We start from the raw sequence: 115,343 nt of genomic DNA, 5'->3' as shown, positions 1-115,343 counted from the left end.
GCCCGCCACCCGCCAGCAACATAGGTTTGCACGGTTGAAACTGGTGGCACAGGCAAGATGCCCGTGCCACCAGAGGGGGAAATTGTGGATGCTTCCGGCACATCCATTCTTTCTACAACTTCCACCGAAACCGCTTCCACAATCAGCGGTTTTTCTGGCATAATAAAACTGTAACGCTGTCGGTGGGCTGCTTCAAATTCAGCCTGCATCACCTCAATATTCTCAGCAAAATTGACAGCCAAAACCGAGTCACTTCCCTGATATTTTAAGCGCAACTTGCTAACAACTAAAACCTCTGACTCATTCTCTGTGTTCTCTGCGCCTCGGCGGTTCAATTCCCTCTTTCCCTCAGCCTCCAATTCGGCTAAAATATCATGCAAATCAGGTAATAATTCTGCATTTAATTGTTGCTCGATCGCCCTTTCGCGAATAGCCCGCACATCAGCCAAACCCATACCGTAAGCGGACAACACACCCGCATAAGGGTGAATAAATACCCGTTTCATCCCCAAAGCATCCGCGATCGCACAAGCGTGTTGGCCGCCCGCACCGCCGAAACAGCACAATGTATACTCCGAAACATCGTAACCGCGCTGAAGCGAGATTTTTTTGACAGCATTCGCCATCTTTTCCACAGCGATCGCCAAAAAACCCTCCGCCACCTCTTGGGCCGTCCTCTCGCCCCCAATTTCTCCCGCTAATTGCCCAAATTTTTGCTTTACTACGTCAGGGGCGATCGGCAAATCTCCATTCAATCCAAATACTTTCGGGAAAAAATCCGGTTGAATTTTCCCCAACATCACATTGCAATCAGTCACCGTCAAGGGGCCGCCTTTGCGATAGCAAGCAGGCCCAGGATTGGCCCCAGCAGACTCCGGCCCGACGCGGTAGCGAGCTCCGTCAAAAAAGACAATTGAACCGCCGCCGGCTGCTACAGTGTGAATTGCCATCACGGGCGATCGCAATCTCACCCCAGCAATTTCCGTCTCAAATTCGCGTTCGTATTCGCCGTTAAAATGGGCAACATCTGTGGAAGTTCCGCCCATATCAAAGGTAATAATTTTATCAAAACCTGCCTTTTTGCTCGTTTGAACTGCACCGACAATTCCCCCAGCAGGCCCGGATAAAATACTGTTTTTTCCCTGAAATTGTGCGGCGTCCACTAAGCCGCCATTCGATTGCATGAACATTAATTTGGGGAATTGGGAATTGGGAATTGGGCCTTGGGCCTTGGGCATTAATAATCCCTCGTTCCCGGAATCTGCCTCTATTAACTGACTGGTTACTTGTTCGACGTATCGACGTAAAATCGGAGATAAATAAGCATCGACAACCGCAGTATCTCCCCGCGAAACCAGTTTCATCAGCGGGCTAACTTCGTGAGATACTGAAATTTGAGTAAAGCCAATTTCTTTCGCTATTTTAGCCACTTGTTTTTCGTGTTCCGAGTAGCGGTAGCCGTGCATGAATACGATCGCACAACTGCGAATTCCCTCATCGTATGCTTGCTGCAAAGACGGGATAAATTCGGGATTGACAGCAGTTAACTCCTCACCTTGAGCGCTGTAGCGTTCTGCAACTTCAATAACTCGATCGTACAGCATCTCCGGCAAAACAATGTGGCGGGCGAAAATATTCGGGCGGTTTTGATAGCCAATTCTCAGCGCATCGCCGAAACCTTTAGTAATTAACAGAATAGTGCGATCGCCCTTTCGTTCCAGCAAAGCATTTGTCGCCACCGTCGTCCCCATTTTTATCGCTTCAATTTCGGCGGCGGGTATAGCTGCGTCGGCGGGAATTCCCAAAATATCGCGAATTCCTTGCACTGCTGCGTCTGTGTAGCGTTCCGGGTTTTCCGATAGCAGCTTGTGAATGACTAATTTACCGTCGGGGCTGTTGGCGACAATATCGGTAAAAGTGCCACCGCGATCTATCCAAAATTGCCAGCGAGTGCGATCGGGAAAAGTTGGATTCATATCTCTTTTTTTTGAAATTTTTGCTTGATTAATTTACAAGTATTCAACAAACTTCTGTTCGAGTCAATTCATAAAATTCATAACTTCGGGTCATAAAAGTCATAATTTCTGGCGGCTCAAACTAGCAGGCGCTCGAGCGTGTTAATTATAGATGTCGAATGCCCTTGACTAACCCCTGACAAACACCAGCCAGAAAATCCAAATCCAAAGTCTCAATCCTATCGCTTTCTCGATGATAATGCGGATTTCGCATATTAGCAGTATCAGTCACCATGATAGCCGGATAACCATTATCCCAAAAAGGAACATGATCGCTGCGACGAGTATCGGGGACAATTAAACCTCGATTCGGCACCGGCAGCCACTCGCAGGGCTGACCAGATTTGCGAATTTTGCCACTCAAATTAATCAAATCGGGAACCGTCCGCAAAGTGCCAATTAAAGCAATAAAATTGCCACTATTTGGATAAAAATATTTCAAGCCAGCGGGATAGCTTTGAGAATTAGGATTATGGTTGCAATAACCCAACATTTCCAAAGAAATCATTAACCGGATTGACTCTTGCTGTTGCTTGTATGTAGCTGCATGATGACTGCTTCCCAAATAACCGTATTCTTCCATATCGAAGGCGACTAACTGCACTGGATATTTGAGCGGCCCAGATGCGATATCCCTTGCGAGTTCCAGCAAAACAGCAACACCAGTAGCATTATCATCGGCCCCAGGCGATCCGGGTACTGTATCGTAATGAGCACCAATTACGATCGGCGGCAACCACTTCTTACTCGCCCGATCTAAGGGGGGTAAATCCAAGATAAAATTGTGATGAATTCGGCCGCGCACCGCAAAATCGTCAATTTCTACAGTTCCCCACTGTGCCAACTGTTCGCGGATGTATTGCTGAGCATAAAAATGCCCTTGGGATGCGAGGTATGGATTGCGATCGCGTACAATTTGAATCAGATGGCTGTGCAAGCGTTCTTTGAGATTCATGCGATCGGAGATACAATGAGTACAGTAAGATTATATGGGATTGAATTATGATTGGAGAAGTCAGAATCGAAAATTATAAGTCCATTCAAAAGCTGAAGCTAGAATTAGGACGAGTAACTGTATTGATCGGTGAAAATGGCTGTGGCAAGAGTAATATCCTAGAGGCGATCGCCCTTGCTTCTGCGGCGGCAGATGATAAGCTGGATAACGAGTTCTTAGCTTCTCGGGGCATCAGAGTTACAGAACCTCAATTGATGCGATCGGCTTTTGAAAAGGAAAATTTAGATAAAGATATCAGCATTGAAATTAGAGGAAATAATGACACAATAAAAATAAGTTTTATTTTAAATAACGATAATACACCCTATGCTCGATGGATAAATCATTTTTACTATGGAATTTCAGAAAACGAACGGAATTTAGAAATAGCATATAGGCAGCTTCCTTCTTGGGAATATAATAGCTTTTTAAACAGCCGAAATGAACAATATCAATCTATCCGCAAAACAAATATCAAAACACTTAAACTACAGGAATTTCTCATTTACTCTCCTGAAAATCTCGCCTTACGTACTTTTGAAAAAGAAGGGCAAATTCAACCGTTAGGTATTAATGGCGAAGGTTTGTTTAAACTTATAAACTTTTTAAATTTAGATTCCAATCAAGATAGACTTAATGAAATCAAAGAAAAGCTCGGATTGATAGACTGGTTTAAAAATTTTGAAGTGCCTAAAAATTTAGCAGCCCTCCAAAATTCTCTCCAAATCGCAGATAGGTACTTAGATAATGATTTAACTTATTTCGACCAAAGAAGCTCGAATGAAGGCTTTTTATTGTTACTGTTTTACTTTACCTTGTTCATCAGCGATCTTACACCTCAATTTTTCGCAATAGATAACATTGATGCTTCTCTCAACCCCAGATTGTGCCGCCGATTAATGCAAGAATTAGTCGAATTAGCAACAAAACATGACAAACAAGTCATTTTTACAACTCACAACCCGGCAATTTTGGACGGCTTGGATTTAGATGATGACGAACAGCGACTGTTTGTGATTTCCCGCAATCAATTAGGTTACACTAAAGCTAGACGCATTCTCAAACCTAAACCTTTGGAGGGACAAGAACCTGTGAAATTATCAGAGGCGTTTTTGAGGGGCTATATCGGCGGACTTCCTAAAAACTTTTAATATGATTAGTTTTGGATTGATTACAGAGGGACTTACTGACCAGATTGTTATTGAGAATATTTTAGCTGGATATTTCAATAGTCCAGATTTAGATATCAGACAACTTCAACCAGAAAGAGATAAAGACAATGAGAATAAATCCACATACGGCGGCTGGACTCTAGTTTTTGATTATTGTAAGTCAAGAGATTTTCAAGAAGCATTGCAATTTATTGACTATATCATTATTCAAATAGATACGGATGTTTCAGAAGATTATAATATCCCCAAGCAAGATGAAAACGGTGAATTTACTCCTCAGCAGTTAATTGAAAAAGTTATTGAAAAGTTTAGAGATGCGATCGGCGAGGATTTTTACAGCAAATATCAACAAAAAATTATATTTGCAATCTCCGTACATTCTATTGAGTGTTGGTTGCTTCCACTGTATTATACCGACCCAAAGAAAAAATCTAAATTTAAGAACTGTCTCGATACTTTAAATCCGGAAGTTCAGAAAAAACATAAGTTTACGATCGACGCTAATGCTAAAAATCCTGAATATTATCGAATAATTTCAAAACCATATCGCAAGCATAAAGTTTTGATGAAGCATTACGCAGAAAATCCCAGTTTAAAAAATTTTATAGAAGAGATTCAAAGCAGAGACATTAAGATTGGTGATGAAGAGGATGGGTAATGAAGCAAGTTATTATGTCATATAATAGAAACATAGTTATCGGAGATTACCATGCAAGCATACAAACTTAGAGGTAAAATCGATGCAACTGGCAACTTGGTAGTTGTGGAACCCGTGAATATGCCGCCGGGAGATGTAGAAATCATCGTCTTGCAGCTACCTGATACGGTTAAACAAGCCAGCGCGTCAGAAAGTGCGATCGCACCTGAAGCACCTCAAAAAAAGTTTAAAACTAACGTGAAGGCATTTCAAGTTTTATTCGATCGAGATGCTTTACCGGAACCGCTGGATTTTGACGATCCAGACAAACAAGCAAAATGGGAATATTTAAAGGAAAAACATAACTTGTGAAAATCCTGATAGACACCAATATAATAGTAGATGTTGCGCTCGAACGAGAACCTTTCTTTGCTGAGAGCGATCGCATTTTAACTTTTGTTGAAGAAGCACAAATTCAAGGCTATATTTCAGCCTCCAATTTTAGCGACCTTTACTATATTATCCGCAGAGACAGAGGCCGCGATTGGACGCTGGATTTTTTGCGGCAGCTAGCCACATTTTGTCAAGTCGCAACAGTAGATAACTCTGTTATTTCAATGGCCTTAACTTGCAACTTCAAGGATTTTGAAGATGCGATTCAGTACAGCACTGCTGTAATCAATCGAATTGATGCCATTGTCACCCGCAACCCGCGAGATTTTCCGGTTACTACTCCTAGGATTGTAACTCCAAATCAGTTAATTCAAGAATTAACCAATTCTCCCTAAATTTCTCAAAACGCTAAACTTCTGATTCCAATTCGCTAACCCGCAACTGCACGGGTAATTCTACAGAAGTCAACTCAGACGACTCTAACAATCCTGTTGCTTCAACTTCGGCACTCGCTTCACCGTGCCGCATTTTTCGCAACTTTTCACCCAAAGTATCCCGCTGATTAATCAAATAAATACTCACCAAAGTCAGCCCAACTCCCATTGATTGCAGCGGATTGAGCACTTCGCCCAAGAACAAATTGCCGAATAGCAAAGCAAAAACAGGCGTAAGAAAGGTAAGAGAACTTAAACTTGTTAGACTGCCACTCGAAGCAAAATAAAAGAATAAACCGTAGGCGATCGCACTTCCGAACACAGTAGAATAACCTAACGCCATCCATCCCGAAAAATCGATATTCACAAACTGCTCAGACTCAGTTGCAGCCGAAATTGCCAACAGCGGCAAACCGCCCAAAATCATGTGCCAACCAGTCGCCACCACCGGGTCAACATAACGGCAAACCCAGCGCACCAAAACCGTACCCACAGCCATCGACAAAGCCGCCAACAGCATCAACCATTCTCCACCCTGAAACAACTGTTCGATACCCCCAGAAACCTCCCTGTTTTCAGGATGAAAAAGCCCCAAAATCCAGCCATCCGGCAACCCGATCAAACTGATGCCCGCAACGCCAATAACTAATCCCAACCAGCCCCAAAAACCAATTTTTTCTTGAAACAGCCACAAACACAAAATCGCCACAGCTAGCGGTTGAGAATCAATCATCACCGAACCCAAGCCGGCACCGGTTCTCGCCAAACCTTCGGCTAAAAAGCCTTGAAACAAAGTAGCGTCAACCAAAGCAAACAGGGAAATCCACAGCCAAGCTTTCCAACCCTGCGGCTGCGGTTTTCCCATGAATGCCGCCGCCAGCAGCACCAACACGCCCGCAGGTATCAAACGCACGACAGCCACAAACAGCGGCGTTGTGTGCGGCATCACTCCCTTCATCGCTACCATCGCGGTTCCCCACAGGAAAAACGGCGCAATGAGCAACAGCGGGGCAAAAGGCAGTTTTGAATCGGTAAGTTTTAGCTGCATGGCGGAGACTCCAAATAATTGATGAGATTGATTCTCGTGGGGATGATGTAGTTTTGTTAAGCAATTTTTACAATTATATAGTGGTGTTGGGTGAAGTGCGATCGCACAAACCTTGATCGGCCATTAGGAACAGGCAAGATGCCTGTTCCACAAAATCAAGGTGGAACAGGCATCTTGCCTGTTGCCAACAATCTGGAACAGGCAAGATGCCTGTTCCACAATCAAGCAATTTCTTGTGCAACAGGCATCTTGCCTGTTGCTAAATGGCACAGCATCTACCCCGATGAATAAGGCACACTATAAGAAGTTAGCTACAAAAATCCGTAACATTGCCCGAAAACTGCCCATGATTTGGCCATTCAAGCCCCGCTACCGCAAACAAATAGCCCGTATCGAAATCACCGGCGCCATTGCCGGAGAAACCCGCAAACGAGTCCTAGAAGCTCTCAAAACCGTTGAAGAACGCAAATTTCCCGCCTTGCTGCTGCGGATAGACAGCCCCGGCGGCACTGTGGGCGATTCCCAGGAAATTTACAGCGCGCTCAAGCGTTTGCGCGAAAAAGTCAAAATTGTTGCCAGTTTCGGCAATATTTCAGCTTCTGGCGGAGTTTACATCGGCATGGGAGCCGAGCATATCGTTGCCAATCCGGGTACAATTACTGGCAGCATTGGCGTGATTATCCGGGGCAACAATCTAGAACGGCTGTTAGAAAAAGTAGGCGTTTCTTTTCAGGTGATTAAATCGGGGCCGTATAAAGATATCTTGGCATTCGATCGAGAATTGACCGATCCGGAACAGCAAATTCTGCAAGACTTGATCGACACCAGCTACCAGCAATTCGTGGAAACCGTTGCGGAAGCCCGGAAATTGGCTGTTGAGAAAGTCAAAAGTTTTGCCGACGGTCGGGTTTTTACCGGTCAGCAAGCCTTAGAATTGGGTTTGGTCGATCGACTGGGAACAGAAGAGGACGCTCGCCGCCTTGCCGCCGAACTCGCAGGCCTCGACCCGGAAAAAACAGAGTCTTGCACGCTAGAAAAACAAAAACCTTTCCTAAATCGCATCTTGGGGAGTAGTCTGGATATATCCGGGCTTTCAGCTTACAATAATGTGCTGGAATTCGAGCTTTCTACTAGCGGTTTGCCGCTGTGGATGTATCGCCCGTGATTAAATAAATTAGTCATTGGTTAGGAGTCAGTAGTCATTAGTTACTCCCTGGATGATTGGGCGATTGAAATCAGTTGACCTCAAACTCAAATGTGGCGCTTCGCCCGTCCTAAGCGCTTCGCGCTGGCTTCGCCTACGAGTTTGAGGTCAAACTAGACAAACGAAGTCCACTCAAGCGGGGACTAAGAAATAAAGTGGGTATTTAAGCCTAATTTAGTATGACTAATAACTAATGACTAATGACTAATGACTAATGACTAATAACAAAAATATGGAGGAAATTTGCGTGGAGTGGCAAGTGCGGGGGATTCGTGGGGCAACTACTGCTAGCGAGAATTCGGTGGCAGCAATTCGAGAAGCGGTGAAAGAATTATTAGATGAATTAGAAGCAAAAAATGATATAAATCCAGAATTAATTATTAGTGCTACGTTTTCTGCTACTCGTGATTTAGATGCTGTGTTTCCGGCTGCGATCGCCCGCGAACGTCCCCACTGGTGTAATGTTCCTTTGTTGGACGTACAGCAAATGCACGTTGAGGGTGCTTTGGAACGCTGCATCCGCTTTTTAATTCACGTTAACTGGCCGGCACATACTGAAATTTATCATCCTTATTTGCGGGGAGCTCAAAATTTGCGCCCCGATAGGAATTTAGCGGTGGCGGTGGCTGGGGAAAATTAGACTTGGCGATTGTAAAAGTCGATCGCCCCGACAACTCAAAAGGTCAAACACTCCTAGACTCACGGGCCCCCAGAAACCGGGTTTTTTCCTCAGAAGACGCCTTACAGCCGACGAAAACCGCAAAAACCCGGTTTCTGGGTTTTTGTCGATCGCCCCGACAACTCAAAAAAGGCTCTCGTCGGATTTGACTCTCATTCTTGTTGACAAGTTGCAGGTTAAGGTGTATGGTAAGTTTGCGAGTTGCAAAGCTCGATCGCTCCAGAACGTTGAAAATTGCATAGTTTTTTTTTGGATCTGCGGCTAGTTTCAGTGTCGCAGATGGGCAATCGACGCACCTCGGGCGATCGGCAAAACCCTGATTTTTTCGTTGGGGTGCGTCGATTACTCTGATACCAAGGGTTACGGCTTGCAAGCAACTGAGCTTATTGCAGGTTTTAGGGTCTTATTGACAGGTAAAAAATGGTGCGTCGATTTGAGGCTTGAAACCCTTTCTGGGTAAGGCTCCCTGGCCGAACAGTCTCCTTTACCACTTCCCCGCGAGGGGATTGAAACTAACAGGGGAAGCAAGACCAAACATGGTTAAGCTAGAGTCTCCTTTACCACTTCCCCGCGAGGGGATTGAAACGGTATCGTTACCTTTCCCAGAGCGCATGTAATCATCGTCTCCTTTACCACTTCCCCGCGAGGGGATTGAAACTTTCACTACATCATAGCCTCTAATTTTTCAAAAAGCGTCTCCTTTACCACTTCCCCGCGAGGGGATTGAAACGTTAGGTTTGAGTTGCACAGATGAGCTGTTTTTCTGTCTCCTTTACCACTTCCCCGCGAGGGGATTGAAACTTGTGGGTGCTGGCGTAGGAGCCATTGTTCCAGTCTCCTTTACCACTTCCCCGCGAGGGGATTGAAACCTTTTAACACTGAACTGGAGGACAGTGAAGCAATTGTCTCCTTTACCACTTCCCCGCGAGGGGATTGAAACCCTAAATGATCCAATTGAAGCTAATTCAAGTACTGTGTGTCTCCTTTACCACTTCCCCGCGAGGGGATTGAAACGGTCTTGGTTTGACTTGTCCGGGTCTTTCCGGATACCGTCTCCTTTACCACTTCCCCGCGAGGGGATTGAAACCTCTTTCGTTACTTTGAGCTGCTAAACTACTTGGAAAAATAAGTCTCCTTTACCACTTCCCCGCGAGGGGATTGAAACGTTCAGATCCAGTGAGAATGAACTCACGGACAGTCTCCTTTACCACTTCCCCGCGAGGGGATTGAAACTTCTACATCGCCACTTCCGGTCACAATATATGACTTACGTCTCCTTTACCACTTCCCCGCGAGGGGATTGAAACTTTAGAATGTCGTTCCCTTGGTCTCCACTGACGTTGTCGTGTCTCCTTTACCACTTCCCCGCGAGGGGATTGAAACGTTCCAGTCGTAGGAGCTGGAGTAGTTGCACCACCGCGAGTCTCCTTTACCACTTCCCCGCGAGGGGATTGAAACGTGATGACTGGTGCAGACACAGGATCGGCCCAAAAGTCTCCTTTACCACTTCCCCGCGAGGGGATTGAAACGACAGTTACAGCTGGTTGTCCAAATAGCCTGCCAAGTCTCCTTTACCACTTCCCCGCGAGGGGATTGAAACTTGAATGGATTGGACAGCGTTGGGTCCGCTAATGTTCATGTCTCCTTTACCACTTCCCCGCGAGGGGATTGAAACTTTAACCTTTCCGCCATCACTTGTGCGGGAGTCCACTTGTGTCTCCTTTACCACTTCCCCGCGAGGGGATTGAAACGTTTTGCGACTAGTCGAAGGGAAGCTTTGCCGGAGTATCTCGTCTCCTTTACCACTTCCCCGCGAGGGGATTGAAACAATTCGGCTCCTCGTACAGTGGCTACAACTGCATCTTCGTCTCCTTTACCACTTCCCCGCGAGGGGATTGAAACTTCTTTGTACGTCCCTTTAAAATCCCCCTCTTTAACAGGTCTCCTTTACCACTTCCCCGCGAGGGGATTGAAACGAAAATGTTACCATCATGAATCTCAATGTCAAAAATTCGTCTCCTTTACCACTTCCCCGCGAGGGGATTGAAACTTTTTTAAGCAAGTTTCTTCATCTGAGGATATGGTCTCAAGTCTCCTTTACCACTTCCCCGCGAGGGGATTGAAACGATTATTGGGAGTATCCCCACTTGCCAAAGCAAGTTCGTCTCCTTTACCACTTCCCCGCGAGGGGATTGAAACACTTCCATCGGAGCCATCTGAGCTTTAGCACCAGGAACGTCTCCTTTACCACTTCCCCGCGAGGGGATTGAAACTTTTGGTGTGGTTAGATTTAACTTCTTTGTGGAAACCATTGTCTCCTTTACCACTTCCCCGCGAGGGGATTGAAACTTTAGTAAGTGAAACCCATACACCCCAATACTGTAGAAGTGTCTCCTTTACCACTTCCCCGCGAGGGGATTGAAACAAAAGAGACAATGCTTGAGCTTTTAGCTCTACAGTCTCCTTTACCACTTCCCCGCGAGGGGATTGAAACTCGAAGCTGGAGGAGTTGCCATTGAACCATTTGGGTCGTCTCCTTTACCACTTCCCCGCGAGGGGATTGAAACATTACAGTCATGTTCGGAGCCATTTGTGCAATTGCACTAGTCTCCTTTACCACTTCCCCGCGAGGGGATTGAAACGTTTTTCAAAGTTTAATGGAATGCATCCTGAAACTGAGTCTCCTTTACCACTTCCCCGCGAGGGGATTGAAACTTTTGATGGCAATTGGTGTTGCAGTGTCGTTGTCTCCTTTACCACTTCCCCGCGAGGGGATTGAAACTTTTTGGCTTTCTGTGGGAATTCTAGAATTACCCTATCGTGAGTCTCCTTTACCACTTCCCCGCGAGGGGATTGAAACAGTCCAACACTAGGATTCGAGCCACCTGTGCCTGGAATTGTCTCCTTTACCACTTCCCCGCGAGGGGATTGAAACGAGCTGCGCCACCACCAGTCCATGTGGAAGGTAACGTCTCCTTTACCACTTCCCCGCGAGGGGATTGAAACGAGAGGGGGCAAGTAGAGGTCAGCTAATTATCGGATGATAAGTCTCCTTTACCACTTCCCCGCGAGGGGATTAAAACTTTTCGGTTCTGCTGCTCATTTCTTTCCCGTGCCTTAGGTCTCCTTTACCACTTCCCCGCGAGGGGATTGAAACAAAAAGTACACTTCCCCAGACGGTTATTCCCCATGACCTTAAGGGTCTCCTTTACCACTTCCCCGCGAGGGGATTGAAACTAGAGTATATGCAGAGAAGAATTGTATAAAATTCTGTCTCCTTTACCACTTCCCCGCGAGGGGATTGAAACCATTTAACTCTGGATCAAGGTAAAGCAAAACCTTGGGTCTCCTTTACCACTTCCCCGCGAGGGGATTGAAACCCAACAGCGACAATCTTACCTACCCAATTTCTTCTTGGTCTCCTTTACCACTTCCCCGCGAGGGGATTGAAACGTTCCACCGCTGCCCGGGAATGTCCGAATGGAAGGGTATGGTCTCCTTTACCACTTCCCCGCGAGGGGATTGAAACCAAAGTAGAACTTTTCAAAAAGATACATGTCCCGTCTCCTTTACCACTTCCCCGCGAGGGGATTGAAACTCGGAGCAAATTTGTTTGCTTTCGGAACAATATCGTCTCCTTTACCACTTCCCCGCGAGGGGATTGAAACGAGTTTCTTTCTGACTGCCAACAAAAAGTCCGATTTGTTTGTCTCCTTTACCACTTCCCCGCGAGGGGATTGAAACAATAAGCTGAATTTCACCACTAGGAACTATACCAACTGGAGTGTCTCCTTTACCACTTCCCCGCGAGGGGATTGAAACTTAAGCTTCGCTTCCTCCTGTTTCATCTAGTATGTCTCCTTTACCACTTCCCCGCGAGGGGATTGAAACTTTTTGGTAATCATGCTCGCCCAGGCGGCGAGCAACGTCTCCTTTACCACTTCCCCGCGAGGGGATTGAAACTAAAAAAGGCGTTTGCAACCTTTATGTTCTTCCGAAATGTCTCCTTTACCACTTCCCCGCGAGGGGATTGAAACGTGAAAGTATCTAAACCATTGACTTTAATCATTCCATTGTCTCCTTTACCACTTCCCCGCGAGGGGATTGAAACATTTCATTCACTACTTCCGACATGATTTTTTTCCCTAAACGTCTCCTTTACCACTTCCCCGCGAGGGGATTGAAACTTCCACCACGAAGAGTGTCATTACCAGCACCACGTCTCCTTTACCACTTCCCCGCGAGGGGATTGAAACGTTATTTTTTCCTCTCCTTGTGCTACAACGATGAAAGTCTCCTTTACCACTTCCCCGCGAGGGGATTGAAACTCTCCACGAAGCAAGTCATCTCCAGCTACGCCATTGTCTCCTTTACCACTTCCCCGCGAGGGGATTGAAACTTGGTAGCCATCTTGATTATCTGACATGTTTTTCTATAGACCTCTTGCGAAAGTCTCAGGCGATCTCTAATTTAGTCTTTAAAAAAAGTTCATAATTATAAATACCAGCGATCAAATTAAATCTTAATCCGAAGCGCCTTCTTCGATTCCGATATCAGAGGTGAAAGTATTCTAAATATATTTAAACTTCGATGTATATTTTCAATAATAATTCTCTCTTTTGCTAGTAGGCGATTTAAAACTTTTTCTGCTTGACTCAGTTCTTTATTCTTGGTTTTTTTGATGGGGGTTCTACTATTAGTATGAATCTTTGTGATTCCTTGATAACCTTTATCACCTAAAATTTCAAGTTCTTTATTCATCCCGATTTTGCTTTCTTTAAACAAACTAAAATCATGCGTTTTCCCGTTACTAAAAGCTGTACATATTATTTCGGTACTTTTTGTGTTGGCTAAAACTTGCGATTTTATTGTATGATATTTTTGCTTGCCACTATAATATTTCTTTTGCTTTTTTTGGGGACGCTCTATTTCATGCTCTGACACATCCACCGCTACAGTTTCTATCTCATTTTGACTTTGATAAAGATTTTTTTTGCCAGGTAAGTTAAATAAACCTGAATTTATTAAAGCTTTCTCAGTTTTAATTACAATTCGATAAGCATTTGATTCATTAATACCCCATTTAATTCCCAGATGAAAAAAAGTAGGATATTCTCGCAAATAGGATAATGTCATTAAGATTTGGTCTTCTTCGCACAATTTACTTGGTCTTCCTGATTTTTTTTGAAAAAATTTTTCTGCTTTGACTATTTTTACCATCTCTTTGAATGTCTCTTGATGTAGTCCACAGTACCGTTTAAAGTCGGCGGGGTTTAACTTTTGTACTTGTTCGTAATTCATCTTATGGGAGCTAATTATTTCTTTTATTTTACCTAGAACGAGCGCACTTTCGCAAGAGGTCTTATGTCTCCTTTACCACTTCCCCGCGAGGGGATTGAAACGTAGACATTTAAAACGCCTGTGCCAACGGTCAACCCGAGTCTCCTTTACCACTTCCCCGCGAGGGGATTGAAACTCGTGTGTACCTTGTCCCCACGGGACATAGCAGTAAGTCTCCTTTACCACTTCCCCGCGAGGGGATTGAAACAAGTATTTCATCGCCTTCTCTTGCGACGATTGCATGATTGCAGCAGGTCTCCTTTACCACTTCCCCGCGAGGGGATTGAAACACTTTTAGTTTCCATTTTCTCTCTTCTCCGAAATTTTTAGTCTCCTTTACCACTTCCCCGCGAGGGGATTGAAACATTTTGTCCTCTCCTTAAAGGAAAGGAAGGGCGGTAAGTCTCCTTTACCACTTCCCCGCGAGGGGATTGAAACGTCTAAATCAACAGCGTAATAGCTGTCTCCCCGAAGTCTCCTTTACCACTTCCCCGCGAGGGGATTGAAACAAAAAGTAATTCTTCTCCAAGTTGCAAAGTAATTGTCTCCTTTACCACTTCCCCGCGAGGGGATTGAAACGTTCGGCTTATATTGCTGCCCATTGAAAGCTCCAGGTACTCGTCTCCTTTACCACTTCCCCGCGAGGGGATTGAAACTGATGCCGCCGTCGCGACTGTAGCCTTCTGCTTTATCGTCTCCTTTACCACTTCCCCGCGAGGGGATTGAAACTCGAACGTTACACCGTTTTTGCCCACTTGAGCATCAAGTCTCCTTTACCACTTCCCCGCGAGGGGATTGAAACAGTAAAAAACCCAAACCCTTCAAATTTTGAAATCTGTCTCCTTTACCACTTCCCCGCGAGGGGATTGAAACCGTCTTTTGCGGGGCCGATACGAATTCCGTGTCTCCTTTACCACTTCCCCGCGAGGGGATTAAAACATGGGTGAGTTCCGCAAGCATGTTTGCCGGAAGAACGTCTCCTTTACCACTTCCCCGCGAGGGGATTGAAACTTAAAGATGTAAGAGGGGCAAGGGTGCCCAGTATTGTCTCCTTTACCACTTCCCCGCGAGGGGATTGAAACGATTGGTCGGTCTCCTTGGCTACTGGAGTTTGAGTGTCTCCTTTACCACTTCCCCGCGAGGGGATTGAAACCACATCTGCTTGAAATTTTTCCATTTCTTTGCAACGCCATAATTTATGCACTCCGACCAAAGAAACCGGGTTTTTTACCGAATCTGTGGACTACAACCAAATATTTTCGTAAAAAAACCCGGTTTCTGGGCCCCTACTTAGCTTCTTTACGACTTCCCCAAGAGGCGATTGATATCAAATCCGGTGGCATCGGAATTAATCTTACCCACAGTCAGGAGACGGCAGTGCCTTTCGTCGTGTCAACTTAAGACTGAAAGCCTTGAGAAATTTCGTTTTTAACCGAGTCTAGATCCCCCTAAATCCCCCTTAAGAAGGGGGACTTTGAGCGCCTCCGGTTCCCCCCTTCTTAAGGGAATTACCTGGCTACCTCCTTTCTCATTCAAAACTAATTGGCGGACTTTGAGCGCCTCCGGTTCCCCCCTTCTTAAGGGGGGCTAGGGGGGCTCGACAGCCTAATCGTCAGACAGCAGACCCCTACTACGTTTGACCTTAAGTTGATACCACCAAAGGCAGTGTCGTTTCCCTACTCAAACCATTACCCCCAATTGCATTTGCCTTCTTCCTTCTGCCCTACAAAAAAAACCCGGCCTCTCAAAGAAACCGGGTTTTTGGTCAATCAGACGCTTTCTTGTGATGCAGCCTAATCCCTAAAAAGATGTCATATATAAAATTCCAAAAGTCCTTTTTCCCTTCCAATATTCCTAAACTTTGAGGGGAACCTTTCTCATCCAACAGCGGCTTCACAGCCTCATAAGCAGGCTTGTAATTGTACCAAGGAATAGAAGGCCACAAGTGATGAATCAGATGATAATTCTGCCCCAAAATCAAGATATTTAGAATAGGACTAGGATATACTCTGGCATTTTTCCAACGATCGCGATCGTGAAACGGACGGTGCGGCAAATAATCAAAAAATAACCCCAAGGCTAATCCCACCACCATAGCAGGACAAAACCAAAAATTCAGCACGTAACCTAAATGGTCGTACTGAATCGAGATATACACGATCGTGATCACAAACACACGGCTGAAAAACCATTCCAATAATTCGTATTTCCGCCACAGTTTGCGCTTAAAGAAGAAAATCTCGTGGTAAAAAAACCTCGCAGCAATCAACCACAAAGGCCCGCCGGTCGAAACATAATGGTCTGGATCGTTATCTGGGTCATTGACATGGGCGTGATGCTGCATATGTACCCGCGTAAACACCGGGAAAGCAAAACCCAACATCAGCGCGCTACCGTGTCCCAAAATAGCATTAACTGTGCGATCGCGATGGGCTGCATTATGAGACGCATCGTGAATCACAGTTCCGGCCATGTGCAACGCCAGCACGTTCAGTGAAAAACAGCACCACTGCGGCCACCCCCAACACCAGAAACCCAAGTTAGAAATCACGATAATCGCTACTGCACTCAAAAACAGCAGCAGTGTCGGATTGAAGTCACCGGGAGGACTCAGAAACTCTTTCGGCACTGTCAGTGGCCGTCCTGCCTCCGACATCTTTGTTAAGACTCCTTAATATTTCACACTTGCGTAGTATAAGATACAAGCTGGATAATAGTAAAGTTTTATGAAAGAACTGAGTCCGATCGCCAGAAACTAGCGTCTGCACAAACAGGAAAGTATGGCTGTTGTACAGGGATACCAGTGCTAGATTAGCCAAAAGAGCTCAGCAGACCAAATAAAATAAACGGGTATGTCTGTATTTATGTCAAGCCTGAGAGCGGAAAAATTTGCAAAAAAGAGCGCTCCCCAAGAAAAAATTACCGATCGGTAAAAAGTCAGATATTCTATATATTGTTCAATACCTGCTTTTTTGACGACTATCAAAATTTTTAAGAGTTGAGACTAGCGTCATTGCTTGTAGTGCAAAGATGAAACGTTAGCCGAAATTTAAACAAGAAATCCACCTGCTTCCCCAGAACACCGCTGATGCAATTGCCAAAAGCCCTACGCCGGACTAAAATCGTCGCCACCATTGGCCCAGCAACTTCGGACCCACAAGTGCTGCGCCAGCTTATAGAAGCCGGTGCCACAACTTTGCGACTCAACTTTTCCCACGGAACAGAAGAAGACCACCAGCGCAGCATTCGCTTAATCCGGCAAACATCCTTTGAACTCAACCAGCCGGTTGCCATCCTCCAAGACCTCCAAGGCCCGAAAATTCGTTTAGGGCGCTTTGAGACAGGCTCTATAGTTGTCAAAAACGGCGATCCTTTCATTCTCACAAGCCGCCAGGTTCCAGGTACCGAACTCATTTCTTCCGTCACCTACGACCCCCTAGCAGACGAAGTTCCAGAGGGAGCAGTGATTCTGCTCGACGACGGCAAAGTGGAAATGCTGGTCGAAAAAGTAGACCGCGCGGCGCGGGAATTGTACTGCCGCGTCGTCGTCGGCGGGCCCCTTTCCAACAACAAAGGCGTGAATTTTCCGGGAGTCTACCTGTCAATTAAAGCGCTGACTGATAAAGACCGCAAAGATTTAATGTTCGGCCTCGACCAAGGTGTCGATTGGGTGGCCCTGAGCTTTGTGCGGAATCCCCAGGATATGCTCGAAATTAAAGAGCTGATAGCCAGTGCGGGCAAGCAAGTACCAGTCATTGCCAAGATCGAAAAGCACGAGGCGATCGAACAAATGGAGGAAATTCTCACCCTTTGCAACGGCGTGATGGTCGCCCGCGGCGATTTGGGCGTGGAACTGCCCGCCGAAGACGTGCCGATTTTGCAAAAGCGCCTGATTGCTACCTCCAACCGCCTGGGTATTCCGGTAATTACCGCTACCCAGATGCTCGACAGCATGGTGAACAATCCCCGTCCCACCCGTGCCGAGATTTCCGACGTGGCCAACGCGATTCTTGACGGAACTGATGCCGTGATGCTCTCGAATGAAACTGCTGTCGGCAAGTTCCCCGTCGAAGCGGTGGCGACGATGGCGAGAATTGCGGTGCGGATGGAGAGGGAAGGAATTAAGCGGAATATTAGGAATGTAGAAGATATTGGTCGATCGATCCCCAACGGTATCAGCCAAGCAGTCAGCCAAATCTCCGAACAGTTGAACGCGGCGGCGATCATGACGCTGACCAAAACCGGCGCCACAGCCCGAAATGTCTCGAAGTTCCGACCCAAAACTCCGATTTTGGCAGTTACTCCTCACGTAGACGTAGCCCGACAACTGCAATTAGTATGGGGAGTAAAACCCTTGCTGGTGTTGGATTTGCCCTCCACCGGCCAGACATTTCACTCTGCCATGACAGTCGCCCAGGAAAAAGAGTTAGTGTGCGACGGAGATTTAGTGGTGATGACCGCCGGTACTCTGCAAGGGGTTGCCGGATCGACGGATTTGATCAAAGTTGAGGTAGTAACAGCAGTTTTAGGCAAAGGCACCGGTGTCGGTTTGGGATCGGTGAGCGGCATGGCCAGGGTTGCTCGCACTGCTGCGGATGTGGCGAATTTCCACGCAGGAGACATTTTGGTAGTGGAGCACACCAGCGTCGCTTTTGTGGAGATGATTCGGAAAGCGGCAGGTGTGGTGACGGAGGAAGACAGTTTGACTTCTCACGCCGCGATTATCGGTTTGCGCTTGGGCGTGCCGGTGATGGTGGGCGTGAAGAATGCCACGCGGATAATTCGGGACGGAACTATGCTGACGCTCGATATGCAGCGGGGTTTAGTTTATTCCGGGGCCAGAGGCGGCTCAACTGACACGGAAGTGACCGTTTAACTGTTGGTGAGCTAGGAGTTGTGAAGTTGTGAATTAAATTCTACAACTCCTTGCTTTTTTCGCTTAGGCTGTGCTATAATTCAAAATTGTCTGTGCCGATGTAGCTCAGGGGTAGAGTATTCGATTCGTAATCGAACGGTCGTGGGTTCAAATCCCACCATCGGCTTGCAATAAAATACCTATTTTCAAGGGTTCTACAGTTTATGAATGCTGTATAACCTTTGTTTTTTCCATGACTTGTCTATGGTTGGTCTATTTTAGTGAGGAATGCAAGTCCTCGGATTTGAATGCGGACTGAAGTCCTCACTACGAACCTATTTCATCGCGGATTTTAAGGAGGACTGAAGTCTTCACTACTAAGCTATTTGATTGCCAATTTTTATGGTTTTTAGTCAGGACTAAAGTCCTCGGATTTTAATAAGGCCTGAAGTCCGAGGCTGCAAACCTATGGCATTGCGGATTTTGTCGATCAGCAAAAATACCAGATTGGGGCTGGCTATTGCTTGTCAAATCCTTGCCAAACGTCAAGGCAAAATTGAGGTAAATTGCTAAAGAGGAAAGGTAACACAATTTGTAATTACTTTGCCGATCGCTAGTGTTTCTAAAACTTAACAGAAACTTAACAGAAATCGCTGTAATTGTGCGGCACAATCAATTTTAACGATCGCAGCCAGTTAGGAATAGCGAAAAATTTATGTGCCTGCAATCAGGATATATCCTGCGCCAACGTTACCAAATTGTCAGTGAATTAGGTCGGGGAGGGTTTGCGAGGACATATACAGCTAGGGATTTAGACATACCCCACGATCGCCTGTGCGTCGTTAAGGAAATTAGGCAGCCAAGCGATCGGCAACTCTTACCAGAAGCACAGCAGCGATTTGAAAGTGAAGTTCGAGCTTTGCACCGATTGGGCAGACACCCGCAGATTCCACAGTTATTCGATAGCTTTGAAGAAAATGACAATTTTTATTTAATTCAAGAATACATTGAAGGACATCCGCTCAGGAAAGAAGTCGCTCCAAATATCCAATGGACTCAAGAGCAAGTAATTGAATTTTTGCAGGATATCTTGCCAGTTATCGCTTTTGTTCACAAATACAATGTCATTCACCGCGATATCACTCCTTCTAACTTAATTCGGCGCGATTGCGATCGCCAAATAGTTCTGATTGATTTTGGGGCGGTCAAAGAAATCAGTTCGCTGGAAATAACTGATTCGGGAAAGACTATCAGCAGAACTATTTATACGCAAGGATATTCGCCGGCCGAACAATTTGCTGGTAATCCTCAATTATGTAGCGATATTTACTCTGTAGGTATTGTCGCTATTCAAGCCCTCACAGGCTTGTGTCCTGCTAAAGATTTCCTGACAGATTCCCGGCGGGGCGATATCGTTTGGCGCTACTCGACTCCCGATCGCTCTATGGTACAGATTAGCGCCGGCATGGAAACGATTTTAAACACAATGGTGCGCTACAACTTCCCCAATCGCTACCAATCTGTTGCTGATGTTTTGCAGGATTTGAATTCGATTGCTGATGTTTTGCAGGATTTGAATTCCATCGCCACATTACAGTCGCCACTGTCACAGAATGGGAATGTGCCAGAACAGTTGGAAGACGATCGTTCAATCGCATTCCCACCGCCACCGCCGCCACGCAATCGATTTTCTCGATCGCAGTTTCGCCGATCGCTATTGGGAATTCCAGGAATTATTGCCGGATGTGCGATCGCCCTTTTTCTTGACAACATTCTTACCCCGAAAACTTGTCTTTTAGTGCAAGGTGATGCTTTAAGCTGCGGCGAAGAATCTCTCCTAAAATCCTCGACTCCTCGATTAAAGCAAGCAGGAGTTAATGAATTTGCCAAATCCAATTATCGGGAAGCATTTAATTACTTTAAAAGGTCGTGGCATGAAGAAGAACGCAAAGATCCAGAAACTTTAATTTACATGAATAATGCCTTATTAAAGGCTAAAAAAGCCGATTATTACACGCTCGCCGTTATCGTTCCCGTTCGCAAAAACGAACAAGGTAGAGCCGAGATCGATTTGCCTAAAGAAATCTTGCGGGGGGTTGCTCAAGCGCAAACGGAAGTAAATTTAAACTTATTCAATTCTGAGAGAGATAGCAACCTAAACGGTTTAGAATTTCAAGAAAATCCAGCTATGAAAGGTAAAGGTTTACAAGTCATAATTGCTGACGATGCCAATCTAAAAGAAGAGTCGATCGCCCGCGCTAATTCCCTAGTCAAACTGGGCGGTGTTTTGGGCGCGATAGGTCACTACACTAACGCAATGACAGCCCATACAGTCGATATTTACAACCACAATAATTTAGTATTAATTTCCCCCGGCAGTACGACGGAAGCAGCCACAGAAAAACCCCGAAAATTTTTCTTTAGGACTGTGCCTCGGACTAAAGTTAGTGTTGAAGTATTCGCGAAATATCTGATTGAAAGAAAAGGTCAAAGCAAAGTAGCGGGTTTCTACAGCACCAGCAGCGAAGCCACTTCGTCTTTTTGGGAAGAATTTAGAAAACAGTTTAGAGAACGGGGAGGAAATACTGCAAACATCACCGAATTCGATCTGTCACACAGCGACTTTAACGTGAAAAAAGCCATACAAGAAGTCAGGCAAACAGAGAAAACAACGATCGTTTTAAGTCCGAGTCACATCCCGCTCGCCATTAACAATGCGATGGCACTTTTCCAAGCCAATCTCGACCGCAATTGGGTTGTCGGCACCGGGGGAATATACAGTCAAAAAACCTTAGAATCTGCGAGTAAGTTACCGTCTTTTGAGAAAATGGCGGCCGCAGTTTCTTGGCATCATTTAAACTCTCCCAACCGCAAATTCCTTGAGGATACTCGCAAGCTTTGGGAAGGAAATGTCAGTCACCGAACTGCATTAACCTACGATGCGGCTAAGACGCTGATTGAAGCCATAGAAGAGCAGCAGCAACCCAGCCGCGAAGGGATGCAAAAAACTATTGCAAATCCAAATTTTAGCGCCACCGGAGCCACCGGAAAAATTCAGTTTGACAAAACGGGCTCGCGCAAAAATTTTAGTCCGATATTAGTGCATATTGTCAAGTGTTCTAAGGAGAAGTTTGGCGTGACTTTTGTGCCGATCGAATTTCCGACAGCAGCAGCGGCGGGTTTAAACTGCGATTGATCGTACTACTTCTACTTGGGAGGTCGGGGGAGGCGAAAACTCAGGGGACTGAGGATTTGATTGAGAGTTCGCAGTTGTTCGGCAGTGCCCAAACAAATCAGCATATCTCCTCCTTCGATCACAGTTTCTCCGGTAGGCCCGACAATCAAAGTCCCGCCAGCGCGCCGCACCGCTAAAACCAAGGCCCCGGATTGCGATCGCAACTTGGCATTTCTCAAAGTTTGCCCGACGTAGACACAAGTATTGGGATCGATCAAATATTCCTCCATGTAAAAAGAACTATCCGTGCCCGTCAAAACACCGTCTAAAAAATCCATAACTTGAGGCCGCAAAGCAGCCGCCGCCATCCGCTTTCCCCCGGTAATGTAGGGGGATACGACGGCATCGGCGCCGCCGCGCTGCAACTTCTTTACGGCTTCTTCGGTGGTGGCGCGGGCGATCGCCCGTACCTTCGGATTCAGAGTTTTGGCTGACATGACAGTGTATAAATTCTCGGCATCCGAAGGCAAAGCTGCTACTATGCAAATTGCGCGATCGATCCCCACACTCACCAAAGTTTCGTCCAGAGTCGCGTCTCCTTGGACAGCCGTGTACCCCAGCGCCAAAGCTGCCTCAACCGACTGCACGGCCGAATCTATCACCACAAAAGAGATATATTCGGCCTGAAATTCCAAGGCAATTTGGCGGCCAGTACGCCCAAAACCGCAGAGAATGTAATGCCCGATCAAAGAATCTACCAATCGCCGCTGCTGCCTAATTCTTGCTCCTTCTTGAAAATATCCTTCAATCAGCGCTTCTGTAAAGCGGTTGACGATGAAACCAATCACAATCACGCCCATCAAAATCAGGCATATGGTAAACATTCGCCCGCGTCGGCCGAGGGGCTGAAGTTCACCGTAGCCCACAGTTGCTAGGGTAAATACTGTCATGTAAGCGGCATCTAGCAAAGACCATTTTTCCACGAGGCAATACCAGAGAGTACCTGTGCATAAAATGCCACCAAGGGCGATGACTCCGTTTCTTAAGTCTTTTTGCAGGCGCTGGTACTTTTGTTCTAGAGTTGAATACACCGATCGGGCTGACCTATTACCTGTTAGCTGCTACCAAATTTAACCATATCAGCCTTAGACGCTGGGGGGGGTCAAAAAGTCTGTTTCTGCCTAGATACTTTGCTGCCAAACTCAACATTTTGATTTTTAACCCGGTTTTTTTTACCTGAGTTCTGAGTGAGTTTCAATCCCGTCGCAGAGATGGCGATTGTTTTGATTTGCGATCGGATTTGTCGGAAAATAATTGCGGGCGACATTGCAGCCCTGCACCAGCAAATCGTCAAGATTAAGATTCCACAGCATCACCGTACCGTCAGCACTAGCACTAGCGATCGCTTTGCCGTCGGGACTAAAACTCGCACTCCAAACAGCATCCTTGTTATTTTTTAAAGTTTGGAGCAATGTACCGTCAATGTTCCACAGCCTCACCATTTTGTCTGTGCTTGCAGATAGCAACATTTGACTGTCGGGACTAAAGCTGATATTTGTCAATCCACTTGTATGCTTTAAAATACTTAGCGGTGTGCCGTCTTTGCTCCAAATTCTCGCAGTTCCCCCAGCACTTGCGGTCGCCAGCCTTGCTCCGTCTGGACTGAAAGTTACACTCATAATTTTATCACTTTCCATCTGTAAAGTTCGGAGCAATTTGATATCGGTACTTGCTTCGATTGACTGTTTTTTTTGTATTTTTTCCAAAACCTTTCTCAAACTCCAAAGTTTAACAGTGCCATCAGTACCAGCCGCAGCAATTATCTGACCATCTGGGCTAAAACTAGCGCTATTTATCCAACCTCGCTCCACTTTAAAACTTGACAATTCTTCACCGTTTATTTTCCATAGTTTAACTGTTCCATCGGCACTTGATGAAGCAATGATTTTACCATCGGGACTCAAAGAGACGCTTGTTATTTGACCGCTGTGTCCTTTTAAATCATGAATCAATTCGCCATTTATTTGCCAAATTTTGAGAGTTTGATCGTCGCTTGCCGAGACAAGCATCTGACCGCTAGGATGAAAAATTGCACTTCTAATTTTATCAGTATGCCCTGTCAATGTTGCTTGGAAAGTTCCATTAGTTTGCCAAAGTTTGATATAATTATCATCGGTAGCAGTCACAATCGTTTGACTGTCGGGACTGAAACTGGCGAAAGCGAGGGTACTTGCTTGGCTCTGGAAGTGGCGGCGTTCCCGAAAGTGGTAAACTGCCTGTTCGAGGGCGATCGCCACTCGCATCTGAATATCTGAACTCACTCCGAGCGATCCTTTCATTTCTGTAACAGCTCTGATGCTTTCTAGCAAAGCTTCCTCTTTTTTATCGGCGGCAAATAGCGTTTCTGATAGCAAAGTGAGAGTGAGAATTTTGTTGTTTCTTTCCTCAATTGATGGTTTTATCCAAAAAGCAAAAATTAATATTGAAATCAGTAATGCTGAACTTACCGTGAAAACTTGTACTTTCAGTCGTTCTTCGCGCCAGAGTTTAAGTTGAGTAGCTTTTCTAAGTTTTTGCTCTAGGGTTAGTTGTTCTAATAACTGGTTTTCCCGACGCAATAGTTCTATTTCTGCTTGAGTTTGCTGTTCGCGATCGCGCAATTTTGCAAATTCTGCCTCTTGACTAGTGGCTAAAAACTGATAATCTTGGGTACTCAAGCTTTTTCCAGCCGCCCATGCTCGCGCATCTTGCAATGCTTGACCGCGCAACAAGCGAGATTCGTCTTGACAATTTGTAGCTATCCATGCTGTTAGGGATTCGGCATAGGGGCGCAAGTCGCCGAGTGCTTTTTCTACCCAGTTTTGGCTGAATATAGCTGCGTAAATGCGGTTGGATACGGTTAATTTTCCGGCTCGTTTTACTACTAATCCGCTCAGCCGCAATTCTGTTTGTTCGGGAGTATCATCCGCCCCGATTCCCCCTGTCCCCCTTAACAAGGGGGGTTCTGGCACTTCCTCGCCCGTTTTTAAGTAGGTTTGGGGGCGATCAAAGGGTTGCAATATTTTTTGATATAATCCTAATAACCTACTGGCATGGTGCTGATTTCTAAGAAGGCGATCGCGAATTGTTTTGATGTGTACTGGTTCATCGGACGATTCCCAATTATCAATAATATGAGATTGCACTATCTCGCTAATTAATAATTGATTTTTAGTGAAAATTTCAGTTTGGCTTTCCTCATTTGAGTCTGATATAATAGACGCCGAAGCTAAGCTTTTTACATGGTGCAGAATCAGCTTGCAAAGCTTTTGAGTCAGAAATGGCTGCCCTCCAGTCCAGTCCAAAATCTCTTTTAAAACCTCTTGAGGATTGTCTACTTTTCCCTCAAACCCTTTTGCTAAAGGCAGAGCTTCCTGTAATTGAAAACCGTGCAATTCAATAGCTAAACCGATATTAAATGGCGTGCGAGTTGCATCGCTAATTAAATCCGATGGCGTAGCTACTCCCAGCAATGCAAATGTAATGCGCTGGTATTCTGAATTGTGAGCGCGTTTATTGTAGCAACATCTAATCAATGCAAAGAAATCATCTAGCGGTTCTTGGAAACTCAGAACGCTATCAATTTCATCAATAAAAATGACAAGAGGTTGAGGAAGTTTTGCCAGCAGCAACTCTTCAATTAACTCTCCTAAGCGCTGCACCGGCGACATCAACTCTCTCTCCCGCCACCAAGTCATAAACTCGACTGGGTTAAACAGGTTGAAACTGCACAATAGCTTGTAAGCGACGCCGCCGTACCACTTATCTAGAGAGACTTGCTGGTTGCCAATGTCCGAAAGGTCGATCGTAGCACAGGCAATGCCATCAGCCGAGAGCTTTTGTACAGTTCGCACCAGCAAGCTGGATTTGCCCATTTGTCGGGAATTGAGCACGTAACAAAACTCTCCGGCTTTGAGGGCTTGATAAAGTTCAGAGTCAGCTTGTCGCACTACATAAGTAGGTGCATTTTGCGGGAGACTGCCTCCGATTTGATATTGGTAATCGACTGTCATTATCTTGCCTATACTTAGATTATTTGGTCACTTGTGTCGTGCCTTTACCACAAGCAATTTTACCATTTTCAGAGATGGGTTCCGCTGGTTTAATTGTCCCGGCAAAATCAGCTTCGCACAATATGGACGTTGTAGTTCTTTCCTCTTTAGCAGCATTTGGATCAAAGTTTTTAGCAGGCACCAGAAAAACACCACCGACATAGCTTTTAAGGTCTTTTTGGTTTGAGACGGCATAATTAAATGCTGCTTTCTTAGTGGTACCAATTGAATAGTTGAAATGTGTTGTCTCTGTTTTAATGCCAAGTCCTAAAGCATCAACAGAAGTAGCAAAAGCACTTTTTTCTATAAATAGGGATTCCTGTGCGCGGTTCATTGAACCAACATACTGTCTCGGTTCCATTGTCCTAGCATTACAACATTTTTCACCCAGAAATGATGGCATAGCGATCGCCCCAATTGCTACAATGCCCATTAAAAGCAATAAGCATCCGCAACCGTTATAAGCTGAATTGCTAATATTTGATTCTTGATATTTAGTCATGGTCTTGTCTCCTTAAATGGTATATACAAGGCGAATTAAAGTCGGCGAGGCAGAGGCTCTGGATGTGCGTTACCAGGCTCTGCCTGGTAACGAGGAAAAGGAGCGAATACTAATCTCTAAGCTCGCAGCTTTTGTACTTCTTTCCGGTCAATGGATGTCGGCTGAACCACTTTACTGCCGATCGCAAAATCGCGCAATTCCACTCTCGTAAACTTCACACCCCAAGGATCTGTCGTTGTATCCAACTCCTCGACTAAAGCATTATTGATTTCATTGCGAGCCGTGTAAAGTTCCTCCAGAGATAATGTCGCAATGTGAGTCCGAATTGAAAGAATCAGCATATTTAACATCGCTTCCTTGAGATTCTGCACCTTGTAGGAAGCTTTTTCTAAGTCAATAATTCGCCAGTAAACAATAAATTCAACGGTGATGGCAAGGCGATCGCGCGTCGTGCATTGTTGCGGTGGCAGGTTTAAAATTTGCTCGCGCAGAGTTTGTTTATAGGCGACTGTTTCGACGAAGGGAATCAAAAAAGTCAAACCAGGTTCGAGTTTCTTGCGATCGTACTTCCCGAAAATTTCAACTAAGGCCTCATCTCCTTGACGGACGATTTTGACGCTGCTGGCTAAGGATACTCCGGTGATTGCAAACAATACCGTCAACAAATACTGATACATAGTGAATCTCCTGGTAATTTTAAGCTGTGAACTAAAGATGAATTGAGATTGCTGCCAAGGTTTAGCTGTTGATGTGAATTAATCTGTCAGGTACAACAATCAGCGTGTTTCCTTCGCGGCGCAAAACGTAAACTTTTTGTCTGGGTGCGATCGCCCCTTGGGAATCTTCGTTGCGAGCTTTCCACGAAGCCCCTTCATAAATCACCATTCCGGTTTCTCCGGGGAAAATTTCGGAGATTGTTGTCGCTTCGGTTGCTTCGGGAATGACAAACTTTTTGCGAACAATAAAAATTGGTCGAATCCAGATGCTCAGCGCGAGGGCTATCCCCATCCAGTAGAAAATTTGCCAGTCAAAATCTTCATACATTATGTTCGCCCAACTAAAGTGAAATGCTACAGATCCTCTCCACAAAATAAAGGATTCAATTAAAGCGGAAGCTCCCATCATTAGCAGGTAAAATCTGTATTTTTGGGGCTGAGTTTTGATGATTAATAGCTCCATCGCACTAAGCACAACTCCCAGCAGTAACCAGAATAGGGGCGGGGTGAAGGCGAAACCTGGTTGATTAGTGGCTGAGGCCAGCGACCAAATTAGGATAGAATACACAATGCTTTTACCTCGTTTTGATGGGATTCAACCTTGTTATTTCTAATCTAATCAGGTGGCTATTTGAGTTGGCGACTGAGTTATTTGAAAATTCATCGACTTTTCATCGACTTTTCATCGACTTTAGGGACGGTTGGCATTTATGATGGTTTCAGTGTCTTGATTGTTATAAGCAATGCCACGATCGCTAAGGGTGCGCGAAGAGTGCATTCGTGCAGTTAAATCCTGTCTCCTGAGAAATGGCTTTCCCAGTCAAAAAATTTTGGCTGAGGATTTAGGCATGGCGCAATCTACTGTCAGCCATTTTCTGAATGGCAAACCTGTGGATTATGCCAATTTCATCGAAATTTGTCGCGGATTGGGGCAGGAATGGCGCGATATAGCCGATTTTGAGGCGAATTCAGAGCCAGAGGAGGTAGTGCTGGTGAGGGCAAAAGTGGCGATCGTCTTCGAGGGCTTTCCTTCGGATCGCTTCGCTAACGCCAACGCTCGTTGGCGAAGCCCTCGAAGACGATCGACCTCACACAACACTCTTTCTCAGCAGTTACACCAAGCTTTGAGTGCGGGAGGCCACGAAGTCTTTTTTATTAACAGCAGCAGCGACTCAGCCTCATATCTAAAGCGTTGCGATTATTTGCTGTTGCTGATTTCCGAAGAATCGGCCGCTAGCGAAATGGTATTGGAACAAGTGCAGCTAGCCAAAGAATTGCACAATTTAACTGGTCATAAACCAGCAATTTTACCGATTTGCGTTGAATTAAATACACCGCTTTCTTTTGATTTACTGAGCTATTTAGCAGGAATTCAGCCTTGGCTGTGGGGCGGTGTTGGCGACTCATTTAAGTTATTATCCCAAATTTTAACCATTATCAAAGAAGGTCGCACATCGTTAACTGCCGACCATGAATTGGCTGTAGAATGGAAAGTAATTACTAGCACCAAACAGTCAATAATTCAACCCCTGCCAGCAGCGCCGCCTGAATTGCCGGGAGGACAAGTTGAAATAGCTTCTCGTTTTTATATCGATCGCCCTCCGATCGAATCCCGGTGTTACGAGACGATCGCCCAAGCGGGAGCGCTGATCCGCATTAAAGCGCCCAGACAAATGGGCAAAACTTCCTTGATGGCGAGGATTTTGCATCATGCAGAACAGCAAGGTTCTCGCACAGTAGCGCTGAGTTTTCAGCTAGCCAATAGAAAAATATTTGCTAACTCAGATACATTTTTGCAGTGGTTTTGTGCTAGCATCGGTCAAGAGTTAGGAATGCTGGAGCAGTTGCCCAAGTGTTGGGAATTAGCCGATTTGATTGGCAGCAATCAGTGCTGCAAAGCTTATTTTGAACAGTATTTGCTGTCAGAATCCTCAAGACCTCTGACGTTAGGGTTGGATGAGAGCGATCGCCTGTTTGAATCGCCGGAAATTGCGGACGACTTCTTTGGGTTATTGCGAGCTTTGCACGAAGAAGCAAAACGGCGAGATATTTGGAAAAAGTTTCGTTTGATTGTGGTGCATTCGACGGAAGTTTATATCCCGCTGGACGTGAATAAATCGCCGTTTAATGTGGGGTTGCCGATTGATTTGCCTGAGTTTAACTCCCAGCAAGTGCAAGACTTAGCAGCGCGACACGAACTAAGTTGGAGTGCTACAGAAGTTGCAGAATTGATGGCGTTAGTGGGAGGACATCCCTATTTAGTGCGGCTGGCAATGTATCGCATTGCCCGTCAAGATGTGACTTTAAATCAATTGCTGAACTCGGCAAAAACCGAGGCAGGAATTTACAGCGACCATTTGCGGAGGCATTTGTGGAATTTAGAAAAATATCCAGAATTAATCGAGGCGATGAGAGAGATTTATAGTGCGCCAAAACCAGTGAAATCGAGGCTAGAATTGGCTTTTAAATTAAATAGTATGGGGTTGGTGAAGCAGGAGGGCAATTATTGCAGTGCGAGATGCAATTTGTATGAGGAGTATTTTCGCGATCGCCTAGGTTGATAGTCAGAGGTTGTACCAGTCTCAAGAACGGGTTCTCCGGCCCGTTCGACAAGAAAATTTAGTTTTTCAAGAATGGGCAAGATGCCTGTTTCACAAGAAAATTTAGTTTTTGTGGGACGGGCCGGAGAGCCCGTTTCTAAACAGGTGATTGAGAAGGAAGTCTGATATAAGTTAATACCACTCTCCATAAACGTTGTTACCTTTACTCACAAGTTGAAAAGGGTATGAGACGGTAGCGGTCAAATCTCTATCAATGGAAGGGTGTATGCGGCTGACTGGTTCGCTATCGTGAAATTAAGTAGCCATAATCCTCAGCAATCTGCAACGGTTGGCTGTTTTGGCAGGCAGCACAATAATTAGAGTTAGCATAACTTGATTCCATGCAAAACACGATAGAGATACTTCCTTCTTCAGACTCGCGGACTCTTTCCAAAAAGCAACCCGTACTCCCAAATTATGAAGCAGCCGATCGGCAATTTGTCAATTTGCTAGAAGTCGAGGATTTAGACAAGACGGTGGCGACAAAACCGTTACTTGTCAGCGATTTTGAAAGCGCGATCGCCTATGCAATTCAAGCGGCTTACCAACAGGAACCGGGCGATGAGGCCGCTCACCGCTTCTTGCAGCGCGTGCTTTATCGCATTAACCGCCTCAACTTGTTTTGGTACGACGATTTGCGCCGCTACAATAACGAACGATCGCACTATTTGCGTTCCGTGCGCGATCGCATTGAGGAACCTTGGCAGCAGTGGGAAATCGCACAAATCGACGTTGCAGCGCTGCAAAAATTGCCGGATGTCAAGCAAGCGCTGCGCGATCGCGCCGCCGCCGATGTCGATCCTCCGCTAACTGAGCTCGATCGCTACCAGCGGGAACAGATGACTGAAGAGGGATACAAACACCTGCTGGCGATCGCCTCTTTCGACGGTTTAGTGGAAGCCAGCCGCCTTTCTCGCATCCTCGGCGGCGCCGGCAACGAAATTCAGTGCACCCTTACGCGAGTGCTGATCGAAGAATACGGCGGCGGTCGCCTTCCCCGCAAGCACTCGACCTTTTTTGCCCAAATGCTGGCAGAATTCGGGATGAGTACGGAACCGGAAGCGTACTTCGATTTAGTGCCTTGGGAAGTGCTCGCAGGCATTAATCACAACTTCCTGCTGACGGAACGCAAGCGCCATTTTCTGCGCTACAACGGCGGACTAACTTATTTTGAGGTGGCGGGGCCCGTCGCTTACCGCAATTATCTAGCCGCCGCCCAGCGTCTGGGTCTCTCGCACGCTGCGATGGGTTATTGGGAACTGCACATCAAAGAAGACGAACGTCACGGCCGCTGGATGTTGGATGAAGTGGCTATGCCGCTGGTGGATAGATACCCGCAGGAGGCTTGGGAGCTGGTGTTGGGGTACGATCAGGAGAAGTCGATCGGCGATCGGGCTGGGGCGGCTGTAGTGCGATCGATCCAAGCGGCAGAACGGAATTAACGGCTATATAGTAGGGTGCCTCAATCTCTGATGCACCCTATATCTTGCACCGTTCTCAATAAGCCTTTGAGGAACAGGCAAGATGCCTGTTCCACAAGAAATACACTCTTTGTGGAACAGGCATCTTGCCTGTTGCTGACAATGGTGCAACATCCCAGAGGCACCGCTGTATTTTAAAATGCTGTCATTAACTGAATTAGCTCGATCGACAAATCTCTTTGCGACTTTTCTTGCTTCTTAAACAAAACTCCAGCCAGCAGATAGATATTTTCCGAATAAAAAGCCATGCCCTCTTCTCGGAGACGGGCGATCGCGCTTTTCACCTTCGGTTCCGAACTATAATACCCAAAACTTAAAGGTGCAATCTCAAAATTCGCCACCGAGTAGCCTCGATCCAAGGCATAATCGATCAAACCCACCGGATTAGAATAGCTAGAAACCATCAGCAAAACTTCGTTGCAGTCCAGAGATAAAAGTTTTTTAGCAATTGTACAACCATCACTTCCCCCGTGCAACAACGGCTGGTAAATCTTATCATCCACCGCCGGCAAGTAAGGCGGATTTGAGATTACACAATCCGCCGACTCGTATAAAGGCGAATCAAAAAAAGAGCAATTGTTGACGGTGTACTGTTCGCTCAGTTCATATTCTTTAATTTGAGAATGAGCAATTTTCCACGCTACTTTATTTAGCTCAAATCCCTGTATTCTCCCGTCAAACTCTGTTCTCAGCAAAGACTTAATAACTGGACTTCCCTCTCCTGAACCAAACTCTACGATCAGTCGAGAATTATCGCTGGCATTTAATACTAAACTTTCCAAGCAGTGCGCGTAAAAATCCGATTCTTCCGGGCAGTGGAATACCTGTTTCAGAGGATGGGATGAAGTGAGCATAAATTCTGTAACAAAGTTGACTATTTTTAAAGTACCCAATCCGTAATATTGCAGCCATCTATCCCAAGAGCTATTTTATGAAATTGTGATATCTCTCTTCCTATTTTACCTGCTGCGAGCGACTAACTATTACTGCCGACATATAAGAAAATCAATGCAATTAATCCGATTGATAGATTGCAATTAGAGCGATTGCTGTTGAAATAGTATGTAAGCAACTAATTGTTTGTGAATTTTAATAGTGTCAGATATGACCTTTTTTAATTATTCAGTGCCGCCTCTGCGCCGCAAACAGCTTAACATTGACGTTCAGGATGTAGAAGGGCTTTGGCAGGTTCAGTTTCCCCTTGGTCAAGAGAGATTTTATTCAACATTTTATACTTGTCTCGATCGAGCTTGCCTGCTGTGGAGCTTGCTGTTAATACCCATGTTCGGCACTGCACAATTTTTATCTGTGAGTTGGATGCTGCAAGCAGGTTTGTGGTCAGCCCTCAGCCTCGTAGGTACAGCAGCAATGGTAAGCATGACATACTCTTGGGTCAAAATAGAACGCCTGATTTGGGTGCTTTACGGTTGGGTAATCCTCATGTTATTAGGATTGCTGCTGACCGATTTAGCCATTTTTTATAGTTGGGAAAAAGTGTTGGCAAATCTCTGTCCCCTGTGGTTAGGAATGAGCGGAATTGGGTATTTTGGGACTGGATGGGCAGTGCGATCGCGCGCGCTCTTAGCAGCAAGTTTATTTCACCTGTTGGGAATTTTGATTTTGCCTTACACCGACGGTTGGTCTTTCCTATTTACGGGAGTCCTAATGGTATTTAGCTTGCTCGTTTTAGCCGAATTACAATGGGATATGCGCCAGCCTATTAACAGGCTGCATTAATTTCTGGATCACCGCGATGCCAACACCTATCAATGTAAAGCATTAATCACAAGTGATGAATACATTGCTAATGACTGATGATATCATGACCGCTAGAATAACTTTACTCACATTGGTTGGTAGTGAGGACTTCACTCATCATAAAATCAGGAATGAAGTCCTGACTACACACCGGATAACGGTTATTTTAGCGGACACGATAGAAGTGAGGGCTTATGACTAATTGCCACCAGACTGTACAGATTTGCGGGTTTGGTTAGTATCGTCACCCTTGTGATGCCACGTGCCACCTTCGCCTTGAACGTATTCAGATTTTACGCTGTTCCAAGCAACGCTGGTAGCACCATCGGCGCTCATTCCATCTTCACTAGCGCTCTTAAAAGCCGCCTGAAAAATTTGTTTCGCCCCTTGGGGGAGTTCTTGTGCTTCTGAAGGTAAGGTATCAAATTGTTGTTCTGGCATAATGACCTCTAATTATTAAACATAAATTTAATCTTATATACTAGAAGCCACTACTTTCCTCTCTCTAAAAGCAAGTTTTAGACCGCATTTTTATCATTCTGAGGACAGATGTAATATTAAATTTATTCTGATCCGAGAAGGCAATGGGCTTGGCGTTGCTGGTTGGGCAGAATTTGGGTAATTTCCTCGCTCCAACAGCAATTAATCTGATTTCGGCTTTTGAACTTGCGAACTTAGAAAAAGCGCTTAACATTAGATAGCGACTTCGGGCAAGAATTCGATGCAGCATAGTTGATGTCTGCTGGGGAAATCTGTGAGGGAATAAGCGCTCTCTGGCATAGTCTTGGCTTTAGGATATAGGATATCAGGGTTTAGCCGATCGCACTCACAAGCAATTCTGACGAGTGCGCTGTCGCTGGTTAATTTAATGTCGCGCGGGTTCGACTCGGATAGCCCTGAGTTCGCCTTCCTGTTTTACGCCAGTCAAAGCCCAGTCAAACGCCTTGCTGTTGAGGGTTTGCAGGCGCTTTTGCGACTCGGAAAGGTCGATCGGGCGTTTTGAGATAATTTAGTTTCCTAGGAAAGTTTGAGCGGTATTCTGTCAGTGCCCAAATTGCCAGCAGCAAGTTAAGGAAAAATAGCGCTCAAAAAAATTTTAAACCAACTCATCTGGCGGAGCGCTAACCCAAAATTGACGGTGATAAAATCAAGAATTTCTGCCTCAAAGCACCAGCAGCCGGGGAAATTTTATGGGAAGATCAGCGCGCTTGTCTCAGAAACCCGGTTGATGCGTATATGTCTCGTTATTCAACCCCAAATTTTTCAGTTCAACCCGGTTTCTATCCCCCGCGCGTAAGTTTTGATTTAGCTAGTAGGCCGCCCCATCAAATATCATCCATCACCTGAAATAAAACGCCATTTTACCAAATATTCCTAAAGATGAATGGCGAACTTGAATGATACGTAATAGCTTATAAACTATTAAGGCTGCGGTGTAATTGACCAGGGAAAAATAATCCAGGGAAGGGGACTAAATTTGCTCCCTTACTTTCATTATCCCGCAGCAAATGTTAGAAAAGCTGCACGTTACGCTGTCAATTTGACCCTGCGGTTTTGGCATCACAAGCGATCGCAGGACTCTACGTAAAAGCAAGAATTACCATGAAATCTTCTAAATTGTTGAAAGTTGTTTTAGCAAGCGCTTGTACTTTAGGTTTAGCAACGGTTTCCTTAGCAGTGCCTGCTTCTGCCCAGTCAGGCGGCGGTGCTGGAGGGGGTCCTGGAGGCGGTACGGGCACAACTGGTACAGGCACAACTGGTACAGGCACAACTGGTACAGGCACAACTGGTACAGGCACAACTGGTACGGGCACAACTGGTACAGGCACCGACACAACTGGTACGGGCACCGACACAACTGGTACGGGCACAACTGGTACAACCGATACAACTGGCACGGGCACAACCGATACGACAGGCACGGGTACAACCGGCACAACCGGTACGAGTGGCACGGGCACAACCGGTACAACGGGTACGACAGGCACGGGTACAACGGGTACAACGGGTACAACAGGCACGGGTACAACGGGTACAACGGGTACAACAGGCACGGGTACAACGGGTACAACGGGTACAACGGGTACGAGTGGCACGGGTACAACCGGTACAACGGGTACGAGTGGTACCACATCCACGCCGGCTGATACTAATTCTGGAGTTTTGAGTGCTCGGCGCGATAGCCCCAACAATTTCGGGTGGCTAGGTGCATTGGGCGCGTTTGGTTTGCTCAACTTGTTTCGGAAAAACAGCACACCCTCCCATCGCTAGTTTCGGGCGATTCCCTACGGGATAGCTTCGCTTCACGTAATTTTGAAAACTTAGAGGCCTAGAAATTCATGACTTCACTCAATCGCAAAAATTTGTTCAAAAAATTAGTAACAGTTGCCGGAATTGCCGGCGTTAGTTCCTTGATAGCTGTGCCGGGATTTGCAGAATTAAACCGCCAGAGTCACGGCTTCAACCAGTCGGGCGATCGGGTTTTTGAGCTTGCTGATAATGCTACCGACGATGCTACTACTCCCAACACTCCCAATACCCCCACCAACAACACTCCCGGCCGTTCTCCCAACACTCCAAATACCCCCACCAACAACACTCCCGGCCGTTCTCCAAATACCCCCATCAACAACAATCCCAGCCGTTCTCCCAACACTCCCACAGGTGGCGAAACTTCACCTAATTCTCTCAGCAGCCAAGACAGAAACTTTGTCATGCAAGCAGGTCAAATTGGTATGCTGGAAGTGGAGCTCGGCAGATTGGCAGTGCAGCGCGGTTCTAGTGCGGGCGTGAAACAATACGGGCAAGAAATGGTTGAGGAACACACTCGGGCAAATCAAGAATTGATGCAGTTAGTAATGCAAAAGCAGGTTGAATTGCCAACCGACATGAGTACCCAGAACACAGCTTTGATGGATCGACTTTCCGGACTATCCGGTACAAGTTTTGACACCGCTTACAAGCAGGCTATGATCGAGAGCCACACTCAGGCTATTGCTCTGTTTCAGGCTCAATCTCAACAGGGACAAGATCCCGACTTGAAGGCGTGGGCCACCCAGAAGTTGCCGAACCTTCAGGCGCACTTGCAAATGGTTAACCAAATGTTGGCAGATACCAGCCAGCCCCAATAGGAGGTAGAGGAGGTAGAGTCTGATCGGGTTTTATGCGATCGGACTCTACCTTTTGTGATCGGAGAGGGAACAGTAATAAATTCTTTTAAACCCTATAATTTTTGAGAACAATGGAAGATTTTCTCCGCAACTTGTTGGGCAGCAATATTACCGTGACGTGGCTGTTATTAATCGTAGGGTTTTGCTGGATTGCTTACATACCCGGTCGCCTGAGGAATTAAAAATTCTCACTTAAAAGTTAAAAATTAAGTAGGTAGGCGCCAATAAATCTTAGCGTTGAACAGACTAAGTTATAGCGTGCCTCAGAGCCTCAGATTTTCTAGGATATTTCAGGCCATTTCTCATGACGCACCCTACAACTTAGTCTAAATTAATCATTTTTTAACAGACAGGCGTTCGATCGCCCGATCGCCCAAACAAGCAACTGCGATCGGGCGATTTATCCCAACAACACCCAATTAATTAGTCCTCAGTTTCGACAAAAACACTCACAGCCGCCACAGCGATTAGCATTTCATCATTTTTATCATTCAGAGAGGCGATCGCCCTTCCTGGCACAATCATGCCTCCTTGCTCCACAATCAGAGTTTTGCTGCCAAAAGGGAGCACCGCCAACACCTCCTGTTCCCGCACTTGTTCCGGGTAAGGAACAGCCACCTTAACCTCAACAATCATCTGATTGGGGTCGCTCAAACCCGCCACTTCCCAGACGCCTAGGAGAGCATTATGGGCGATCGCATTCCGTACAGCCCTTGCACAGGCTACAGTCGGTTCCTGCCCGTGCTGGTCTATACCCATCCCCATTTCAATGATGAAACATTTACGTGCCATAGTTGCCCCTTGGTTGATTTTTGTTTGTAGTTGATCGCACTTTTTCCCAAAACAATTATCAACCCAAATGACCGCATTTTATATTATTTTATCGCTCCCTCGAATCACACAATACTCATCTCATTTAATAAAAGAAAGGTAACTTTAGACCACCTCCAAACTTATATCTAATCAGTCATTGTAAATCTAAAATCTAAAATCTAAAATCTAAAATGGTATAACTTATGGTAATATAACCAAATTCAGCTTTCCTCCCGGACTGCAAAACTCATCTCCAGCTTGAATCATGGATAGTTTTCTACCAATTGCCTACTTTCAAAACCAATTTCTCCCATTTACCGACGCCAAAATTTCCATAGCCACCCACGCACTGCACTACGGAACCGGAGTTTTAGGCGGGTTGCGGGGAATTCCAGACCCCCAAAATGCCGATCGAATCTTGCTATTTAGATTAGACCGCCACTGTCAAAGATTAAGTCAAAGTGCCAGCTTCCTCCACTGCGATTTGCCAGCCGACAAAATTCAACAGATAATAATTGATTTTGTCCAGAAAAACCAGCCCACAAAATCATTTTATATCCGCCCTTTTATCTACACATCCAGTTTAGGAATTGCCCCCCGACTGCACAACGTAGAAACCGACTTTTTTGTCTACGGATTAGAACTTTCAGATTATTTGCCCAAAGAAGGAGTCAACTGTAGAATTAGCTCTTGGTATCGCCAAGAAGACCGCAGTTTGCCCTTAAGAGGTAAAATTAGCGGCGCCTACATCACCTCAGCTTTAGCCAAAACAGAAGCAGTAGAATCCGGCTTCGACGAAGCAATTATGATGAACACTCAGGGAAAAGTCAGCGAAGCTTCAGGAATGAACATATTTGTCGCCAGAAACGGTAAATTAGTTACTCCCGGTTTCGAGCAAGATATTCTCGAAGGAATTACCAGAGACAGCGTAATCACAATCGCCAGAGACTTAGGAATTGAAGTCATAGAAAGACCCCTTGACAAATCAGAACTGTTTATTGCAGACGAGATTTTCCTCTGCGGAACCGCCGCGAAGATTACGCCAATTAACCGAGTAGAAAACTATCATTTGCCCAAAAACAGACCCATCACCGAAAAGATTTTGGATAAACTTACGGGTATTATAGAAAATCGCGACAGCAATTATAAAGAATGGGTTTTTCCGATTAATCTTAATTAACCGAAAATACCTGTGCTCCTAGAAGCGATCTCACTCGTTACCAGGCAGAGCCTGGTAAAGCAGATCAGGAGGCTCTGCCTCTACATTTCATGGCAGCCCTTCGAGCCAGAGCCTCTGGATATCGGTTCCCAGGCAGAGCCTAAGAACCAGTTGTTGTGGAGCAGGCATCTTGCCTGCTTCCTGCTAGGAACTAGCCGCACAAAACAGCCGCATGATGCCGAATGTGATCTTCCATAAAACTCGCTATAAAATAATAGCTATGATCGTAACCTCCCTGCATCCTTAAAGTTAGTGGCTGTCCCGCTTTTGCACAAGCCTCCGCTAACACTTCCGGCAACAACTGCCCGTCAGTAAGAAACGAATCAGCAGTGCCGCAGTCAATCAGAATTGGACGGTTGTATTGCGCTGCAACCACCAATTCGCTAGCATCCCAAGCCCTCCAAATCTCTTTGTCGCTGCCGAGGTAGTTTGCAAAAGCTTTGTGTCCCCAAGGGCAGCGCATTGGCGCGGAAATAGGCGCAAAAGCGGAAACTGAAAGATAACGAGATCCATTTTTCAAAGCGCAAATTAAAGCCCCGTGTCCGCCCATCGAATGGCCGAAAATTCCCTGTTTTTCCGGTATCGCTGGAAAATTTTTGGCGATTAAATTCGGTAATTCATCAACCACATAACTGTACATTCGATAGTGAGCATTCCAAGGTGCGGCTGTCGCATCAACATAAAAACCCGCACCACTTCCTAAATCCCAATCGTCATCTTCCCCAGGAATACCAGTATTGCGCGGGCTAGTGTCGGGCGCAACCAGCATTAACCCGTATTTTGCCGCAAATTTTTGCGCCCCCGCTTTTGCCATAACGTTCTCTTCCGTGCAGGTTAAACCTGATAGAAAATACAAAACGGGTACGGGTTGAGATAAAGCTTGGGGGGGCTGGTAAACAGCGAATTTCATCTCGCTGTTGCAGCTTGAGGATTGATGGCTGTAAAATCCGAGTTGGCCACCGAAGCTTTTATGTTCTTTGTGCAGTTTTAGGGATTCTGATATCATATTAATTTTATTTCAGTTGGGAATTAGAAGTTTTTTATTAACCGCAGAGAGCGCAGAGGACGCAGAGGAAGAGAGAAGAAAGAAGTTATTTAGGGTGCTGCCGTACACCTTACAGCTATAAGTAGCGCGTAAAACCACTTTTTCCCTAAGTCCTACCTTCCTTCTTCCTTCACAACTCAAAAAGTCAAAACTGTACGAATTACTTCGCCTTTGTGCATTAAATCAAAAGCTTCGTTAATTTGCTCGATCGGCATTAGCCGAGATACCAAACTATCAATATCAATTTTCCCGTCCATGTACCAATCAACTATCTTAGGAACATCTGTTCTGCCTTTTGCGCCGCCAAAAGCCGTCCCTTTCCAAACCCTACCAGTTACTAGCTGAAACGGGCGGGTGCTAATTTCTTGACCGGCTCCCGCTACCCCGACAATTACGCTCACGCCCCAACCTTTGTGGCAACATTCTAAAGCTTGGCGCATCACATTAATGTTGCCGATACATTCAAAACTGTAATCAGCTCCGCCTTTGGTTAAATCTACTAAATAAGGCACTAAATCGCCTTCTACTTCGCGGGGATTGACGAAGTGAGTCATGCCGAATTTTTCTGCCATCTCTCGCTTGTCGGGATTCATGTCTACGCCGACAATCATGTTAGCTCCCACCATGCGAGCCGCTTGAATGACATTCAAACCCACGCCGCCTAAACCGAAAACTACCACATTAGAACCAGGCTCTACTTTCGCAGTATTAATGACAGCGCCGATGCCTGTTGTGACGCCGCAGCCGATCAAACAAACTTTATCAAAAGGAGCATCTTCGCGAATTTTTGCTACCGCAATTTCTGGCAATACTGTATAATTAGCGAAGGTAGAAGTTCCCATGTAATGGTAAAGTTTCTGCCCGTCTATGGAAAACCTGCTCGTGCCGTCGGGCATGACTCCCTGGCCTTGAGTCACGCGAATTGCTTGACAGAGATTCGTTTTGCCACTCAAACAATATTCGCAGTTGCGACATTCGGGAGTGTAGAGAGGAATTACTCGATCGCCCACTTTGACACTCGTGACTCCCGCCCCAACTTCTGCGACAATTCCGGCTCCCTCGTGGCCTAAGATAGCAGGAAACAAACCTTCAGGATCGGCGCCGGAAAGAGTGTAAGCGTCAGTGTGACACACACCCGTGGCTTTAATTTCCACCAACACCTCTCCAGCCCGCGGCCCATCCAGATCAACAGTTTCAATACTCAAAGGTTTGCCGGCACTGCGAGCAACTGCTGCTTTTACTTTCATGCTTTCTCCCTGCGATCGATTTGTCAATTTGCCCGTCAATATGTATTGTATTACTTAATGTCAAACATCAGCAAATTTATGACAAAATTAATTGTAATTACCGGAGCCAGTCGCGGTCTCGGTCTTGCCATGACCGAAAAGTTTATTGAATTGGGACATACAGTTGTGGGATGCGCCCGTTCTTCCGAAGCGGTGGAAAAACTCAACCAAAAATATAGTGCGCCCCATCATTTTACTTGTTTGGATGTCGCCAAGGACGATCGAGTAAAAGCATGGGCAACAGAAATGTTGGCAAAAAAGCAGCCGCCTGATTTGCTCATTAACAATGCAGGTTTAGTCAACAATCCCGCGCCGCTTTGGTTAGTCAGCAGCGAAGAATTTTCCCAGCTAATAGATGTTAATATTAAAGGTACTGCTAATGTAATTCGCCATTTTGTCCCGGCAATGATTGCTCAAAAAAGCGGCATAATTGTCAACTTTAGTTCTGGTTGGGGAAGGTCAACTTCGCCGGAAGTCGCGCCCTATTGCGCTTCCAAGTGGGCAATAGAAGGACTTACGCGATCGCTCGCCCAAGAATTGCCCGCAGGTATGGCGGCGGTTCCTTTGAATCCGGGGATAATTCACACGGATATGCTGGAAACTTGCTTCGGAGAAGATGCGGCAAGTTACACGTCAATCAAAGCGTGGGTGCAAAAAGCAGTTCCTTTTTTACTGAAATTGAAACCTTCAGATAACGGCGTGCCGATGACTGTTCCGGGATAATATAGCAACCCTTGCAAGAAGATTGGCAGACATCTCCCTTTTCTTCTCCTCTGGGCCCTCTGCGCTCTCTGCGGTTAATAAAAAAAATCTCAAAAATGAAATAAAATTTCTATATTCCCAAATCACAACTCTTTCCCCAAATAGCCACTGTGAACTTGCCGCTAACCTCCCCCTCGCAAACCGAAACCCGCAAAGCAGATCACCTGCGGATTTGCCTCGAAGAAGACGTACAATTTCGCGAAACTACCAGCGGACTCGAAAGCTACCGTTTTGCTCACTGCTGTTTGCCAGAACTCGATCGCACCGAAATCGATTTAACCTCCACATTTCTCGGCAAAAAACTAGCCGTTCCCCTGCTAATTTCCTCGATGACCGGCGGCACAGACTTAGCCCAGACAATCAATTATCGCCTCGCCGATGTCGCTCAAGAATACAAACTCGCAATGGGAGTCGGTTCCCAGCGAATCATCGTAGAAAATCCTCAACTAGCTCCTACATTTGCCGTCCGTCGTCGCGCTCCAGATATTCTGCTGTTTGCCAATATCGGAGCAGTTCAATTAAACTACAATTACGGTTTGGAAGAATGCCAAAAAATAGTTGATATTCTCGAAGCCGATGCTCTAATTTTGCACCTCAATCCGCTGCAAGAGTGCGTTCAAACCGAAGGCGATACTAACTTTAAAGGACTGCTAGATAAAATTGCCAAATTGTGCGAGAAATTACCAGTACCAGTTATTGCTAAAGAAGTCGGCAACGGTATTTCAGGAAAGATGGCAAAGAAATTGGTCGCCGCTGGAGTAGGTGCGATCGACATTGCCGGGGCCGGAGGCACTTCTTGGGCGAAAATAGAAGGAGAGCGAGCTAAAGATGGCAAGCAGCGCAGGTTGGGCGCAACCTTTGCCGACTGGGGAATACCCACAGCCGAGTGCATTGTCAGCACCCGCGCCGTAGCGCCGGATGTTCCCCTGATTGCCTCTGGAGGCTTGCAGAATGGATTGGATGCAGCGAAGGCTCTCGCCCTTGGCGCGGATATTGCGGGACTGGCGCGGCCGTTTCTACAAGCGGCAGCGGAATCGGAATCAGCGGCAGCCCTTCTAGCTGAGGCTTTAATTGCAGAAATCGCCACCGTGATGTTCTGTACGGGCTGCGGTAATTTGGATGAGCTAAAACAATCTGGGGTTTTGGAAAGGTTAAGATAAAAGTGAGTCAGCAGTCAAAAGTCATTAGTGAGCAGTCAAAAGTCATTAGCTAATAACTACGACCGAGGATAATTGCTAAATCCTAGTTGCAGGAATTACCCATAATATCGTTTCCGCTGGCATGGGAATAATATTTTTCCGAGTGCAGTGCCAGCCTCTGGCTCACACGCTCGGTATCATTCCACTCTCACCGGATGTGCTCTAACTAATGACTAATGACTAATGACTATTGACTAATAACTAATTACCAATTATCTAATGAAAGATTTCCTAAAATATACCTGTGCAAGTTTACTGGGAACCTTCCTAGGACTGCTGCTGCTGGGCAGCATCGGATTGGGGGGACTGGTACTGCTAATTGCTATGGCAGCATCGTCGTCCAAAGATTCGGGCCCCCAAGTTAAAGATAAGTCTGTATTGGTATTAGACCTTTCTTCAAATATCACCGACAGCAAACCGAGCCGTAGCACAGGCGCGGCGATTGAAGAAGTGCTTTCGGAAGATTCCGGCGATACAGTGACGCTGCGGACTGTTTTAGACACGATCGAATATGCGAAAAAAGACCCGAAAATAGTTGGCATTTATCTCGAAGGCAGCTCAAATTCTAGCAGCAGCGGGTTTGCCAATCTCAAAGAAGTTCGATCTGCCTTGCAGCGTTTCCGAGATGCCAAAAAACCCATTTTTGCTTACCAGATGGACTGGAATGAGCGAGATTATTACCTCGGTTCCGTTGCTAATACAATTGCAGTCAATCCTTACGGCGCTTTGGAAATCAACGGTTTTAGCAGTCAGGCAATGTTTTTGACTGGTGCTTTTGAAAAATACGGCGTGGGAGTGCAAGTGACTCGCGTCGGCAAATACAAGTCAGCCGTTGAGCCGTTTTTGCTCACAAAAATGAGTCCCGAAAATCGCCAGCAAACTCAAAAGTTGCTCGGAGATATGTGGGGAGAATACCTGAAAACTGTCGCCCCGAGTCGCAAAGTGACTGTTCCGCAACTGCAAGCGCTTGCAGATAATGGCGGAATTTTGATGGCTGACGAAGCTCTCAAAAGCAAGTTAGTTGATAAAGTTGTATACTTTGACGAAATATCGACAGAACTCAAAAAACTCACAGGAACCGATCGCGAAAACAAATCTTTCAAGCAAATTAGTTTGAAAAACTACGCTAGAGTTGCTGAGGATAAAAACTCAACTCACGCTAACAAGAAAAACCAAATTGCTATACTTTACGCAGAGGGAGAGATTGTAGACGGCGAAGGGGGCCCGACTCAAGTAGGAGGCGATCGCATCGCTAAAGAAATGCGGAAAATCCGAGAAGATGACGACGTAAAAGCAGTGGTTTTGCGCGTCAACAGTCCCGGAGGTAGCGCGACGGCGGCCGAAGTAATCGGGCGCGAAGTTATGCTGACGGGCAAAAAGAAACCAGTTATTGTTTCGATGGGCAATTTAGCAGCATCCGGCGGCTATTGGATTTCGATGGGTTCCAGCAAAATCTTTGCCGAACCCAATACGATTACCGGTTCTATCGGCGTTTTTGGAATGCTGTTTAACGCCGGAAAGTTGGCTGCTAACAACGGCCTGACTTGGGACGTTGTGAAAACCGCCCGGTTTGCGGATACTAACACGGTTTCCCGTCCGAAAAATCCTCAAGAATTGGCGAATATTCAGAGGGTAGTCGATCGCATTTACGATCGATTTATTACTAAAGTCGCCAACTCTCGCAAACTGCCGAAAAACAAGGTACAAGAAATTGCTCAAGGCAGGGTGTGGTCGGGTACGGCTGCGAAACAGTTGGGTTTAGTCGATGAAATTGGCGGCCTTGAAGATGCTGTCAGAGAGGCGGCGAAGCAAGCTAAACTCGGCGACGATTGGAAATTGGAAGAATATCCCAAACGCCGCACTTTGGAGGAGCGAATTTTGGAAAGAATTTCAGGCGTTCACGTTTTGAAACCAGCCGCCAAACTCGACCCCCTGACGGCGGAATTTAAGAAAATGCAAGATGAATTGGCTGTTATCAAGTCGATGAACGACCCGCAGGGGGTTTATGTTCGCTTGCCTTTCAATTTGCGGATTGATTAATTAATTGATACCCACTCCGGGATTTTTAGGCCTTTATTCTTCAGTCCCCCTCTGTTCGGACGAAAGTTGGATTTTTGATCAGTTTCAACCACCGAGTCGGATCCGGGGTGTTTAACGCGGATTTGGTATGAGTAGGCTGACGCAGCCTACAAACAAGTGAAAAACCCGGTTTCTTCAAGAAACCGGGTTTATGAATACCCTAATAGTTGATCGACTGGGAATTGGCAATATTTGTTATGCAGCACGCTGAGTTAACAATCCCCAGATGAAAAGTAGAACGATCGCACCTACAACTGCAAAAGCTATGCTGGGTAGAGTCAATGCTCCGAAAGAAGCTCCCCCGCTAGTCCCAAAGAACATTTGACCTAAATAACCTCCCACTAGGGCGCCCAAAATTCCTAAACCTGTTGTTGCCAGAAAACCGCCGCCTTGAGTTCCCGGATAAATGGCTTTGGCGATCGCACCGGCAATCAGTCCTAAAACGATCCAAGCAATAATTCCCATTTCTTTTTCTCCTGAATCCTTAACTTTCTCTGGTGCCTTGTCTTATGTTTTTAGAATAACAAGCTCTATCCCGCCCTCACCTCTACCGTAGGGATGAACCGAGAGGGATAGGATTTCTCATGAATCGTCCGAGTTTGAGGCTTTTTAATATCTCAAAAGACTTAACCCAATTTTTCTAGGGAAGACAGGTACTTATGCTCAAGGCAAAAGCGAAATAGGAGAATTTTTTCTGGGACTTTTTGTGTTTTACTGGTAAAAAAATTACAATAATTCTGTGAAACGAGGAAAGTTTGCGCCCGATGGATCTGACTCTGTGCATGATTGTGAAGAATGAAGAGGCAACACTGTCGCGGACTTTGGACAGCGTTAAGGGTGTTGTGGACGAAATGGTGGTGGTGGATACGGGATCGGGCGATCGCACCCGTGAAATTGCCCGAGAATTTGGGGCGAGGGTTTATGACTTTGAATGGTGCGACGACTTCGCAGTGGCGCGCAATGAGTGTCTGAAACACGCCCAGGGCGACTGGATTTTGGTATTAGATGCCGATGAGGTTTTGGTACCGGAGATTGTACCTCATATCGACCAGGCTATTGGGAGCGATCGGCTGCTGCTAATCAATCTCATCCGCCAAGAAATCGGTGCCTCTCAATCTCCCTATTCCCTAGTGTCGCGCTTGTTTCGCAATCGCCCCGACATCCGCTTTTCTCGCCCTTATCACGCAATGGTAGACGACAGCGTGGCTGAGATTCTTCACAGGGAACCAAATTGGAAAATAGCTTCTCTCCCCGATGTGGCGATTTGGCACTCTGGTTATCAAAAAGATGCGATCGCCGCAAAAAGTAAATTCCAAAAAGCTCAAGCAGCAATGGAACGCTATATCGCTTATTATCCAAACGATGCTTATGCTTGTAGCAAATTAGGCGCTTTGTATGTAGAAACCGGGCAACTGGCGCGGGGAATTAATTTATTAACCAAAGGCTTGACTGCGGAGGCCATTGATGATTCTATTGTTTACGAACTCAACTATCATTTGGGAATTGCTTATCGCCAGCAGCAGCAGTTTGCCAAAGCAAAAGAACACTATCAAGCGGCAATTAATACAAATGTGTTCCCGCCCCTCAAGTTGGGTGCTTACAATAATTTGGGCAATTTGCTCAAAGAAGAAGGAGATTTGAAATCTGCTGAAAAAGCTTACAAAGCAGCTTTAAAAATTGACCCCAATTTTGCAGTAGGTCACTATAATTTAGGACTGACGCTGAAGGCAGCCGGAAATTTAGCAGATGCGATCGCCTATTACCGACAAGCGATAAAAATTGATCCCGAACACGCGGAAGCTCATCAAAACTTGGCCGTAGCGCTGCTGAAAATTGGCAAAATGCCAGAGAGTTTAGCAGAATTTAAAAGAGCGATCGCCCTTCACGAACAGCGCCGCCCATTTGAGGCAGAACGCCTGCGCCGGGGACTGCAAGAAATGGGTTTGATGTAACTGAGATTATGGCTTTTATGGGCGGGCAGGATGCCCAACCCTACTCCCCACAATCAAATTCTCGGATTGTGGAACAGGCCCGAAAGCCTGTTCATTAAAAATATTCCAAGATATGAGATGCAACCAGCAAAATCAAGCAATTATCTCTACTGTGCCGCTATCCAAATCGTAGCGGCCCCCAACAACTTTAAGCTTGCCCGCTTTGACTGCTTCAGCTAAAATAGGCGACGAGGATTGTAAGTTATTTACATTCCTTTTCACATTAGCTCTGACTGCGTTATCCCAGGCATCGCCTTTTTGACCTTTGGTCGAATCAACTGCCGGTTGAATCGCCGCCACCAAAGTGCTAATGTGACCCGGAACAGCTTTGCCATCTAAAGCTGCTTTGACAGCACCGCAGCGTTCGTGACCCAGAATTACTAATAGCGGCACGCCTAATTCTAAGGCGGCATATTCTATATTCCCGAGAACCACATCGTCGAGAAAATTGCCAGCTACTCGGATATCAAATAAATCCCCTAATCCTTGGTCGAAAATAATTTCGGGAGCAACCCGCGAATCAGAACAAGCCAGGATGGTTGCAAACGGATGTTGACCCTGTGCTACCTCTACAATTCGCGATCGGGCTTGGTCGGGAAATGTCCGTTTTTGCTGAATGTAGCGTTGATTTCCCTCCATCAATTTCTGAAGAGCACGGTCGGGAGTAAGCTCAGAGATTGCCTCGGCCTTTGCTGCTTCGGCTTGTAAAAACGCAGGTGCCAAGCTTGCCGCCAGCATCCCTGCACCAGCCTTCAACATTAAATTACGTCTCGAAATCATGCCTCTACTTCCGCTTTCAGTCATTGCTTATAACTCGGTTCAATTGTTGAATTTTTTCTATTTTAGAGCATAATATCTACCACAAGCTCAGCCAGACTTCTTTGATTTTTCTTTACAAGCTGCTCCGACCACATGTAAACTTCAAAAAAGTTACCCCTTTTTATTTCATTCCTATTTTATTTCACCAAGTCAACTGCGGTCATCCTTCTGCCGGCAGGGAATGCTAGAATGTATCTAAAACGACAATTATTTATCAATGGCTCGAAATGTCTTACGTCGCCAGCATTCATATCTATCCGGTTAAGTCCCTTGACGGCATAGCAGTCAGTCAAGCCACTATTCTAGCCAGCGGAGCTCTAGAAGGCGATCGCTCTTTTGCAATCTGCGATGCAGCAGGAGAATTAGTTAACACTAAGCGCAACAGCGGAGTCCGTTTTCTACACTTATCCTTTGACATGAAAAAGAGAATTGCCGGCCTGAAAATACAAGACACCGAACAAGAATTTTTTTTTCATGTAGATAGAGAACGCCCAGGAGTAGAATGTTGGTTGAGCAACTACTTCGGTTTCCCCGTCAAGTTAATTGAAAACTTGCTGACTGGTTTTCCCGACGATACCACTGCACCAGGGCCAAGCATTATCAGTACCGAAACAATTGCCGAAGTTGCATCTTGGTTCCCGAGAGTTTGCGTTAACGAGATGCGCCAGCGCTTGCGAGCTAATATTGAAATAGGAGATGTCCCGGCTTTTTGGGAAGACCAACTTTTCTCACAATCCAATGAAATTGTTAGGTTTAAAATAGGAACAGTAATATTTGAAGCTATTAATCCCCGTCAGCCATGTATCCTATCTACGCCAAATTATGGGGCGAAAGCAGGCGATCTAAATTTTAAAAATCTACTAACAGCCAAGCAGAAGGAAATCATGCCTGAGTTGGTAAAGAAAGGGCATTTAAATTACTTTAGTCGGCTGATAGTTAACACACGAATCGCACCGCAATCAGCAGAAAAAATATTACACATAGGAGACGAAGTTCAAATTATCACCGTCAGCAAATCCCTATTTAATACCATTCCTGATTAGTTGTAGGGCACGAGTTTTATCAAGCCCGCGGCAACTCCAAAGAAAGCTGACCCAACACACCAGTTCTAAAATCGTTTAACATCTGCCGCGCCGTTCGTTCGACATCTCCTTTATACTTGTCTTTTGCGACCTCGTGCAAATAATCTTCACCATTACTAGAGGCTGGATCTAATTTATACCTGGATTTGAAACCAGATAGTGATATCAACGTGTCATCAGCAGCCTCAAGCCCTAGGAGCAAATCTACCATCGCTGCTGCTACTACCTGATTGTCGTAAGCTGCTTCGCCAATATCTTCGCAAATAGCTAATTTTATGGCATTTTCTTGATTGTTAATTCGGGTTGGGATCACTCCAGGTGCGTCTAATAATTCAATTTCGTCGGAAATGCGAATCCATCGGAGCGATTTAGTTACTCCAGCTCTGCGGGCACTATCCACGACTCTCCGCCCTAACAGCCGATTAATTAAAGCGGATTTTCCGACATTGGGAAATCCCATTACCACCGCCCGGACTGGACGCGGGAGCATACCTCGATCGAACCTTCTTTTATTTAGCTGCACCCCTGCATTCTGCACGGCATCTGCGACAGCATCTACTCCTTGACCGTGCTCGGCATTGGTAAAATACGCAGTTTCCCCCTGTGATTCAAACCATATTTCCCACGCCTCGCGCGATCGAGGCGTAATCATATCCATGCGGTTGATGACCAAGACTCGCGCCTTGCCGCCCACCCAGCTCGGCATTTGGGGGTGAAAAGTAGCCAAGGGAATGCGGGCATCTCGGACTTCGAGCACCACATCTACTCGCTTTAGCTGTTCTTTTAATGCCCGTTCCGCTTTGGCAATGTGACCGGGATACCAGTGAATTTTCATTAGTTATTAGTTATTAGTCAGCAGTCATTAGTCATTAGTCATTAGTCATTAGTCATTAGTCAGCAGTCATTAGTCCCTGTGTCAGGGCGAGTTTACGCATACCCTGGATTTACATAATAGATACGGGTTAACCCGCCCCTACAGAATCTACGTTTATTTAGTCAGACATGATATAACACGTGACTAATGACTAATGACTAATGACTAAGGCACAATCAAAACTGCACAAGGAGACAGATTGATCACCCGATTGGTAACGCTGTCAGACGCCCCATCATCGGTTAAACCCATCCCCCGACAGCCCATCACAATCAAATCGGCCCCAATTTCGTCAGCCACATCGCAAATCGTGAAAGCAGGTTTGCCTTCCCGTTCGATGATTTCAGCTTCAATTCCCTGCTGGGAAAACATCGATTGGGCCTCCGACAGAAGTTTGGCGACTGCTTCGGGGGAAGTCATCACCTCTCGGGCCGGGGCGTCGGCCTCCTCGGCTGGGGGTTCGACTACCGAGAGAATAACTAAGCGAGAGGCGTAGGTTTTCACGATATTGACCACCTTTTCGGCAGCTTCGCGGGCTTCTCGGCTTTGATCTATAGGAAATAAGACAGTCTTGAACATACTGCGCATCTCCGGGACGCGGACTCCGATAAAATGTTTACGTTGAGCCAATCAGTGCCGTTTGTTTCATCTTCCGTTTTTTGTACGGACGCGGTTGAATGCGTCCGAGGCCTAAGTGCAAGTGACCAGTGCCGCCATTTCAACGGAATTCGACAAAAACACACATATTAGGAGGTTAATCCTGTGACAAAAAAAACTGTAGCAAATTTATCGGCATCGGACTTATCGGGCAAACGGGTATTGGTGCGGGCGGACTTTAACGTGCCGCTCGACAACGGCAATATCACCGATGATACTCGCATCCGGGCGGCTCTGCCGACAATTCAAGATTTAGCCTCCAAGGGCGCTAAGGTGATTTTGTGCAGCCACTTCGGCCGTCCCAAGGGTGTGACGGAGAAGTTGCGCTTGACACCGGTTGCTAAACGGCTGTCGGAATTGTTGGGTAAAGAAGTCAAAAAGACTGATGACTGCATCGGCGATGAAGTCGCTGCTACAGTCGCCGCGATGCAAGATGGCGATGTGGTTTTGCTAGAAAATGTGCGCTTCTACCCAGAGGAGGAGGCAAACGACCCGGAATTTGCTAAGAATTTAGCTTCTGTGGCCGATTTGTATGTCAACGATGCTTTTGGTACGGCTCACCGGGCTCACGCTTCTACAGAGGGCGTTACTAAGTATCTGAGTCCTTCTGTGGCTGGGTTTTTGATGGAGAAGGAACTGCAATATCTCGGCAGTGCGATCGACAATCCTCAGCGTCCTTTAGCTGCTATAATCGGCGGTTCTAAGGTTTCCAGCAAGATTGGAGTTATTGAAAAACTGCTCGAAAAGTGCGACAAACTGCTGTTGGGCGGTGGCATGGTTTTCACGTTCTACAAAGCTCGCGGCTTGAACGTTGGCAAGTCTTTGGTGGAAGATGACAAGCTGGAATTGGCTAAGTCTTTGGAAGCTAAGGCAAAGGAACGGGGAGTTACTTTTCTGTTACCTACTGATGTGGTAGTTGCTGACAAGTTTGCTGCTGATGCTAACACTCAAACTGTCTCTGTTGAAAGCATCCCCGACGGTTGGATGGGTTTGGATATTGGCCCGGATTCAGTAAAAACTTTCCAAGATGCTTTGGCCGATTGCAAAACGGTAATCTGGAACGGGCCCATGGGCGTGTTTGAGATGGAGAAGTTTGCTGTGGGAACTGAAGGAATCGCTCATTCTTTGGCTGGACTTACTAAAACTGGTACTACCACAATTATCGGTGGTGGTGACTCGGTGGCGGCTGTGGAACAGTTGAATTTAGGTGAACAAATGAGCCACATTTCTACTGGTGGTGGTGCTAGTTTAGAACTGCTCGAAGGTAAGGAATTGCCTGGTGTTGCTGCTTTAGATGAAGCTTAATTAAGTTAAGTAGGGCGGGCTTTGCCCGCCTTGCTGGAAGCCGGTCTAAATCATTGGCTGCGAATCATTTTTTTGAGGGCTTACCGCAGAAAGCGCAGAGAACGCAGAGCAAGAGAAAACAGAGCAGGATATGGGTTGAAAGTCTACAGTTGGCTAGTATAATTTATTTGAAGTAGCAGTGAGGTTTGTTTGTGAAACTTAAACTCTTGGCAACTATAACGGCAAGTTTAGCTTTTTTTTGGGTGGCAGCTCCTGTTAAAGCTCAAAATCCAGATCATGTTAGGCAGTTGCTGGAAAGTAAAGAGTGCGAGGGCTGTGACTTGAGAAATGCTGATTTGTTCAAGGCTAGCTTGTACAGAGCTAATTTAAGAGGAGCCGATTTAAGCGGAGCAAATCTCTATGAAGCTAATTTGCTAGAAGCGGATTTAAGGGGTGCTAATTTGGCAAATACTAACTTAGTTAATGCCGAGATGTACGGGGCTGACTTGGATGGTGCTAATCTGCGAAATGCGGATTTGTCTAATGCTTTTTTGGGGCGAGCGAATCTGACGAGTGCTGATTTGCGCGGTGCGAAACTTTTTAATGCGAATCTCGGCGAAGCTTATCTGCAGCAAGCTAATTTGTCGAATGCCGATTTGAGGCGTTCGCTGCTGTTTAGAGTTAATTTGAATCGTGCGAATTTAAGCGGAGCGGATATGTCTTTCGCGGATGTGCGCGATAGTAATTTGCAGAATGCTATTTTGTCAAATACTAGGCTTCCTAGGGCTCAATTGACCGGGACAAATATCGATGCGGCGAATAACGTGCGGCAGGGTGATTTGGAACGTGCCAACTTCCGGGGTACGAATTTCGGACCTGGGGTTTGTGTGAGCACTAATTATCCTTATTGTGTTTTGAATGTGGAATAATCTGGCTGCTGAGTGCGTCAGCCGCGATTAATTTGGCACAAGAGAGGAGTTTTTGACTGGCTGGCGCACCCTAGGTTGATACAGCATATTCCATGTATATGTGGTACACACAATCTTCTAGCCCGTGTAAGGTGCGTCGCTACCCGTCAATCTGTAAGTTTTATCAAAAATGAAGCATATCCGCACCCTACAGATTAACACCACACAATATAGGTGCTACTGTACTTCATGAACCGGGAATATGCTGTATCTGATATCGTTTCCGGTTGCATCGGTATTGTTCAAATGTCCAAACAGTCAACAGTCAACAGCGTTGCCCTGAACGTAGTAGAAGGGTCAACAATCATGTCGAAGAGTGCAACCGGAATTGATCTGAGCTAAGTTTGAGGTGGTTTGTATCCTCTTTCCAGGGCAAATCTCACAAGCTGAGCACGATTATCTAACTGTAATTTGCTGAAAATGCTGCCTAAATGAGCTTGCACAGTGCGGGGGCTAATAAACAGCCGATCGCTAATTTGTTTGTTAGTATAACCCTGGATCACTTCCCAAAAAACTCTTTCCTCGGCTGGTGTTAAAGGCAAAGGTGCAGGTGCTGGCAATACTGCCACGAATGTTGGTTCCACCGCCCTACCGCTAGAAGTTTGAAGCAGTCGGACAATCTCGGCGTGAATGCGGTGAGAGCGCTCTAACTGCGCCCTTACCTTAGCTAAAATTTCTTCAGACTGAAAAGGTTTTACCAGATAATCGTCAGCGCCGATCGAATGACCTTCAACTTTTGACTCAATCTCCCCTTGACCCGACAAAAATATAAAGGGGACTAACTGTCCCAAACGGGTAGTTCGCAAACGGCGACAAAACTCAAACCCGTCCATTTCCGGCATCATGACATCTGAAATTACCAAATCAGGGGGAGCATTTTCAAAAATCGAGAGCGCCTCCACCCCTGAATTAGCGCATTCAACCCGATATCCCTGACTTTCCAAGTACATTGCTAAGACTGTTTGACAGTCTGCTTCGTCGTCAACCACTAATATTCTTTCCATGACAGGCTTGCACCAATTCCAGTTGGACAGTTCTTGAAACTGCCAGTCCCAAAGTAGGAACTTAAATGAGTTTACCTGCTGCAACTTGATAAAAGCTCGCAATTTCAAGACGCCACAATTCCTCAAATAGTCCAATTAGGGGCGCCGAGCGCATAAAAGGGGAAGCAGTAGAGGAATATGGGGAAAAACCTCCTTCTTTGATTTGCCTATCCTAAAAAGCTACAACTTTTTATGAGGAAGCGTCAACTTTTATGCAGAAAATAGAAGGTAAAAGAAATAATTTTATTCTATTATACAGAAATCTTGGTGACGCTTACACTATTCCTAGACCAGACATTGAAAGGTTTTTAGATTTTTCCGGTTCGGACACAGGTACAAAAGGAACAACGCGATCAGGTGCTACTACTGGGGGCTGCGCCAACAAACCGGGGTCGGCAACCAACATACTTTCAATTATCGCTGCTGGTTCGGGGCGGCTGAACAAATACCCCTGCATGATATCGCACTGATGTTGTTTCAAAAAATCTAGTTCTGCTTGTGTTTCCACTCCCTCCGCAATTACTGTCATATTCAAACTGTGACCAAGTAAAATTACTGCTGTAGTAATAGCAGCATTTTGAGTATCTTCGTTGGCATTACGGACGAAAATTCGATCGATCTTTAAACTGTCAAAAGCAAATTGCTTAAGATATCCTAAAGTAGCGTAACCGGTGCCGAAGTCGTCAATAGCAATCCGAATTCCTAGAGCTTTAAGTTCGTTTAAAGTAGCGCCTGCTACAGTCGCATTTTCCACCAAAGCGCTTTCGGTCATTTCTAATTCTAAATTAGCAGGCTCCAAGCCTGTAGTTTCCAATATTTGGACGATTCGCGCCTTGAGTTCCGGGTCAGACAACTGCCGGGCCGACAAGTTTACTGATATGGTAAAGGGCGAAAAGCCTGCTGCCAGCCAACTAGCGGCTTGAGCGCAAGCTGAAAGCAGTACCCACTCGCCAATCTGAATAATTAAACCTGTTTCTTCTGCTAAGGGAATAAATTCGCCGGGAGAAATTATACCTCGATCGGGATTTTGCCAGCGCACTAAAGCTTCGGCGCCGATAACTTGGCCGGTAGCAATATTCACTTGTGGCTGATAGTATACCTGAAACTCACCTTGTGCCAAAGCGTGGCGCAGCAAAGCTTCGAGAGCAAACTTTTCAGGAGAGAGAGTCGTAACCTTGGTCGAGTCGTTAACTAAATCTTTGAGTCTGGCTTCTGCTTGGTGAAGGGCGAATGTTAGCGGTTGAGTAATAGTTTGCCGTTTCAAGACGCGAGAAGCAATGGCTCCTAGCAATTCAGCCTTGGTAAACGGCTTTGTCAAGTAATCGTCGGCCCCCAATTCCATCCCGCGACGAAAATCGGTTTTGTCACTTTGAGCCGTGAGGAAAATAAATGGAATTGTAGCAGCTAGGGAGTTTTGCCGCAGCGTCCGCAACACGTCATAACCGTCGAGTTCCGGCATCTGCACGTCGCACAAAATTAAATCCGGTATCTCCGAAAGTGCCATCTGCACACCAACTCGACCGTTTTCAGCCGCAATGACCCGGTAGCTGTGAGATTCCAGGAGTTGCAGAAGAGTTTCCCGGATTAATTCGTCGTCCTCAATTACCAAAATTTTGAGCATGATACTTAGATAACAGATGGCACTATATATCTGAACCTGACTAACTCTAGCATACTCAAACTAACGAATTACTGAGTCGGCCAATTAGCCAATAAACGATTAGCCAAATGGCTGAATATTTTCCCTCGGTTCTTAAGTCACCATAAAAGCACTGGGAAAATAGGGAAGAGTTCGATCTCTTTCAAGAGCAGAAAACTTCTGCGCCCGACTCGTTTAATAAATTTTCATTACAAAATACCCGGTGTTTCTCATAAAAAAATCAGCCAACAGTTTCAGTGCGCGGATGGCGGAAATCACTCTGACAATCACTTAATATTATAGCAATCCTTGCAGGAGTCGTAAATTTTTTTACCCACCCCCCACTCTCCCCGAACCTGCGGGGAGAAAGTAAGAAATTCACAAATTATTTACGATTGCTATATGATGTGCCGTTAATTGTTCATAACCGGAAATCCTATTATGCACTGCCTTAATTCACAGGCTTAGTGGAATTCACGCAAAATTTTTCATCTACAATTGCAGAAGTGATACTGACAGCGTGCATTGATGATGACGGAATTATCAGGTCTTGCGGAACTACCACGGTCTTTTTACAAACCAGCTCGCTACTGCCTACAGAGGCAAAGTTCCAAGCATAAAATTCGGGAGTGCTGACTGTCGCATTGGCCGGATGTAAACCTAGTGCCGTCACTAATACTAATCCCAAAGTCACTAAAGCTACGATCGCGAATTTCAGCATATTCTTTGTTTGAACCCGACAACTTATCTGATTGGTATTACCTTATTATTGCCTGGGTTGATCGAGAGCGTCAATAGCAGTTATTCCGCAGTCAGGTTTAACTCGTAAGCGATCGGCTCAGATGCTTGAGAAACTACCACGAATTCATAATAACCAGCATCATCCAGCAATCCAGACCAACTAAGCCCCTCTGCATCTTCCAGCAAAGCTCGCGCGCCCTTTGTCCGCCCCGGAGTATAAATTGACAGTAGAGTAGATTTGCGCGGTGCTTGTAAATTCACGCGCAAAGTTTGATTTTGAGCGAACCTGGCAATGTAAGCTTTCCCTTCTCCGGGTTTGAGATTGCCTGTGAGGCGTTTGCTCTTCGATAGGCGGTCAAATTCAACGCTTTCGACAGTTGCTCCAGCTTGTAAGGCTTCGAGTTCGTCGGCGGTAATTGCTTGCCAAATTTGTCCGATCGGCAAACCGATGATATTGCGATCGCGCGGCTGTTGTGGAAACCAATAAAAGAACCTAGCATCAGCCAAATCGTACAAAGCCCGACTGCTCAAATTCAGCTTGTTAACCTCAGTTTTCCAGCGATCGATATCGGCGGTGTCGTAACTGCCCAACCGCGCTCTAGCGTCGCTGCTGAGGTTTTCCAGCTTGTCGAGCAACTCGTCACCGATTTTCTGCCACCTTTCGCGCCACTGGCGATCGTCCTCGCCTTCTTTTAGTAATCGTCCGCCCAATTCCGGGTATTTGGCATAGAAAGTCTCGTCCACAAGGTTGACGTAACCGTTATAGAATCGATCGTCAATTTTGAGCTTTACAAAGCGATCTTGCAAAGCATCTTCTTGCTGCTGCTTCGGGCTTGAAGGCTGGGGAACTTTCTGCACTTTTGATTGCAGATTTAACAAAGAATTGCCCGCAAACCAGCCAACTCCTCCCATACTTGATAGCACCGCCACCACGAACAAAACCATTTTCCAAGCAGGCATCTTTTGCTGATTGCCAATAGCAGCAACTCGCACCGGAGTTCCCGGCAGTTTTGGCGTGGGGGCGGGTACGGGTATAGGCGAGAGATCCGGCGGCTGCGTGATCCCAAAATCCGGGGCTGGTGGCAAAGGTGGCTGTAAAGGCGGATTGCCGGAGAGAGCGAGCATTACCTCACGAGCCGAGGAGTAACGCTGGCTCGGCTGTTGAGCAAGCATTTTATCCAGCACCAGGGACAAATTCGGAGACAGAGAACATTCCGCCCGCCAGTTCCAATTCAGCGTCTGGCTGTCGAGCAACTGATGCGGTTCCTTCCCCGTCAGCAACACTAAAACCGTGGCCGCCAGAGCGTACAAATCGCTGTGGGGAGAGACGATTCCCATCTGCATCTGTTCGACGGGAGCGTAGCCGAGCTTGCCGATGCGAGTCGCGGGGGCGGGAGTGCCGTTAGCCTCAGCGAAAAGAGACTCTACGGTGGCAGCGACTTGTTTTACTCCCCCGAAGTCGATGAGCACGGGCATCCCGTCAGAACTTCGCAGAATCAGGTTGTCCGGGGAGATGTCGCGGTGAAGCACTCCTAGAGAGTGAATGTATTCGAGCACGGGCAAAATCTGCTGCAGCAATTGATTGATTTCTGCTTCTATAAACCGCAAACCCTGACGCTTGCGGGCGTCGAGCAGAAAGCGGTAAGTTTGACCGGGCACGTAGTCTTGGACGAAAAATAGGTAGCCTCGATCGCTGATACTGACGCGGAAAAGTTCGCGGAAGCGCGGGATTTGATTGTGTTGCAGCTTGTAAAGCACTCCCGCTTCGCGCTCGAACAGTTCCTCGGATTTTTGTAAGGCGTAACTTCCATGTACTTGGGGCGCAAATTCTTTTAAAACGCAGGGTTCGTTAAATCGGTGGGCATCTTCAGCGAGGTAGGTGCGCCCGAAGCCTCCGTGTCCCAATTCGCGGACGATGCGGTAGTGGTTGTGGAGAGTTATGCCGGGGTAGATGGGATTGTTCATTGGAACTTGCTGCGTCGGATTTTCACGCTTGACTGAGACTAGGAGTTTTGGGCGATCGCTGAATTAATCTTGACATAGTGTGTCAGTGTTTATTAGTCGATCGGCAGCTTGGCTATCCCCTGTGGTTATTGTGAAAACAGCGGTTTCGTGCTATGGAAGTTTATCTACTGCGCCATATTTTCGATCGAGCTCAAAATGTGTTCAAATTTTTAGTGCCCAGCCCAATGTGCGATCGGGGCGTTAGCGCTACTAATTGAATCTTGAGCGATCGAGGTGCAAAATACGCATTTTAAGGAGCAAATCATGCAGCCAGAACAGCGTCAGCGAGCAATGGGGGGGTTTGAAGAGTTTTTGAGGGCGCCGCTTGAGGAACGATTGCAACACCAGCAGAATCGAGTTGCCGAATCCAGGGCGATCGGGCTTTTTCAAAAAGTCGCTGCCACAGTACCAGCTTACCAGACTTTCCTAGCTGCACTTAACATCAATCCCGCCTCAATTCAAACCTTTGAAGACTTCCAAAAATTGCCCCTAATTACCAAAGAGAATTATTTACGCTGTCACCCGCTACCTCAGTTGTGCTACCAGGGCAAATTAGAAACTTGCGATTTCATTGCTGTTTCATCTGGCTCGACAGGAAACCCGACATTTTGGCCGCGTTTTATCAGCGACGAGTTGCCAATTGCCGCTCGTTTTGAACAAATATTTCACGACAGTTTTTACGCCGACAATCGCTCAACTTTAGCTGTCATTTGCTTTCCGTTGGGAACTTGGGTAGGCGGAATGTACACGGCAAATTGCTGCCGCTATCTAGCGACTAAGGGCTATCCAGTTACAGTTGTGACGCCTGGGAATAATAAGACTGAAATATTTCGAGTTGTGCAGGAACTTGGGGAGCATTTTGAGCAAGTAGTATTGTTGGGATATCCGCCGTTTATCAAGGATGTGATTGATAGCGGAATTGCTGGGGGTGTGGAGTGGCAAAAATATCGAATTAAGATGGTGTTTGCGGGGGAAGTGTTTAGCGAAGAATGGCGGAGTTTGGTGAGCGATCGCACTAATTCTGACAATCTATATTACAACTCTGCGAGCCTTTACGGTACTGCCGATGCGGGCGTTTTGGGCAACGAGACACCGCTGAGCATTTGCATCCGTCGCTTTTTAGCAAACAATCCCGAAGCAGCACGCAATTTATTCGGGGAATCGCGGTTGCCAACGCTGGTGCAGTACGATCCGAAAAGCCGCTTTTTTGAAGTGAATAATGACGGCACGCTGTTATTTTCTGGCGACAACGGCATCCCGCTAATACGCTATCACATCTCCGATAACGGCGGTTTAATTTGTTACGAAGCAATGCTTAATTTTTTGGCAGAATGGGGATTTAACCCTGTGGCACGTTTGCAGCAAGCAGCAGGTATGAAAGTTTCTGATTTCCCCAGAGGAATTCGCTGCTTGCCCTTTGTCTATGTATTTGGGCGATCGCACTTTACCGTTTCCTACTTCGGTGCTAACATTTACCCCGAAAATGTCACCGTAGGTTTAGAAGTTCCCACCATTCGGGAGTGGGTGACGGGAAAATTTGTGCTGCAAGTCAAGGAAAATGCTGATCAAAATCGGTTTTTATCGGTGGTTGTGGAATTAGCAGCGGGGGTGGAGGGCGACGAGAAGATGCAGGAGGCGATCGCATCTTCAATTCTCGCGCAATTGCGGCGGCTAAACAGCGAATTTGCTAATTATGTGCCGCCAGAATATCAGTTACCTGTGATGACATTAACTGCGATGGGGGATGCGGAGTATTTTCCGATTGGGGTGAAGCACCGATACACGCGGCAGTAAGTAGTTTGAATTTATGAGCTATCAGTTTTTAAAAGTCTTGTGTTATTCTATAATTAGGGTGACATTTGATGGTTCAGCTTAGAATATGCCAGCAAAAGACATCTACCACAATACTGTCAGAACAGCTCTAGAAAAAGACGGGTGGACGATAACAAACGATCCGCTAACCCTAGAAATTGGCGATCGTTCACTCTTCGTCGATTTGGGTGCAGAAAAAATACTGGCTGCCGAAAAGCAAGGTCGCAAAATTGCTGTAGAAGTAAAAAGTTTTTTGAGTGTTTCACCCGTTCATGACTTAGAAGAAGCTCTGGGACAGTATATTGTCTACGAAGATATCCTAGAGCTTTCGGAACCAGAACGTAATATCTATCTGGCTGTTCGGGAAGAAGTTTATCGAGATATTTTTTCGGAGCCACTGGGGCAACTTTTGTTACGAAAAAAAAGACTAAAACTAATTGTTTTTGATTCATCAAGGGAGATAATTATCAGATGGATAGACTAGATGAATATCGCCAAATTGTTCGCACTGTTTTAGAGAGTTATGCCAGGATTCCCAACAGTTACGGACAAGTTAAAAACAGCGTTATTGTTGATAGCGAACAAAACAATTTTTTATTGATGCACGAAGGCTGGCAAGGGCCTCAAAGAATTCACGGGTGTGTCGTCCATGTGGAAATTATCGACGGCAAAATCTGGATTCAACAAGATGGTATAGAAACGGGAATTACCCCAGAACTTGTAGAATTAGGAGTGCCTAAAGACAAGATAGTTTTAGGGTTTCATCCGTATCACGTTCGGCAACATACGGGATATGCGATCGCCTAAACCAGCTTACAATACAGGAAACAGGTTTTTATATCTCTGCCGAGGACTATTCTGGAAGCCCGATCGCGCTTGTTGCCCAAAAACGCGATCGAACACCGAACAAGTAGTCTTTAATTATTAGCAATTACCGCTTTATTTGCCGTCAGCTTCTCTGAGAGCAGCCAGAATTTCCGGTCGTTTCATGCGCGCGTAGCCCCGCACTTTCCGGTCTTTGCCGATCGCCTTCAACCCTCTCAGCGAAAGACTTTCGTAGTCATCCTCTGGGGACGGAAACGGCAACTCCAACTGCAACTGCGGTAACTGAGGTTTTTGCTGTGCTTTCGACTGCTTCTTCGGCTGCGCTTTTGACTGCTTCTTCGGCTGTGCCTCCGGCTGTCTTTCTGAGTGAGTCGCTGCGGCTCCCAATTGGCCGCGCAGCGTTTCAATTTGATTTTTCAGGTCATTTTCTACGTCTTCAATGGCGTCGGAAACAAACTGATTAATTGTTTGGACTGTGCGTTCTAATTTTATTGACAGCAGTTTTTCCAGTTCATCCAACTGTCTCAAAGCACCTTCAAAATTTACCTCAGAAATAACAGCAGATGTTGGCGGACGGTTGCTGCTCGATTGTTCAATTTTTTTAGCCATTTTATCTACCTTTTCATGAAATGCTTTTTCCACTTGTTCGAGCAAATGCTTAATCTGTTCTATTTGGTTACGCTCAAAGTTCTGATCAGTTAGAGCTTTAACGTGCTTTTTTAGCAGGTCTTCATTTTTTTTAACAGATTGTTCTATTTGTTTTGTTAGACTATCTACCTTTTTTTGAAATGATAGCTCAAATTGTTGCAGTAGAGTGTCAATTTGTGCAGTTTTATGAGTCGGTTGCGGAGCTAAATGTTCCATTTCAGCTTGAGCAACAGCTACCTCCTCGTCGGTCATTTCAAATACCCACGCCCACATTTGCTCCATGCCGAGTTCTTTAGCAACAATACACCAATCTGAGCCGCAGACAACTTCATATTCTTCTTCGTTGCTGTAAGCTTCAGTGCGACGTACAATTAAAGGAATCAAGTTGCTGCCTTGCTCGATCAGACTTCTCCTGAGAGCTTCGCGGCGTTCGCGAGGAATTTCGCCCCGATGAGGCTCTGGTATGGCAATTTGGGAAGTGTAAATCTGACTGTGACTAATTGGCTTAATCCGCAAATATTCAACTATTCGGTTTTGATCGGACGATCGATCCATCTTGTTACAAGTCCCCTTTTGTCATTAAAATCTGCTGTGTAGGTATTTATGTATATTGCCACTTTACAGCCTCAGTTTTAAGTGATGCAGGACTAACCCAACAACTCTAATTGTCGTGTGGGCCACAAGCACTTTACCCCAACTGCGATCGAACTCGGTGATCTATCGAACTCGGTGATCTGGGGGAGATATGGCGTTGCTGCTGTACCTGGGCGACTGGCTGTGCGGTGACAGCCCGATCGGCAAAAGTTACTGCAATTCCTAAAAAAGCGACTGTGATGAGTTTAACTGCCTGCGGGACACCAAGGATACACTGCTTTACTCATCTTTACTTTTTTTGGCATCAGGGCGATCGGGCTGGCGTTGCGAGTTGCGATCGCAATTGCGATTTATACGAAAGCCAGCTTTAATATCGCCCTTATTCTTTAGTCTCAAGCGAGAGGGACGGAAGTTTGTGTAGGATGGGTTTCAACCGCCGAGTCATATCGGGTTTTTCAACATTTGTCGGGCGGACTTTGAGCGCCCCAAAAATGCAATTGAGATGGCTGAAAGCTTATAAATATCTTTGCCAATTGTCAATGACCTTAATCATTGTTTTATCTCCTAACCCTTTAATGCGTTTCACCACATTCTCAAATGAGGTAAATGGCTCCAAATCTCGCTGTGTGATGATGTTGTCTCTCATTGTTTGAGATGTGATCCCAGCATTTTTTAAATTGATAGCCAATTTGGATGGATCTTGAGTGTTGAGTGCTTCCAACAGCGGAACTGGCTTGGGAATCCGGCTTTCAACATCTTTAACCCTCTCTAGCAGCGCCTGTTTTTCCCGCGTATAGTCGGCTTTCAATTCATTAATTCTGTTTTCCAATCGAGTTTCAATATTTGTCAGCCGCTGTTCTAAGCTGGAGGACTGTTGCGGAACCACACTTACACTTTGATTCTCAGTGATTGCGGTTTTTCTAAGAATTTCAAGTTGGTCCAGGAGAAGTTCTTCATTTTCTTCTTCCAGGATGAAGGCTCCGATTGTCTCGCCTTTGGGAGCATCTATTTCCTTTGCTCTCGCCGCCGCATAGTATTCAAAGTCTCCGTCTACTATTTCGTAAGCATCCATACCGTTTCGGCGGACAATTATTGGGTTAATCAATCCTCCTGACTCTAAAATCAATCTCGCTAATTTCTCCAAATCAGCCTCGGCAAAATTTGAACGGGGTACTGCGGATGTAATTTTTTTAACTGCAACCAGTGACGGAGATAATTTTTTCATTAGTTTTTACCTATTTTTTCCAAAACTTCGAGTGCTAGCATTTCAAATTCTTGGGATGCGATGCAATCAGGCTTAAAGTCTAGCACTGAAATGGGATCGGCGATTTCCATATTTCCCACGATTTGAAATTGTTCTGCACACTTTGCCAAATCATCTCTCTCGTAAATTACGCTGTCCATGATTTCAAAGCCGTAGCGTTTGGGAATTGCCTCCCTCCGCTTGGGCAAACTGTACTGTACAAATTTAGAATTAGTGGAAATTTTGCAAGAGAGTACGCCTAAAACTTGTAGTGGTTTCTTGCCAATTTGTTTTTTGAATCCGTTGACTTTTTTAATAAAATCCTTGACATTAATCAGTCCTTGATTGGCAAAAGGTTTTAAGTCAGAAGGAATAATTAAATAATCCGCTGCAATGAGAGCAACTCTAGCATAAAAATTCAAAGAGGGCGGCGTATCGATCAGTACAATATCATATTTATCCTGTACTTCTGCTAGTTTCTGAATTAAAATCATTCGGCTGTAATCTAGTTGATTGAGTTCCGTTTCATATTGCATTAAATCAATGTGGGAAGGAATTACATCTATTTCTGGATGGCAAAAATTAGACTTGCGAGCTACTTCTTCGATCGAGAAAAAGTCTTCTGATTGCAAAACTTGAAGAATATTATTATCTTTCAAATCGTCTTGTTCTTCATCCTCAAATTTAACTAAACCTGTCGCAAAGGTTGTATTTGCCTGACTGTCTAAGTCGATTACCAAGACTCTGTTACCTTTCTTGCTCAGCGCTGCGGCTAAATTGACTACTGTTGTAGTTTTGCCAACGCCGCCTTTATTGTGGTAAACTGCAATGATTTTCATAGTATTTTGGCTTTTTTGGGTAACGGTTACATCGGATTTAACTTGAGGCTTAACGGGATTACTTTCAGGTATTTGTTCCGGTTCAGAGATTTGACTTGGCTCAGGTTCTGCGGGGGCGGGATTGTTGGGCTGTACTGGGACTTCGCTAACTAACTCAGGACTAACCAAATTAATTTTACTATCTTCCAGTTCGAGATTATCGGGATTTTTTATAGGTTTTAAAGTATTTCTGCCAATTAAAGCGATAATTTCATCAATTCTATTTTCAATGTCTTGTCCAGCACACTTAAAGACTAGCTCAATATCATCGGCGGCTCTTTGGTAAATTCTAATTTCTTTACCGTTAGTTATGAGTCCGTAGCGGATGCTCAAACTTGTTAAATAGCGATTGAGTTTTCGCCGGTGGCGGTCTAAATTTTCCTTGGGATGTTTAGCCTCCATGACTACACTCATCGGCGAGTCTGCATCGACAAGTATGGGGATAACTGGGGCGGCAAATGAGAGGAAGTCTAGACGAATATTCCCAAATGCTATTTCTTGGTGCCAAGTGTCGGGCGTATAGCCTAGTTTTGGTAGCAGATAGCTGACAATAAGTTTGCTTTCTACTTCGCTTTCGTTGCGACAGTTATTGGGATTGAAAGTCATTCGATTTTAGATTTTAGATTTTAGATTGGCAATGACTGATTTAATCATGGTACGGATTGTGATATTGACAGTAGGGTACGCATTCCGCACCTTAAAAAAGCTATGGCTTGTAATATCGAAAAACCCGGTTTTGTTTAAAAAACCGGGTTGTTTAGGGATTTATCCCGTTTCAAACTTACTTGTTTTGAGCGTTAAATTCTTGCAATGTCTGATAGCCCCCAGCCGGATCGTATATGTGACAGTTGTCGGCAATCCGCTTCATTAAAGACCAAGAAAATTCTGTTTCGTAGAGATGATCTTGCCAATTTTCCTTTAAGCTGCTGTGGGCGAGGCGCAAATTGTACCAGGGAATAGCAGTTGAAAGGTGGTGGGGAACGTGCACGTTAATGTCGTGGCACAGAAACTCTACCCAGCGGGGATAATCGCAGTGAACTGTTCCCGATAGTTGCGCTTGGGCTTCGTCCCATTCTTCCGGTTCTTTAAATGAAATGTCTGGTGCTGTGTGGTGGACGATCGTAAAAGTGCTCATCCAGAAATGGTAAACCAGCCAGGGCATCAACCAAAACTTGACAAATCCCCAAATGCCTGTTGTTGCAATTAAAATCGGGAATCCGATCGCAGCACCGATTAAAACGACAAAAACTGAAAACCGCACTTGTTCTTGTTGCTGTTTGCCTTTGAAGCGCCACCACTTAAAGTGTACTTTGGCCCAGTGGGCGATCGAGCCGATCCACCACATCCGACCGAATATTAAACTATAAGCTATTTGTAAAGGCTTGGACGCGCCAGCGTAGTCTGCTGCTGTCATCGGCTGCCAAGCATTATCCTCGCCAATTTTGTTGGTGTGTTTGTGGTGATAATTGTGGCCGTGCCGCCATGCGTGAAACGGAAAAATTAACGGCAGAAATGCAATATGTCCGACTAAATCGTTTACCCAGCGGCGGTTAGCAAATGACCGATGACCGCAGTCGTGCCCGATCACAAAAAAACCGGTTAATCCGGTACCTGTGAAAATCCACATCAGGGGTAGTAGAAACCAAGGCGATACTGCTATGCCCCAGTAACCGACAGCAACTAGCAAAACGTTGACGATTACTTTTGTCCAAGCTTTGCGGGGGTTTTTGACGAATACTTCCCGCGGCAGGGTTTTGAGAATATCTTTGAGGCGCAAGGTGGAGGTGTCACTTGCGGATGTCAAATTTAGTGGTTTTTCGATCGATGCTGTCATAAATTGATTTCGATTCTCCGTATGCCATGAGCATGGCTTAATAAAAAAGCGCAGTAAAATGTCAGCTCGTTGCCAGCTTGTGGCAGACGAGTTGAGCAGTAGGCAAGCGCGTTTTAGCAAATGCTAGCGATCGCTATCCGCAGTTAGGAATTTCTAGCACTTTGGGCAAAAAATACTGCGGGTAGCAAAACCTTTGTTTTTATAACACAGGGGCAGCACAATTAGCATTAGCGGCTGTGGTCTGCTAATTGCTGTTGCTACCAGAAATCGGGTCGAGAGCCGGCAAGCCAGCGATCGAGCGTTGCTGTTTGAGGCTTTGCACTTCCAGCAGCAAGGATTCGATTTCTGCTTGCAAGTGCAGGAATTTAACTTGCTGATCGGCTTGGTAGGGGCACTTCACCAAATCTAGTTTGCGGGCAAAAGTGGTCGATAGGGTAGAAGAACTAGCCATTTCGGGATTGCTCGCGGTGACTTGAGGCCGGGAAAGAGTGGATGAATTATTTGACATTAGTAATTGAGTAGACATATCTACACATTCACACCATTAAGTTACTTTAACCTGAACCGATCGTATTAAACATCAAATTAACCGATCGAGCTAAAATTAGTGTAAATTCCTTAGCCATTGCCTAAAACCCTTGACACCGTGACCCTGATTCTACCTGCTACTGACTCTGCTCCTAACTCTGCTGCCCGCGCCGCATCGCCGAAACGCTACGGCTGGCCCGGCTTGATCGAAGCTTATCGCCCCTACCTGCCGGTGACGGAAACCACGCCGGTAGTGACGCTCCAAGAAGGCAATACTCCCCTGATTCCAGCACCTGCGATCGCCTCTCTCATTGGTCGAGACGTGCGCGTCCTGGTCAAATACGACGGCCTCAACCCCACTGGTAGTTTCAAAGACCGGGGGATGACAATGGCGATTTCCAAGGCGAAGGAAGCTGGTGCGGAGGCAGTAATTTGCGCCAGTACCGGCAATACTTCGGCCGCCGCCGCCGCCTACGCCCGACGCGGGGGGATGCGAGCTTTCGTGTTGATTCCCGAAGGTTACGTGGCTTTGGGCAAGCTGGCGCAAGCTTTGCTTTACGGTGCGGAAGTAATTTCGATTGGGGGAAATTTCGATCGAGCCTTAGAAATTGTCCGCGAAATGGCTGTTAACTACCCCGTGACATTGGTAAATTCGGTGAATCCTTACCGCTTGGAAGGTCAAAAAACCGGAGCTTTTGAAGTCGTTGACGCCTTGGGCGACGCCCCCGACTGGCTGTGCATTCCCGTGGGAAATGCGGGAAACATCACAGCATATTGGATGGGTTTTTGTCAATACCACCAAGCAAAAAAATGTTCGCGCCTGCCGCGGATGATGGGATTTCAAGCCGCCGGGGCTGCACCTTTAGTAACGGGCCAACCAGTGGCGAACCCAGACACCCTGGCGACGGCAATTCGGATCGGCAACCCCGCTAGCTGGAAACAGGCGATCGCAGCTTCCGAAGCCAGCCGCGGCGGTTTTGCCGCCGTCACCGACGCCGAAATTCTGGACGCTTACCGTTTGTTAGCATCGCAGGAAGGGATTTTCTGCGAACCGGCGAGTGCAGCTTCTGTGGCCGGTTTGCTGAAGGTAAAAGACCAAGTTCCAACTGGGGCGACGGTGGTTTGCGTGCTGACTGGTAACGGTTTAAAAGACCCGGATACCGCAATTAATCACAGCAACAATCTGTTTAAAAGTGGCATTGCTCCGACTTTGGATGCGGTAGCTGGGGCGATGGGATTTTAAAAGAAGGAAGAGGGAAGAAGGAAGAAGGAAGATCGAAACAGGCAAGATGCCTGTTCTACTCTTAGTTAAAATCTCTTGTGGGGTGGGCCGAAGAGCCCGCCCCTAAGCCCATAGAAACAGGCAAGATGCCTGTTCCACTCTCAGTTAAAATCCATTTTGGGGTGGGCCGAAGAGCCCGCCCCTAAGCGTATCAATAAACCCCTGTGAGATCGCTTTTTTCTCGATCGACTCAGCGACACACTTTTGTCATTATATTATGACTAGCCCTACTGCAACCCTGTTAATTTCCTGTCCAGATCGCAAGGGACTCGTCGCGTTACTTGCTAATTTTATAGCGTCTCATAACGGCAATATTATCCACGCGGATCACCATACAGATTTTACCGCTGGATTATTTCTGAGCCGGCTAGAATGGCAATTAGATGATTTTGATTTAACCACCGAACAAATAACACCTGCTTTTAGTGAAATAGCCAATGACTTACAAGCCAATTGGCAATTGCATTTTTCCCAAAAAATTCGACGTATCGCGATCTGGGTCAGCCGTCAAGATCATTGTTTATTAGACTTGATTTGGCGACAGCGAGCGCAAGAAATCAGAGGTGAAATCCCCCTGATTATCAGCAACCATCAAAATTTAAAGCCCATTGCCGCACAATACGGTATCGACTTTGAGTATATTCCCATTACTAAAGACAATAAAGCTATTCAAGAAGCACAACAGTTAGAAATTATTAAGAAATATAAGATTGATTTAGTAGTTTTGGCTAAATATATGCAAATTTTGAGTCAAGACTTTATAATAAAATTTCCCAATGTGATTAATATTCACCATTCATTTTTACCCGCGTTTGTGGGTGCAAATCCCTACGAAAGGGCTTATGAAAGAGGGGTAAAAATTATCGGTGCAACAGCCCACTATGTTACACCAGATTTAGATGCGGGCCCGATTATCGAACAAGATGTTGTGCGCGTCAGTCACCGCGATGAAGTGTCTGATTTGGTTCGCAAAGGTAAAGATTTAGAAAGGGTTGTTTTAGCAAGGGCGGTGCGATATCATTTACAAAATCGTGTTTTAGTTTACGGCAATCGGACTGTGGTTTTTGCTTGAAAATTAGGCGTCATATTAAGTCCGGGTTTGTCACTTTTGTTGATCGACGATTTAAATCGCTCCCTACAAAAGGAAGTCCGCCTCCGCCGGCTGAAGAAAAGACAGATGATAAAAGCGGATTAGGTATGATTAATGACTACTGACTACTGACCGAAAGCATCCAGGATACAAGCCCCCGGATTCATCTGTCCAGAAATAAAAAACCTGTATCCGATGAAACTTGCCCCCCGAATTTATCCGTGGGGTCAATGCTTCAATTCTTTAATCTAAAATCTAAAATCGATTGACTACTGATTAAAAGGTGGTAGCTGAAGTAACTGGTTTTTAGAAGGCGGAAGTTGAGCGGGATTGTGGCGGATTTCGATCGCAGTTTCTCCCGGATTTTGGGTGGTAACAGGTACTATCTCTAAGGAGTATGCTGTCTCTGTTTTTACAGGGGCAGGATTTTGTGATTTCGTGAGCAAGTCAACGGCATCTCCGAGGGCGCTAGTTAAATTTTTGCTAGTCTCGGCGTGACGGGCTTCTTCTTGTTTGAGGGCTTGAGTGAGTTGTTTAACTTGTTCGATCGCCCGATCGCGCTCTTCGAGAACTTCTGTTAACTTAGCTTTAAGTTCGCTAACTGTGTGCAGTTTTGCGACTTCCTGCTGGCGAGCAACCCCAGCATCATCGCCTTCGGGCGCAATGGGAGAGAAACTTTGTAATTGCTCTATTTGTGCTTCCAGAGAAGCGATGCTTTGCTCAGTTAATTTAGCATCATTCCGCCGCTGCTCGGCTTCAGTATTGTAGAGTTGGCGCCACTGAGCGGCACTTTCACCGGCCTCATCGCGATCGCGCGAAACTTCTGTTAACTGCTGTTGCAGCCGCTTGATTTCATCTAACCACTGTCTGACATCCTGAGCCATAATATTGATTTTAGATTTTAGATTTTAGATTTTAGATTGGGGAATTGGGAATTGGCAATTGGGAATTGGCCATTGCGAGTTGATAATGGCTTAATTAATTAACGACTTGTATTACCTCATCTTTCGCCCCGTTTCCTGTGCGCTATGAACATTTTTTACTGGTTGCGCTACCTGATTTTAGCTTTGTTTAAGGCGCTTTTAAGGCTGCTTCGAGCTCTCAAAAGGAAATTTGGTGGTTTTTGGCTGTTTTGTCGGTGTTTGACTTGGGGCACGCTCAAAGAAGTCGGCGCTAAGGCGGGACAGCAGCGCTTGCCGGGGCTGTCTGCGCAAATGGCCTACAATTCTATGCTGGCGCTGTTTCCGGGGTTGTTGGCTATCTTATCTGCGATCGCTCTCTTTGAACCTTTGCAGTCAACACTTTATCAACTCGCCGGCCTTTTGGGGGAGGTAATACCCGATAACGTTCGGAATTTGATTCGCGGCTTAATCAAAGAAATTCTGTTAACTCGCAATAGAGGGCTGTTTTCCGTGAGCTTTCTTGTGGCGATTTGGGTATTTTCTGGAGTAATGAGCGCGGCGATGGCTGCACTCGATCGCATCCATGAAATCCCGATCGATCGAACTCGACCATTTTGGAAAGCCAAACTTATTTCTCTGGCGCTGAGTATCGGCACAATTATACTATTGATTCTGGCATCGGGAGTAGTATTTGTCAGCGACTTAATTGTACAAGCTATTGCCCGCCAGAGTTGCCTGCTGGAGTCCGTCGCCACTTGCGATTTAAAAGATGTCCAAAATTGCTTGCTCCTCGCCAGCAATTGCCCTTTGGAGTCGCAACTGTTAGCTATTTGGCGTCTGTGGCGGTGGCCGATTTCTTTGGGAATTGTATCACTGGCTTTTGCCTTTGTTTACCGCTACGGGCCTAGCCGCCGTCAACCAGATATTCCTATTTTTTCGGGAGCTGTTTTTGCTGCTATTTTGTGGGCACTATTTTCAGCTTTATTTCGGTTTTATGTTTTGCATTTAAGCAATTACACTTGGACTTACGGGACGATCGGAACTTTTATTGTGTTGCTGCTGTGGCTCAATCTTTCTGCTTTGGTGATGCTGATAGGCGCTCAGTTAAATGTGACGGTGGGCAAGGCAATGAAACAATCACAATTAAAATAATTTGTTAATTTTTATTGGTTATTTGTTATTTGCCGGATGCTGGCTTACCTACGGAGTAAAGTGCTGAGGATGCCCGCAACAAAAGAAAGCAAAATCAGTATCCAAATGACACCACCGGGAATGAATGTCAAGAGACCAACACCTCTGAGAATCCAAACTAGGAGGGTGATGCCCAGGATAGCCCAAAAGATGCGGGTAGATAGTCGCATTTGAAATCTAGGAGAATTAGTCATGTTGAATGTTAAAGTTTTGTCTGGATCAATGATAGCTGTTTTATTGGCGATCGGCAGTTACCTCGCTTTAATTTCGACTCCCGGTTCCACTGTTGCGCCTGGGGCTACAAATGTCCTGGGAGAAGCGGCAAATGCTGCTCAAAAAACGCCTGCTGCAAGTTTAACAATTTCCGATCGCACAATTGGAGCGGCGAAGGTGGGGATGACTTTCGGAGGATTGAAAAAGGCTCTGGGTTCTACGTCGCAGTTTAAAGTTCAGTCTCCTTTTATGGTAGACTTTGATGCTGTGGCTGTCAGCCAGTCGGGAAAAGTGCAATATCGGATTATCTACGCTGCGGGTACAAAGCTAAAAGATACCGATGTCATTGAACTTTTGATGACTGAGAATTCTAATTATAAAACTGTTCAGGGCGTCGGGCCGGGAATGACTCTGAAACAAGCTGAGGCAATTTACGGCAAGGCTACTTTATCTTATAACGTGGATAATGAAATGAGAGAAGGGGTTGTATTTGCCAAGCAACCCACTAGAAACATTATGTTTGTTCCCAAGGCTGAAGGCAAACAATTTGGGGGAGTTTATGGCGCTGGTAAAGGGGGATTTTATCAGACTAATAAGTATCACCCGAATGCTGTAATTAAGTCTGTGATGGTGCGGCAGTAGCCTTCGCATCATCCCCAGAAACCGGGTTTCTTCTGAGATATCTCGCCACCCAACCTAAATCATCCGAGAAACCCGGTTTCTTAGCCTAAAATTAAGGATTACCTGTAGTTACGTCCAAATACTCTTGATTGTCAAGATAAGTTTTAATATTCTCCAGTATTTGACGTAGGTATTCTATGACTTCCTCCTTAATCTCTAAAAGATCCTCAATAGTCTTACCTTGCCCCACTTCCTTAAAAGACTTATCTCCGTGGGCTAAGTCGTTCCTTTTTTCTTTAATATCTACAAGGTTTTTCCCGTTCTTTGTCTTAGCAAAGTCTGTTTGATATGAAAAACCGTATTTTTCGGCTATTTTTTTAATCAACCTAGCATCCACATTCCCTGAAAATAGTTTTTCGCTGTCAAATGTAGCTGTGATGATGTCTGTAGATATTTGATTGATTTCTTGATGAATTTTATCCGGAGAACAGTTTTTAAGATTTTGAAGAACAATCATTTTGATTTCTGGTTTTAGTTGATCGAAGGAGATTGCTTGATTTTTTAACTCATCAAATATGGCTACAATGGCATTTCGCATAGTGGATTCAACTAAGTTATACAATAACAACAAGCCATTGGCTTTTAGAGTTTTTGCCAACTCAGGATTAAGACTTTGTATTTGATATTGTCCAGCACTATCGGCGACAGCTAACTTAGTGGTTTGTTTGATTAAGTTCTCTAAAAATATAAAGTAATCCTCTACCTCTTGGGCGCGTGTATTGAAATCTAAGAGTACAGTATTCATTTTTGGCCTAGCAGTCGATCGCGGACATATTCAATGCGTGAAGCTACTTTATTTTGAGAACTGCTAGCAGTAGATTTCGTGTATTTTTTAAACTCTTCTGAAGTGAGCAATTCTGTTGACTTTGGCTCAAGATTGCTGTTTTTTCTCAAAGCAAGAGCAACACCTACAGCCAGAGACTCGAATTTAATCCGAGTTGTGGTTCTCGCGTCATTTTTACCTTGGCGAAATCCTTGAGGAAAATATTTTTCTACAAAGTTTAGCATTGACTCGAATTCTGCCCGCATTTTTTCGCGCTCGAATTTCGGAGCGGCATTTACTTGCTTCAGATAGTCATCAAGGAATTTGTTTATCTTACTATTAAAATTCTGATAGTTGTTTAAAAATGCAAAAAAACGCAACACAAATTCTTGCGGTTCGCGGCTGCGAATAGCAGACTCAGAAAAAGCGCATAATTTTCGGAACTGCTCATGTTTAGATAGTTCCTCAATCAGTTCAAGAAACGGGCCTGGCAGTATGCCTCTGCGCTTTTCCATCTCGTTGAGATCGACGCTACCTGTATTAATGCGTTCAAATAAATCTCTTCGCGTTTCTTCATTTGCACTTTCAGTTAGTTGAATCATCCGAAGTGTCGTGCGGTTGAAGCGCCTCTGACGTGCCAGGGGCAAATCAGCAAACTTAAATCCATTTAAAGTCTGTATTTTATTTAATTCTGTCAAGGTTAATTCGTTATTGATAAATCTAGTTAGAGTCCGAATGCGTTGTGTACCATCTATTATTTCTAAACGGGCTTCATCGTTTTCGTCCTCATGGATGTCAGCAACAAAAATATAAGGTATTGGCAGTCCCAAAATTATAGACTCAATAAACTTTGACTGCCTTGCTTCATCCCAAGCCATTTCACGTTGATAGTCGGGGATGAACAACTCATTGGTATCATCATCCTTTCCTTCCATATATTTTTGAACGAGTATTTCGACTGGATACTCTTTGGTATCGTAATTAACTAGCTGCTGCTTGTCGCGGATTTCTGCTTCAGCAGCATCAACCTTTTTGTGTTGCTCGGTAATTTCTAGTTTCGATCGCATATTGTTAAAGAATAATTGGATATTGTCGAGTGAATAAACTTATCGCTACTATGATTTTATCATAAAAGTTTGGGACTTACTTGGTAAAAGCGATCGCACTTATCAAAAAAAGTGCGATCGCCCAAATTGAATCAACTCAAAACAGCCGGAAAATTACAGTTTATAACCCGCTGGCGAGGGAATTGGCAGAGCGGCCCAACGCCGATAAACGGTTGCTGTCCCCGCTTAAATCGAACACAACCTCAAACTTGACGTGGGGTATAGTTTGTCGCAAAAACTGAAAATGCCCGTCTGCATCTGAACGACTGCGGAAGCGGGCAACAATTATCCATTGCTCAGAGGGTAACAAACGGGCGATCGCCCAACAGCACAAGCGTTCTTTGTACGTCATAATAGAATCCGTCTCCAGTGAATTGTTGGAGCCAGAGCCAGCCCGGAACCTTGGACAGTAAGGGGCTGGCTTTTGACTGTTTACAGGTCGCATTCTAACACATAATGACGTACAATAATATAAAATAACTTAAAATGAAATATTTTTATCGGTCTTAACTCAAAACAGCGTAAGATGGACTGTGTTGAAATGTTTTGCAGTGCAATCAATGGCTTCACGGGGACGAGTTACCGCATACTTGCCAGAAGAGATTCAAAAAGCTCTCGAAGAATGGGCAGAAGAAGAAAGCAGATCCGTTAGCAGTTTGGCAACGTACCTGCTAACTAAATCTGTTCGAGAACGTCAAGAGTTGAAAAAAGATAAATCAGAAAGCGATCGCCCTTAATAACTATCGCCCAAATCCCATCCGCCTACCTCTGAGGTAAAAAAAAAGAACCATCGCCTCAAAAAAATAAGGTGGGCCGCAGCCCACCTTACTCAAATTATTTCGCAGTCACCAACTGAGCCGGTAGCCGCTTAAACGCCAACCTTTCATTCTCGATATCCACAAAAATGGTATCGCCGTCAGCAAAATCTCCCCGCAAAATACCCTTCGCCATTTGCGTTTCCAACTCCCGCTGAATTCCCCGCTTCAGAGGCCGCGCACCGTAAACCGGATCGTAACCAATTTCTGCTAAGAAGTCGATCGCAGATTCCGACAATTTCAGAGACATTTTGCGATCGGCTAACCGTTTTTCCAAGCGCTTGACTTGCAACTGCACGATTTGCCGCAGTTCGGCTTTACTTAAACCGTGGAAGATAATCATCTCATCAATCCGATTCAGGAATTCAGGGCGGAAAGTTCCCCGCATCGCTTCCATCACCCGACTCCGCATTTCTTCGTTATCTCCCGCCACATCTAAGATGTATTGAGAGCCGACATTCGATGTCATAATAATCACAGAATTCTTAAAGTCTACTGTGTGACCTTGAGCATCGGTAACGCGGCCGTCATCCAGAATTTGCAGCATGATGTTGAAGACATCCGGGTGCGCTTTCTCGATTTCATCGAATAGAATCACTGAGTAAGGACGACGCCGCACAGCCTCAGTTAATTGTCCACCTTCATCGTAACCAACGTATCCCGGAGGCGCACCAATTAACCGCGAAACCGCGTGTTTTTCCATGTATTCCGACATATCAATTCGCACGATCGCTTCTTCCGTGTCGAACAGATAAGACGCTAATGCTTTCGCCAACTCAGTTTTCCCTACACCCGTGGGGCCGAGGAAGATAAAACTCGCAACCGGACGATTGGGATCGGCTAAACCTGCGCGCGATCGCTGAATTGCATCTGCAACCGCCGTCACCGCTTCATCCTGTCCAATTACCCGCTTGTGCAGTTCATCTTCCAAGTGCAGAAGTTTCTGCATTTCCGATTCAACCAACTTGCTGATCGGAATTCCCGTCCACTTGGAAATAATCTCGGCAATGTCACCTTCTGTAACTTCTTCCCGCAGCAAAGTTTTACCTGTGGTTTGAGTTGCTGACAGTTGAGCTTCTGCTTCTTGCAATTGTTTTTGCAATTCGGTTAACTTGCTATATTTCAACTCAGCAGCGCGGTTCAGGTCATATTTTAATTCAGCTTGCTGAATTTCAATATTCACCTTATCAATCTGTTCTTTAATCTTTTGAATGCTGCCGATGACACCTTTTTCCGATTGCCACTGGGCATTCAAACCGTTTTGGTGTTCCTTGAGGTTGGCTAAGTCTTTTTCCAGTCTTTCCAAGCGTTCGATCGAAGCAGCGTTACTTTCTTTTTGCAGCGACAGTCTTTCCATTTCTAGCTGCAAAATCCTGCGGTCGATTTCGTCTAGTTCTTCCGGCTTGGAGGTAATCTCCATTTTGAGTTTAGCGGCTGCTTCGTCCACTAAGTCAATGGCTTTGTCTGGAAGGAAGCGATCGCTAATATATCGAGTAGACAAAGTAGCCGCCGCCACTAGGGCGCTGTCAGAAATTTTAACGCCGTGGTGAACTTCGTAGCGTTCTTTCAAACCCCGCAAAATAGAGACCGTATCTTCAACTGTCGGTTGGTCAACATAAACTTGTTGAAAACGGCGTTCTAAAGCAGCATCTTTTTCGAGATACTTGCGGTATTCGTCAAGAGTGGTAGCGCCGATACAGCGCAATTCTCCCCTCGCTAACATGGGTTTGAGCAAGTTGCCGGCATCCATCGATCCTTGAGTTGCGCCGGCCCCGACAACGGTGTGAATTTCATCGATAAATAAGATGACTTTGCCGTTGCTGTCCATCACTTCTTTGAGCACCGCTTTCAAGCGTTCTTCAAATTCTCCCCGGAATTTTGCCCCGGCAATTAATGCGCCCATATCTAAGCTAATTAATTGTCTGTCTTTGAGAGATTGCGGCACATCTCCGGTGATAATTCGCTGTGCGAGTCCTTCGGCGATCGCAGTTTTGCCAACTCCCGGTTCCCCAATTAGTACGGGGTTGTTTTTGGTGCGACGGCTTAAAATTTGAATCGTGCGGCGAATCTCGTCATCCCTTCCGATTACCGGATCGAGTTTGCCTTGACGCGCCGCTTCTGTCAAATCTCGGCCGTATTTTTCCAGCGCTTCGTATTTGCCTTCTGGATTTTGATCGGTCACTTTGTTCTTCCCCCGGACTTGGGTAATGATATCTTTGAGCTTGACTTCATCTAGTTTAAATTCTTGTAGTAGGTTTTTGCCAAAGCGATCGTCCTTAACGTACCCTAGTATCAAATGCTCGACGGAAATAAATTCATCGCCGTAGTCTTTGCGATAAGTGTCGGCGCGATCGAGCAAAGTGTCGAGAGAACGACCGAGATAAACGTTGCCGCCGCTTCCAGTGATTCGGGGCTGGCGGCTGATAAACTCGTCAGTGCGATCGCGCAATTTTGCTACAGAAACTCCCGCTTTGTTAAATAAGCTGCTAGCAAGTCCCGATTCTTGTTCCAGTAAAGCTTTCATCAAATGTTCGCTTTCTAGCTGCTGCTGCTGGGCTGCTTTGACAACTTCTGGGGTGCGCGCGAGGGCTTCCCAGGCTTTTTCTGTAAATTGGTTTGGATTATTCGGTTGCATAAATTTTAATTCCCTGAATTGAAAATGATGGCTGCTGTAGAGGCAATTGCTTTATTGCTCGTACAATTGTCATTGTAGGGAGTTGCGGAGGGGGGGCGGATCGGTGTTCCCCTATCTGTAGATAGGTATTTCCGTCCTGTGTAGCAGTCTCTCGCAAGGAAAAGCAAACTCTCGCCCCTAAAAGTTGGACTCTTGGATAGGAGCAACTCTCACATTAAAAATGCTTTCTAGTGCCACTGGAAAAAACGGCACATTCTTAAACAGTTTCCTGCTGCGGAAAATGGAGAAACACTCTGTAAATAGGAGAGAGGACTTGAGAAGCGTCACAGTCCTATAGCTAAACCCAAAGCGTTATTGTTTTACTCATCAATAACAGCCGCTATAACTCTCACACCTGCAAAATATAGCTATGAAAATTTTACCTTTAATTTGGTTAGGTATTATAGCAAGTGCCGCGATCGCACTTGCCCCTGAAGCTTTGGCAAATACCTGGCGTGCCGCACACCGGATGTCTGGTTTTTCCGCCGACAGCAATTACTACTTGTATCTAGAAAGTTCCAGAGATACAGGAGCGGGAATTCCCAAAGCAGAATTGCAAATTGTCCAAGTTGCTGCAAATTCCTGCATCAAAAATGGGTGTATCGAAACTAAATATGGCGAACCCGACTCCAATAAAAGCACTAAAATGGCAGAAGATGACTTGCTTAAAAAAAGTTGGAATAGCAGGCAAACTTTGAAGTTAACTCCTCCCAAAGCTGGAACTAAACTGAACATTATTTCTCGTACTCCCGGAGCCAATGGAAGCGAGACAATCGCCGTCAAAGTCAATACAGCAAAGCCTTTACAAATTCGCCTGGAACAGCGGCAAAAAAATGCTTCGGCTGGCAGAGAAAGCGCGGCAATGCGTCTTGTAATTAATCATAACGGTCGGCAGCGTGTCCTCGGAACGCTGAACAATTTTCAAGATTGGGTGTTCTCTTATTCAATCCGAGAAGTTCGTTTGTCTCCGAACGGCCGCAATGTCGTTGTGCTGGTGGACAAGACAGAACGGACTTTTGAAGGAGTCTTGAAAACTACTTTTGTACAAAGCTTCGTTCTTTAGGCTTGCTATATTCCCAGGTTTTAACCTGGGAATTATCAAAACTTACGTAGAACCCCTATATAGCAATCCTAAATCATTTGTGAATTTCTTACTCCCTCCCCTTGGTAAGGGGAGGGCTGGGGTGGGGTAAAAATTTACGACTCCTGCAAGGAGTGCTATTTTACTATCTCTAGACCGAGATGAAATCTTCAGAACCAATGAGATTGGGAGGAACACCTATCAAAGAAGCTAAAACTTCACCGCTGCTGGCTATTGTAATTAATGTGCCGTCAGTTCCCGGCGCAATTGATAGCTGTCGGAAGCTCAAACCATTGATTAATTGCACGGTATCTTGAGACTTGGCGAAATTAACGATTGTATCAACTCCCAATCCGATACCTAAAACAAAAACATCGTTGCCCCCACCGCCGACTAGAATATCGTTGCCCCCACCGCCGTTGAGGGTGTCAAAACCTTTGCCACCATTCAGGATATCGCTGCCGTCGCCGCCGACTAGAATATCGTTGCCTCGCAAACCCATAAGTACGTCATTCCCTTCCACACCGTTGATGATGTCGTTGCCGCTGGTGCCAGTCAGGATGTCGTTGTCGGGACTGCCGTTGATGCTGTTATCAGGAGGGTTATTGCCTGGAGTGCTACCGGTGTCAGAAACAAAGACATCGAGGCGACTATTGAAAGTAAAGTTAGTATCCCCCGGTACGAGGTTACTGGCCTCAGATGAAAACGCTACTCTCTGCCCATCTGCAGAGATGGAGGACTCGAAGGACCCGTTGTTCCCCTGATTGCCTGCTGAGTTAACAGAGACGCGGGTGGTGGTATTCGTCAACAAGTCCCGCACGAAGATGTCGGCGTTATTGTTAGTATCCCCCGGCACGAGGTTCGAGGCACTAGAACCAAACGCCACAAACCGCCCGTCGGCTGAGATGGAGAGGTCAAAGGAGTAATCGTTCGCCTGATTGCCGGCTGAGTCAACTGAGACACGGGTGGTGGTATTGGCTAGCGTGTCGCGCACGAAGATGTCGGCGTTATTGTTAGTGTCCCCCGGCACGAGGTTTGTGGCACCAGACCAAAATGCCACAAATCGCCCGTCGGCTGAGATGGAGGGGCTAAAGGATCCGCCGGTTGAAAGGGAGGGGTCGTAGAACTCCTTCTTCGCTTGATTGCCTGCTGAGTCAACAGAGACGCGGGTAGTGGTATTCATCAACAAATCCCGCACGAAGATGTCGCCACTATTGTTAGTGTCCCCCGGTACGAGGTTTGTCGCCTCAGACCAAAATGCCACAAACCGCCCGTTGGCTGAGATGGAGGGATCGCCGGAATACTTGTTCGCCTGATTGCCTGCTGAGTCAATAGAGACGCGGGTGGTAGTATTCATCAACAAGTCTCGCATGAAGATGTGGCCGCTATTGTTAGTGTCCCCCGGCACGAGGTTTGTGGCATAAGAGAAAAATGCCACAAACCGCCCGTCGGCTGAGATGGAGGGATTGCCGGAAAGGCTGTTCCCCTGATTACCTGCTGAGTCAACTGAGACGTGGGTGGTAGTATTCGTCAACAAGTCCCGCACGAAGATGTCGTTTGTATTGTTAGTGTCCCCCGGTACGAGGTTTGTGGCACCAGACTCAAACGCCACAAACCGCCCGTCGGCTGAGACGGAGGGGCTGAAGGAGTAATTGTTCGCCTGATTGCCTGCTGAGTCAACTGAGACACTGGTCGTGGTATTGGCTAGCGTGTCGTGCACAAAGACATCACTACTAGCGTTAGTGTCCCCCGGCACGAGGTTGGATGCTGGAGATCCAAACGCCACAAACCGCCCGTCGGACGAAATGGAAGGATCGGAGAATACCGATGGACTTTGATTGGCCTGATTGCCTGCTGAGTCAACTGAGACGCGAGTAATATTCATAAGCCCTGATATTTCAATAGTCCGAACTGTTTTTATTTCGTAGTCTGAAACCCTGGATTTTTGGTTGATAGCTCGATCGCCTTGGAGCCTTGAAACCCTTATTCTACGGCTGGTAATCAAAAACTGTCCGAAGTATTGATATTTAAGAGTACAACTTTGGAGATGGGTTTTGCGATCGCACGGCAATTGGGGCTATTTACACTTTATGCCCTAACAGCCTTGGCGGTTGCTATATCAATACATTTTAAAATTTCCCTCTTCCTTCCTCCCTCTTTCTTTTTCCTTGAATATCTGTCTCCTGACTATTGACGAATGATCAATAATTAATCCGTGTATCCGTGCCAAAATCCATATCTTGCCTGACTTCAGGCCTGCATCACAACCCGTTCCGGGAGACTGACAATAAAAGTTGAACCCTTACCGTCCTCGCTTTCGACGCTAATTTCGCCGCCGAGAATTTGACATAAACGCTGGCTAATTGTCAATCCCAAACCCGTCCCTCCGTATTTGCGGGTAGTCGAAGCATCAGCTTGAGTAAAAGGTTTAAATATCTGCTCTAATTGCTCGTCCGTCATGCCGATGCCGGTGTCGCTGACTCGAAACATTAAAACTTGAGAAGTGTAGTTTGAACCCGACTGAAAATCATTATTTTTATTTTGTTTCGCCGATCTAGATTTTTCAATTTTAATTCTTTCCACGCCGATAGTAATGACGCCTTTTTCGGTAAATTTGGCAGCATTGCTGAGCAAATTGAGGAGAATTTGCCGCACTTTCGGTTGGTCGGCGTACATTGTGCCGAGTTCACCTTTTGTTTTCAGTGCTAAAGCATTGCCTTTTTTTTCTACTAGCGGTTGAGCTGTAGTCATCACTTCTTCAATCATGGTCGCCACGTCGAAGTTTTCCAAATAAAGGGTGACGTGACCGGCTTCTATTTTGGAAATATCGAGGATGTCGCTAATCATATCCAGCAGGTGTTTGCCTGCGGTTTGAATTTTTTCTAAGTCCGGGAGAAAGTCTTCTGAACCGGAATCTTGAGCATCTTCTTGCAGCATTTCGCTGTAGTTAATGATGGCGTTGAGAGGGGTGCGTAGTTCGTGGCTCATGTTGGCGAGAAATGCACTTTTCGAGCGGTTGGCAGCTTCGGCGGCTACTTTTGCTTCGTGCAATTCTTCTGTGTATTCCGCTACTCTTTGGATTAGTTCGTTGAGGGAAATTGCTAGCATTCCCACTTCGTCGGAAGTAGTGACAGGTACTTGCAAATCAAAGTTCGATTCTTCTGTGACTCGCTGAGCGATGAGGGTGGTGGCTTCTAAGGAGCGGGCGATCGCCCCGCTGGTGTATGCTGCTAGAATTGCTGCGCTCGCGGCTGATATCAAGAGAGAGCAAATGAGAATTAGAGTTCCGAGTTTTTCTGCTTTGTCGTAGGTACTCAATGCCTCGTCTGCTTTCTCGCCAAAGCTGCCGGCCAGTTTGGCTGAATCCTGCGAAAACTGTTCGAGTTTCAAAGCGGTTTTGCCAGCGACAAAATTGTTCAAGTTCCGCTGGAAAGCCTGCTGCTGCTGCGGATTTAAACCAGATAATTTCGCAGTCGCCAACAATTTTTGTACTTCTTGAAAGTATGATTCTACTGTTTTGCCGTTGGCTTGAACGAACTGTTGAAGCAGTTCGTAGTCTTTGGCCACCTCGGGATTCTTCGTCGGTGGAAAGGTTTGCAGTTGTTCGAGGATGCCGCTCATCTGAGCAACGCGAGTCAGGAATTCCGAGCGTTCGCGATCGAAAATTTGCGGTTTTGCCGTCAGACTCGCCAGCTTTTGCTGGTGAATTCTGACTTCCTGTACCGTACTATTGAGGTTGGTCAGGATTTCCCCTTTATCTCGGTCGATCGCCAGTTTTTCCCGAACCTGCTGTTTGTAATAAAATTCTACTCCCCGTCCCGCCACAGCACCCAAAACGGCAATACCAATGACCAAGGCGTATCCGCAGCCGATTTTCTGCCTGATACCCAAGCGACTGAACAGATTTCTCCAATCTGTTTGAGGAGGGTGATGGGGTTGATTTTTCGAGGCTAAGGTTGAAGACATGGGCAATATACTCGTTACCCTGAGAGGCATTATCTATATTCTAATTGATGCCTGCGTAAGGGTAAATAGAGTTTTTCATCCCCAACCCAATTTCGGCACTTTCGGGTCTGTGCAAGGTTCCACTGCTTTCTCTGCTTGACAGTTGGGCGAAGTTGTGAATAACTCATTAAAATTTACGAGTTATAAGTTGCAAGTTATGAGTTAGATTTGTTATTCACAACTTAACTCTACTCACAACTCACAACTTGTAAGTTCTCCTCTACTGGCAAAGTCGAAATTGTGCTATCTCCGCAGGAATTCTTGAAGCATTAGGTACGTTTGCAGAGGCAGGAACGAAGATTCCCAGGCCGTAACTGCAACCCTCTGCCGTCGTGCATTCGCCCGGTTTAGCAGTGATTTGATATTGACCTTGGGATGGGGGAGTAAAAGAGATTGACGCCAGTTCGCCTGTTTTTTGACTCACAGCGATTTCCTGACCGCTTTCATCCTTGAGAGATAAATTTAAATCCTGACAATTTCCGTCGCAAGTGGCAACAAAAACATACTCCACATTAGGATGCAGCGTGGCTCTAAAAGGAGATGAAACTTGCTTGCGAACTTGGCCCAGCAACGGCACAAATACTAATTTTTGACCGTTGCCTTTCCGCTGGTCAACTTCTGTTTTCAAGCGACAAATAACCGTTTTTTGGTTGTCGGTTAGTTCTTGAGCAATCGCATTTCCTACAATTGCAGTACCGAGGAGCAGGGCAAGGCCGGAAATAACCAGATGTTTGAAATTCATTGATGTCCCTTAAAGTTAATTTTGGGTGATTGCAATAGACCGCTTTTGTCAGCAGTCTATGGGTTTATCTGGAGCCTATCACATTTGTTGACTTTTCCTCAAAACAGGTCGGAGAAAAGTGCGATCGAACTCATGTCTGGTTTTAGATGAATCTGGCGTCAGCTATCGCCGAAACTCCACAGATTGCAGACCGTAGGAGCAGAACCTCGTCCTGATTGTATTGTACTAAATTAGGGCGATCGGCATCGGGCTCTAGAAACCCGGTTTCTGGGCGGATGCCTCGCAGCTCAACCTAAGATTTATAGTAGAGACCGGGTTTAACAAGACCTGAATGAGTCCAAGACTGTAAATGTCGGATACAGGTTCCCAGATTCCAGGCCAACAATATAATACCAATTTAAAAAAATCTTGCGACAATCATCAATCTTATACCAATTCTTAAAAGTCGTAGCTCCCCGTCAGGACAAGGCAATGCCATGTCCCTCCTCAAAATCCATCCGTTAAATCCATTAAATCCGTTCTACAATCCATTGCCTAACTTCCTGGTTCCGTTCATTTATCACTGTTCCGAAATTTCCACGCAGGAACAAACTTAGAATCTCCCCAAACGCCGCGGCGATTTTTCTTAGCTTCGGCTTCCGCTTGCTCCAGAACACTTGCACTCGGACAGTTTTTCAAGTAAGGACGATAAACCATTGCTAATCCTTCGCGGGTCAAAACTTCTTGGGCAAATGTGCCGTTTGGCAAGCGAACTTCGCTAACTTTGCGGCCGTAGCGGTCAGTATCCGTGACGGTCAAAACAACGCGACCGCCCCCTTTTTTGACTAGCTGCTGCATTCTTTGGTGCGCTAGGTTTCCCCACTTAAATTGATTTTTTTTTGCTGCTGCTTTGCTATTTTTCTCAGCATTTGTGTGCGCGACTTCCGGTGCATCTACACAGGCAAAACGCACTTTGATATCTTTCCCGGCGGCATCACTGGCGACAAGCGTGTCGCCGTCGCTGACTCGCTTGACAGCATAGCTATTCGGTGCGAACTTTTGCGGACACCCGAATAGTAGCAATAGCAGAGCAACTGCACTTAAGGTTTTTATTTTTGGGAAAATGACGATTTTAGTTTGGCTCATATTTCTCTGTTTTATTTAGTTTCCATCCAATTTTGGCCAGCGTGGATGTCAACTATCAGCGGTACCATACCTGGCGCATTTTCCTTCGCACTTGTATTTTTCGGCAGAGCATTTTCCATCGCACTTATAATTGTCGGAGCATTTTCCATCGCACCTCTAATTTTCGGCTGCAATTCTTCCCATTCATCGGGAGGTACTTCAAAGATTAATTCATCATGAACTTGCAGCAGCAGCCGCGCCTGATAGTTTTGCAAAATTTTGTGTACCTCAATCATGGCAAGTTTAATGATATCAGCACTGGAACCTTGAATGGGAGCGTTGGCTGCCGCCCGCAAAGATTGGGCGTCATCTCTGCTGAGAGATTTAAGTCTATCGGAGTGAATGTCTTGGGGATTGCGGTCTTTTAAGTCGCGGAGGCTTTCGCTCTCGAAGGTTAAGTAACGGCGGCGGCCGAGTATTGTGGTAACGTATCCGAGGGCGATCGCCTCTTTTTTTACTTTCTCCAAATATTCAAAAACTTTACTATAGCGAGCGTTAAATTTAGCAATAAACTCCTTGCCATCTTTGGAAGTCTTGCCCATCGATCGCCCAAACTTAATCGCCCCCATACCGTAAACTACCCCAAAATTAATCGTTTTGCCAAACCTGCGCTCGTCGGGAGTTATTTCTTCCTTTTCAAACAACAGTTGAGCCGTCACAGTATGCACATCTCGGTTATTTTGGTAAGCTTCTATTAACACAGGTTCTTGACTCAAATGAGCTAAAATTCGCAGTTCAATTTGAGAATAGTCAGCCGACACCATCAGCCAACCTGCTTCCGGTAAAAAAGCCTTGCGAATTTGCCGCGAAAACTCGGTGCGGATGGGAATATTTTGTAAGTTTGGATTAGAAGAAGAAAGCCTTCCCGTACCCGTTGCAGTTTGGTTAAAATCTGTATGCACTCGCCCGGTATCCGCACGCACTAACTGCGGCAAAGCATCGACATAAGTTGATTTCAACTTGGATAATGTTCGGTGTTCTAATAAATCGTCTACAATCGGGTGGTCTCCTTGCAATTTATCCAATACGGCGGCGTCTGTAGAGTATCCAGTCTTAGTTTTTCGCGACTTTTTCTGAAACTCATCCGGGATTTTTTCTAACAATATTTCGCTGAGTTGTTTCGGGGAACCTAAATTAAACTTTCTCCCCGCTGCTTGATAAGTCTTTTCTTCTATTTCTTTTAAGCTCTTTTCTAGCTGTTGCGATAGTTCTTGCAGATATGCTGAATCAATGCGAATTCCGCAATATTCCATTTCTGCTAAAACTGGTTCGAGAGGCTGTTCTACTTCCAGCAATAACCCCTCCAAAGTTTTTCCGGGAAAGCTAGATTCATCAAATTTCTTCAATTTGGCTTTAAGTTTACGTACTAACTGAAATGTGGTGTACACATCCATGCCACAGTAGTCTGCGACTTTTACAATACTGATGTCAGCAATTGTTTTGTTTTTCGGCACTAATTCATTGTAAGTTTTGGCAACAATGCCTAAGTATTCCCTTGACAGTTCGCTGAGACTGTGGCTGGTTTCGGGATTGAGTACGTAACTGGCTAGCATGGTGTCGAAGACAACTCCGGCTAGTTTGATTCCTTGACAACGCAGGATCGATCGATCGAACTTAGCATTTTGCAGCGCTTTCGGATAATTCTCGCTTTCCAAAATCGGACGCAAAGCATTTAAAACTGTGGCTTTGTCCAAGTTTTTGCCCGTTTTATGTCCGGTGGGAATGTAAGCAACATCCTCTTCGCCTGTTCCCCAACAGCAGCCAATTCCCACTAATTCGGCGTCTCGCGGTTCGATGGCGGTGGTTTCGGTATCCCACGCCACGGGTGAGGCTTTGTCGGTGAAGGTTTGCAGCAGTTGAACTAATTCGTTTAACTGTTCGGTTGTTTGAATTATTCGGGGTTTAATTGGCAGTTTGTTTTCCTGCTGGGCGGCTAGGGTTTCTGCCAAACTGTAAAATGTGTCACCTTCATCTTCTGAAATTTCAGAAGTTTGAGGTGACTTATCTCTTGTGGGGTGGGCATCTTGCCCGCCCTTTGCAACAGGCAAGATGCCTGTTCCACTGTCGGCAACAGGCAAGATGCCTGTTCCACTCTCCAGTGAATTGATTGTGGGGTGGGCATCTTGCCCGCCCTTTGCCAATGGTTCTTCTACACCGCCGAACCGTTTTTGAATTTGTTTAACTTTGCTTAAAAATGTTTTAAATTCCAACTTTTCCAGCATGGGAATCAGGGCTGATTCGTCAAAACCTATAAGCTGGCAATCTTCTAAGTTGATTTCTAAGGGAACGTCTTGGACAATTGTCGCCATGCGTTGAGAATGATAAGCAGCTTCTTTGCCTTCTTCTAGCTTTTTCTTAGTTGCGCCTTTAATCTCATCGATGGCTGCATAAATTCCATCAAGGGAATTGTAAGCTTCCAGCAATTGCAGGGCGGTTTTGTCGCCGATGCCTTTAACTCCGGGGATGTTGTCGGATTTGTCGCCGCAGAGGGCTTTGTAATCTACTACTTGTTCTGGCAAAATGCCGAGTTTTTCTTTGACTGCTTCCGGGCCGTATTCTTGGGATTTGCCTTTGCCCGATCGCCTGAGTTCATCGGTACTCAAATATAATACGCTGATTTGTTTGTCGGTTTCTACTAATTGAAACAAATCTCGATCGCCCGTGAGGATTTTGACCTGATAACCGGCCGCGCTGGCTTTGTTTGCCAAAGTTCCCAAAACATCGTCCGCCTCGTAGCCGGGAGCAGTTATTGCAGGTAAATTCAAATAGGTGAGGAGTTCTTGCAGGTTTTTGATATCCGGCTTAAAATCTTCGGGTGTTTCGGCACGACCGGCTTTGTAGGTGTCGTCTGCTTCGTGGCGAAATGTGGGTGTGGCGAGGTCAAAGGCGATCGCCATGTACTGGGGGTCATGGGCCGCCATTACTTCCAGCAGCGACTTGAGAAAGCCAAAACAGACGCTGGTGGGAATGCCTGTTGTAGTTCGCAAGCCTCCGTCTCGACTTTTGGCAAAGGCGAAGTAGGATCGAAAGGCCAGGGAGTGACCGTCAACTAAGATGAAGATGGGAGCTTGATTTGCCGACACAGACACAGTTACCGATCGCACGAAAGGATTTTCTCATTGTACTCAGTTGTCCGCCTGCATTGATCGACCGGAAGGATGGCCCGCAGACTTGAGGACGCTTGACACTTGATCGGATCTCGGCTTACTGTGCAGCTTGGCTGAGAATAGTAGAAGATGTTAAGTACGATTCCCTACGGGATAGCTTCGCTTCACGCGAATTTACAAACACCTGCCCGAAGCCTATGGCTGACATTAATCGATGCTACGAAATCCTCGAAATTGAGCCGGGAACTTCCTTAGAAGAAATTAAGCGCGCTTACAGGGATTTAGCGTTTGTGTGGCATCCCGATCGGTTTGCCAACAACGACCGCCTGCAACAAAAAGCTCAACAACGATTAACAGAAATTAATCAAGCTTACCAGCAGTTGCTGTCGTTTCTGAGTCAGCCTGAATCGAGGTCGATCGAACAACAGTTTCAGCAGCCACCGCCCCCCGCGCCGGAAAAGCCGCTGAGAAGGCCTTCTCGAAAATCTGCCGCTAGGCCTGGTTCCCAGCGCAGTCAAACCCGCCCAAAAGCCACCTCCAAAAAATTTCTCACTCAAAAAAACTCTTCAAGCAAAAAACGATTTACCACTCACAATCGTCAAGCGTGGCGGGGCAGAAAGCAACCTGGGCGAAGCGTGGCGAGGCAAGCACTGCGATCTCAACACTATCCAAAGCTTATCTCGAAAAAGAAAAAAGAATTTTCAACTCAATACTCAAAACCACGAAGCGCGCCGAGGGAAGTGCGGCCCTCTCAACACTATTCAAGCTTCCCTTGGTGGCCGCTGGCAATCGCCGTGGCGAGTTACGCCTTGACCGGTTGGATTTTGACTGTATCAGCCGCCCCGCTGTGGATGTGGGTTTTAATCTGCGGTGCAGATTGGCTGTGGGCCGCGATGTTGCTGGCGGAGGGTTCAGCAATGCCTAGAGTGTGGCTGGCGGCGTTAGTTTTGGCTGGGGCGGTGGGGGGGTCGATCGCCGGTTTTCAGGCGGGAGGAATGGTCACAGGGGCTGCTTGGGGCGCTGTTGGGGCTGGTTTGGGGGCGATCGCCAGTTCCGAGGCCCAGTATCGGGCCGTGGCTGCTGTGTTGGCTGTAGGGGGAGTGGTGACAGTGGTGGGATTGATGGCTGGAACGGGTTCTGGGAATTGGGTTAAGGCGCTGGTGGCGGCCGTGTGTTGGGCGATTGTCGGCTTGACGTGCGGGTTGGCGACGGAAGTAGGTGTGCATTCTCGCGGCCCCGTCGGGCTCTCTGGTGCGATCGGGCTGGGGATTGGGGCGTGGGCGGGGGCTTTGGCTGGGGCGAGTTTGGAGGCGATCGTCCAAGCCTTAGCTATCGCCGGGTCTAAGAGTGTTTATGGGGCTTGGGCTGCGATCGGGATTATTGCTGGAGTTGTGGCGCGCATGGTAGCCGCAGAAAGGTTGATCCACATTACCAGCGGGCTTTACACGTTTACCCTGTTGGTGGTTACTTCCGGTTTCGGGCTGTGGCTGGGAAGTTGGTTGGGCGATCGTATCTTTTAAATTAGTCAGTTGTCAGTTGTCAGTTGTCAGTGGGCAGTTATCAGTTGTCAGTTGTCAACAGTCAACAGTCAACAGTCAACAATCATGAGGATTGCAACCGGAATTGATCTAAATTCCAGCACTTATCACTTTTGAGCAGCGCTTCAAACTCAGCCCTTGGCAAAGCCTGACTGAAAAGATAGCCTTGAATTTCGTCGCATTCGTACTCGCACAAAAAATCAAGTTCTTGCTTATTTTCTACCCCCTCAGCCACCACCGTCATATTCATGCAGTGTGCCATTTGAATAATCGCTATTGTTATCGCTGCATTTTTGCGATCGTCTGCAATATCCCGAATAAAACTCTTGTCAATTTTGATCGCATCAAACGGAAAGCGTTTGGGATAACTCAAAGAAGAATATCCCATTCCAAAATCATCAATTGCAATCCTAATCCCCTGCTCTTTCCACACCGTAAAAGCTTTAGCTGCTGCAATTTCGTCTTGCAAAACAAGACTTTCCGTCAGTTCTAATTCCAAGCACTTGGGATCGAGATTAGTTTCTGTTAATATATCCCTCACTCTTTCCGTGAAATTTTTGCGCTCGAATTGACGGGCTGACACATTAACTGCCACTCGCAGGGGTGGCAAACCTGCTCTTTTCCATGCTTGATTTTGCCTGCAAACAGTCTCTAATACCCATTCGCCCAACGGTGCAATCAAGCCCATTTCTTCAGCCATTGGAATAAATTCTCCCGGAGAAACTCGCCCCCGTTCTGGATGATTCCAGCGCACCAAAGCTTCAGCACCAATCATTTTACCTGTTTTAATTTCTATTTGCGGCTGATAGTAGATTTCAAACTCTGAGCTTTTTAAAGCATGCCGCAGTGAAGTTTCTTGAAGAAGTGTATTAATAAAAAGTTTAGCATTTTTTGCCGTATAAAAATGAAAACTATTACCGCCTTTCTGCTGAGATTGATACATTGCTATATAAGCATTTTTCAGCATTTCATCTCCGTCGGTGCCGTCTCCGGGATACAAGCATATTCCCATACTAGCAGTGACATAGACTTCGCAATTTTTGACAATTATACTTTGGGATACAATATCTAAAATGTTTTGAGCCATCTTAGCTACATCCTGTTTTTCTGCAACTGGTTTAAGAATTAGCGCGAATTGTGCTGCTTCCAAACGAGCAACAATATCAATGTTTTCCATGCAGTTAGTTAGCCGCTGGGCGATGGTGCAAAGCACTGAGTCGCCGATATCGTGTCCCCAGGTACTGTTAATGCGGTTGATTTTATCTAAGCTAAGCGTGACAACTGGAACGACGACTGACAATTCTTTTTGACCATCTAATACTCGACTTAACTTTTCTCGTAAAAACGAACGATTCGGCAGATTTGTTAAGCTGTCATACTGATGTCGGTAGAGTGCCAGTTGAATAGTTGTGTGCAAGTTTTTTTCTTCAAATGGCTTGACAATATAGCCGAACGGTTTTGTACTATTGACTCGTCGCAAAGTAGTTTCATCGGCATAAGCTGTCAGATAAACTACCGGAATTTGAAATCGCAAGCGAATTTCTTCTGCTGCTGTAATGCCGTCGATTTCTCCTTGCAGGTTAACATCCATTAAAACTAAATCTGGGCGCAACTTTGCTGCCGATTCAATCGCTTCTTCTCCCGAATAGACCATCCCAGTTATTCTATATCCTAGAGAGATCAAACAGTCGGAAATGTCTTCCGCAATGATGCTTTCGTCTTCAACTATCAGAATTTTTTTGTTGGACACTAATTTTTTCCTCCGGCTGCAATTTAGGTTGACAAAAGGTTATTCTAAAAGTTGTGCCAGCAGTTTCTAACAGTTCTATTCCCCCCCGGATTTGCTTGACTAAAGACCCAACCAGTCGCAAACCCAACGTTCGGGCTTTGCGATAATCTAAGTCTTGAGGAAAACCAATTCCGCTGTTGCTCACGGTTAGCACGCAAACTCTGTTATTATCTAAAGTGAAATCTATGTTGATTTTACCTTTAACTTGTCCTTTAAAGGCATATTTGAGGGCATTTGTCACAAGCTCGTTGATAATTAACCCGCAAGGAACTGCCGTATCAATATTAAGAGAACACGGCGCAATATTTGTTTGCAAGTTGACGCCTTCTGCATGATTTTCATAAGCTTGGAATAAATTGTGGGCGAGATTTTGGATGTATTCAGCAAAGTCAATGTTTGACAAGTCTTTGGATTGATACAATTGTTCGTGAACCAGGGCCATTGATCTGACTCGGTTTTGACTTTCTTTTAACATTTCACTAACGTGGCTGTCTTGGATGTAGCGGGACTGAAGTTTGAGCAAACTGGAAATAACTTGGAGGTTGTTTTTGACGCGGTGGTGAATTTCTTGGAGAAGAACTTCTTTTTCGGCGAGAGAGGCTTTGATTTGATCCTCATCGCGTTTGCGATCTGTAATATCGCGTACTACTGCTTGGAGAAATTTTTGTCCGTTAATTTCCATTGCGTTTAACAGAACTTCTGCGGAAAATTCTGAACCGTCGAGTCGTTTGTGTACCCAGTCAAATCGACAGCTACCTGTTTGCATTGCTGTCGATATTCTCTGTATAGCTAGACTGGATGAGTCTTGTCCGTTAGGCTGAAATGGCGGGGAAAACTCCCTCGGATGCTTGCCGTAAAATTCTTTTTTGTTGCTACAGCCAAATATTTTTAAGGTGGCGGGGTTGCAGTCAAAAAACTCCTTTTCGTCAAGCAACATTACTGCGTCGCTGGTGGCTTCATAAAGGCTACGAAATTTGTGTTCTGATTCTTGCAGCGAGCAGATTAATTGGTTTTTTAGAGCTTCTGCACGCTTGCGGTCGGTAATGTCTATTCCTACGAAAACTGCTGCGGTTCCATGATGATATTTATGAGCTACTATCAAATAGTTGCGGACGAAACCGTTAATTTTAATGTCTATTTCTTGCCAGGTTTGCTGAGATGAACTGTCAAAAAAATTTCTGCTCAGTTCTCCAAAAGTCGAGCCTTTTTCGAGAAAGTTTATTTCTTGACCGACAAAGCTTTCAGGAGACAAGTTGAATGAGGTTGCTAAGTGCTGGTTGACTCCAATATACCGCAAATCTGAACTGATCCAAGAAATCAGTCCCGGTACGGCATCCAAAACGGCGCGAAGTTGGTCTGTAGCTTCTTGGAGTGCTTCTTCCGATCGCTTGCGATCGCTAATATCTGTCGCCGTTCCGCACAAGCCTAAAATAGCGCCGTTTTCAGCTTGGTTGACGATGCTGTTGACGCGCAGGTGGACGGGAGTACCGTCTTTACGAATGTGTACTGTTTCGTAAGGAGAATTAGCGGTTTGTGGCTGAATTCTGGTTGTCGCTAAAAGTTGGGCAAATATTTCTCTTGGTCTACTTTCTTGATCGGGAACTAAAAAATCGGTGAAGCGGCGTCCGATCATTTCTGGCGGTTCGTAACCATAGATGCGTTTGGCGGCGGAATTGACAAAAGTCAAGAGGCCTTCAATATCGATCGACCAAATCAATTCTTGGGAGGTTTCTACGAGGTTGCGGTACTTTTTTTCGCTTTCGGCAAGTGCTGTATTCAACAGTGCCGTCTCCTGCGGAAGTTTGTCTTCTAATTCTTGATTTGCCGTTTCCAGAGTTGCCGTCGCTCGCTCGCGTTCGGTAATGTCAGTAGAAACACCAACTGCGCCGACAACTTCGCCGTTTGCATCTCGCAGCGCTGCCGATCGAATTTCGTGAATAAAATGCCCCTTTCGGACATTCCAAGTACGATCGTTTCCTGCTAATACCTCGGCAATATTTTCTAAGATATCTGGCTGGCTGCTGTAAACTTCAAAAATCGATCGCCCGATAGTTGCACCTGGTTTGAGTCCCCAATTTTCTAATCCTTTCCCTGCTGCAAGGGTTAACTTGCCCTTTTTATCTGTTGCCCACAGGAAAACGGGGGCACAACTGACAGCGGCGTGAAGGGTTTCGTTGGCTTGTTTGAGCCGATCGATTTCTGCGTGAAGCAGATCCTGGGTGCTCTTTAATTCTACCGTTAGTCGATCGGCTTTTTGCTGCCAACTGGCAGCACTATCGCACATCTCTGCGAAATGGCGGGAACGACAGATGGATTGGTTGCAGTGTGACATGGTTACTCTGGGATGGACTGTATATTTAATGCCAGCCTATCTTTTAAGCATAAACTTTTTAAGTGAAATATTACAGTTAGTAAGAATACTCATTCGCGCAAGATGCGATAGTTTAAAGCTAGTTTAAAGGATTCAGAAATTGCAGATAGATCGGGTTTTATGGCTACGGTTCACAAATTGATGATAAGCTAAATAATGGCTACAAATCGGTATTTGTACTGTAAGTATTTGTAGTAGGACAAAAACAAGTTCCGCAATCCTCGGCTTGCACAAGAACTCGAATTGTAAATTTATTATATTTGTTTGCGTAGATTCACCCACTGAGGCATCGGCAATCGGGAAAATTGAAATATAGCCACCCCGCCCGACGGTTAGGACGCGTTTAATTGCACTTTCCCCATGCGGATAGCCTCTTCCTTCTTCCTTCTGCCTTCTTCCTTCTTCCCTCTTCCCTCTTTGTTCCATCCGTTACATCCGTTACAAAATCCGTTGCCGAACTTCCTTCTTTCTTCAATTAACTCCCCAAATTTTGACAGTTTTGTCTAAGCTACCACTAATAATAGTTTCACCATCGCTGCTAAAAGTAAGACAAGTAACAGAGTTTTGATGTCCGCTAAGAGTGTGAATATGTTCGCCGCTACTGGCATTCCAAAATTTGATATTACAATCCGCACTAGCACTGACAACAGTGAGTCCGTCGGGACTAAAGGCGATCGCATTTATCGAGTTAAAATGCCCTGCCAATGTGATTGAACTATCTGGATTCGATAGCTGTCGCAGTTGAATATTTCTGTCCCAGCCGCCAGTAGCCAGCGTCTGCCCGTCTGGACTGAAAGCCAGACAATTCGCATAACCTTTAATTGTTTGGGAGCATTCTCTGTTGCGGAGGTTCCACAGCTTAATTGTACCGTCAGAACTGCTGCTAGCGAGAGTTTGTGCGATCGGGCTAAAAGCAAGACTAACAATTCCTGCTTTATGAGCGCCCCAAGTTAAAAGACTGCCAAAAGTACAGATTAACTTTCCCGTCTCTAAATTCCAAATTTTGATAGTAGTATCTGCCGAACCGCTGGCGATAACTTGAGTGTCAGGACTGATGACAATTGCGGTAATTTCCGCTTCAGGTCCGAGAGAAGTATGCCGCAATTCTCCTTCATGCCAAATTTCGATCGCACGATGTTTCGGAGTATTTCTGCTCCTCACAAAAACTTCGCTTTCTTTGCAAAGGACAAAAGTTTCTTGAGCGCGGGGATACTTCTCAAGAGTATAGAGTATTTCTCCTGTCTCTACATCGCAAATTCTAATTATTTTCCCGTGCAAACTCGCCGTGCGAGATCCTCCGGGACTAATCGCAACATTTGTCCCAGTTTTGACAGTGCGGATGCAGTCAAAAAGCTTGTAAGGCACGAAGTCTTTTAAAGTTTGGCGTACTAGAGGTTCTGTCCTCGGTCGCAAAATTAAATAAGCAACTCGCTGCACTTCGGGTGCGGGGTCAACTAGCGCCTCAAGTGCTAAATTTAAACCCGCGCCTCCGTATTTAGGAGCATCTTTAACAGCGGCAATCCGCGACTCGATACTAGGACTGTTGAAGCGCTGCTTGACTCCGGCAATGCCTCCCAAAACAGCGCCGGCGATCGGGATTTGACTTTGGCCGCCGAGGACGGCATCATATTCTCTGGGTTGGTTAGAATTGTCGGCCATCATACGATTTTAGATTTTAGATTTGAAGAATTGGAGGATTGAAGAAAGCGAACTCACGGATGAATCATACGATTTTAGATTTTAGATTTGAAAAATTGGAGGATTGAAGAAAACGAACTCACGGATGAATCTGGGGAATTGTTATCGGATACTAGGTTTTGAATTTCTGCACAGATGAATCCGGGGGCTTGTAAACGCGCTGCTTTCGCTGACGCTCAAACCTGGTTTAAACTCGCCACTTCTAACTTATTGACTGTTGCAGTTTATAGTATTATAATCAAATCAGCGTTTCACACAAAAATCCGAAAGTGATATGTCACACTTCACAACGATCAAGGTTCAGATCAAGAACGGCGAACTGCTACATCAAGTGTTGGAAGAGTTGGGTTATCAAGTAGAGTACAATGTGCAGGTGCGGGGTTATCGGGGCGACAAAACTAATGCGGAGTACGTGATTCGGCAATCCAACGGTTACGATTTGGGTTTTCGCCGCAGCGGAGAGGATTATGAATTGGTGGCGGATTTTTGGGGCGCTCGAATTAATCAGCAGGAATTTGTCAATTCAATTAGTCAAAAATACGCGCGCAAAAGTTTGATGGCGGCGGTGCAGTCAGAGGGTTTTCATGTTGAAGAAGAGGAAACTTTGGCAGATGGAACGGTGAGAGTTGTAGTGGGTCGATGGGTTTAAGACTCGCCCTTGATTAACTCGTTTTTAGGTATCAAGAGGAATCACCATGTGGCGATCGGCGATCGTACTAATCATCCTCGCGCTTGTAGTTGGCCTTGTTGGCGCGATCGCCCTTGGAGCATACCGCTGGCATCTGGGTACCAAGAAACTGCGAGCCACTCTGGAAGCTGCACGCTTGCCGATTAAACCTCTGACATTTGATGCGCGGGAAATCGCCGATTTACCCCAGCCAGTGCAGCGCTACTTTCGCGCGGTGCTCCAGGATGGACAACCGCTAATTGCAGCAGCGCGGGTTTCCCACGAAGGCACGTTTAACATGAGCGAAACCGCAGAAAAATGGAGCGCCTTCACCTCAACTCAATTGGTAATTACTCAGCGCCCTGGCTTTGACTGGGACGGGCAAATTGCCATGATGCCCGGTATCAATGCGTTTGTTCATGATGCCTACATTTCTGGCGAAGGCATCCTCCATGCGGCGCTGTTGGGCCTGGTGACTCTGGCGGATATCCGCGGCACTCCAGAAATTGCCAAAGGGGAACTGATGCGCTTTTTCGCGGAGGCGGCTTGGTATCCGACGAGACTGCTGCCGAGTCAGGGTGTTCGCTGGGAGGCGATCGACAATTCTTGGGCCAGAGCAACGCTACAGGATGGCGACACCGCTGTTTCCCTGGATTTCCGCTTTGATGAAGCAGGGTTAATCGCCAGTATCCGCGCCGAGGCCCGCGCCCGTACAGTTAACGGTGGGCTGGTGTTGGCGCCCTGGCAGGGCCGTTTCTGGGACTACGAATTGCGACAGGGTATGCGGATTCCGCTCTCCGGTGAGGTGGCGTGGCAACTGCCTGATGGCTCACTATTGCCCTACTGGCGCGGCCGCATCACGAATCTGGCCTATGAGTTTGCGCGATGATTCTAGTTTGTGTTGTAGGGTGCGTCTGAGTCTGAGATTTTCTCCCCTATTTCATGGGAACAATTTGATAATATTTGGCAAGCGATTGGTTCGCCTCCAGCTTTTCGATCGTTCAGTTTGGGAGATGTCTGGAAACTCTACGAAGCTGAGGTTGACAAGCCGTTGACGGTATCGTCAGATTTTAAAAATAAGTTTAATGAATTGCTAGTTGTAGGATAAGTGGAAAGATGAAGCTGCGATCGGCCAATCTCAGATCGATCGAGCTTATCAGTGGTATCGAGCCCGAAATCCAGATTTTGCCGATCGCTGGTTTCGAGGACTGATGCGATATAATTAAAGCAAACGAGTAAATCAATACTATGAGCATTACTCTGACAAAAACCCAAGAGATATTCATCCAAACTAAACTGCAAACTGGTAAATATGGTTCGGCCGAAGAAGTGCTGGAAGTTGCTTTGCGATTGTTAGATGAGTACGATCGCGCCGATGGCGAATGGCTCGATTGTGTACGAGTTAAGATAGATGCTGCTGTTGCCATGTCCGAACATACTCCGCCGATTGACGGCGAAACCTTTATCGCAGGGATTTTGGATCGTTTCCGGCAAGCGCGCGAGACTCAACAATGAAACGTTATCTCATCAACGTTCTGGCAAGCCTTGACCTCAACGAAATTACTGATTATTATTTCACTACCAACAACATCGAAGCCGGTGAGCGCTTTTTTCAAGATTTTGCGCGTCGTTGCCAGCAATTAGTCAACTTTCCTAATTTAGGCAGAAGTTATATAGAAATACGTCCAAACTTGCGAGGTCTGCCTTTGGATGGCTACATCATTTTCTACCAACTTTTGGATGATGGGATTGAGATTCTTCGTGTAGTCAGCGGTCGCCGAGATATCCCGTCTCTATTTGAGGAACAAGAACCATGACATTGCGATCGCAAATAGCAGAGATTTACTCCTCCAAGTCCACCTGCTTAAGCACCTCTAAAGGTATATCTAGCGCTTCTGCAATTTGTTCGTCGCTCAAGCCAAACTGCCGTAATTTATCTATTGTTTCAATCTGAGTTTGATTTTTGCTTTTCTCCTGCAAGTCTGGATTTTCCGGCTGACTTAGATCGGGCGTAGGAGTAGAGGGATTAGAACAATTGTTAATGTAGCTAATTTTGTTAGTATTTTTAAAAGTATTCTTATTACCAAGATTTATATTATGATTTATCTGCCTTTCGAGGACGGATTCAAGATTACTTTTCTTAACTTGTTCGCCAAACACTTCAGATAACATTTGCAAAAGCTCGTGACTAGCCTTTTTAACGTGCTGGGAGCTATAACCATAAGTTTCTGCAACGTCAGCATATCTTTGACGGTTCAGTATGCCTGCGATAATCCTCCGCTGCAAGTTATTTAGACGTTTACCTGTGTTGGTATAGACAGCTTCATCGACAAATTGCAATATCTGAGGACTGTCCATAGGTGGGATGGTGAGATAGGTATGGTTACTATACCAAACTTTTTCCAACTTTTTCCAACTTTTTGAGCTTCGCATCCGAATTTTAGGAAGTTCCCACTTTTTCCCACTTTTTTTACTTTACATTTTTTGTGCGACCAGTATAATCTTTATATAGAATATTATGTCGTGCCAATGAATTCAAATTTAATGATGCAAATGCGAATGAATCATCAATAGATTCAAGTCTGGTAATTACATTGCAATAATATGGATTTAGTTCCCTTTCTCAAGGCCATTTCTTCAGTGACTAACCCCTTAACATTAATTGCGTTTATCGTAGTCGCACTTCTTGCGGCTTTGCTGATTGTCATAAGGAATACCAATGGCTTAGACAGAATTCAAGGACTGCTTTTTGGAAGAGAACAGGGTTCTCTCCAGCAAGGTGAGTTTGTCAGACTTGTCAATAGCGTTTTGTTTGTTCTTTTGGCAATTGCTGCCATGTTGTTCGCGTTGCTAGCATATGACACCTACATCAATCTGAAAAAATCTACAAGTCAGACTGGTCTAGCTTGTTATGCAGCAGATTGTACAGACAGAGATCCTAGGGATGCTGGCTGTGATAAAGGAGCAGAGACGATTACGTCAACAGTGGCTAGTTTCCCTGAGCTGGGTGCAGAATTCAAGAACTTGAAAGTGGAGATGAGATCCTCTTCTAGATGCAAGGCTAGTTGGATCAAAACACCACAAGTGATAGGAGCTACTATCTACTTTGAGGATCGAGCCAGAAAAAGATATGTACCACTAAAGATTATGGATGATGGTATTAAAGATGCACATTTTACCAATATGTTTTTCAGAGATAGAGAGAGCAGAGGCTGCATTGAGTATCCAGGAAAAGAACCTCAATGCACGGGCTTTGTAAAACCTGATAATTAATATTATATGGTTAATAAGTTTTTCACATATCAAATCATGGTTATTTATCAAAATCAAATAATATCGCCTTCTTGGTAATCGCCACGCTAATTTTAATATCAAACTAAGGAGGAAAAACACTGAACAAATTGTGGAGAAATAGATATGTCACAAATCGCAATTGTGGTTTGACTTTAGTGGAAAGTCTAGTAGTAATATTACTAATAGGAATTGTTGCTGCTATAGCAATACCAACTTTCCTGTCTATAATGAATAATTTTTTGCCATCATGCAGTAAAGATACATGTATTAACCTAGATCCAGTAGTTAAAAAATGCCATAAGAATGCAATAACAGTTAAACGCAATCAGGAGTTAGGAGTTTTAATTGAATTGAGATATTCACCTACCTGTAATGCTAGTTGGGCAAAAGTAAAATCTGCTCCTGTAAATTCAGCAGTTTATGTGATAGACTCAAGTGGAAAACAATACGGTTATTGGCAAAATACCGATAGCAGATGGAATCAATTCTATGGGGATATGGGACCTGGAGTTGAGTTAAATGCTTGCGTTAAATTGCAAAATGGACAAGCAGTATGTACCTTTAATGATTAATCGAATCGTTAGTATAGCATTTTTTGGACATTGTATGTTTTGCGCGATCGCCCTAACCAGAAAACCCAAGTGCGATCGCCCGCAACTACCAAATCGTTTCAACGTAATGAATATCATACGGCCGCGAGATCGCTACTAAAATGCGATCGCGCCTATTTTTGCCAAGCTCCCCTGGAAGTTGCAATTACTACGCTAAGCTGCTACCGTTAACATAGACGCATCGTAGGAAAACAACTGATGACACTCACAGAATTACTCCCTACCATTAGACAACTGTCTGCGATCGAGAAACGAGAGTTAATCCGCATTCTAATGGCGGAAGAGGATATCAGTGATGAACAGGTGTGGAAGGATCAATTTGAAGCGACAACAGACGCTCAGTGGGATAGTCTAGCTGAGATAGTACGTCAGGAAATCGCTGCTGGCGATATTACCCCCCTGGTGGAAGTTTTTCCCGACTCGCCATGAAATCAAGTGTTACTAACGCATTTCGCAAGAAACTTGACCAGCTTCCTGCATCGGTTCAAGAGCAAGCAGCCAAAGCATACGCCCTTTGGCATTCAGATCCCTACCACAACAGCCTTCAGTTTAAACGAGTTAGTCAGCGTCAACCTATTTATTCAGTTCGCGTTGGACTAAACTACCGAGTTCTTGGCTTACTAGAGAACGATCGCATTTACTGGTTTTGGATTGGTGCACATACAGAGTATGACGAGTTGCTTCAACGGTTGTAGGTTCGCGATCCGCATCCGGCAATTAACACACTCTTTGTCTGCAAATATCCTACGCATCAAGAGTGTTTATCCTGCCAAATCGCATCTCGCTCCGCTTCTAAACCCGCCAATAAATCAGTCAAACCTACATTTTCATTTTGCATAATAGTTGCAATCCGATCGATTAGTTGGGGAGCTTGAGGTTGTTTGGGAGCAAGCACAATCGGATTACCTATGTGGAGTAACACCAGCATATCTCCCAGATTAACATTGAGAGAATCTTGTAATAACTGGGGAATGGTAATTTCCCATCCCTGTCCTAGAAGAATCGGGAATTGTTTAATTTATACATCCGTTTCTTGTGAAGTTATTGTCACGACTTTAACCTCAGCCTTTAGTGTTAAGTTTCTAAGATTCCTGATTATAGCAAGTTTTAGGCGGTGTAGGTTTTTAGCGATCGCCCTAACCAAAAAACCCAAGCGCGATCGCCCGCAACTACCAAATCGTTTCAACGTCAGGAATATCATACGGCCGCGCGATCGCATCTTAGTTGCGATCGCACGGCAATTGCTCGATCGCCTGGATGATGAAATGATCGGTCAAACAACCGGACTCAGTATTGAGGATGTGCGGAATTTGCGATCGCAAAGAGATTTCTTTGCCAACAACAATCACAACTGCAAAGCCCCAGACACCTTGGCATTTTTAACACTTGAAATCCGAATCAAAGACCCTGATTTTACAGCAATCTTAGGTTTCCATTCATAAACCCCATCGCTAGTCGCGCGGTTGGCTATGCTTTGAACAAACTTATTCTCTTGATACAGCTCAATCTTGACCTCATCCTGAATATTGTCTCTCCAAAAAATCAAATAAGGTTTATTTGCTTCCACCTGCACTTTTTCTGCTGGTTTAGCCACCAATATTTTTGGTAAAGCTGTCTGAGATTTTCTATTCCTAAATCCTAAATAGTGCGGCAGTTCCCGAGTGGCAATATTATTTGATTGAGGCAACATAATCTCGCCGACTTTAGGATTGAATAGATAAGTTGAGAGTCCGCCGTCGATCGTCACTATATCTCCTTTCACTCCGAATTCTCGCATTAACTTAGCTGCTGCATCTAATGTCGCTTCATTAACTGTGATAATTGCCAGCAATTCATTACCCTGGCGACCATCTTTGTCCAGCGTACCGATGACGTGATACCTATTTGCGGGATTTTTAGATATGAGTTTAGCTGGATGGTGCTTGTATTCGTAAGTAACAACGGCATTTTGTACTTCTTTTTGATTCAAGGGCGTTCCGGTTTGCGGTTCGTAATTTGTGATATATGCTTCTCGATCATTCCAGACCAAAGCTTTCAATCGAACATTTTTATACTGCCCATCTTTGGGCTTCTTGACGGGGCCGTAGATGCCGTTACCGCCAGTAATAACTTGACCGTTGAATTTGATAGGAAAAGATAGCTGCGTGCTGCGTTCGTATTGTTCAAAAAAAGAACAGTTAATCACGGAAAAAACACCATTTCCGTAAAGTTTTTTGTATTCTCCTGTAACTTCAGAGAATAACTTGCTCTTAAAGAAAGGACTGTAATATTTGTTTTCTCCCTGATAATACAATCCTTTATTAAAAGCCATCCGATCGACCTCTCCAATTAGCTGGTCTATTTGCATTTTTTGGACGTTAATAACTTGCAAATAAGCGTGATTTCCGTTGGGTAGTTCTTTTTTGTACAACTCTGCACCATCTCTGGTATCCACAGGTTGAAAATAACTGACTGGGCTAGAAATTTGTTCGATCGCAAAATGTGCAACTGCTGCCACAACAGCAACAGCAAAAATCATCAAAAAAAACGGCAATATTTTTTTGAACACGTTCATAAATATTAATTTGTTTCAAGACCACAAACCAAACTATCTTAAAAATAGCTTATACGCCGGATTTTGACTCTCATCCCCATACTGATAGCCCAGCGTATCCAAAAAAGCCTGCCATTCCTGCATCTCATCGGGCGGCACTTGAATTCCCACCACAATTCGCCCGTAATCTGCGCCGTTATTTCGATAGTGAAAAACGCTGATATTCCAGTTAGGGCTCATCGAACCGACAAACTTCATCAACGCACCCGGACGTTCGGGAAATTCAAAGCGATAAAACAATTCATGATCGGCCAGCATCGAACGCCCGCCCACCATATGCCGCACGTGCAATTTCGTTAATTCATCATCAGTTAAATCCAAAGTCTTGAAGCCACAATCTTCAAAACTTTCCGCTATCTTCACCGCATCGGCACGGTTTTGAATTTGCACGCCGATAAAAATATGTGCCTCTTTCTCATCCGCAATTCGATAGCTAAATTCAGTTAAATTGCGCTTTCCCAGACATTCGCAAAACTTGCGGAGACTGCCAGCTTGTTCGGGAATTGTGACTGCAAAAATGGCTTCGCGGCGTTCGCCAAACTCGGCTCTTTCTGCTACAAAACGCAGCCGATCGAAATTCATGTTCGCGCCGCAAGCCACAGCAATTAATGTTTGTCCTGCGATTTGTTCCCGTTCGACGTAAGCTTTCGCACCTGCGATCGCCAAAGCGCCAGCAGGTTCTAAGATCGATCGCGTATCTTCAAAAACATCCTTAATCGCCGCGCAAACATCATCCGTATCCACCAAAATAATCTCATCCACATACTCCTGACACAACCGAAAAGTTTCCTCCCCCACTTCCCGCACAGCAACGCCATCAGCAAATAAACCCACCTGCGACAAACGCACCCGTTTACCCGCTTTCAGCGATTGATTCATTGCATCGGAATCGATGGGTTCGACGCCAATAATCTTAATTTCCGGCCGCAACCGCTTGACATAGGCCCCAATTCCCGAAATCAATCCGCCGCCACCAATTGCCACAAAAATCGCGTGAATTGGTTTTTGATGTTGCCGCAGAATTTCCATGCCGATCGTACCCTGTCCCGCAATTACGTGCGGGTCATCAAAAGGATGAATAAAAGTCATACCTTTTTCGGCCTCTAATTGGCGCGCAAAGGCGTAGGCATCATCGTAAGCATCCCCATGCAAAACAACCTCTCCACCACGGGCTATCACCGCATTTACCTTCACCTGCGGCGTCGTTACGGGCATGACTATGATCGCGCGAGTTCCCAGGTGGCGGGCGGCGAGGGCGACTCCTTGGGCGTGGTTGCCGGCAGAAGCTGCAATCACACCTTGTGCTAGCAAATCCGGCGACAGTTGCGCCATTTTGTTGTACGCACCCCGCAGTTTGAAGGAAAACACCGACTGCATATCCTCTCGCTTCAGCAAAAGTTTATTGTTGAGCCGTGCTGATAGATTCGGGGCGCATTCTAGGGCTGTTTCTTGAGCAACATCGTAGACGCGGGCGGTGAGGATTTGTACCAGGTAATCGCAAAGCATGGGGTTAGCAGGTTGGTTGATGCCGGATGGTGGGATAATTGTACGGCACTTGTGTTAGTATTTTGCGGGGAATTGGCGATCCTCTTCGAGGGCTTTCCTTCGGATCGCTTCGCTAACGCTAACGCCCGATCGCAACTTTCCAATAATAACTTTTCGCTTTGGAACATAAGGAGCCTGAAGACTATGAATAATATTTAGTTTTTGCCGTTTACCAGGTTATAAAAGCCGGTTTGTGAGCATATTAGTCCGTAATCCTTGATTTAGTCTGTAAATTCATGAACGTACAAATTACAGATTTGCGTGCGGTTGACGAGCCAAAAATTCAACAGGTAGCTAAATTAATAGTTGAAGGTTTTAAAGAGCATTGGCCCGATGCTTGGCCCGATCTAAAATCTGCTTTGCAAGAAGTGCAAGAATCTTTGGCAGCCGATCGCATCAGTCGAATTGCTGTCGGCGACAGCAATCAAGTTTTGGGATGGATTGGCGGGATTAAACAGTATGACGGTAATGTTTGGGAACTGCACCCGCTGGTAGTGGGAACAGAATTTCGCAGACAAGGAATTGGTCGAGCGCTCGTAGCTGATTTGGCAGCAGAAGCTAAAAACCGGGGAGGGATCGTGCTGTGGGTGGGCACCGACGACGAAGACAATCAAACCACTCTTTCAGGCATCAATCTTTATCCTAACGTTTGGGAACACATCGCCAAAATTAGAAATTTGCGCGGTCATCCCTACGAATTTTATCAAAAAATGGGTTTTGCGATCGTCGGAGTGATGCCCGACGCCAACGGAATTGGCAAGCCAGATATTTTCATGGCAAAGCGGTTGTAAAGTTTAATGTAGGTTCTAAATTTACTGACTGGTGGCTTGCCAATCCAACACTTAGCAAAATTAGTTCTTGAAAGTTTCCCATAAAATCGGTCTAGTCTGGACGTGCGAACCCCGTTCGAGGGTCGCTAATAAACAAACCCAGAACTAACGAATCCATCACCGTATCCCAGACAGGAGTCAAACGCTCTGCATCGTCAACCCAGTAATCAAAAGTAATCAAACACTGAACATTAGAACCCAATCCAATACAGATTCGCGAAAAAGCTTCCCGCTGTTCTGGAGGATCGATAAACTTAAATTCAGTCCAAACAACGCGAGCAGTTTGCCGCTTCAATTGGATAATTTCCCCAAAAGCGATCGGATTTCGCGTATCATCTTCAACCACCTTCTGTAATAGCGGCACCAGCGGAAAATCTCCCCAGTTACCAGGTGGTAGCAAATTAAACGAAACCTCCAAACGACAATCATCATCCGGCGGCTTTTTATCCGTAAATCGGAACGAGTTAGTATCCGGTTCAAAATGCCAATCTTCCGGAACATCAAAGCGGACTGCACCTCTTCCTGCTACAAAAATTCGAGTTCCAGGCTTTGACTTCCAATTGTGGTCTTCTTTGAGCTCTAGAGTTTCCTTGAGCCATTCTTGCTTTTTGCGCTTAGACATAAACAGAACACCAAATTGCTGCTAATGTGTAGTTTTAGACCTTGCAAACACATTTTAACTCTATTTTGCTCGCCGTTTGCTCAAATATAACAATCCTTACAAAAATTATGAATTTCTCTCTTCTCTATTCCTCTGTGTTCTCTGCGCCTCTGCGGTAAAAAAGAATTCCTTTCACAATTGGCTGACTTTTATTTTTCACTCTTCGGAATCACATACCTAATTCCGCCTTTATTCCCAGCCGCATCGCCCTTGTAACGGGGGATAACATGAATAGCCGCGTGACTGCGACTTTGACCGGCCTGTTTATTAATATTGATTCCCATATTAAAACCGTCTGGCTGAAACTCTTTACTTAACATTTCTTGCACCTTATTAGCCATAAACCAGCAAGCCGATTGCTCTCGAAACGGCAGTTCAAAATAATTGGCAACGTGACGCTTGGGGATGATTAAAACATGACCTTTGCTGGCTGGATAACCGTCAAACATCGCATAAGCTGTTGCTGATTCAGTTAGCAAAATTAGGTTTTTATACGGATTGCAGAATATGCAGTTATTAGTAGAATTTCTTTGATGGTTGTAATGCACGTATTTGTAAATTTCGCAATACTCATCTAGGTGAACTGGCTTAAATGGAAGTTTGACAATGCACTGATATGTAGGTTTTTTGTGGACATAATGTTCTCGAAAGCCTTCTTTTTTGATATCTCTTCTCACCGCAAAATACGCATTCCCTCCCGGTTTCAACAGGTGCGACACTTCCATCAGGACATTAGCTTGTTCTTCAGGAAACAAAACATTCAAAACATAAAAGCAAATGATTGTGTCGAATTTATCTTCCGGGAATTCCGGGAAATAATAAGGGTCATAACCCGTAATATCGAAGCCTTTTTGCTGCAACAATCTCACGTCGCTGCCCAAGCCGCAGCCAAAATCTAAAACTTTGCCTTGCAGCAAGTTTTTATCCAATAAAAATCTTGCTGGAAATGACAGATAAATTCTTTCGATAGCCGTCAGGTGGCTGAATTTATTTTGTTGCTTTTTCATCGCAGCATAAATTTGATTTAAATAAATATTCTTCCGTCCGCGCACCATCCGGACGAGAGTTTGTGTAGTACCGATTTCAATATCCGAATGTTATCTAAAAATTTTACCATTATTGCAGTTTGGCGATCGCCCCTTTTTCCACCAACACCTTACCAGTCACCAAATCCCGCACCGTCGCCAACAAAACCCGCTTCTCATCCACCTCAAAACTCACCGAAACCCTGTCAATTCCCAATACCCCAGGCGGGTTCAAATGCGCCACACAAACCTGCTGGTGGTGGCTGTCCAAAGAGCGAAAATCCGTCTGTTTGTTGAGCCAACTGCTCGTCATTTGCCCTTTTTCGTTAAAAATAACCTCCGCTTGTGATACCTCCGCAACTTCCCCAATATCTAACCGAATTTCCCTTTGCCCTTCAATTGCCACTTGCAGCGTCAACTCTTCGGAACTTTGACAGGGATACTTCATTTCCTTGCTAAATATCGGCGAATAAGCATAAGCTTTAGCGTAAGGTTCCCAGAGGCGAATTGCATAGCTGTGGCGCAAATAATCGTCAACACTTACCAATTGTGTCAACGCTAAAGCACCGTGTGCCACTGCTTCAAAAGGCTTGTCTCTTTGGACTTTTTGCCGCCCAAAATACGAAACCACTAAATTAGATACAGCCGGGATTAAAGAAGTTCCTCCTACCAGCAAAACCTGTTCGATATCTGCTTTGCCGATACCTTTTCCCAGCGCAATACTCAGCACTTCATCTAAACTTTCCCGCAACTGTTCTAACAACTGCCTAGATTCCAGAATTTCCTCAAGCTTGTCTCGGTTTAGCTGCAAGTCGTAAGACATAAAATTTTCATCGTCAAACCAGCTTTCCTTAGCCTCATTAACTTGAGAAAGTTGAATTTTTAATTTTTCCGCTATTTCTAATAAATTTTGCCAGCCAACTGGGCCGACTTCTGCCCGCGACGAACCAATTTGCCGCAAATAATCTTCGACAATCCAGATGTCAATATCTTCGCCACCTACATAAGCATCGGATTTTGCCAACACTTCGGCACGCATTAAATTTAGACTTTTAAATTGGCTATTTTTGACTGAGGAAGGAGGGGCTGTGCGAACCAAACTTAAATCTAAAGTCCCGCCGCCAAAATCAACTACTAAAACTAGAGAAGCGGGGCGTTTTACTGCATATCCCAGGGCGGCGGCTGTGGATTCATCTATTACCTGAACTTCCGCCACTCCCAAACTTTCTCCTAAGTCGCGAAACCAATCTAGATATCGCTCAAATGCTCCTACAGGGACTGTAAAAATTACTTTGTCTGGCTGTATATTTTGTAAATATAATTGTTTCCAAATAGTTGTGATAAACTGTTCTGCTACTGATTCGGCTGTGTAGGTTTCGCCGTCGATATTACGGGGCGGTGGCTGAAAGTCCGCAGCTAAATTGCGTTTAAAAGCTTTGAAAAAACGGTCTGGCTGGGATTGCCCCAAACGCTGCGATCGCACTTTTTCTCCCAACACCAACTCTCCGGCATTTTTCACAAACACTAAAGTCGGCACTACAGATATTTCTCGAACATCTCCGCTCAAATTCTTAGTTTTAAAAATGCGGGACATCTCGCCCAATCTCAAAGTTTCTGGTGTTTGCGTATCCGGGTTGAGAATGCAGACAACCGTGTTGCTGGTGCCGAAGTCAATGGCAACTGTAGTCATGTTGATTTAAAATTTTAAATTTAATTTTTCATTCCCGCTGGCAGGGTGCGACTAACTTTAGCAGGAGCAAGAATTCGCTCTCCCTCGCGATAGCCGACAAACCGAATATAAACTAATTCTCCTTCTGTTATATCCTCAACATCCGGCTGGTGCAACTGCGGATTGTAAGCAGTTTGTTCCCATGCCGAACCGATTGTTTGAAAATCCCAACTTGACAAGAGATTTTCTAAGGGAGTAAAAAGAGCAGAAAGATTTTTTGCTGGCATATCCGGCTTGGCTTCTGCCATTTTGCGGGCGGCGGGATAGTTGGTTAACAAAGTTTGCAACTGTTCAAAGGTAGCGCGGCGAAAATCGGCAGTTAGTTGAGCTTTTTGCTGCTGCAATTCTGATCGCAGCCGGAAACACTGCTGCCTCAATTCTTCAATTTCGCTGGGATTAGTTGTGATTGTAGCCGACATTGGCAGCGCGCTCAAAGTGCGATCGAACTCTTGAAAATTCAAATTCAGCACTGTTGCCAGCCGCCTCAGTTGGTCTAGCGTGAGTTTTCCCACGTCTCCCTGCCGCACTAAGCGCACCGCAAAGCGACTTAAGCCTGCTTTTTCGCCTAAATCTTGCCAATCGAGAATGTCTAGCTGATTCATGCGTTCCCGCAGAATTGTATCGTACTTAAACTCGATCGCATCTCCCGCCTCAGATGCAGCATAAAGATAGACTAAAATTAGAAAAATGCCCCCGATAGCTAGCGCGAAGCTGAAGGCAGGCAGTGTTGTTACATCAACTGTTGCACCGAGAATCTCAAACATCTTTAACTCTTCTAAACTTGTTTTAAAGTCTGCGTTTGTTCAACGATCAAATTTTCTTCGCCTTCGTAGTATTCTGGCAGCAAGTCTTGAGATTCTACTTTTCCGAGAGCTTTTTCAATTCCGGCGGTGGTTTCGGTGCAACTCGAACCGGTGGCGTTGAGGACGGTTTCGGTAATTTTGCCGTCTTTGCCGATGCGGTATTCTATTTGACGGTACTCTGCCATAATTCTGCCTCTTGGTTTAATGCTTGAGTGTTGACTGCTGAGGGTTGAGTTATATTATAGATTCTATTTACCAATTATTCTAATGAATTTTTGTAGCGACAATGCAACCGGGGTTTCGCCGGAAATTATGGCGGCGATTGCAGCGGCTAATTGCGGTGCTGTGATGTCTTACGGAGATGATGAATATACACAGCGTTTGCAAGTTAAATTTTCGGATTTGTTCGAGACATCGGTGACTATTTTTCCTGTAGCAACTGGTTCTGCTGCTAATGCGCTAGCCCTTGCGGTTGTTACTCCTCCTTACGGGGCTGTTTACTGTCACGCAGAATCTCATATTAATTTAGATGAATGCGGCGCGCCGGAGTTTTTTACAGGCGGTGCAAAGTTAGTTACAGTAACAGGAAATCATGGTAAAATAGAGGCAGAGACTTTAGGAAAAATGCTCGATCGCGCTGGTGCAGGTGTCGTCCATCACGTACAGCCCGCAGCCGTCAGCATCACTCAAGCAACGGAAGCCGGCACAGTCTACAATCCAGCGGAAATTTCCCACATTTCGGAAGTGGTTCGCGCTCATAATTTGCACCTGCACATGGATGGAGCGCGCTTTGCCAATGCTGTTGTCAGTTTGGGCTGTTCTCCGGCGGATGTCACTTGGCGGGCTGGTGTAGATATTCTCTCGTTTGGAGCAACAAAAAACGGCGCGATGGGTGCGGAAGCTGTGGTTTTTTTTAATCAAGAATTAGCCCAGACTTTCCCTTTTTACCGCAAGCGCAGCGGGCATCTTTTCTCGAAAATGCGGTTTTTGTCGGCGCAGTTGGAAGCGTATCTAACGGATGATTTGTGGCTAAAAAATGCGGCTCATGCAAATAATATGGCGGCTAAGTTGGCGGAAGGGTTGGCAGGTGTTGAGGGAGTAAAGTTTTGCCATACAGTTGAAGCAAATGAGATTTTTATGCAACTTCCAGAATCAGTAATTACATCGGTTTTAGCTGAGGGTTTTCTATTTTATCGGTGGGATAAATGTACTGTTAGACTGGTAACGGCTTTTAATACTTTGGAAGCGGATGTTATTGCTTTCGTGGAAGCGGTTAAACGACATCAGTAATTATTTCGTAAGGCCGGGTTTTACGAATAATATCTGACGAGTACCAACAATCTAGATAAACCCGCCCCCCACAACAGATAACCCACATCAACACATTAAATTTGGATCGAATGCGGAAAATATACATTCGGATTTTTGGTTTGATGGGGCCGGGCTTGAGAGATTGTTGGTTATTTACAATTATTGTTTGTGAAACCCGTACCTACAATTTAATAGATTGAGGAACCGGTTCGGCAACTGCGGCTAGTTCGGGTTCAACTTCTTCGAGGTGTGCTTCTAAAAGCGCCAGATTTCTCATGTTTGATTTATAAAAAGCATCGAAGATATCTCCGACTAAAGGTACTGAACCCACCACGGCTTCTAGACCGATATTGTAAACCATTTTCCCTAGAGTTTTTTGGGGAAGGTTGAATCGAGTTGCTAAGTAAATTAGGTATGCGGAAAATGCGGTATCTACGATATCCCCAGCACCCGGAACTAAACCGATAATGGGATCTAAACCAATGCGAAATTTAGTGCCGGGGATGCCAATGGCGGTATCCATCAGGCGGCTGAGTTTGCGGATGCGGTTGAGGGTGGCGAGACGCTCTATGTTGTTCATATTATTATTGTTGAACTAGGTTGAAAATTTGAAATCTGTCGGAAGACGGAAAAAAACATCTAGAAACCGCTCATTTTCCATCTTCGCTAATATGCTGAATTCCCCATTCGTGCATGGCATTAATAATCGGTTTGAGACTTTCGCCCAAAGGCGTTAGCGAATATTCAACTTTTGGCGGCACTTGCAGGTAAATTTCCCTGTGCACAATCGCGTCTGACTCCATTTCGCGTAGTTGCTGCGTCAGCATCTTCTGAGTAATGCCGTTGACAGCTCGTTGCAGCTCGTTAAAACGCTTCACTCCTTGAAACAACTCCCGCAGAATCAAGACCTTCCAGCGCCCGCCAATCACCTCTAGAGTGCGTTCTACAGGGCAATTTGCTCGATCGACCTTTACTTCTTGGACTTGCATAGTATCTTTTTGGTAAGTATCGCACTTTTAAGTGCGTACTATCCATAATAACTTGACTCGGTTTAAAATAAAAACATCACAGAAACACCCGATAAATTACACTGAGGATTCAGCAAATGATTACCGTCAGAAAAAGTGAAGCAAGAGGACACGCTAATCACGGTTGGCTGGACAGTTACCACACCTTTTCTTTTGCCGGCTATTACGATCCAAATTATATGAATTTTCGATCTTTGCGGGTAATTAATGAGGATGTCGTTAGCCCCGGCAAAGGTTTCGGTACTCACGGACACAGTGACATGGAAATCATTACTTATGTATTAGAAGGAGCATTAGAACACAAGGACAGTTTGGGTACTGGTGCAGTGATTAAACCCGGTGAAGTACAGCGGATGAGTGCAGGTACGGGTATCCAGCACAGCGAGTTCAATAACTCGCAAACAGACCCGGTTCATTTGCTGCAAATCTGGCTGTTACCCGATACAAAAGGCTTGCAGCCGAGTTACGAGCAGCGGGAGTTTCCCCTAGCAGAAAGGCGCGGAAAATTGCGCTTAGTGGCGGCACGAGATGCGAGAGATGGTGCTGTAAAAGTGCATCAAGATGTTGATTTGTATGCGGCTGTTTTGGAGAAAGACTCGCGGGTTTCTCATGCTTTGCAGCCGAATCGCCACGCTTGGGTGCAAGTTGCTCGCGGCTCGGTTTTGCTCAACGGTTTGCCTTTGGAAAATGGGGACGGGGCGGCGGTTAGCGGCGAGGCTGAGGTGGTGATTGAAGCGGCAGCAGAGGCAGAAATTTTGCTGTTTGATTTGGCATAGAATTGGGCAGCCTACCTACTCAGTAAGGTGCGGAATTCGCACCCTACTTAGGGTGGGTTACTACTTAGGAAATAAGTAAATAGGAGGAAGAAAGTAAATTTTATTTGTGGTATTTTTGCTAAGGTTAAGTGTTTAGGATAAATTTTTATGCAACAAAACCCGATCGCCAGAAAGCATCTTATTTGGAGCCTGATCACTGGTTTAGCCGTTGGCGCGATCGCAGGCATACCCCTCGGCTGGATGGCTAATGGGTATTATTCCGAGCAGCGTTTGGCTCAAATTCTGATTTGCCGAGAAAAAAATAGAGATCAGCCAGTGGCTATTGTTGAGGCTAGGTGCGGTTCCCGATTCTAAATTTTTCTGGTAGCCAGAGGGCTGTGTCAAATATTTTTAGGCTTGTGCGAATGTCGAAAGTTCGATCGCGCAGGCGTTTTGGCGTTGTCAACCGTCAATATGCCACAAACCGGAAAAGTTATCCGTCAGTTGATATGTGGGTATGTTAAATTGACACAATAATGAATTACAGCAGAACAATTCCGGCTATTTTGAGTGCTACGATCGCCCTGAGTTCGATCGCCCTCATCCCACTGACATCACCTCAAATTGCCCTCGCATTAACCGCCGACAAAGTTAAAACCGTTGCCCAACAAATTACTGTTCGCATCCAGGGGCCAAAAGGCGGTTCTGGAGTAATTTTAGAGAAACAAGGCAGCACATACTATATTCTCACAAACTGGCACGTTGTCGATAAAGCCGGCGATTACGAGGTCGTAACTCCCGACGGCAAAGCTCACTCTGTATCATACAGCCTCGTGCGGCGAGTGCCAGGGATGGATTTAGCCGTCATGCCCTTCAGCAGCACTCAAAGCTACCCCCTGGCTCAATTAGCCAATTCTGCAGCAACTAAGGGAAACAAGGCTTATGTGGCCGGCTGGCCGATATCCGGCGGTTCCCTGAGACAGCCGATTTTCATCGCCACGGAAGGTCAGCTTACCGGCCGCCAAACTCCTTGGAACGGTTATACTTTGGTATACAACAACTTAGTGAGAGCGGGCATGAGTGGCGGGCCGGTGCTCGATGACGCGGGGCGAGTTGTCGCAATTAACGGCATTGTCAGGTTAGAGGACAACTCTGATAAAATCGTGGCTGCGGGAATAGAAATTAATACTTTCATGAAATGGCGATCGACTATTTCGCTGCCAGTAGTTCCCCAATCTCCTACTGCCGGAAACCCTAAAAATCCGGCGAATAATGCGCCCCGCACGCCCGCAAGTGCGATCGCCTTTGCTGCTACCAATACTCTCAAAGGGCCTTCGGAAGTTGTCAGTTCCCTTGCCCTAGCTTCAGCTTATTTTACTACAGGAAATAGCAACGGCACAATCTCAGTTTGGAATTTCCCCAGCGGGCAATTAAAAACTACCCTGCAAGGACACACGGAAGCCGTAAACGCACTGGCCGCGGGTGCGGACTCCAAGGTGTTAGCTAGCGGCAGCGACGACAAAACTGTGAAAATTTGGAATTTAGAAACTGGTGCGGTTGTACGCACTTTGAGCGGGCATTCCAATGCAGTTTCGAGCGTTGCCGTCAGTCCCGACGGTCAATTTGTAGCGAGCGGTAGTTGGGACAAAACGATTAAGATTTGGAATGCGAAAACCGGAGAGTTGTTGCGGACTTTGACCGGGCATTCAGGGTTGGTGAATGCTGTGGCAATTAGTCCAGACAACAAAACTTTAGCTAGCGGCAGCAAAGACGGTTCAATTAGGTTGTGGAATTTAGCTACAGGTCAAGCAATTCGCACGATTAGCGGCAAAAACTTGGCTGTTTTGTCGCTAGCTTTTACTCCCGACGGCAAGAGTTTAGCTGCGGGAAATAGCAACGGTACAATCGGTTTGTGGAATGCCGGAAATGGGCAGTTAATTCGTCGTTTAAGCGGGCATACCGACGGAGTTTGGTCGGTGGCATTCAGTCGGGATGGCACTACGCTGGTTACTGGCAGTTGGGATAAGAGTGTGAGACTTTGGGATGTGCGATCGGGCGAATTGAGAGGTAATTTGAGCGGTCATGCTGGCTACGTTAGCGCTGTGGCGATTAGCAGCGATGGGAAGACTATTGTGAGTGCGGGTTGGTTGGGGGAAATCAAGATTTGGAAAAGGAGTTGAGATTTTTTTGAACGAACCGCGAAGGCGCGTTACGCGGAGGGGCGCGTAAGCGCTACTCAACCTAGAAACAGCCCCGCCTCTGTAGCGAAGCCAGCTACTTGAGCGTTCGGTTAGGCACTGACTCTAGTGGTAGGGTGCGTCAGTTGGTAGCGATTCGATGGACATGGGCTCATCATTTCCGAGCTCCGCACCCTACTACCTAGCGTCTCGCTTCCAAGTCCGATCGACACTTGTGATAGATTTGGTTCTTGCCAGACTACACTGGAAGACAAAATCAAATTAGCATTTGCGCCATAAATTCGATCGACCCGCTGTGCTGGCAGGACTCTGCACTTCGCGGAGTCAATCTAAAATCTAAAATCTAAAATCGACATGACTTCTGACAAATGATTGAAGTAGAACACTTAAGCAAAACTTACGGTTCGACCGCAGCGATCGCGGACGTGTCTTTTTCGGTCGAATCAGGAGAAATTCTCGGGTTTTTGGGGCCAAACGGCGCTGGCAAAACGACAACCATGCGGATTTTGTCGGGATATTTGCCGGCATCCAGCGGTACCGCCCGCATCGCCGGCCTCGACGTTCACGAAAACTCGATGGCAGTCAGACAGCGCATCGGCTATCTGCCGGAAAACCCGCCACTTTATCCAGAAATGAGTGTGGAAGGGTTTCTGTTTTTTGTCGCCCGGATTAAGCAAGTACCTGCAGGCGATCGCGCGCGACGAGTTACCTCCGCGATCGAACGCTGCGGCCTGGTTGATAAACGCAAAGTTTTAATTCGCAAACTTTCTAAAGGATTTCGGCAGCGCGTCGGTATCGCCCAGGCGATCGTCCACGACCCGCCGGTGATTATCTTAGACGAACCAACCGTCGGCCTCGACCCCCGACAAATCATCGAAGTCCGCAATTTAATCAAAAGTCTTGGCGGCCAGCACACAATTATCCTTTCCACGCACATTCTGCCCGAAGTCAGCATGACTTGCAACCGCGTTACCATCATCAATCGCGGTAAAATCGTCGCTGCGGGTACTCCCGAACATTTGATGGGAGAGTTGGCCGCCGGAGAGGGTTACGAGCTCGAAGTTGAAGGCGAGGCGGATTTGCTAAACAGTCTGCTGTTCCCTTCTTTGGAAAATTTGCCGGGAGTTCGATCGGTCGAATTAATTCCCAACCAGCAATTTTTAGCAAGTCGTTACCGCCTGCGGGCATTGTGCGAACCGGACATAGAACCCGGACGAGAAATTGCTGCAGCTATCATCGCCTCTGGATTTGGACTCTGCGAAATGCGTCGCTCTCGCGCTACTCTGGAAGATGTATTTTTAAGGCTGACAGCGGCTGAAAAGAAACCAGAAGAAAATCTGGTTCACAGCGAACCGGAGGTCGATCGAAATCTGCAAGAAGTGGCAGAAATTCAAGATTCGATCACGGATTCTCATCAATCGGAATCGCAACCGATTGTTGAAAATCTGCTAGTTTCAGAAACCGTCGAGTCGATCGAGCCTTCGGAGTCACACTCCGAACCAGTTGTAGAAACAGTAGAGTCGATCGAGCATTCTCAGCCCGAACCGATTGTCGAAAATCTGCAAGTTGTAGAAACAGTAGAGTCGATCGAGCATTCTCAACCCGAATCCGAACCAATTGCAGAAATACCAGAGGAAATAAGCGATTTAGAACCAGGAATGCAACCAGTGGCAGATTTTCTGGAAATTGTAGAAAGACAAGAGTCGATCGAGCATTCTCAGCCCGAACCGATTGTCGAAAATCTGCAAGTTGTAGAATCGATCGAACGTTCTCAACCAGAACCAGAACCGATTTTCGATACACCAAAGTCGATCGAGCATTCTCAGCCAGAACAGGTTGTCGAAAACTTGCTCATTGTAGAAACACCAGAGTCGATCGAGTATTCTGCACCAGAACCCGAAGCGATTTTAGATTCACCAAAGTCGATCGAACGTTCTCAACCAGAACCCG

General features: G+C 45.8%; 100 protein-coding genes, 1 tRNA gene, 1 pseudogene and 2 CRISPR repeat arrays (1 of these 104 cut by a window edge). Of the genes and pseudogenes, 48 read left to right on the top strand and 54 right to left on the bottom strand.

The annotated features are described in order from the left end of the window. Positions 1-1,976 carry the 5' portion of a hydantoinase B/oxoprolinase family protein gene (locus QUA74_RS05550; protein WP_333325910.1) on the bottom strand. The gene continues 1,750 nt to the left of window position 1, outside the view, so the window shows 1,976 of its 3,726 coding nt (coding positions 1-1,976); the start codon lies at positions 1,974-1,976; the stop codon falls past the left edge of the window. 145 nt (positions 1,977-2,121) lie between these two features. Beyond that, positions 2,122-2,970, bottom strand: a complete 849-nt coding sequence (locus QUA74_RS05545) for a M28 family peptidase (protein WP_333325908.1) — start codon at positions 2,968-2,970, stop codon at positions 2,122-2,124. 47 nt (positions 2,971-3,017) lie between these two features. Between QUA74_RS05545 and QUA74_RS05540 the strand changes: the two genes are divergently transcribed. Genes QUA74_RS05540 through QUA74_RS05525 form a run of 4 tightly spaced genes read left to right on the top strand, consistent with a single transcriptional unit; the run spans position 3,018 to position 5,606 of the window. Continuing rightward, the gene (locus QUA74_RS05540) at positions 3,018-4,160 is read left to right on the top strand and encodes an AAA family ATPase (RefSeq protein WP_333325905.1); all 1,143 of its coding nucleotides are present in this window, start codon (positions 3,018-3,020) and stop codon (positions 4,158-4,160) included. A 1-nt stretch (position 4,161) separates the two neighbouring features. Next, positions 4,162-4,839, top strand: a complete 678-nt coding sequence (locus tag QUA74_RS05535; RefSeq protein ID WP_333325902.1) for a phage tail protein — start codon at positions 4,162-4,164, stop codon at positions 4,837-4,839. 51 nt (positions 4,840-4,890) lie between these two features. Further along, positions 4,891-5,190, top strand: a complete 300-nt coding sequence (locus tag QUA74_RS05530) for a hypothetical protein (RefSeq protein ID WP_333325899.1) — start codon at positions 4,891-4,893, stop codon at positions 5,188-5,190. Continuing rightward, positions 5,187-5,606, top strand: a complete 420-nt coding sequence (locus QUA74_RS05525) for a PIN domain-containing protein (RefSeq protein ID WP_333325896.1) — start codon at positions 5,187-5,189, stop codon at positions 5,604-5,606. The genes QUA74_RS05530 and QUA74_RS05525 overlap by 4 nt, the downstream gene beginning before the upstream one ends. Positions 5,607-5,619: 13 nt before the next feature. Here the strand turns inward: QUA74_RS05525 and QUA74_RS05520 are convergent, their stop codons facing one another. Then, the gene (locus QUA74_RS05520) at positions 5,620-6,693 is read right to left on the bottom strand and encodes a DMT family transporter (RefSeq protein WP_333325893.1); all 1,074 of its coding nucleotides are present in this window, start codon (positions 6,691-6,693) and stop codon (positions 5,620-5,622) included. A 138-nt stretch (positions 6,694-6,831) separates the two neighbouring features. Between QUA74_RS05520 and QUA74_RS05515 the strand changes: the two genes are divergently transcribed. From QUA74_RS05515 to QUA74_RS05500, 4 genes are all read left to right on the top strand, one after another. Continuing rightward, positions 6,832-6,984 (top strand): hypothetical protein, encoded by a 153-nt coding sequence (locus tag QUA74_RS05515; protein WP_333325891.1) that lies wholly within the window; start codon positions 6,832-6,834, stop codon positions 6,982-6,984. Positions 6,985-7,039: 55 nt separating this feature from the next. Next, entirely contained in the window at positions 7,040-7,858 is an 819-nt protein-coding gene (gene sppA, locus QUA74_RS05510) for a signal peptide peptidase SppA (RefSeq protein ID WP_333325888.1), read from the top strand. Positions 7,859-8,111: 253 nt separating this feature from the next. After that, positions 8,112-8,537, top strand: coding sequence for a chorismate mutase (gene aroH, locus QUA74_RS05505; RefSeq protein WP_445302124.1), 426 nt, complete (start codon positions 8,112-8,114; stop codon positions 8,535-8,537). A gap of 2 nt (positions 8,538-8,539) precedes the next feature. Next, complete coding sequence (locus QUA74_RS05500; RefSeq protein ID WP_333325886.1) at positions 8,540-8,725, top strand: hypothetical protein; 186 nt, start codon at positions 8,540-8,542, stop codon at positions 8,723-8,725. A gap of 328 nt (positions 8,726-9,053) precedes the next feature. Then, positions 9,054-12,975: a CRISPR direct-repeat array (repeat unit 36 nt; unit sequence GTCTCCTTTACCACTTCCCCGCGAGGGGATTGAAAC). A gap of 55 nt (positions 12,976-13,030) precedes the next feature. Here QUA74_RS05500 and QUA74_RS05495 read toward each other — a convergent pair. Together QUA74_RS05495 and crtR are read right to left on the bottom strand one after the other, a co-directional pair. After that, positions 13,031-13,877, bottom strand: a protein-coding gene (locus QUA74_RS05495; RefSeq protein ID WP_333325883.1) for an IS5 family transposase whose coding sequence is annotated in 2 segments (ribosomal slippage) — positions 13,031-13,129 and positions 13,131-13,877 — 846 coding nt in all. Because the reading frame shifts where the segments join, the coding sequence is not laid out codon by codon here. A gap of 64 nt (positions 13,878-13,941) precedes the next feature. Beyond that, a CRISPR array of direct repeats spans positions 13,942-15,069; the repeat unit is 36 nt; unit sequence GTCTCCTTTACCACTTCCCCGCGAGGGGATTGAAAC. Positions 15,070-15,681: 612 nt separating this feature from the next. Next, entirely contained in the window at positions 15,682-16,572 is an 891-nt protein-coding gene (crtR, locus tag QUA74_RS05490; protein ID WP_333325881.1) for a beta-carotene hydroxylase, read from the bottom strand. A gap of 432 nt (positions 16,573-17,004) precedes the next feature. Between crtR and pyk the strand changes: the two genes are divergently transcribed. The 3 genes from pyk (at position 17,005) to QUA74_RS05475 (ending at position 21,967) form a co-directional block, all read left to right on the top strand. Beyond that, positions 17,005-18,792: a pyruvate kinase gene (pyk, locus tag QUA74_RS05485; protein ID WP_333325878.1), complete on the top strand. Its 1,788-nt coding sequence runs from the start codon at positions 17,005-17,007 to the stop codon at positions 18,790-18,792. Positions 18,793-18,886: 94 nt separating this feature from the next. After that, positions 18,887-18,958: transfer RNA gene (locus QUA74_RS05480), tRNA-Thr, on the top strand. Between the two features lie 528 nt (positions 18,959-19,486). Then, positions 19,487-21,967 (top strand): protein kinase domain-containing protein, encoded by a 2,481-nt coding sequence (locus tag QUA74_RS05475; RefSeq protein WP_333325875.1) that lies wholly within the window; start codon positions 19,487-19,489, stop codon positions 21,965-21,967. A gap of 11 nt (positions 21,968-21,978) precedes the next feature. Here the strand turns inward: QUA74_RS05475 and QUA74_RS05470 are convergent, their stop codons facing one another. The 5 genes from QUA74_RS05470 to QUA74_RS05450 all read right to left on the bottom strand — a co-directional run bounded on the left by QUA74_RS05470 (position 21,979) and on the right by QUA74_RS05450 (position 27,823). After that, complete coding sequence (locus QUA74_RS05470; protein WP_333325872.1) at positions 21,979-23,037, bottom strand: potassium channel protein; 1,059 nt, start codon at positions 23,035-23,037, stop codon at positions 21,979-21,981. Between the two features lie 141 nt (positions 23,038-23,178). Then, positions 23,179-25,998, bottom strand: coding sequence for an AAA-like domain-containing protein (locus QUA74_RS05465; protein WP_333325870.1), 2,820 nt, complete (start codon positions 25,996-25,998; stop codon positions 23,179-23,181). Positions 25,999-26,017: 19 nt separating this feature from the next. Then, a complete protein-coding gene (locus QUA74_RS05460) occupies positions 26,018-26,539 on the bottom strand; it encodes a type IV pilin-like G/H family protein (RefSeq protein ID WP_333325867.1) in 522 nt (173 codons plus the stop codon). 116 nt (positions 26,540-26,655) lie between these two features. Beyond that, a complete protein-coding gene (locus QUA74_RS05455; RefSeq protein ID WP_333325865.1) occupies positions 26,656-27,216 on the bottom strand; it encodes an SPFH domain-containing protein in 561 nt (186 codons plus the stop codon). Between the two features lie 61 nt (positions 27,217-27,277). After that, positions 27,278-27,823 (bottom strand): NfeD family protein, encoded by a 546-nt coding sequence (locus QUA74_RS05450; RefSeq protein ID WP_333325862.1) that lies wholly within the window; start codon positions 27,821-27,823, stop codon positions 27,278-27,280. Between the two features lie 175 nt (positions 27,824-27,998). Here QUA74_RS05450 and QUA74_RS05445 point away from each other — a divergent pair, with 175 nt between their 5' ends. Both QUA74_RS05445 and QUA74_RS05440 read left to right on the top strand, forming a co-directional pair. Then, a complete protein-coding gene (locus QUA74_RS05445; protein WP_333325860.1) occupies positions 27,999-29,816 on the top strand; it encodes an AAA-like domain-containing protein in 1,818 nt (605 codons plus the stop codon). Between the two features lie 380 nt (positions 29,817-30,196). Then, positions 30,197-31,297 (top strand): iron-containing redox enzyme family protein, encoded by a 1,101-nt coding sequence (locus QUA74_RS05440; RefSeq protein ID WP_333325857.1) that lies wholly within the window; start codon positions 30,197-30,199, stop codon positions 31,295-31,297. Between the two features lie 173 nt (positions 31,298-31,470). On the opposite strand, the gene QUA74_RS05435 is transcribed toward QUA74_RS05440, so the two are convergent. Next, positions 31,471-32,190 carry an SAM-dependent methyltransferase gene (locus tag QUA74_RS05435; protein WP_333325855.1) on the bottom strand — a complete coding sequence of 240 codons (720 nt, stop codon included), beginning with the start codon at positions 32,188-32,190 and terminating at the stop codon, positions 31,471-31,473. A gap of 250 nt (positions 32,191-32,440) precedes the next feature. Between QUA74_RS05435 and QUA74_RS05430 the strand changes: the two genes are divergently transcribed. Continuing rightward, positions 32,441-33,073, top strand: a complete 633-nt coding sequence (locus QUA74_RS05430) for a hypothetical protein (RefSeq protein ID WP_333325852.1) — start codon at positions 32,441-32,443, stop codon at positions 33,071-33,073. Between the two features lie 219 nt (positions 33,074-33,292). Here QUA74_RS05430 and QUA74_RS05425 read toward each other — a convergent pair whose 3' ends face one another. Beyond that, positions 33,293-33,535 carry a ChaB family protein gene (locus QUA74_RS05425; protein ID WP_190662935.1) on the bottom strand — a complete coding sequence of 81 codons (243 nt, stop codon included), beginning with the start codon at positions 33,533-33,535 and terminating at the stop codon, positions 33,293-33,295. A 1,161-nt stretch (positions 33,536-34,696) separates the two neighbouring features. Between QUA74_RS05425 and QUA74_RS05420 the strand changes: the two genes are divergently transcribed. Both QUA74_RS05420 and QUA74_RS05415 read left to right on the top strand, forming a co-directional pair. Continuing rightward, positions 34,697-35,365 (top strand): hypothetical protein, encoded by a 669-nt coding sequence (locus QUA74_RS05420; RefSeq protein WP_333325850.1) that lies wholly within the window; start codon positions 34,697-34,699, stop codon positions 35,363-35,365. A 68-nt stretch (positions 35,366-35,433) separates the two neighbouring features. Then, complete coding sequence (locus tag QUA74_RS05415) at positions 35,434-36,225, top strand: DUF4142 domain-containing protein (protein WP_333325847.1); 792 nt, start codon at positions 35,434-35,436, stop codon at positions 36,223-36,225. 462 nt (positions 36,226-36,687) lie between these two features. Here QUA74_RS05415 and QUA74_RS05410 read toward each other — a convergent pair whose 3' ends face one another. Next, positions 36,688-37,056: a Lin0512 family protein gene (locus QUA74_RS05410; RefSeq protein WP_190742964.1), complete on the bottom strand. Its 369-nt coding sequence runs from the start codon at positions 37,054-37,056 to the stop codon at positions 36,688-36,690. Between the two features lie 286 nt (positions 37,057-37,342). Between QUA74_RS05410 and QUA74_RS05405 the strand changes: the two genes are divergently transcribed. Continuing rightward, a complete protein-coding gene (locus tag QUA74_RS05405; RefSeq protein WP_333325845.1) occupies positions 37,343-38,257 on the top strand; it encodes a branched-chain amino acid transaminase in 915 nt (304 codons plus the stop codon). A 190-nt stretch (positions 38,258-38,447) separates the two neighbouring features. Here QUA74_RS05405 and fghA read toward each other — a convergent pair whose 3' ends face one another. Together fghA and QUA74_RS05395 are read right to left on the bottom strand one after the other, a co-directional pair. Further along, positions 38,448-39,302, bottom strand: coding sequence for an S-formylglutathione hydrolase (gene fghA, locus QUA74_RS05400; protein WP_333325842.1), 855 nt, complete (start codon positions 39,300-39,302; stop codon positions 38,448-38,450). Between the two features lie 176 nt (positions 39,303-39,478). Continuing rightward, positions 39,479-40,588 carry an S-(hydroxymethyl)glutathione dehydrogenase/class III alcohol dehydrogenase gene (locus QUA74_RS05395; protein ID WP_333325839.1) on the bottom strand — a complete coding sequence of 370 codons (1,110 nt, stop codon included), beginning with the start codon at positions 40,586-40,588 and terminating at the stop codon, positions 39,479-39,481. Positions 40,589-40,666: 78 nt separating this feature from the next. On the opposite strand from QUA74_RS05395, the gene QUA74_RS05390 reads away from it, so the two are divergent. The 3 genes from QUA74_RS05390 to sppA (QUA74_RS05380) all read left to right on the top strand — a co-directional run bounded on the left by QUA74_RS05390 (position 40,667) and on the right by sppA (QUA74_RS05380) (position 44,628). Further along, positions 40,667-41,350 carry an SDR family oxidoreductase gene (locus QUA74_RS05390; RefSeq protein WP_333325837.1) on the top strand — a complete coding sequence of 228 codons (684 nt, stop codon included), beginning with the start codon at positions 40,667-40,669 and terminating at the stop codon, positions 41,348-41,350. A 149-nt stretch (positions 41,351-41,499) separates the two neighbouring features. After that, the gene (gene fni, locus QUA74_RS05385; protein ID WP_333325835.1) at positions 41,500-42,549 is read left to right on the top strand and encodes a type 2 isopentenyl-diphosphate Delta-isomerase; all 1,050 of its coding nucleotides are present in this window, start codon (positions 41,500-41,502) and stop codon (positions 42,547-42,549) included. Positions 42,550-42,807: 258 nt separating this feature from the next. Then, on the top strand, positions 42,808-44,628 hold the full coding sequence (gene sppA / locus QUA74_RS05380; protein WP_333325833.1) for a signal peptide peptidase SppA: 1,821 nt from the start codon (positions 42,808-42,810) through the stop codon (positions 44,626-44,628). A gap of 234 nt (positions 44,629-44,862) precedes the next feature. Here the strand turns inward: sppA (QUA74_RS05380) and QUA74_RS05375 are convergent, their stop codons facing one another. Then, positions 44,863-45,132 (bottom strand): GlsB/YeaQ/YmgE family stress response membrane protein, encoded by a 270-nt coding sequence (locus QUA74_RS05375; RefSeq protein ID WP_333325829.1) that lies wholly within the window; start codon positions 45,130-45,132, stop codon positions 44,863-44,865. A gap of 299 nt (positions 45,133-45,431) precedes the next feature. On the opposite strand from QUA74_RS05375, the gene QUA74_RS05370 reads away from it, so the two are divergent. Beyond that, positions 45,432-46,619 (top strand): tetratricopeptide repeat protein, encoded by a 1,188-nt coding sequence (locus QUA74_RS05370; RefSeq protein WP_333325826.1) that lies wholly within the window; start codon positions 45,432-45,434, stop codon positions 46,617-46,619. A 132-nt stretch (positions 46,620-46,751) separates the two neighbouring features. Here QUA74_RS05370 and QUA74_RS05365 read toward each other — a convergent pair whose 3' ends face one another. Continuing rightward, complete coding sequence (locus tag QUA74_RS05365) at positions 46,752-47,462, bottom strand: carbonic anhydrase (protein ID WP_333325823.1); 711 nt, start codon at positions 47,460-47,462, stop codon at positions 46,752-46,754. A 242-nt stretch (positions 47,463-47,704) separates the two neighbouring features. On the opposite strand from QUA74_RS05365, the gene QUA74_RS05360 reads away from it, so the two are divergent. Beyond that, positions 47,705-48,520 carry an MOSC N-terminal beta barrel domain-containing protein gene (locus QUA74_RS05360; protein WP_333325821.1) on the top strand — a complete coding sequence of 272 codons (816 nt, stop codon included), beginning with the start codon at positions 47,705-47,707 and terminating at the stop codon, positions 48,518-48,520. A 19-nt stretch (positions 48,521-48,539) separates the two neighbouring features. On the opposite strand, the gene ylqF is transcribed toward QUA74_RS05360, so the two are convergent. Both ylqF and QUA74_RS05350 read right to left on the bottom strand, forming a co-directional pair. Continuing rightward, positions 48,540-49,394, bottom strand: coding sequence for a ribosome biogenesis GTPase YlqF (gene ylqF, locus QUA74_RS05355; RefSeq protein ID WP_333325818.1), 855 nt, complete (start codon positions 49,392-49,394; stop codon positions 48,540-48,542). A 204-nt stretch (positions 49,395-49,598) separates the two neighbouring features. Next, the gene (locus tag QUA74_RS05350; protein ID WP_333325815.1) at positions 49,599-50,012 is read right to left on the bottom strand and encodes a universal stress protein; all 414 of its coding nucleotides are present in this window, start codon (positions 50,010-50,012) and stop codon (positions 49,599-49,601) included. Between the two features lie 183 nt (positions 50,013-50,195). On the opposite strand from QUA74_RS05350, the gene QUA74_RS05345 reads away from it, so the two are divergent. Together QUA74_RS05345 and QUA74_RS05340 are read left to right on the top strand one after the other, a co-directional pair. Next, entirely contained in the window at positions 50,196-51,395 is a 1,200-nt protein-coding gene (locus QUA74_RS05345; protein ID WP_333325811.1) for a phosphoglycerate kinase, read from the top strand. A 191-nt stretch (positions 51,396-51,586) separates the two neighbouring features. Next, positions 51,587-52,303: a pentapeptide repeat-containing protein gene (locus QUA74_RS05340; protein ID WP_333325809.1), complete on the top strand. Its 717-nt coding sequence runs from the start codon at positions 51,587-51,589 to the stop codon at positions 52,301-52,303. Positions 52,304-52,680: 377 nt separating this feature from the next. Here QUA74_RS05340 and QUA74_RS05335 read toward each other — a convergent pair whose 3' ends face one another. From QUA74_RS05335 to QUA74_RS05320, 4 genes are all read right to left on the bottom strand, one after another. Further along, positions 52,681-53,454: a response regulator gene (locus QUA74_RS05335; RefSeq protein WP_445251612.1), complete on the bottom strand. Its 774-nt coding sequence runs from the start codon at positions 53,452-53,454 to the stop codon at positions 52,681-52,683. A 205-nt stretch (positions 53,455-53,659) separates the two neighbouring features. Further along, the gene (locus tag QUA74_RS05330; protein WP_333325807.1) at positions 53,660-55,006 is read right to left on the bottom strand and encodes an EAL domain-containing response regulator; all 1,347 of its coding nucleotides are present in this window, start codon (positions 55,004-55,006) and stop codon (positions 53,660-53,662) included. A 469-nt stretch (positions 55,007-55,475) separates the two neighbouring features. Then, entirely contained in the window at positions 55,476-55,745 is a 270-nt protein-coding gene (locus tag QUA74_RS05325) for a hypothetical protein (protein WP_333325804.1), read from the bottom strand. A gap of 80 nt (positions 55,746-55,825) precedes the next feature. After that, positions 55,826-57,730 (bottom strand): serine/threonine-protein kinase, encoded by a 1,905-nt coding sequence (locus QUA74_RS05320; RefSeq protein WP_333325801.1) that lies wholly within the window; start codon positions 57,728-57,730, stop codon positions 55,826-55,828. A 303-nt stretch (positions 57,731-58,033) separates the two neighbouring features. On the opposite strand from QUA74_RS05320, the gene QUA74_RS05315 reads away from it, so the two are divergent. From QUA74_RS05315 to QUA74_RS05305, 3 genes are all read left to right on the top strand, one after another. Continuing rightward, on the top strand, positions 58,034-59,563 hold the full coding sequence (locus QUA74_RS05315) for a phenylacetate--CoA ligase family protein (protein ID WP_333325798.1): 1,530 nt from the start codon (positions 58,034-58,036) through the stop codon (positions 59,561-59,563). Between the two features lie 85 nt (positions 59,564-59,648). Then, positions 59,649-60,065: a XisH family protein gene (locus QUA74_RS05310; protein WP_333325795.1), complete on the top strand. Its 417-nt coding sequence runs from the start codon at positions 59,649-59,651 to the stop codon at positions 60,063-60,065. After that, on the top strand, positions 60,053-60,388 hold the full coding sequence (locus QUA74_RS05305) for a XisI protein (RefSeq protein WP_333325792.1): 336 nt from the start codon (positions 60,053-60,055) through the stop codon (positions 60,386-60,388). Before QUA74_RS05310 ends, QUA74_RS05305 begins: the two co-directional genes overlap by 13 nt. 132 nt (positions 60,389-60,520) lie before the next feature. Here QUA74_RS05305 and QUA74_RS05300 read toward each other — a convergent pair whose 3' ends face one another. The 5 genes from QUA74_RS05300 to QUA74_RS05280 all read right to left on the bottom strand — a co-directional run bounded on the left by QUA74_RS05300 (position 60,521) and on the right by QUA74_RS05280 (position 66,129). Beyond that, positions 60,521-61,609: a Rho termination factor (modular protein) gene (locus tag QUA74_RS05300; protein WP_333325790.1), complete on the bottom strand. Its 1,089-nt coding sequence runs from the start codon at positions 61,607-61,609 to the stop codon at positions 60,521-60,523. A gap of 553 nt (positions 61,610-62,162) precedes the next feature. Next, entirely contained in the window at positions 62,163-62,873 is a 711-nt protein-coding gene (locus QUA74_RS05295) for a ParB N-terminal domain-containing protein (RefSeq protein WP_333325787.1), read from the bottom strand. Beyond that, complete coding sequence (locus tag QUA74_RS05290; protein WP_333325785.1) at positions 62,873-64,375, bottom strand: AAA family ATPase; 1,503 nt, start codon at positions 64,373-64,375, stop codon at positions 62,873-62,875. Before QUA74_RS05290 ends, QUA74_RS05295 begins: the two co-directional genes overlap by 1 nt. A 175-nt stretch (positions 64,376-64,550) precedes the next feature. Then, positions 64,551-65,603, bottom strand: a complete 1,053-nt coding sequence (locus QUA74_RS05285; RefSeq protein ID WP_333325782.1) for a fatty acid desaturase — start codon at positions 65,601-65,603, stop codon at positions 64,551-64,553. A 244-nt stretch (positions 65,604-65,847) separates the two neighbouring features. Then, entirely contained in the window at positions 65,848-66,129 is a 282-nt protein-coding gene (locus QUA74_RS05280) for a hypothetical protein (protein ID WP_333325779.1), read from the bottom strand. Positions 66,130-66,249: 120 nt separating this feature from the next. Between QUA74_RS05280 and thrC the strand changes: the two genes are divergently transcribed. Both thrC and purU read left to right on the top strand, forming a co-directional pair. Beyond that, on the top strand, positions 66,250-67,374 hold the full coding sequence (thrC, locus tag QUA74_RS05275; protein WP_333325776.1) for a threonine synthase: 1,125 nt from the start codon (positions 66,250-66,252) through the stop codon (positions 67,372-67,374). Between the two features lie 256 nt (positions 67,375-67,630). Next, positions 67,631-68,485, top strand: coding sequence for a formyltetrahydrofolate deformylase (gene purU / locus QUA74_RS05270; RefSeq protein WP_333325773.1), 855 nt, complete (start codon positions 67,631-67,633; stop codon positions 68,483-68,485). 287 nt (positions 68,486-68,772) lie between these two features. On the opposite strand, the gene QUA74_RS05265 is transcribed toward purU, so the two are convergent. After that, entirely contained in the window at positions 68,773-69,387 is a 615-nt protein-coding gene (locus QUA74_RS05265) for a hypothetical protein (RefSeq protein WP_333325770.1), read from the bottom strand. A gap of 144 nt (positions 69,388-69,531) precedes the next feature. On the opposite strand from QUA74_RS05265, the gene QUA74_RS05260 reads away from it, so the two are divergent. Next, on the top strand, positions 69,532-70,557 hold the full coding sequence (locus tag QUA74_RS05260; protein ID WP_333325768.1) for a YihY/virulence factor BrkB family protein: 1,026 nt from the start codon (positions 69,532-69,534) through the stop codon (positions 70,555-70,557). A 44-nt stretch (positions 70,558-70,601) separates the two neighbouring features. On the opposite strand, the gene QUA74_RS05255 is transcribed toward QUA74_RS05260, so the two are convergent. Further along, positions 70,602-70,790, bottom strand: a complete 189-nt coding sequence (locus tag QUA74_RS05255; RefSeq protein ID WP_333325765.1) for a hypothetical protein — start codon at positions 70,788-70,790, stop codon at positions 70,602-70,604. Here QUA74_RS05255 and QUA74_RS05250 point away from each other — a divergent pair. Beyond that, positions 70,789-71,451, top strand: a complete 663-nt coding sequence (locus QUA74_RS05250) for a hypothetical protein (protein WP_333325762.1) — start codon at positions 70,789-70,791, stop codon at positions 71,449-71,451. The two genes, QUA74_RS05255 and QUA74_RS05250, sit on opposite strands and share 2 nt — an antisense overlap. 91 nt (positions 71,452-71,542) lie before the next feature. On the opposite strand, the gene QUA74_RS05245 is transcribed toward QUA74_RS05250, so the two are convergent. The 3 genes from QUA74_RS05245 to QUA74_RS05235 form a co-directional block, all read right to left on the bottom strand. Next, complete coding sequence (locus tag QUA74_RS05245; protein WP_333325760.1) at positions 71,543-72,235, bottom strand: MAE_28990/MAE_18760 family HEPN-like nuclease; 693 nt, start codon at positions 72,233-72,235, stop codon at positions 71,543-71,545. Continuing rightward, on the bottom strand, positions 72,232-73,320 hold the full coding sequence (locus tag QUA74_RS05240; RefSeq protein ID WP_333325757.1) for a DUF262 domain-containing protein: 1,089 nt from the start codon (positions 73,318-73,320) through the stop codon (positions 72,232-72,234). Before QUA74_RS05240 ends, QUA74_RS05245 begins: the two co-directional genes overlap by 4 nt. 160 nt (positions 73,321-73,480) lie before the next feature. Next, entirely contained in the window at positions 73,481-73,711 is a 231-nt protein-coding gene (locus QUA74_RS05235) for a hypothetical protein (protein ID WP_333325755.1), read from the bottom strand. A 208-nt stretch (positions 73,712-73,919) separates the two neighbouring features. On the opposite strand from QUA74_RS05235, the gene QUA74_RS05230 reads away from it, so the two are divergent. After that, positions 73,920-74,096, top strand: coding sequence for a ribbon-helix-helix domain-containing protein (locus tag QUA74_RS05230; protein ID WP_333325752.1), 177 nt, complete (start codon positions 73,920-73,922; stop codon positions 74,094-74,096). Between the two features lie 97 nt (positions 74,097-74,193). On the opposite strand, the gene clpB is transcribed toward QUA74_RS05230, so the two are convergent. Further along, positions 74,194-76,809, bottom strand: coding sequence for an ATP-dependent chaperone ClpB (clpB, locus tag QUA74_RS05225; RefSeq protein ID WP_333325749.1), 2,616 nt, complete (start codon positions 76,807-76,809; stop codon positions 74,194-74,196). A 409-nt stretch (positions 76,810-77,218) separates the two neighbouring features. On the opposite strand from clpB, the gene QUA74_RS05220 reads away from it, so the two are divergent. Continuing rightward, on the top strand, positions 77,219-77,911 hold the full coding sequence (locus QUA74_RS05220) for a DUF2259 domain-containing protein (RefSeq protein WP_333325747.1): 693 nt from the start codon (positions 77,219-77,221) through the stop codon (positions 77,909-77,911). 169 nt (positions 77,912-78,080) lie between these two features. Here the strand turns inward: QUA74_RS05220 and QUA74_RS05215 are convergent, their stop codons facing one another. The 5 genes from QUA74_RS05215 to polA all read right to left on the bottom strand — a co-directional run bounded on the left by QUA74_RS05215 (position 78,081) and on the right by polA (position 86,944). Beyond that, on the bottom strand, positions 78,081-79,814 hold the full coding sequence (locus QUA74_RS05215) for a calcium-binding protein (protein WP_333325744.1): 1,734 nt from the start codon (positions 79,812-79,814) through the stop codon (positions 78,081-78,083). A gap of 365 nt (positions 79,815-80,179) precedes the next feature. After that, positions 80,180-81,895, bottom strand: coding sequence for an ATP-binding protein (locus QUA74_RS05210; RefSeq protein WP_333325741.1), 1,716 nt, complete (start codon positions 81,893-81,895; stop codon positions 80,180-80,182). A gap of 259 nt (positions 81,896-82,154) precedes the next feature. Further along, positions 82,155-82,676 (bottom strand): hypothetical protein, encoded by a 522-nt coding sequence (locus tag QUA74_RS05205; protein ID WP_333325739.1) that lies wholly within the window; start codon positions 82,674-82,676, stop codon positions 82,155-82,157. Positions 82,677-83,228: 552 nt separating this feature from the next. Continuing rightward, positions 83,229-83,801 carry a thermonuclease family protein gene (locus QUA74_RS05200; protein WP_333325736.1) on the bottom strand — a complete coding sequence of 191 codons (573 nt, stop codon included), beginning with the start codon at positions 83,799-83,801 and terminating at the stop codon, positions 83,229-83,231. 11 nt (positions 83,802-83,812) lie between these two features. Next, the gene (gene polA, locus QUA74_RS05195) at positions 83,813-86,944 is read right to left on the bottom strand and encodes a DNA polymerase I (RefSeq protein ID WP_333325733.1); all 3,132 of its coding nucleotides are present in this window, start codon (positions 86,942-86,944) and stop codon (positions 83,813-83,815) included. 200 nt (positions 86,945-87,144) lie between these two features. Here polA and QUA74_RS05190 point away from each other — a divergent pair, with 200 nt between their 5' ends. Beyond that, the gene (locus QUA74_RS05190) at positions 87,145-88,467 is read left to right on the top strand and encodes a J domain-containing protein (protein ID WP_333325731.1); all 1,323 of its coding nucleotides are present in this window, start codon (positions 87,145-87,147) and stop codon (positions 88,465-88,467) included. Positions 88,468-88,549: 82 nt separating this feature from the next. Here the strand turns inward: QUA74_RS05190 and QUA74_RS05185 are convergent, their stop codons facing one another. From QUA74_RS05185 to QUA74_RS05175, 3 genes are all read right to left on the bottom strand, one after another. Next, positions 88,550-90,235, bottom strand: a complete 1,686-nt coding sequence (locus QUA74_RS05185) for an EAL domain-containing protein (RefSeq protein WP_333325729.1) — start codon at positions 90,233-90,235, stop codon at positions 88,550-88,552. After that, entirely contained in the window at positions 90,207-92,606 is a 2,400-nt protein-coding gene (locus QUA74_RS05180; protein WP_333325726.1) for a PAS domain S-box protein, read from the bottom strand. Before QUA74_RS05180 ends, QUA74_RS05185 begins: the two co-directional genes overlap by 29 nt. 510 nt (positions 92,607-93,116) lie before the next feature. Continuing rightward, positions 93,117-94,307: a WD40 repeat domain-containing protein gene (locus QUA74_RS05175; RefSeq protein WP_333325725.1), complete on the bottom strand. Its 1,191-nt coding sequence runs from the start codon at positions 94,305-94,307 to the stop codon at positions 93,117-93,119. A gap of 310 nt (positions 94,308-94,617) precedes the next feature. On the opposite strand from QUA74_RS05175, the gene QUA74_RS05170 reads away from it, so the two are divergent. The 4 genes from QUA74_RS05170 (at position 94,618) to QUA74_RS05155 (ending at position 96,827) form a co-directional block, all read left to right on the top strand. Continuing rightward, positions 94,618-94,992 (top strand): DUF1257 domain-containing protein, encoded by a 375-nt coding sequence (locus QUA74_RS05170; RefSeq protein ID WP_333325722.1) that lies wholly within the window; start codon positions 94,618-94,620, stop codon positions 94,990-94,992. A gap of 46 nt (positions 94,993-95,038) precedes the next feature. After that, the gene (locus QUA74_RS05165; RefSeq protein ID WP_333325720.1) at positions 95,039-95,899 is read left to right on the top strand and encodes a DUF6920 family protein; all 861 of its coding nucleotides are present in this window, start codon (positions 95,039-95,041) and stop codon (positions 95,897-95,899) included. A gap of 359 nt (positions 95,900-96,258) precedes the next feature. Then, positions 96,259-96,525, top strand: a complete 267-nt coding sequence (locus QUA74_RS05160) for a type II toxin-antitoxin system ParD family antitoxin (protein ID WP_333325717.1) — start codon at positions 96,259-96,261, stop codon at positions 96,523-96,525. Then, positions 96,522-96,827, top strand: coding sequence for a type II toxin-antitoxin system RelE/ParE family toxin (locus tag QUA74_RS05155; protein WP_333325715.1), 306 nt, complete (start codon positions 96,522-96,524; stop codon positions 96,825-96,827). Before QUA74_RS05160 ends, QUA74_RS05155 begins: the two co-directional genes overlap by 4 nt. A 25-nt stretch (positions 96,828-96,852) precedes the next feature. On the opposite strand, the gene QUA74_RS05150 is transcribed toward QUA74_RS05155, so the two are convergent. After that, positions 96,853-97,368, bottom strand: a complete 516-nt coding sequence (locus QUA74_RS05150) for a hypothetical protein (protein WP_333326013.1) — start codon at positions 97,366-97,368, stop codon at positions 96,853-96,855. A 246-nt stretch (positions 97,369-97,614) separates the two neighbouring features. On the opposite strand from QUA74_RS05150, the gene QUA74_RS05145 reads away from it, so the two are divergent. The 4 genes from QUA74_RS05145 (at position 97,615) to QUA74_RS05130 (ending at position 99,610) form a co-directional block, all read left to right on the top strand. Beyond that, the gene (locus tag QUA74_RS05145) at positions 97,615-98,283 is read left to right on the top strand and encodes a hypothetical protein (RefSeq protein ID WP_333325712.1); all 669 of its coding nucleotides are present in this window, start codon (positions 97,615-97,617) and stop codon (positions 98,281-98,283) included. Positions 98,284-98,411: 128 nt separating this feature from the next. After that, positions 98,412-98,876: a DUF2690 domain-containing protein gene (locus QUA74_RS05140; RefSeq protein WP_333325710.1), complete on the top strand. Its 465-nt coding sequence runs from the start codon at positions 98,412-98,414 to the stop codon at positions 98,874-98,876. A 237-nt stretch (positions 98,877-99,113) separates the two neighbouring features. Further along, positions 99,114-99,344 (top strand): hypothetical protein, encoded by a 231-nt coding sequence (locus tag QUA74_RS05135; protein ID WP_333151482.1) that lies wholly within the window; start codon positions 99,114-99,116, stop codon positions 99,342-99,344. Continuing rightward, entirely contained in the window at positions 99,341-99,610 is a 270-nt protein-coding gene (locus tag QUA74_RS05130; protein ID WP_333325707.1) for a ParE family toxin-like protein, read from the top strand. Before QUA74_RS05135 ends, QUA74_RS05130 begins: the two co-directional genes overlap by 4 nt. 56 nt (positions 99,611-99,666) lie before the next feature. On the opposite strand, the gene QUA74_RS05125 is transcribed toward QUA74_RS05130, so the two are convergent. From QUA74_RS05125 to ilvA, 4 genes are all read right to left on the bottom strand, one after another. After that, positions 99,667-99,810: a hypothetical protein gene (locus QUA74_RS05125; RefSeq protein ID WP_333325705.1), complete on the bottom strand. Its 144-nt coding sequence runs from the start codon at positions 99,808-99,810 to the stop codon at positions 99,667-99,669. Between the two features lie 325 nt (positions 99,811-100,135). After that, positions 100,136-100,264 carry a hypothetical protein gene (locus QUA74_RS05120; RefSeq protein ID WP_333325702.1) on the bottom strand — a complete coding sequence of 43 codons (129 nt, stop codon included), beginning with the start codon at positions 100,262-100,264 and terminating at the stop codon, positions 100,136-100,138. Continuing rightward, positions 100,261-101,469 carry a hypothetical protein gene (locus QUA74_RS05115; protein ID WP_333325700.1) on the bottom strand — a complete coding sequence of 403 codons (1,209 nt, stop codon included), beginning with the start codon at positions 101,467-101,469 and terminating at the stop codon, positions 100,261-100,263. Before QUA74_RS05115 ends, QUA74_RS05120 begins: the two co-directional genes overlap by 4 nt. Positions 101,470-101,502: 33 nt before the next feature. Continuing rightward, complete coding sequence (gene ilvA, locus QUA74_RS05110) at positions 101,503-103,035, bottom strand: threonine ammonia-lyase, biosynthetic (protein WP_333326011.1); 1,533 nt, start codon at positions 103,033-103,035, stop codon at positions 101,503-101,505. Between the two features lie 254 nt (positions 103,036-103,289). Between ilvA and QUA74_RS05105 the strand changes: the two genes are divergently transcribed. Next, positions 103,290-103,844 carry a GNAT family N-acetyltransferase gene (locus tag QUA74_RS05105; RefSeq protein ID WP_333325698.1) on the top strand — a complete coding sequence of 185 codons (555 nt, stop codon included), beginning with the start codon at positions 103,290-103,292 and terminating at the stop codon, positions 103,842-103,844. Between the two features lie 91 nt (positions 103,845-103,935). Here the strand turns inward: QUA74_RS05105 and QUA74_RS05100 are convergent, their stop codons facing one another. The 5 genes from QUA74_RS05100 to QUA74_RS05080 all read right to left on the bottom strand — a co-directional run bounded on the left by QUA74_RS05100 (position 103,936) and on the right by QUA74_RS05080 (position 108,286). Continuing rightward, positions 103,936-104,505: a hypothetical protein gene (locus QUA74_RS05100; protein ID WP_333325695.1), complete on the bottom strand. Its 570-nt coding sequence runs from the start codon at positions 104,503-104,505 to the stop codon at positions 103,936-103,938. 188 nt (positions 104,506-104,693) lie between these two features. Then, a complete protein-coding gene (locus QUA74_RS05095) occupies positions 104,694-105,599 on the bottom strand; it encodes a bifunctional class I SAM-dependent methyltransferase/HIT family protein (RefSeq protein ID WP_333325693.1) in 906 nt (301 codons plus the stop codon). Positions 105,600-105,660: 61 nt separating this feature from the next. Further along, a complete protein-coding gene (locus QUA74_RS05090) occupies positions 105,661-107,259 on the bottom strand; it encodes an Hsp70 family protein (RefSeq protein WP_333325691.1) in 1,599 nt (532 codons plus the stop codon). A 20-nt stretch (positions 107,260-107,279) separates the two neighbouring features. Then, a complete protein-coding gene (locus QUA74_RS05085; RefSeq protein ID WP_333325688.1) occupies positions 107,280-108,062 on the bottom strand; it encodes an XRE family transcriptional regulator in 783 nt (260 codons plus the stop codon). A gap of 11 nt (positions 108,063-108,073) precedes the next feature. Beyond that, entirely contained in the window at positions 108,074-108,286 is a 213-nt protein-coding gene (locus tag QUA74_RS05080) for a DUF2997 domain-containing protein (protein WP_015177420.1), read from the bottom strand. Positions 108,287-108,368: 82 nt separating this feature from the next. Between QUA74_RS05080 and QUA74_RS05075 the strand changes: the two genes are divergently transcribed. Continuing rightward, a complete protein-coding gene (locus QUA74_RS05075) occupies positions 108,369-109,391 on the top strand; it encodes a low specificity L-threonine aldolase (protein ID WP_333325685.1) in 1,023 nt (340 codons plus the stop codon). A 202-nt stretch (positions 109,392-109,593) separates the two neighbouring features. On the opposite strand, the gene QUA74_RS05070 is transcribed toward QUA74_RS05075, so the two are convergent. Continuing rightward, positions 109,594-109,992: a DUF4112 domain-containing protein gene (locus QUA74_RS05070; RefSeq protein WP_333325682.1), complete on the bottom strand. Its 399-nt coding sequence runs from the start codon at positions 109,990-109,992 to the stop codon at positions 109,594-109,596. A 70-nt stretch (positions 109,993-110,062) separates the two neighbouring features. Further along, the gene (locus tag QUA74_RS05065; RefSeq protein WP_006633569.1) at positions 110,063-110,401 is read right to left on the bottom strand and encodes a winged helix-turn-helix transcriptional regulator; all 339 of its coding nucleotides are present in this window, start codon (positions 110,399-110,401) and stop codon (positions 110,063-110,065) included. Positions 110,402-110,517: 116 nt separating this feature from the next. Here QUA74_RS05065 and QUA74_RS05060 point away from each other — a divergent pair, with 116 nt between their 5' ends. The 4 genes and pseudogenes from QUA74_RS05060 to QUA74_RS05045 all read left to right on the top strand — a co-directional run. Then, positions 110,518-111,216, top strand: coding sequence for a pirin family protein (locus QUA74_RS05060; RefSeq protein WP_333325679.1), 699 nt, complete (start codon positions 110,518-110,520; stop codon positions 111,214-111,216). A 147-nt stretch (positions 111,217-111,363) separates the two neighbouring features. Further along, positions 111,364-111,570, top strand: coding sequence for a hypothetical protein (locus QUA74_RS05055; RefSeq protein WP_333325676.1), 207 nt, complete (start codon positions 111,364-111,366; stop codon positions 111,568-111,570). 161 nt (positions 111,571-111,731) lie between these two features. Beyond that, positions 111,732-113,375 (top strand): WD40 domain-containing protein, encoded by a 1,644-nt coding sequence (locus QUA74_RS05050; protein ID WP_333325673.1) that lies wholly within the window; start codon positions 111,732-111,734, stop codon positions 113,373-113,375. A 386-nt stretch (positions 113,376-113,761) separates the two neighbouring features. Next, a pseudogene (locus tag QUA74_RS05045) lies at positions 113,762-114,838 on the top strand (ABC transporter ATP-binding protein); the annotation flags it as partial. Positions 114,839-115,343 lie beyond the last annotated feature (505 nt).

This window comes from Microcoleus sp. LAD1_D3, from assembly GCF_036702135.1.
GTDB lineage: Bacteria > Cyanobacteriota > Cyanobacteriia > Cyanobacteriales > Microcoleaceae > Microcoleus.
This window is presented reverse-complemented; position numbering and strand designations above follow the sequence as displayed.

Coding starts and splice junctions, on each gene's coding strand:
- QUA74_RS05545 (WP_333325908.1), bottom strand. CDS start 2,970: ATGAATCTCAAAGAACGCTTGCACAGCCATCTGATTCAAATTGTACGC.
- QUA74_RS05540 (WP_333325905.1), top strand. CDS start 3,018: ATGATTGGAGAAGTCAGAATCGAAAATTATAAGTCCATTCAAAAGCTG.
- QUA74_RS05535 (WP_333325902.1), top strand. CDS start 4,162: ATGATTAGTTTTGGATTGATTACAGAGGGACTTACTGACCAGATTGTT.
- QUA74_RS05530 (WP_333325899.1), top strand. CDS start 4,891: ATGCAAGCATACAAACTTAGAGGTAAAATCGATGCAACTGGCAACTTG.
- QUA74_RS05520 (WP_333325893.1), bottom strand. CDS start 6,693: ATGCAGCTAAAACTTACCGATTCAAAACTGCCTTTTGCCCCGCTGTTG.
- QUA74_RS05515 (WP_333325891.1), top strand. CDS start 6,832: ATGCCTGTTCCACAAAATCAAGGTGGAACAGGCATCTTGCCTGTTGCC.
- sppA (WP_333325888.1), top strand. CDS start 7,040: ATGATTTGGCCATTCAAGCCCCGCTACCGCAAACAAATAGCCCGTATC.
- aroH (WP_445302124.1), top strand. CDS start 8,112: ATGACTAATAACAAAAATATGGAGGAAATTTGCGTGGAGTGGCAAGTG.
- crtR (WP_333325881.1), bottom strand. CDS start 16,572: ATGTCGGAGGCAGGACGGCCACTGACAGTGCCGAAAGAGTTTCTGAGT.
- pyk (WP_333325878.1), top strand. CDS start 17,005: ATGCAATTGCCAAAAGCCCTACGCCGGACTAAAATCGTCGCCACCATT.
- QUA74_RS05475 (WP_333325875.1), top strand. CDS start 19,487: ATGTGCCTGCAATCAGGATATATCCTGCGCCAACGTTACCAAATTGTC.
- QUA74_RS05465 (WP_333325870.1), bottom strand. CDS start 25,998: ATGACAGTCGATTACCAATATCAAATCGGAGGCAGTCTCCCGCAAAAT.
- QUA74_RS05460 (WP_333325867.1), bottom strand. CDS start 26,539: ATGACTAAATATCAAGAATCAAATATTAGCAATTCAGCTTATAACGGT.
- QUA74_RS05455 (WP_333325865.1), bottom strand. CDS start 27,216: ATGTATCAGTATTTGTTGACGGTATTGTTTGCAATCACCGGAGTATCC.
- QUA74_RS05445 (WP_333325860.1), top strand. CDS start 27,999: ATGCCACGATCGCTAAGGGTGCGCGAAGAGTGCATTCGTGCAGTTAAA.
- QUA74_RS05440 (WP_333325857.1), top strand. CDS start 30,197: ATGCAAAACACGATAGAGATACTTCCTTCTTCAGACTCGCGGACTCTT.
- QUA74_RS05435 (WP_333325855.1), bottom strand. CDS start 32,190: ATGCTCACTTCATCCCATCCTCTGAAACAGGTATTCCACTGCCCGGAA.
- QUA74_RS05430 (WP_333325852.1), top strand. CDS start 32,441: ATGACCTTTTTTAATTATTCAGTGCCGCCTCTGCGCCGCAAACAGCTT.
- QUA74_RS05425 (WP_190662935.1), bottom strand. CDS start 33,535: ATGCCAGAACAACAATTTGATACCTTACCTTCAGAAGCACAAGAACTC.
- QUA74_RS05420 (WP_333325850.1), top strand. CDS start 34,697: ATGAAATCTTCTAAATTGTTGAAAGTTGTTTTAGCAAGCGCTTGTACT.
- QUA74_RS05415 (WP_333325847.1), top strand. CDS start 35,434: ATGACTTCACTCAATCGCAAAAATTTGTTCAAAAAATTAGTAACAGTT.
- QUA74_RS05410 (WP_190742964.1), bottom strand. CDS start 37,056: ATGGCACGTAAATGTTTCATCATTGAAATGGGGATGGGTATAGACCAG.
- QUA74_RS05405 (WP_333325845.1), top strand. CDS start 37,343: ATGGATAGTTTTCTACCAATTGCCTACTTTCAAAACCAATTTCTCCCA.
- fghA (WP_333325842.1), bottom strand. CDS start 39,302: ATGATATCAGAATCCCTAAAACTGCACAAAGAACATAAAAGCTTCGGT.
- QUA74_RS05395 (WP_333325839.1), bottom strand. CDS start 40,588: ATGAAAGTAAAAGCAGCAGTTGCTCGCAGTGCCGGCAAACCTTTGAGT.
- QUA74_RS05390 (WP_333325837.1), top strand. CDS start 40,667: ATGACAAAATTAATTGTAATTACCGGAGCCAGTCGCGGTCTCGGTCTT.
- sppA (WP_333325833.1), top strand. CDS start 42,808: ATGAAAGATTTCCTAAAATATACCTGTGCAAGTTTACTGGGAACCTTC.
- QUA74_RS05375 (WP_333325829.1), bottom strand. CDS start 45,132: ATGGGAATTATTGCTTGGATCGTTTTAGGACTGATTGCCGGTGCGATC.
- QUA74_RS05370 (WP_333325826.1), top strand. CDS start 45,432: ATGGATCTGACTCTGTGCATGATTGTGAAGAATGAAGAGGCAACACTG.
- QUA74_RS05365 (WP_333325823.1), bottom strand. CDS start 47,462: ATGACTGAAAGCGGAAGTAGAGGCATGATTTCGAGACGTAATTTAATG.
- QUA74_RS05360 (WP_333325821.1), top strand. CDS start 47,705: ATGTCTTACGTCGCCAGCATTCATATCTATCCGGTTAAGTCCCTTGAC.
- ylqF (WP_333325818.1), bottom strand. CDS start 49,394: ATGAAAATTCACTGGTATCCCGGTCACATTGCCAAAGCGGAACGGGCA.
- QUA74_RS05350 (WP_333325815.1), bottom strand. CDS start 50,012: ATGTTCAAGACTGTCTTATTTCCTATAGATCAAAGCCGAGAAGCCCGC.
- QUA74_RS05330 (WP_333325807.1), bottom strand. CDS start 55,006: ATGCTCAAAATTTTGGTAATTGAGGACGACGAATTAATCCGGGAAACT.
- QUA74_RS05325 (WP_333325804.1), bottom strand. CDS start 55,745: ATGCTGAAATTCGCGATCGTAGCTTTAGTGACTTTGGGATTAGTATTA.
- QUA74_RS05320 (WP_333325801.1), bottom strand. CDS start 57,730: ATGAACAATCCCATCTACCCCGGCATAACTCTCCACAACCACTACCGC.
- QUA74_RS05315 (WP_333325798.1), top strand. CDS start 58,034: ATGCAGCCAGAACAGCGTCAGCGAGCAATGGGGGGGTTTGAAGAGTTT.
- QUA74_RS05310 (WP_333325795.1), top strand. CDS start 59,649: ATGCCAGCAAAAGACATCTACCACAATACTGTCAGAACAGCTCTAGAA.
- QUA74_RS05305 (WP_333325792.1), top strand. CDS start 60,053: ATGGATAGACTAGATGAATATCGCCAAATTGTTCGCACTGTTTTAGAG.
- QUA74_RS05300 (WP_333325790.1), bottom strand. CDS start 61,609: ATGGATCGATCGTCCGATCAAAACCGAATAGTTGAATATTTGCGGATT.
- QUA74_RS05295 (WP_333325787.1), bottom strand. CDS start 62,873: ATGAAAAAATTATCTCCGTCACTGGTTGCAGTTAAAAAAATTACATCC.
- QUA74_RS05290 (WP_333325785.1), bottom strand. CDS start 64,375: ATGACTTTCAATCCCAATAACTGTCGCAACGAAAGCGAAGTAGAAAGC.
- QUA74_RS05285 (WP_333325782.1), bottom strand. CDS start 65,603: ATGACAGCATCGATCGAAAAACCACTAAATTTGACATCCGCAAGTGAC.
- QUA74_RS05280 (WP_333325779.1), bottom strand. CDS start 66,129: ATGTCTACTCAATTACTAATGTCAAATAATTCATCCACTCTTTCCCGG.
- purU (WP_333325773.1), top strand. CDS start 67,631: ATGACTAGCCCTACTGCAACCCTGTTAATTTCCTGTCCAGATCGCAAG.
- QUA74_RS05265 (WP_333325770.1), bottom strand. CDS start 69,387: ATGGCTCAGGATGTCAGACAGTGGTTAGATGAAATCAAGCGGCTGCAA.
- QUA74_RS05260 (WP_333325768.1), top strand. CDS start 69,532: ATGAACATTTTTTACTGGTTGCGCTACCTGATTTTAGCTTTGTTTAAG.
- QUA74_RS05250 (WP_333325762.1), top strand. CDS start 70,789: ATGTTGAATGTTAAAGTTTTGTCTGGATCAATGATAGCTGTTTTATTG.
- QUA74_RS05255 (WP_333325765.1), bottom strand. CDS start 70,790: ATGACTAATTCTCCTAGATTTCAAATGCGACTATCTACCCGCATCTTT.
- QUA74_RS05245 (WP_333325760.1), bottom strand. CDS start 72,235: ATGAATACTGTACTCTTAGATTTCAATACACGCGCCCAAGAGGTAGAG.
- QUA74_RS05240 (WP_333325757.1), bottom strand. CDS start 73,320: ATGCGATCGAAACTAGAAATTACCGAGCAACACAAAAAGGTTGATGCT.
- QUA74_RS05235 (WP_333325755.1), bottom strand. CDS start 73,711: ATGACGTACAAAGAACGCTTGTGCTGTTGGGCGATCGCCCGTTTGTTA.
- QUA74_RS05230 (WP_333325752.1), top strand. CDS start 73,920: ATGGCTTCACGGGGACGAGTTACCGCATACTTGCCAGAAGAGATTCAA.
- clpB (WP_333325749.1), bottom strand. CDS start 76,809: ATGCAACCGAATAATCCAAACCAATTTACAGAAAAAGCCTGGGAAGCC.
- QUA74_RS05220 (WP_333325747.1), top strand. CDS start 77,219: ATGAAAATTTTACCTTTAATTTGGTTAGGTATTATAGCAAGTGCCGCG.
- QUA74_RS05215 (WP_333325744.1), bottom strand. CDS start 79,814: ATGAATATTACTCGCGTCTCAGTTGACTCAGCAGGCAATCAGGCCAAT.
- QUA74_RS05210 (WP_333325741.1), bottom strand. CDS start 81,895: ATGTCTTCAACCTTAGCCTCGAAAAATCAACCCCATCACCCTCCTCAA.
- QUA74_RS05205 (WP_333325739.1), bottom strand. CDS start 82,676: ATGAATTTCAAACATCTGGTTATTTCCGGCCTTGCCCTGCTCCTCGGT.
- QUA74_RS05200 (WP_333325736.1), bottom strand. CDS start 83,801: ATGAGCCAAACTAAAATCGTCATTTTCCCAAAAATAAAAACCTTAAGT.
- QUA74_RS05190 (WP_333325731.1), top strand. CDS start 87,145: ATGGCTGACATTAATCGATGCTACGAAATCCTCGAAATTGAGCCGGGA.
- QUA74_RS05180 (WP_333325726.1), bottom strand. CDS start 92,606: ATGTCACACTGCAACCAATCCATCTGTCGTTCCCGCCATTTCGCAGAG.
- QUA74_RS05175 (WP_333325725.1), bottom strand. CDS start 94,307: ATGATGGCCGACAATTCTAACCAACCCAGAGAATATGATGCCGTCCTC.
- QUA74_RS05170 (WP_333325722.1), top strand. CDS start 94,618: ATGTCACACTTCACAACGATCAAGGTTCAGATCAAGAACGGCGAACTG.
- QUA74_RS05165 (WP_333325720.1), top strand. CDS start 95,039: ATGTGGCGATCGGCGATCGTACTAATCATCCTCGCGCTTGTAGTTGGC.
- QUA74_RS05160 (WP_333325717.1), top strand. CDS start 96,259: ATGAGCATTACTCTGACAAAAACCCAAGAGATATTCATCCAAACTAAA.
- QUA74_RS05155 (WP_333325715.1), top strand. CDS start 96,522: ATGAAACGTTATCTCATCAACGTTCTGGCAAGCCTTGACCTCAACGAA.
- QUA74_RS05150 (WP_333326013.1), bottom strand. CDS start 97,368: ATGGACAGTCCTCAGATATTGCAATTTGTCGATGAAGCTGTCTATACC.
- QUA74_RS05145 (WP_333325712.1), top strand. CDS start 97,615: ATGGATTTAGTTCCCTTTCTCAAGGCCATTTCTTCAGTGACTAACCCC.
- QUA74_RS05135 (WP_333151482.1), top strand. CDS start 99,114: ATGACACTCACAGAATTACTCCCTACCATTAGACAACTGTCTGCGATC.
- QUA74_RS05130 (WP_333325707.1), top strand. CDS start 99,341: ATGAAATCAAGTGTTACTAACGCATTTCGCAAGAAACTTGACCAGCTT.
- QUA74_RS05115 (WP_333325700.1), bottom strand. CDS start 101,469: ATGAACGTGTTCAAAAAAATATTGCCGTTTTTTTTGATGATTTTTGCT.
- QUA74_RS05105 (WP_333325698.1), top strand. CDS start 103,290: ATGAACGTACAAATTACAGATTTGCGTGCGGTTGACGAGCCAAAAATT.
- QUA74_RS05100 (WP_333325695.1), bottom strand. CDS start 104,505: ATGTCTAAGCGCAAAAAGCAAGAATGGCTCAAGGAAACTCTAGAGCTC.
- QUA74_RS05095 (WP_333325693.1), bottom strand. CDS start 105,599: ATGGTGCGCGGACGGAAGAATATTTATTTAAATCAAATTTATGCTGCG.
- QUA74_RS05090 (WP_333325691.1), bottom strand. CDS start 107,259: ATGACTACAGTTGCCATTGACTTCGGCACCAGCAACACGGTTGTCTGC.
- QUA74_RS05085 (WP_333325688.1), bottom strand. CDS start 108,062: ATGTTTGAGATTCTCGGTGCAACAGTTGATGTAACAACACTGCCTGCC.
- QUA74_RS05080 (WP_015177420.1), bottom strand. CDS start 108,286: ATGGCAGAGTACCGTCAAATAGAATACCGCATCGGCAAAGACGGCAAA.
- QUA74_RS05075 (WP_333325685.1), top strand. CDS start 108,369: ATGAATTTTTGTAGCGACAATGCAACCGGGGTTTCGCCGGAAATTATG.
- QUA74_RS05070 (WP_333325682.1), bottom strand. CDS start 109,992: ATGAACAACATAGAGCGTCTCGCCACCCTCAACCGCATCCGCAAACTC.
- QUA74_RS05065 (WP_006633569.1), bottom strand. CDS start 110,401: ATGCAAGTCCAAGAAGTAAAGGTCGATCGAGCAAATTGCCCTGTAGAA.
- QUA74_RS05060 (WP_333325679.1), top strand. CDS start 110,518: ATGATTACCGTCAGAAAAAGTGAAGCAAGAGGACACGCTAATCACGGT.
- QUA74_RS05055 (WP_333325676.1), top strand. CDS start 111,364: ATGCAACAAAACCCGATCGCCAGAAAGCATCTTATTTGGAGCCTGATC.
- QUA74_RS05050 (WP_333325673.1), top strand. CDS start 111,732: ATGAATTACAGCAGAACAATTCCGGCTATTTTGAGTGCTACGATCGCC.